We start from the raw sequence: 115,343 nt of genomic DNA on the forward strand, positions 1-115,343 counted from the left end.
CAATTTCTCGCGCCTGGATCAGGCAGAAAAGAAACCCGTTGATATCCATGAGGGGATTGAGAGTACGTTGTTGATTTTACAACATCGGTTAAAAGCGAAGCCAGAGCATCCGGGCATTGAGGTGAGCAAACACTATCAGAACCTCCCCCCCGTAGAATGCTACGCTGGACAGCTTAATCAGGTATTTATGAATATTCTGAGTAATGCGATCGATGCGATCGAGCAAGCCCGCCCCAGCAGTACCACCACCCAACCCAGCCAGCTTACCATTCGTACCAGGCTGGGACACTCCCTTGATCGCCCCAGCATTGAGATCCACATTACCGATAATGGGCCGGGCATTCCAGATGCCATCAGAACTCATATCTTTGATCCCTTCTTTACCACGAAACCCATTGGTAAAGGTACAGGGTTAGGACTGTCCATCAGTCATCAGATTGTGGTTGAAAAGCATCATGGCGTACTCACATGCTTGTCACAACCAGGACAGGGCACAGAGTTTGTGATTGAAATTCCCATTCGTTAGCTCCTGAAACATCCAGGTGTCTGAGTCACTCAGACCACGATCGCCCTGCTCTTTCCCCGAAAACCGGAACAGCCCAGGTATTGAGGATGGGCGATCGCGCTCCAACAATGTGTATTTTTCAAAAAGAATCTCAGTAAAATTACCAGTTTTATACTATTCTTATTTTTCGTACCTAAACTAAAACGTGCTTGGATGTTTTGCCAGACTTTCCCCCGCTCTCTGGCAAAATCAATGCTAGTTTCTGGAGAATCGCTCATGAACAATTCAGAACAGGATGTATCTCATCAGCCATTAGGCGAGTCTTTACGTGAACTCGGTCTACTTTCAGATACGCAGATTCGGATTATTTTATATGAACAGCAGCGATCGCCAGGAAAGCGATTTGGGGAGCTATTGAAAGCTAAAGGTTGGGTCAATCAAAAAACGATTGATCTCCTGCTCCTGCGGCAGTGTCGCAGCCGCCTGTTATCGCTGCTAGAAAGAAACTCCGACTAATTGATCGAACCTAAATCCCATAAACCAAACTCCAGTAGTAGATTGCTGCTGGGGTTTTGATAGCAAAGCTAATGGTTTCAGTAAATTTGTTCTGGCAAGAAAAAATTAATGCTGAGGACATACAGCCGCCGTCTAGTCCCTGCGTTGAGTCCAGATTATCAATTAACTAATAATGCCACGGCACTCGCCTAGCCCAATTTTAGGATAACCGGCTCGTTCACAATATCCTCTCAAAATCACTTCGTCTCCGGCAAGTAGGAACGATCGCACCTCTCCAGTCGGTAGCTCGATCGGCTGAGTGCCCCGTTGAGTCGCTTCCAGTAAACATCCCTGTGTCCCACTTGCATCACCTGAGACAGTGCCACTGGCAAACAAATCCCCTGGACGCAGATTACAGCCGTTACTGGCATGGTGGGTCAGCATTTGGGCAACCGTCCAATACATCTGCTGAAACGAGCTAGAGCTTAAGCGTAAGGGAGGTAGATCCTGTTGGCGCATTTGGGCAGAGGTCAACCAAACTTCCAGCGTCAGGTCAATGCCGCCATGCTGCTGATTGTCGGCTGAGGTGAGATAGGGTAAGGGTTGAGGATCGTCCGGCGATCGCTCAAAGGCGGCACAGCGAAAGGGAGCCAGGGCTTCTAGAGTTACAATCCAGGGAGAGATGGTTGTCGCAAAACTTTTGGCAAGAAACGGCCCCAGGGGTTGATATTCCCAGGCTTGTATATCTCGGGCTGACCAATCGTTGACTAAACAGAGTCCAAATATGTAATCTTCGGCCTGGGCGATCGCGATTGTTTCTCCTAACGCATTACCTGCGCCGACAAAACAGCCAACTTCTAACTCATAATCCAGCATTTGGCAGGGAGCAAAGATCGGGACTGTTTCCTGCGGGGTCTTTCGTTGTCCAGACGGACGCTGAATCGGTGTGCCACTGGGCACGATCGACGATGCCCGTCCATGATAGGCGATCGGGACATATTTGTAATTGGGCAGTAAGGGATTGTCAGGACGAAACAGTTTGCCCACGTTGGTAGCATGGAAAATCGAGGCATAGAAGTCTGTATAGTCTCCGATCGTCGCCGGAAGCAACAACTCTGCCGTTAGCATCGGGACTAAAATAGCGTTGGCAGCAGGTGGAGTGTGCCCTGCACTGAGCAACTGACTTAAATGCTGACGCAATTGGGATGAGGCAGTGCGTCCCAGTGCCATTAAGGGATTGAGGCCAGCAGCAGAACAGGCGGCTTGGAGGGCTTCTGGTAGGTCTTGCAATAACCCCAATTGGGAACAGACCGTTAAATCGAGGATTTGATCGCCGATCGCAACGCCAATCCGGGGGGAGTCTGCTCCATCCGGACGACGAAATACCCCCAAAGGCAAATTTTGGATGGGAAAATCACTGCCGGACTGATTTGCCGATTCTACCCAACTGCGCAAATTCGGATCATGAGTGGCATCAATGGTGCAAATCATAGCAGTCCTAAAGTATGAAGATCAGTGATCGGGTCTTGGAATGAACAGGAGCCAAAGGAGTGAAAAAATTGTTGGCGAGACTGGTTAATTTCAGGAATTGATAGAGTGCGATCGTGCCACCTGATCGCTGTATCGGTAAATTGCAGTGGTGCGATCGTCAATGTTTCTAGAAGTGCAGTAGCTTCATCAAGTGACAGGCTTTGCTGATACACCAATGCCGCTAGCACCACGACATTGAGAAACCCATGCATCATCGCAACTGGACTATGCGGTTGCTCCGTCAGGAGATGTTTGCCCCGCAGGGGATGATGTAAACCCGCCGTCGCTTTAAATGGAATTCCTGCGGCTGCCAGAGCTAAGATCCGGTGACTGAGTTGGTGACTATCCGGAAAAGCGACTGCTGTTACACCGCCTGTCCGCAGTTTCGCGGCTCTGTTCGTTTGCTGCAAGACGCTCAGGTAGGGTGCTAACTCGGCATCCCCTGGAATTTCAAAAAACGCTGGTACGCTAGAGGGTAAATGCTGACAAACTTGAAAAATTTGCTCCGGCGGCAGGGGAGCAATTTCCCAAGCGGCGATCGTCATCCCTGTCTCAGGGTTTCCCCCACTCAAATCATTCATTGCTTGCAGTGTCGCCAGTTCCGCCATCCAATCCTTGGACAAAATTACACTCAGTGCCCAGGACGTAGTTGATTGCTGATCAGGAGCAAGTGTAGCTAGAGCTTGATCCAGTTCCACTAAGCGACTGGCTGGAATCACAAAATGATTAAGCATCCAGGCATAGGGTGAAACCTTAGCTCGATCGTAGACGGCGATCGCGTCCGGGAGACTGAGTTGGGCAGGTGGAAAGAGTCCAGCATAGTCCACGATCGAGGTTAGTAGTGCTTGCAACGACATCAACACCCGATTCACCTCCCTGTACTCTAACGCAATTCAGCCAGTTAACGATTTGCTTCCAAACTATCTAATGGTAGCGAGGTAGACACCTTCACTTCACTCAACACAATACTGGTACGAACTTTATCGACTCCCGGTAACTTTCTAATCTTCTCCGTTAAGAATTGTTCAAGCTGTTGCGGATTCGTGACCACCACCTTTAATAAATAATCAAATTCTCCTGTTAAATGATGACATTCCAGCACTTCCGGTAATCCTTGCACCTGTTCACAGAACTGCCCGACAGATTCCGGCTGTTCATGGGTAAGTGTCACCTGAGTAAAACATAGCAGATCTAATCCCAACGCTTCCCGATTAACGAGCGTCACATACCCTTCAATAAAACCATGTTCTTCCAGGCGTTTTAACCGCTTTTGTAACCCTGGAGGGGAAAGCTGGAGTTGGCGGGCTAATTCAGCACTACTGATTCGACTATTGGCTTGCAGTAGTCGCAATAACAGCCGATCTTTTTGATCTAATGGCTTCAGTTGCTCGGTTGGTTTAATCATAGGCTGAACTGATACAGAGGGCAATGTGAGCAACTTATTTCTCTAGATGTATGAAGCCACCAAAATTTATCAGTATCTTAGGAGAAGATGAACCCCGAATCAAGCTTAACAGTTAATTATATTCACTGGACGAGCCTTAAGGGTTAAATCTATAATCTAAGTACGGCTTCTCAGTTTAGTTTATTAACTATTCTGAGAAGCCTTAGGAACGCCACATCCAAGTTGAGGCTGCAAATCTCATAGTTGCTTCAACGGTTATTCTTACTTGCAAATTTGACGCTGACAACACTGTATCGGTGATTGTAAGAGGTTGCCGACGGTATCAGTTGGCATTGATTCTTGAGTATTGTTTTTGTAGTTGCCAGTTAGATGCAGCCACAATGACAATTAACTAATGTTTTATCCTGCCTCTGTCTAGGAGGAAGTGCATGAGTGATTTCTTTCCCATTCTCCGGTACGATCATCTGGAATTTTATGTTGGCAATGCTAGACAGGCGGCAGGCTTCTACGAAACATTTTTTGGATTTCAGAATACTGCCCACCGAGGCTTAGAGACAGGGAGCCGTAAAGTTGCCTCCTATGTGATGGAACAGGGAGGCATCCGCTTCGTCTTGAGTACCGCCTTAAGTTCCGAGCATCCGATCGCCCAACAGGTGCTCAAACATGGTGATCATGTAGCGGTGATTGCCCTGGAAGTCCCGGATGCGGTGGCTACCTATCGCCATGTGACTGCCCAAGGAGCCATAGGTGCAATTCCGCCTACGATCGCTGAGGATGAATTTGGTCTCCTTCGCTATGCGGCGATCCATGCCTACGGAGATGTATTAATCAAATTCGTCGATCGCCAGAACTACCAGGGAATCTTTGCCCCGGAATTCCAGCCGCAGCCGACTGTATCCGAGAATCGAGGTGTGGGGTTACAGGCGATCGATCACATTGTCGCGAATGTTGAGTTGGGTGACATGGATCGATGGGTGCAGTTTTTTGCGGACACGATGGGATTTCAACTGTTGATTCAATTTGATGATCAGGCAATTTCCACTGAATATTCAGCCTTAATGTCAAAAGTGATGCGCGATCGCTCCGGTCGCATTAAATTTCCCATTAACGAGCCAGCGTCCGGCAAAGGCAAATCCCAGATTCAAGAATATTTAGACTATCATCAAGGTGCAGGCATTCAACATATTGCTTGCTCGACTCCAGATATCATTACTACCGTCAGCAAACTGCGGCAAGCGGGAGTGCAGTTTCTGCATGTCCCCGCCACCTATTATCAAGATCTGACTGCCCGCGTTGGCAGGATCGATGAATCGATCGACCAGCTAGCCGAACTCGGGATTTTAGTTGATCGGGATCAGGAGGGCTATTTACTGCAAATCTTTACGCAACCGGTTGAGGATCGCCCCACGTTATTTTTTGAAATCATCCAACGTCACGGAGCCAGTAGCTTTGGTGAAGGTAATTTTAAGTCTTTATTTGAGGCGATCGAACGGGAACAAGCCCTACGGGGTAATCTTTAGCACGATCGCTCAACTCAGTTACGTCTAAACTCATCTTGATCGGTAAAACCTTACCCCGTTCTATCTCTATGCCCCCACCTACCCCATCCTGCCGTCCGGTCTTCATGAGGTAAGACCATGCCCTACTACTACCGCCTTGGTTCCATTCCCCATAAGCGCCATACCCAATTTCGCCAACCCGATGGTTCACTGTACCACGAAGAGTTGATGGGAATTCATGGCTTTACTGGCATTCAATCCCTTCTATATCATCTGCATCCCCCAACTCAGATTGATAGAATTCATTTAGAACATAAAATTACCCTAGAGTTTGAGGATTTTGGCGCATTACGGCATCGTCATCTACGCACTGGCAAAGTATCTAGTCAAGGGGACGCGATCGCAGCTAAAATTCCTCTATTAGCGAATAGCGATGTGTGTATTTCCGTGACTCACCCGACGGCACCCATGACCTATTGGTATCGGTTTGCCCACGGGGATGAAGTCATCTTTGTGCATGAGGGTAGCGGCATCCTGGAAACCCAGTATGGCAGTTTGCATTATCGTTCCGGTGACTATTTAGTCATTCCCACCGGGGTCATGTGGCGAATTCTACCCGATGTCGGAGAGTCGCAACGAATGTTGATGATTGAGGCGCAGGGGCATATTGAACCCCCGGCTCGTTATTTAAATCGCTATGGTCAGTTTTTGGAACATGCGCCTTATAACGAACGAGATTTGCGCCCACCAGACGCGTTAATTCCCCACGATCAGGTGGGTGAGTTTGAGGTGCGAGTGAAATCCCGCGATCGCATCACGACCTATATTTACCATCACCATCCCTTAGATGTGGTTGGCTGGGATGGCTATTTATACCCCTATGCCCTGAACATTCATGACTTTGAACCTGTCACAGGGCGAATTCACCAGCCCCCACCCGTACATCAGACTTTTGAATCGACGGGGTTTGTGATCTGTTCCTTTGTCCCCCGGTTATTTGATTATCATCCCTTAGCAATTCCAGCCCCCTATAACCATTCCAATGTCGATTCCGATGAGGTGCTGTATTATGCGGCTGGCAATTTTATGTCGCGCAAGGGCATCGAGCGATCGTCGATCACCGTCCATCCCAACGGCATTCCCCACGGACCACATCCCGGCATGTATGAGGGATCGATCGGTAAAGATCGCACCGACGAATTAGCCGTGATGATTGACACGTTCCGTCCCTTGAAATTCACTCAGCACGCGATCGAGATTGAGGATAGGCAGTATTCCTATAGCTGGATGGTTTAAAGCCTGTTGTTTGCAATGAAATCATCGGGTTAAACGTTGTGCTTCAAGGTTAGGAGGAAGGATCGATGAATTTTGTATTAACGCCCAATCAAACTCATTTAACTGTTTCGAGCCGAATTCAAGCGCGGTTGCAGCAGGGAGAATTATCTCAATGCCAGGTCAATGACTTTGAGGATTTTCTGCATCACGTCGATCGCGATTTTCTTCACCATCGGATTATTACTAACAATACTTATACCCGTTGGTTTCAAGCTGGAAACGCTACGGATGAAGAATTAAAGTATTTTATTCGCCAATTTTCAGTGTTTTCTAACCAATTTTTGATTGCAGCTTTGTTGAAAGTGATTAATTCACCGACATTACAACAGTCACGGGCAAGTCGAGAAATCTTGCTGAATGAGTTAGGCGTAATCTATCGCAAACCCGGTACACCGATCGCCGCTTCTGCCAGCCCACCTGAGGTTGATCTCGATCGCGAAGGGGATCCAGAGGTTGTCAGTACCGAAGGCACTGTGGATGGGGGGATCTGTCGCTTCCGAGCGGCTCATTTTGAATGGCTGATTGCCGTCGCCGCAGGATTGGGCTTGCATTACGAAGATTTAGGTCAACGCAAACATGGGAGTCCCAGTACCTTACATTTTTGTGATGAATTACAACGCCTGTATGGCAGTGATGATCCCAGTATTGCCGAAGGTGCGAGTTTCGCGGTGGAGAACTGGGCCGCCGCCGGATTCTGGCAGGAGTTAGAAGATGGCTTAATTCAGATCAAACACACTCGCCATCCCCAATTACCCTTAGCCTTTTTTACCTGGCACAATCGCGTTGAAGCGCAACATGCTGGACACACGTTAGAAGAACTGGAAACCGTTTATTTCCAACCGGAATTCGATCGCAGCAAGTTTATTCAGGGGGGGCAAGCCATATTGGCAGCGATCGCCGTTTTCTGGGATGGACTGGAACCCGATCGACAACATTCAGTTAACGCTTAAACCAGGTGGCGATGATGGTCAAGCAAGTGTCGCTGGAACAAATGCAGCAGTGTGGTGTAGAGTTAGCAACGGCAAGTGAACTACTCCCGCCAATTAATCAAGCCCTCGCATCATTGCCTGCGATCGCCTGTTGGCAATATCTCAGCCAGCAGATCTTACAACCGAGCCATCCGTTTGCTTTACATCAACTGCTACATGAAATTACGTTTGCAGACTGGGATCAGGATCTAGCTCCTGCCTGGATACCCACAGTTGAGCAAACTCAAGTTACCAATATTGCAGCATTCATGCAGGATCTAGCGATTACTTCCTACACTGATCTGCATATCTGGTCAACTCAAAATCGCTCTCGCTTTTGGGAGTTGATGATTCAACGCTTAGGCATTCAGTTTCATCAACCCTATACCCAACTCGTTGACCTATCTCAGGGGGCTGAATCACCGCAATGGTTCGTGAATGCGAAGCTAAATATAGTAGACAGTTGTTTTCAAGCAGATGGAGAAGCGATTGCGATCGTTACTCAATCAGAAACTACTCCCTTAACAACCTGGACATACAACGAACTACAAAATTTAACCAACCGAGTGGCGAATGGTTTAGTTGCTTTAGGTTTTCATCCCGGCAATGAGATCGCGGTTGATTTACCCATGACCGCAGAGGCCGTCGCCATTTACCTGGGCATCATCGCCGCCGGTTGCACTGTAGTTGGGATCGCCGATAGTTTTGCTGCCACTGAGATTGCCACCCGATTACGGTTAGCCAATGCTCAAGCCATTTTTACCCAGGACGAGATGCAACGGGGGGGCAAGTTACTTCCCCTGTATACTAAAGTGATTGCCGCCGAGGCTCCCTGCGCGATCGTTTTGTCTCAACAGGCGGAACCAACCGTAACACTGCGATCGGGAGATTTGACCTGGCAGGCATTCCTGAGTACGAATTCCCACTTCAACCCCATTCCTATGGCTCCTGGTAGTCATACTAATATTCTGTTTTCCTCCGGTACGACTGGCACTCCTAAAGCCATTCCCTGGACACAAACTACCCCAATTAAATGTGCGGTTGACGCTCACTTACACCAGGACATTCATCCTAGTGATGTGGTTGCCTGGTCAACCAATTTAGGCTGGATGATGGGGCCCTGGTTAATCTATGCCAGTTTAATCAACCGCGCCACGATCGCCCTATACGATGGCATCCCCACCACGCGGAACTATGGGGAGTTTATTCAGCAGGCAGGAGTCACGCGGTTAGGAGTCGTGCCCAGTTTAGTCAGTGCCTGGAAAGCCAGTAATTGTATGCAGGGGTTAGATTGGAGTGCGATCAAAGCCTTTAGCTCTACGGGGGAATGTTCCAATCCCCAGGACATGCTGTTTTTGATGGCGCTAGCGGGTTACAAACCTGTGATTGAATATTGTGGGGGGACGGAAATTGGCGGGGGGTATCTCACAGGCACAGTATTACAACCCTGTGTTCCAGCAACCTTCACCACTCCCGCCTTAGGGTTAGATCTGATGATTCTGGATGCGGACGATCGCCCAGCAGATAAGGGAGAAGGCTGGATTATTCCACCCGCGATCGGTCTTTCCACAGAATTACTGCATCAAGATCATGATCAAGTTTATTTCGCGAATACACCAACTTTCAACCAACCTGGACGTTCAGAGTTCAATGATTGCCTGAAATTACGTCGTCATGGCGATTACTTAGAACGTCTGCCCAATGGCTATTATCGAGTCTGTGGTCGAGTCGATGACAGCATGAATCTGGGCGGGATTAAAGTCAGTTCGGCGGATATTGAACGAGTGATCAATACCGTTGAGGGAGTTTGTGAAACAGCCGCGATCGCGGTAGCCCCCCCCAATGGCGGCCCCAGCCAATTAATCATTTATGCGGTGGTTTTACCAGGGACTGACACAACGGCACCAGGATTAACATCCATGCTGCAAACCGCGATCGCCCAACAACTCAATCCACTGTTCAAAATTCAGGATGTGATCATTGTAGAGAGATTACCTCGGACAGCATCTAACAAAGTCATGCGACGAGTGTTACGCGATCAATATCGCGAGATTGCTGGCAAGCCCCAATTTAGCCATACAACCTGATTTCCACCAAGTTAATGATTTCTGGTTTGAGGTGCTTATGGAATTTGCGACCCGGATGCAGCGATTAGGAACAGAATCAGCCTTTGATGTGTTTGCGAAGGCAAAACAACTCGAAGCGCAAGGACGATCGATCATTCATCTGGAAATTGGGCAACCCGATTTCCCCACCCCGTTGCCAATTTGTGAAGCCGCATTTCGAGCCATGAAAGATGGGTATACCGGCTATACTCCGGCGGCGGGTTTATTACCGTTCCGAGAAGCGATCGCAGAACATATCACCACGACCAGAGGCATTGAGATTCACCCGGATCATGTCGTGGTAACACCGGGAGCCAAGCCGATTATTTTCTTCACAGTGTTAGCCTTAGTCAACGAAGGCGATGAAGTGATTTATCCTAATCCCGGGTTCCCGATTTATGAATCAGTAATTAACTTTGTGGGGGCAAAACCTATCCCGTTACCATTGCGCGAAGAAATGGGATTTCGATTTCATCTCGATGATTTAGTCGATGCTGTATCCGATCGCACCCGACTCTTGATTCTCAACTCGCCCCAAAATCCCACCGGCGGATTGTTGCAACCTGAAGATTTAGCCGCGATCGCCGAACTGGCTGAACGACATAACTTTTACATCCTATCGGATGAAATTTATTCTCGGATTCTCTATGACGGCAAGCATATCAGCCCGATCCAATTGCCGGGGATGAAAGACCGCACTATCCTACTGGATGGTCATTCTAAAACCTATGCCATGACTGGATGGCGATTGGGTTATGGCATTTTTCCCCAACCCCTGGTAGAAGGAATTGTCCGCTTGATGATTAATTCCAATTCCTGCACCTGCGCCTTCACGCAAATGGCGGGGATGGCAGCACTCAAAGGGTCACAGGCTTTTGTTGAGAAAATGGTTGCCGAGTTCCAACGTCGCCGCGATGCTGTTGTCGCTGGCTTAAATACCATTCCAGGCATCCATTGTCTCAAACCCGCCGGAGCGTTTTACGCCTTTCCCAACATCAAACAACTACCATTATCGGCAAATGCCCTGGCAGATTATTTACTGGAGCAAGCCGGAGTTGCGGTGTTATCGGGGACAGCATTTGGTCACTATGGCGATGGTTATCTTCGCATCTCCTATGCCAACTCATTGACCAATATTCAGGAAGCGATCGAGCGAATGCGATCGGCAATCCTCACTCTGCCGTTACAGCCCTAAGCCAAATTTAGGCACTGTACTAAAGGTTGCCACGTAAGGCTTGTTCGCGCTCCAGGGCGACAAATAATGACTTGAAGTTACCCGCCCCAAACCCGCGTGAGCCGTGGCGTTCGATGATTTCAAAGAATAAGGTAGGACGATCGCCAATGGGCTTGGTAAACAGTTGTAAGAGATATCCTTCGTGATCGCGATCGACGAGGATACCTAATTCTGCCAGTTGCTCAACCGGTAAATCAATTTCCTTCACCCAATCGCCCAGGTCATCATAATAGGTTTTGGGAATCGGCAGAAATTCTACTCCCGCTTGTCGCAGGCGAATCACGGTCTGAACAATGTCATCGGTCGCCAGACCTAAGTGCTGCACTCCGGCTCCATGATGGTAATCCAGGTATTCTTGGATTTGCGATTTCCGCCGTCCCTTCGCCGGTTCATTAATGTTGATAATCGTTTTGTTGCCGTTTTCCAAAACTTTTGACATTAAGGCTGAGTATTCGGTGGAAATGGCATGATCATCAAAATGCATCCGCACATCAAATCCCAACGTCTTGACGAAAAAATCTACCCATTGATCCATCGCCCCAAATTCAACATTACCCACCACATGGTCAATACTCTTTAAACCCATAGAGTTATTGGGAGATGACCGATGCACAAAGCCTGGAGCAAAGATGCCATGATAGTCGGTGCGATCGACAAATTTGATTAACGTATCGCCAAAGGCGTGAACCGCCGCAAACTGAAAGACTCCATACTGATCCTCTTGGGTGGTAGGAGGAATTGCCCCGATCGCTCCATGTTCTGTAGCGTGCTGGTAAGCCGTGAAAACATCGCTCACTTCCAGGGCAATCACAGCGATCGTATCCCCATGTTTGAACACACTTCGAGCGATCGCATAATCCGGGCTTAACGATGAACTGATGACAAACCGAATCTCGCCCTGTTCTAGTACATAGGAAGTGGTTTTGCGTTCCCCCGTCTCTAGCCCTCGATAGGCTGTCGTGGTAAATCCAAAGCATTTGGCATAAAACATGGCAGCTTGCTTCGCATTACCAACATAAAATTCCAGGTGATCCAGTCCTTTGATAGGGCAAACATTAGCCATGGTAATTTCTCCCGCACAGGTGAATGAAGTAAGAGGATGAATGTAACTTAAAGAGATTTTATGGATGACTTAGACCCTTTATGCGCCGCGAAATCGTTATGTACTGGAATTCACAGGTTAGAGCTAGAGAAGCATAGCTAAACAACCAAATTCTGCTGGTGGCATATCACGACTTCAGGCATTGAACTGTCACTATTCAGGAATGGACTTCACTATAAGCGGGTTGAAACCGGATCGGCAGTAGATTTACGTAGTCTTCATGAAAATCCAGGGCTTTATTAAGATCACACCGCAGATTTCCCAGTATTTTACGGAATTAAGTGAAATGCCGATGTAGCGGTTACCTCGTATATTTTGCAAGGTAACCGTTGATACAACTTATAGAGATCATAAAGTTTTCTTGAACAAGAGGGTAATCCTGTTCATTGCCCAAAACCTGATCAAAGTCCTACCTGCTGGCAATTGCTGCGGTGCCACCCCAGTATCTACCCTTAGACTTATATTTTTTTCCAGTAAACTTCCGGGAAACTACTGGCTTTGGTAAAATAGCCATGCTAATTTTCAGGTCTAGATAATTTAATCTATCTTCTTACTTAGCTATCCATTTAGAGAGTATGGAATGTTTCAACTAGAGTAACTAAGAATCAGGAATTAGCTATCCGGCTACTGTAGCCCTTAAAGATCTCTTGCATCAAAATTGTGCGATCGCCACTGCTAGTCTCTAGCAGCTAGATTGGCTGATTCAACCTGTCAATATAAATTAGTTTGCCCTATTTTCAGGAGTGTTGCGATGGTTGCTAGTAATCAAACAGTTGGCTCATTCACCGAAACCACCGGAACAAGTTTAGACTCCGCTTCAATATTGGCAGCTAACGCTGCATCGGTTACGTTGTCAACCGCCGCTCATCTGCAAACACCGACGGCAAGCTCAGACCCCTCACCGCTACAACTACCAGGGGATTTTCTCAAACTACCTCAGACAACGTATCAACCAGAATATTTTGCCTTCACGCTTCCGCCTCATTTAGTAGAGCAACTGCAAACCCAAGCATCCTCTTCCCCAATTAACTCTCGATCGCTGGTCTTGGCAGCTTTTCACGCTCTACTCTACCGCTACGCTCCCCAAAACACCATTCGCTTAAATCTAACGGTTTCAGATCAGCACCAGAATTTGACCAGCGTAATTCATACAAATATTGATAGCCAATTAACATCTGAAACACTAATTGATCAATTAAATTGCACTTTACAACGATGCCAAGCTAGCAAACCAGATGAGGTAGAATCAGCCACAGAATCATCCCTGCCAATCTCAATTACCTTTATTGATCATTTTCTGGAAGATGAAGCCCATTGGTTATCAGATTTTCACTTTACATCAGAATCCGGTAGCAACCCCGATCTACATCTACTCGTCCTCCAACAAGCTCATACGATTTCAGTCATTCTAAGGTACAACGCCAATCTGTTTAAGCCCGATACGATTAAGCGGCTGGCAGGTCATTTGCAGGTATTAGTCACTGCTATGCTTGACGATCGCAACAGTACGATCGCCCAATTACCGCTCCTGACTCAAGCGGAACTCGATCAACTCTTAATCACCTGGCAGAGTTCAACGATCGATTACCCCCAAACCATTGTTCATCAATATATTGAAACTCACGCGGTTCAGCGCCCCGATGCGATCGCGGTTAGATTCAAAGATCAATCCCTCACCTACGCAGCTCTGAATCAGCAAGCTAACCAACTGGCTCATTACCTGCATCAACTGGGAGTGGGAGCCGAGGTCAGAGTGGCGGTCTGTGTCGAGCCATCTCTGGATGTTGCGGTCAGTTTATTCGGCATCTGGAAAGCAGGTGGCGTTTATGTCCCCCTCGATCCGACCTATCCGGCGGCGCGGTTAACAACCATTCTGGAGGATACCCACCCTCAGGTTTTGTTAACGCAATCTCATTTGCTGCCGAATGTACCGGCTTTAGCCAATCACATTTTTTGCCTGGATACCGATTGGGAATTGCTTCAGTCCCAACCCAGCCATAATCCCGATCACGACATTGAGATCGAGCAAACAGCGTACCTGGTTTATACCTCTGGCACAACGGGCAAACCTAAAGGGGTGATGGCAAGTCACGGGAATTTGATCCACTATTTGCTGGCTGCCCAGGCGCAATTTGGCTTTAATTCCCAGGATGTCATGCCTGCGATCGCGCGATTCACCTTTAGCATCACCTTTTTTGAACTCCTATCGCCGCTGGTGGCAGGGGGGACATTACTGTTGCTGGAACGGGATCATATTCTAGACTTCAAGCGACTGGTGCAAACCCTGACCCAGGTGAGTGTGCTTCATACCTCACCGAGCTTAATGCGTAAACTACTGGTTTACATTAAAGAAAATGGTCTGGATCGCCAACGATTTCCCAACCTCCGCCATGCCTCCTGTGGGGGCGATCTGGTTCCTGCCGATCTCTTAGAAACGATGAAAACCGTGTTTCGGCAGGCAGAAATTTATGTGATCTATGGTTGTAGTGAAGTCAGTTGCATGGCGTGTGCCTACCCGGTATCCCGGCAGCAGGTGATGACCAAGAGCCTGGTTGGCAAACCCTTTAATAATGTAACGGTGCGATTATATGACCCCCAGCACAACCTGGTGCCTATCGGGATTGCCGGAGAAATCTACATTAGTGGTGCCGGAATTACCCAAGGCTATCTGCATCAACCGGAACTGACCCAAGAAAAGTTTGTTACTATTGAGCAGCAACGATTCTATCGCACTGGAGACTTAGGACGGTTTGATGCTAGTGGAAATTTAGAAATTCTGGGTCGGTCTGATTTCCAAATCAAACTCCGGGGCATTCGGATTGAACTGGGTGATATTGAAACCACCTTACGGCAGGTTCCCGGTGTACGGGAAGGCATTGTTGTCGATCGCGAGATCAATGGTGAGAAAAGTCTAGTCGCCTACGTGGTACTGGATCACGCCAAGCCGACCACCGTTGCGGCAATGCGGCAGTTTCTCCAAGCCAAACTACCGGATTACATGGTGCCAGCCGCCTTTGTAGTGCTGGAGGCAATGCCCGTTAACATCAATCAGAAGATCGATCGCCGCGCCTTACCGGCTCCGACCTTCTCGAGATCGGAGTTCGATCATCCCGCCTATGTGGCACCCAAGACAAAATTAGAGAAATTACTGGCACAGACCTGGGCAGAAGTCTTGGGATTTGCAGAAATCAGCCTCCATGATGACTTTTTTGCCCTCGGCGGACATTCCTTAATGGCAGCACAGGTGATCTATCGGTTACAGGATGCCCTGTCCCTGGAGATTCCCATTAGCCGCTTATTTGAACTCCCAACGATCGCGGCTTTAGCCGAACACCTGAGCCAACCAGCAGACGGCGATCATCCTGGTTTAGCCCCGATTACGCCAATTCAACGCACCAGTGATTTACCCCTGTCCTCCGCGCAGTCTCGTCTCTGGTTCTTGAGCCAATTAGAGGAAGGGATTGCTTACAATATTCCACTGGTTTTAAAGCTGGATGGAGCCTTAAGTATCACCGCCTTAGAACACAGCTTAACCGAAATTGCCCGACGGCACGAAGCCTTGCGAACCACATTTCCTGTTGTTCAGGGAACTCCAGTACAACGAATTTTGCCGCCCCAGGCGGTGGTCGTGCCCATTATAGACCTGGTAGCCATCCCTGCCGATCGCCAACTAGCAGAAGTGCATCGCCTAGCCCAAGCCGAAGCCCAACGCCGATTTAATCTAGCCCTCGATCGTCCCTTACGGTGTACGTTACTGCGATTGGAGGCGAGTACCCATGTGTTGCTCGTTACGATGCACCACATCGCCTCGGATGGTTGGTCACTGGGGGTATTCCGACGGGAACTGGCATCCCTTTATACGGCATTTTTCCAGGGAGCAGCATCACCTTTAGCAGAATTACCAATTCAGTATGCCGACTTTGCCCACTGGCAACACCAACACCTGCAAGCCCCGACGCAGACCCAGCACCTCACCTACTGGCAACAACAGTTAGCGGGCGCACCTCCCCTATTGGAACTCCCTACCGATCGTCCGCGTCCACCGATCCAAAGCTTCCGGGGTGGCAGCGAATTCTTCCTGTTAGATGCCCAACTGACGCAACAACTGAAGGCGTTCAGCCAGCGATCGGGGGCGACATTATTTATGACATTGCTAGGGGCATTAGCAACTCTGTTATCCCGCTATAGCCAGCATCACGATATTGTGATTGGTTCCCCGATCGCCAACCGCAACCGGGTGGAACTAGAGCCGCTGATTGGTTTCTTTATTAACCTGCTTGCCCTCCGCATTGATCTGAGTGGCGATCCACAGTTCTCAGAATTGTTGCAGCGAGTCCGACAGGTAGCGTTAGATGCCTATGCCCATCAGGACACACCGTTTGAGCAGGTGGTAGAAGCAGTACAACCAGAACGGAATCTCAGCCATAGTCCCCTGTTCCAGGTGCTATTGATTCTGCAAAACTCTCCGACGGATCCGGTCAACCTCCCTGGCTTAACCCTCAATCCGTTGCAAGTGGAAAGCGGAACTGCCAAATATGACATCACACTGATGATGGAGGAAACCGAGGCAGGCATCATTGCCGAATTGGAATATAACCAGGATCTGTTCGATCGCGCCACAATCCGCCGGATGGTCGGTCACTTCCAAACCCTGTTACAGGGAATTATTGCCGAGCCAGAACAACCGATTTCTGCCCTACCGCTCCTGACCGCCGCCGAAACCCAGCAAGTCTTGGTGGAGTGGAATCAAACCGATCTGGCATACCCACCGGAACCCTGTATTCACCAGCTATTTGAATCGCAGGTCGAACGGACTCCCGATGCGATCGCCATCGTGTTTGAAGATCACCACTTGACCTATCGGCAACTGAACGATCGGGCGAATCAAGTTGCTCACTATCTCCAGACGTTAGGGGTAAAACCGGAAGTCATTGTCGGAATCTGCTTAGAACGCTCCCTAGAGATGGTGGTGGGTCTGCTGGGTATCCTCAAAGCGGGCGGCTCCTACGTTCCCCTCGATCCTGCCTACCCGCACGATCGCCTGTCATACATGATCGAAGACTCGCAGTTGCCCGTTCTTCTGACCGAGCGAGGATTCCAGCATCAGTTTGCCGAACAGGCTGTCCAAATCGTTTGCCTTGACACTGATTGGAGTGCGATCGCTCAACAACCGACCAGCAATCTCGACAGTGATGTAGCGGCGGACAACCTGGCATACACGATTTATACCTCTGGTTCCACGGGGAAACCAAAAGGGGTGCAAATCTGTCATCACACGGCGGTCAATTTCCTCAATTCGATGCGACTGCAACCGGGATTAACCGCAGAGGATATTCTCCTGGCAGTCACTACAATTTCCTTTGATATTGCAGTGCTGGAACTGTATCTGCCATTGATGGTAGGGGCACAAGTGATATTGGCAACTCGGATGGTCGCGGCTGATGCCAAACAACTGTCAGACCTGTTGGCACAGTCAGGGGCTACGGTGATGCAAGCCACCCCGGCTACCTGGCAAATGTTATTAGCTGGAGGTTGGCAAGGCGATCGCCGCTTGAAGATGCTGTGTGGTGGGGAAGCCATGTCTCGCAACCTGGCGGATCAATTGCTGGAGCGCGGGAGTTCTCTGTGGAATATGTATGGTCCAACGGAAACAACGGTCTGGTCAGCCGCCTGTGAAGTGAAATCTGGGACTGGATCTATTCCGGTTGCCGAACCGATCGCCAATACTCAAATTTACATCCTGGCAGAATCCTCCTATCCCAGCGCTGGTTCCGTTTATCCAGTGCCCGTTGGTATCCCTGGGGAAGTCCATATTGGGGGGGATGGCTTGGCACGCGGCTATCTCAACCGACCGGAATTGACGAACTCGCGGTTTATTCCCGATCCCTTTAGCGATCGCCCCAATGCTCGTTTGTATAAGACCGGGGATCTGGCTCGCTTCCGTCCCGATGGTAGCCTGGAATTCCTGGGTCGGATTGACCATCAGGTGAAGGTGCGGGGTTTCCGGATTGAACTCGGTGAAATTGAGGCGGTACTCAGCCGCTATCCCATGCTTAAACAAGGGGTGGTCACGGTTCGGGAGGATACTCCGGGGGATCAACGCTTAGTCGCTTATTTCACAACTAAGGGTGATGCAATTCCCACTCCGTCCGCGATGCGCCAGTTCCTGAAGGAACAGTTGCCCGATTACATGGTGCCTGCGACCTTTGTCAAACTCGATGCCCTACCCCTGACCCCGAATGGCAAGGTCGATCGGCGGGCATTACCCGCTCCTGATCCAGCGCTGGTAGCTGATCCGAGTGAAAACTTTGTCGCACCTAGAGATGAGATGGAACGGCAATTGGTCGAGATTTGGCAAGAGGTATTGCAAGTCCAGCCGATCGGCATTCACGACAACTTCTTTGAACTCGGGGGACATTCCCTCTCAGCCGTCCGCGCCTGGGCAAAAGTCGAGGAAGTATTTGGCAAAAACCTGCCGATTACTACCCTGTTGCAATCACCGACGATCGCCGAACTATCCCTCTTACTGCGAGAGGTGGGCAGTGAAGAGCATTTTGGTGATCTAGTCCCCCTGCGCGTCGGCGGTCACAAACCACCCCTATTTTGCTTATATGGCATTCTGTTGTATCGGGAATTAGCCCAACAGTTTGATCCCGATCAACCCGTCTATGGAGTTTACCTGCAAGAAGAGATCGATTTGTTGAAAACTGGCAACATTGACCAGCAGAATTCTATCTTCTCCAGTGTGCCGAAGATTGCCGAGCGCTATCTCCAGGCGATTCGCACCTTGCAACCCCACGGGCCTTACTATCTGGCTGGGGAATCCTTTGGAGGTGTAGTGGCATTTGAGATGGCACAACAACTGCAAGCGATGGGAGAAGAGGTTGCCTTGATTGCCCTGTTCGATTCTAAAGCGCCCCTGTGCCATAACCGCCTGTCGCGGCGGCAAAGGCTGAAATTACATGGCAAACTGCTGTTCCAGCAAGGACCTGCCTATCTGGTCAAGAAAGTTCAGGGCAATCTAGCGTCATTGCAGAAACAGCTATCTACCCGGTGGTATCGGACAACTCAAGGCACTCAATCCGCAATGCAGGCTCAGGTAGACACCACGCCCCAGGATATTCGGCAAGAGGTTCGCGATCGTGCTATGCAAAACTATGTGCCTCAACCCTACACGGGACGGGCAGTATTATTCCGAGCTATGGATCGGGATGTATTCGACTATAGCGATCGCTGTATGGGGTGGTCAGCCTTTACCGATCATCTGGAGATCTTCGATGTGCCAGGAGATCACCTGGGCATCCTCAAACAACCGAATGTGCCCGTGTTAGCCGAGAAATTGCAAGCCTACCTTGGCTAACCCCTGACTGACCCGTTTCCCGGTGAATTCCCCCCTCTCTGACGGATCAACTGTGCTTTACAAGGATTGTAATTTACAGGGATTAGTAGAGAGGGGCTTTTTTGCCCCAGCGATCACGAATCAATTGGGGTAGCAGGCAATGGCAGATCCGGTTGCACGATCGCCAGGGCAGATTGCAATGCCTGAAACCGATTTTCTATCTGGTAAATTTGCGCGGAACGGGAAGGCTCTCCTGTTAGCACTCCCTTACGGGCGAAAAATCGTTGCAACCTCAGTTTCTCAATCCGGTTACGCACCTGTCCAGGAGTCACCACAATCCAGACATGCCGTTGCCGCTTGGCGGCATCTTCCACCATTGTTTCAACCGCCAGCGCTGCCGTCACCCCGATCGACGGCACCTCACTTAAATCTAATACCAGAGCTTGATACTCTTTAACGATCGCCATCCGTTGAGAAATGATTTTAGCCGCCCCAAAACTGAGCGGACCACCCAATTGAAATAGCAGAATATTGCCGCCAGCCTGGGTCAGAATCGCTTGTTCCGCCGGACTGAGGTGGGGAGATTGGGTTGGATCGGTAATGGCTTGGACACGATCGCTTTGGACATCGGTCAACCGTTTAATGGTCAGCAGATTAGCAATGAATGCTCCAATCACCACGGCCGTAATTAAATCGACAAACACCGTCAGCACCAGCACCAGATACATTAAACCAGTGCCTTTGAAGGAGAGATGATGTGCCCGCTTAATAAAGCCCCAGTCAATAATATCAATCCCGACTTTGAGTAGCAGACCTGCCAGTACCGCATGGGGAATCACGGCGGTTAACGGTCCTGCCCAGAGCACCACCAATAATAATACGATCGCGTGAGTCATCCCGGATAGTGGGGTTTTGCCACCGGCTTGCACATTCACAACCGTCCGCATGGTCGCTCCGGCTCCGGGCAACCCACCAAATAGCCCAGATAAACAATTGCCAATGCCCTGACCGATCAGTTCTTTGTCAGAATCATGTTGCGTTCGGGAGACACTATCGGCAACTAGCGAGGTTAACAAGGAATCGATCGCCCCTAACACCCCTAGCATCAGCCCATAGCGAAACATCTCTTGCAACTCATTCAGGCTAAAGACTGGCATCCGTAACCTGGGCAAGCCCGTCGGAATCGAACCAATCCGAGGCACATTGGCATCACCAAACAGCACGACCGATAGAAGCGTGACGACCACAAGGGCCAATAATGGTGAAGGGAGAACTCGATTCAGCTTGGGTGGAGCCGTAAACACGATCGCTAAGGTCAGCACCCCTAGCCCTAACGCGATCGGGTTCGGTTGGCTCAGATAGGTGGTTAATTGCTGAAAAGTTCCCCAAACTCCACCGACCCCTTCATAGCCTAATAGCGGCGGAATTTGGATCAGAATAATAATCACTCCAATCCCTGACATAAAACCAGAGATTACGGTATAGGGCATCAACGTAATGTACTGTCCCAGGCGCAACACACCAAATAGGATTTGGAAGAGTCCGCCCAACATCACGACGGTAAATGCTAGAGCTAACCCTGTATCGGGATGACGGCTGACTAACGCCGCAATTACAGTAGTCATCACAACGGTCATCGGTCCTGTGGGTCCCGAAACCTGAGCCGGTGTACCACCAAACAGCGCCGCAAAGAACCCGACGAAGATGGCTCCATATAACCCAGAGATGGCTCCTATCCCAGACGACACTCCGAAGGCTAACGCCAGGGGTAATGCGACGATCGCCGCCGTTAAGCCGCCGAATAGATCACCCCGGAGGTTCCGCAGATGAATATGATTGACAAATTTAATGGACACAATAGGTACTCAAGTCAAGTGCTTGAGCGGATAATACTGCTGTTGTTGGTGGAACAGCAATATGGGAATATTCCTACTGCATACTCGTCAGGCTCAAGGGCAGGGTGAGGGTGAACTGAACTTGATGGGCACAACTCTGGACAGTAATTTCTCCCTGAAGCCGCTCAACCAGCTTTTTGACCAAACTCAACCCTAAGCCTGTCCCACCATGTTTCCAGGGATCATTGTTGGGCACTCGATAGAATTTATCAAACACGTAAGGTAATTCCTTCTGAGAAATTTCTACCCCAGAATTAGTTACTGTAATCTGTAGAGCGTCAGGAGCGGTAGGGCTGGATCGCTTCATAACCGCCGCGATCGTGATCGTTGCTCCGGCGGGGGTATATTTACAGGCATTTTGTAATAGTTCGGTCAGAATTCGTTCCAGATACTTCAGATCAGTGATGATTGACGGTAAATCAGCCGAAATCTGAATATCTAATTGTTGTTTTTGTTGACGAGTTCGGGCTTCAAATGGTTCTGCGATCGCTGGAATCCACATGTGCAAATCCAGTGTTGTCAACATTAACGGTTCGACCTTAGCATCTAACCGCGATAGATTTAATAAATCATTAATTAAATTCGTTTCACGTTGACATTCATGATTGAGGATCTGAAGATACTGGCTCGCCCGATCGTTCGTTTGCAAAATGTCAGTTCGACTCAAAATAATTTCTAACATCTGAGCCGCCATTTTAATATTAGACATAGGAGTCCGGAGTTCGTGAGACACCGTACTTAAAAAGTCATCTTTCAGGCGATTCAATCGTTCTAGTTCCTGCACCTGTGCCTGTGCAGCTTGAAATAACCGGGATTGTCTTAACGCGATCGCACACTGGTTGGCAACCTGTTGCACCAACCGCACTTCCAATTCGTTAAACACCTCTTCTCGATGTTTAAATAACCATAAATCCCCCAGAATACCTTGATCATCGACGATCGGGCAGGCAAGCACAGAGAACAGGCGATGTCGCGATCGCACTGGGTTGGGAATCAGATCACAGAACAAACAAATTTGTCCGTTTAATAAGTATTGATAAACATCCACATGCGGTGCATCGGCGATCGCAAACGTTTTTCCCTGGGCTGGGCTGAGGCTTTTAGTAAATTCATAGGCGATCGTTGAAGTGGTTTGCTCGGCATTATAAATGCCAGTATCACAACACTCAATCTCTACACCCCAGGCTAATTCTTGCACTGCCGTTTGCAAAATCTGTTGCTCATCCAAGCTATCTCGCACTTTATCCGTAATTCGTTTCAAGAGGGCTTCAAAATGTAGGGATTGCCAGAGTTCGATCGTGCGCTCTTGAACTTGTCGTTCTAGCTTGGTATTAAATTGTTGTACTTGTTGATAAAGATAAGCTTGATGAATCGCAATACTGACCTGATTGGCAATTTCGGCAAGGAGATCCGCTTCCCACGTTTGCCAGTGACGCGGTAAATGACATTCCTGGGCAATCAACAATCCCCATAAGCTGTCCTGATGCAGCACTGGAATAGCCATCTGAGCGACGGCTTCCAATCCTAACAAATAGGAGAGGGGACAGTAATCGGCTCGATAGGTCGCAACATCATCAATGACCAGGGGACTCTCCTGGCAGAAGCTGGGATAGCACCCATTCGGGCAATTACAGCGATAGGTTTCTCCAGCCAGGGATGATTCACCCGCAACTAACGCTTCGGTTTCAACTTTGCCGGTATAGTCGGGATAGAGGCGCAGAATCAGCACTCGATCGCACTGCAATAGCCCCAACACATCGGTCACTGTAGCCGTGAGAATGTTATTCAAATCCAGGCTTTGCCGAATATGTTGAGTAATCGTACTGAGTAAGCGTTGGCGGTCTGCCTGTTGCTGCAATGAGGCTTCCGCCTGTTTGCGTCTGGTAATATCCAGCAATGTGCCCAGGAGCCGAACGGTTTGCCCCTGGTGATCGTGAATCGCTTCGCCTCTCCCTTCAACATATTTCACGCTACCGTCAGGATGGACAATCCGGAAATCAACGGCAAAGGGTTGCCCTGTAGTCGCGATTTGATCAACTGCCGCTTGGACTAAGGCACGATCGTCTGGATGAATGCGTTGCAGATGCTCCTCATAGGTTGGTTCCGGCTGGGCTGGATCAAACCCAAACAAGTGAAAACTTTCCTCCGACCAGATGATCTTTGCTGTCAGGACATCCAGTTCCCAACTGCCAACATGGGCAACCCGTTGGGCTTCCAGTAATTTGGCTTCCTTATGTTGCAGTGCCGCTTCCGTCCGTTGTCGTTCCCGCGATTCGAGAATCAATGCCACAATATGAGCCAGATAACTGGCAAAGTTTTGTTCTTCGATCGCCCATTGTCGGGTGGTTTGTACCTGCTCATGGCAAATGACCCCGATGGTTTTTCCTTCAAAATGAATCGGAATATCCATCATCGATTGGATGTTGTGGGGTTGTAACCAATCCAGTAAAAACTCCTGAGTTCGAGGGTCGCTCACCGCCTGTTCCACGACGATCGCTTCATTACTCGCTAGAGCCTGAAAGTAATTTGGGTAATCTACCGCACTGAGTTCAATGCCCTGCGAGTGACACTGTGGACTCAGTTCATACTGATCTTGAAGGATAATCCGGGTATGGCTCGGATCGTAAAACCAGATACTAACCCGTTCTACCTGCAACACCTGAGCAGCCGTCTCTGTGATCAATTGCCAGGCGGTTGTCAGGTCGTCATTGTAAAGGACAGGATGTTTGCCTAAGTTAATCACGGCAGTATGGAGTCGGCGCAACCGTTTCTCACTGGCTTTGAGGGCTTGTTCGGCTTGCTTCTGTTCGGTAATGTTCCGAGATACCCAAACCACCTGGTGGTCATGCAGGGGGGAAACACTGGCACTAAACCAGGCAGTCTGTTGGTTAAGCAGAAAGTCGTATTCAATGGTTTGAGGTTGTTGCGTGGCTAACACCTGCTGAATCACCTGGATGACTCGTTCTGCCGTTGCCTGCGGAAAGACATCGTAAGCGGTTTTACCCAGTAGTTCCTCAGCCGGAGCAATCAGTAAAGCCGAGTTGATGGGCGGAATTTTAATATATTGTCCCGATCGATCCATAACCAGTACCACATCAGACATGGCATTAAACAACGCCTGTAACTCGGCTTCAGATTGCTTTAAAGCCTCTTCAGCTTGCCTGCGTTCAGTAATATCACGCCCACAAACACTCACTCCAATAATTTGTCCATCAGCGGTTTGAATTGGACAAAAGCGATAATCAAACCAAATCAATCGAGGGGCAGTTTGTTTTTGAATTTCAACTTTGAATTTTTCACCTTGCAGTGCCCGATCGTAATATCCCTGCCATTGTTCTCGTAGCGCAGTAGGTAGCTCGGGCGGCAATACATATTCGTGTTCAGTCACGTCACGCTGTAAGACATGGCTAAAGTTAGCCCGAAACTGATAATTGCTAGAAATTAAGCGGTACTGGCGATCGACCGACCAAATGCTGCCATCAGTATTTTCAATTAACGCCGTCAAGTTCGCTTCATTCTCACGTAGCGTCGTTTCGGTCTTTTGTCGATCGCTGATATCCTGTTTAATCGCAATAAAATGACTAATTTCGCCCTGCTCATTCAGCACAGGCGTAATCGTCATCTCCTCAACATACAGGCTGCCATCTTTGCGGCGATTCGTGATCTCTCCATGCCAGACGCGACCTGCCAGAATAGTGTCCCACAACTGTTGAAAAAAGCGGCGATCGTGCTTGCCAGAATTCACCAGATCTTTAGGGTTCTTGCCGATCGCTTCCTCTACGGTATAGCCTGTGAGGTTTGCAAAGGCAGGATTCACCCATTGAATGGTGCCCTGGCGATCGGTAATTACAATACTATTGGCACAAGCTGATAATGCGGCGGTTAATACGCGCAAATCGTCAGCCGCAGGTAGAGAGGGGGCTTCAGATGCTTGATCGGCGGTGACATCTCGCAAAATCCACAGATGACCGTGTGATAAACCGGATGCTGTAACCACGTAGTCTATCTGCCGAATGCCACCATCCGATCGCGTCAAGCAAAATCGACCTTTGATTGGTTCAGCAGGCAGAGGATGTTGCCAGATTTGCGCGACCTGCCCATCTAATGCACAAATATCTGCAATTCTATGTCCTAATAATGTGGCTTTAGGTAGCCCTAACAGTTCACAGGCAGAGGGATTAACATCTAAAAATTGCCCTTGCTCATCAGTCAGGATCAGCGCATCAAAGGCATGAGCAAAATAAGGGAGGCTATAGTGAGGCAGGTCAATCTGACCATCATCGGCATTTGCGTTAGCATCCGCATCAACGATCGCAGCATCTCCAACATTTAAACAAAGTTTAGGAATCTCCATAACTAGTGAACTGCAAGCAGGTGAATTGTAGAATTATTCCCTAGTTAGCCCCTTAATTTAAGAATTCCACACTAAACAACGGAGTTATCAAAAACCAATAAAGCCTTATGCTTCGTTACAAAGGCAGGCTAGGCAGAGCGAGACAAGCGATAGCCATGCCTTCAGATTTGCCTCAGCCCCATTGCCCTCAGAACTGTTTTTCTACTGACAGAACTTTTGCCCCTATTTTAGCGTTCAGCCTGGTTCAGCCGTTAGGAGATTTCTGAGAAAGATATTACCCCTGTACGGGTTTAGCATTCGGCAGATTCTCTCTGCCCCATCGGAAAGACTGTTGACCGAATGCCAAACCCCGACAATTTGTGGGGATAACTTCTTTTGGAAATGACCTTAGAGGATGTTTTAAAGGTATCAAAACGATTGCACTAGCCCCCTAAATCCCCCAATTCTGGGGGACTTTGAATCCGGTTCCCCCCAGAATTGGGGGGTTAGGGGGGCAGTTCAGGTAACGATTGTGACTTTTCAAACGCCCTCTTAGACCCACTGAGCAACTTCCCAACATTGATAAGACTAACTTAAGTTGAAAAAGAGAAACATAAGTATTTACTGTAAATGCTTAAACAAAGTTTATAAATTATCCCGGGATGGTGGTAAAAATATCCGGACTACCTGAAATCGCTGGCTTATATCTTTAAAGTAAGATCACTAATATGCCCCATAGCAAGGTTAATGATGTCAGGCAAAACCCAACCCGATGGTGATACCAACGGCGAACATGCCTACCCAGAGTTTTTACCTCAATCCCCGATTCTGTCTAGTGGGAAGACGTTGTGGGATGGCATTAGCCTAGACCAAATGTTGTTGCCCCCCGGAGAAACCCCCGAATACTCTCTGGAAGAATTTGTCATCACCATCAATTTAGGACAAGGGTTTCAGGTAGAACGGGTGATGAATCAGCACTCACAAACTGGTTTGATGTTGCCCCGATCGATTGCCCTTTGCCCAATCCAAACCACACAAGTTATTCGCTGGAATCGGGATGCTCACGTTTTGTCATTATATTTGCGACCCGAATTACTGACTCGCCATGCGATCGAAGTGCTAGACACGGATCAGTTTGAGTTAATTCCGCATCTGCTGATACAGGATGAGTTGATTTATCAAGTTGGATTGGGATTAAGCAAGCAACTCGAAACCTATGGTGTGCATAGTCGTCTGTACGCAGAATCCGCTACTACATTTTTAGCTATCCACCTGTTACAAACCTATGCAGCGCAAACATTCGTAGTATCTCAGTATGAGGGTGGTTTACCCCAACAAAAGCTCAAGCAAGCGATCGAGTATATTCAGGATCATTTAGATCAGGACATATCTGTGAATGAGCTCGCTGCTCATCTTGGTATCAGTCGATATTACTTTTGCCGATTATTTAAACAATCCACAGGATTGAGTCCATACCAGTATGTCATTCAACAACGGATAGCCCAAGCGAAACAGTTGCTATTACAGGGGAAAATGAGTATTTCCGATGTCGCGATCGCTTGTGGTTTCGCGCATCAAAGTCATTTAAACCGTCATTTCAAACGGCTTACAGGAATCACTCCAAAAACATTGCTCAAGTCATAGCAAGATTAGGCAGAAACGGCATAAATGTGCAAGATCATTTTGCCATTGCTTGCCACTATTAAATAGTTTGATCAGCATGATCTACCTATCAAGCCTCCTATGCATAGTCCCAATTGATCAACCATGTATGGGAGTACAGGCTAATTTCAAGCATAGAACAAACCTCATTAGCCTGATGATTGCACAACTATCAAAGGAGGAATACCATGTTCCGTCAGTCTTTAAATGTGACATTAGCATCATTGCCAGCATCCTGCTTATTACCTGCACTCAGCGATTCTGAACAACAGACTATTTGCGGCGGTAATAACTCTAGACCGTACACCGGACCAACCGCCGTGAAAGCGTGTCATAGCCTAAACGATATGCTGCCACCAGAACCGGGACAAGAGCGGTGCTAATGCGGCAAAATGATCATCCAGATTTTGTAAACAGTTGTAGAGTCCAACTCTAGCAAACACTGTCAGGAGGCTGAAATGCGAGAAAAGACAACTCAACCACTACAAACCATTTCCCATCCCACGCTATGGCAAGACATGGCAGAGGAAATAACCGCACAGATCAGTGGTGGCAGAGAGGCGATTGGTGAAACGCCAGCCGTTGACGGATTTGGCAGGCCTGTCCCATCCCGACTTGTTATCTCTTTAGTGCTGCTATTTGCTAATCCATTTGCCTGAGACAACTCTGCCAGAATTGCCGCCAATAACCTGGTAATGATCAGCATTCAAAGCTAGGGCTAGAACTTGGCAAGAGGTTACAGCGCAGACGATCGCCATCGCCTAGGTAGCGATCGTCTGCACTACTTTTTAACTGTTGATTCGGCTCGTTAACAGTAGAACCTCCAAAACATCACTCAGCCCATCGCAAGATCAGGCAAAAACAGCATAATTGTGCAAGATTTTTCGCTAATTTTTTGCCAAAATAGACATCCCGTTAGAACTGTAACAGGTGCGATCGTTACTTCAAGCTGCATAATTTCCAACGGGCAAACATGTAGATTAATACAGGGTAGTTACAGAGCAAAATAACTTTTACCCTTCACTAAGCCCCTATGTTTAGGAGTACGAATGATGACTTATCAGCCCCCCATTTCTCGATCGTTGCAGTCTACCTTTGAGGTCTTTCTTACGTGTCATTTAATCGTAGAACTGAATGCAGAAGATACCGAAGCCTACCTGGGAGGGAGCTTTACTGGAGACGATCGGCTACGCTCCAGACTACAAGCAGAGGATAATTCTACTACCAGCATCGCGAGTCAATACGGCATTCGGAGTATTCCAACATTAATGATTTAACCGAATCACTGCGAGTTGAGTCGTCACTACTACTTTTACTTAAACGTCAACGCTTGCAGTAGTGATAGTGACATCTACCAGTCGTTCATCACAATCTGTTACTGAATCATAAGCACTGAACAGCATTGATTTGAGCGATCGCATCAATTCAATTCTATTTAGCAAACTGGAGTTTTAGCAATGAAGAAAACCCTTTGGCAGGCGTTAGAGGATCAACAGGCAGAACGACTTTCTGCGGGTAGTCTACGTCGATTAGAACAAGAGTTTGCCACTGAACTTGTAGTTGTCCAAACGACAACCGCTCGGCAACCAGAAGCGGAGGGCAAGATTAGAGGAACCCTGTTATTAAGTTTGCCTTAATTTCAACCAGATATGGCATTGGAGTTTAACCCATGATGAATCAATTCCCAATCAAAAAAACATCACAATCCAGCCTGGATTCTAACTCGATTCAAGATCTTTTCATTAGACTAGATGAGTTTAATCAAGAGTCGTTTTCGGGTGGTGCTAAGGAACAGTTTGTCCGATATAAGCCGTATGTAAACATTTTAGTAGACAGCAGTGAGACAACAGAACTGTATGGTGCAATCCGAGCAACATTCCGATTCTAAATTCGTGAATTTTCTCATTCGCCTAGGTGAAACAAGAGCTATGCTTCATCAACCCTTAAACACAAGATTTCCTGCTACTAAATCATTGCCAGATTTATGATTAATCTGGACGAACGGCATCAGGAATCACTATCTGGAGGAATAAGGATAAAAATGCTGCGGATCTCAGAAATTGATTTATTGGATGGCGTTAAAACACTCAGCAATGAAACGGCTGAATTAATCTCAGGAGGACATGGATCTGGACTGTTGACAGCGTTAGGAAGCGGTGGTGATAACGGCATCATTGTTGCCCTTGGGAACGGAGCGTGTGATACCCCTTCTCAATGTGGACAGACCTCCTCGGTACTTGGTTCTGCGATCGGGGGTGGCAGCACAGTGACAGCACCCGCAGCACAAATGCGCTAGTCCAGGGGTTAAATCTAAGGGCAGATTGAACTAAAAGCAGCAGAGTTAAACTCATAGGAGGCTCAGATCATGTTGCCGATCCAATTTATCAAGCTTGAACAGCAAGTTCAGCCAAATCAGTCATGGCTAAAGCTAGTTGTTAGCCTAAATGAACGCAATGAGGAGTTGATATCCGGTGGGAGTTCAACGGCATTACCGTCATTTCTGAATCAAGCCAATCGGGCTCGCCAAACTAGCAAAGACATCATTCTTGGTGATATCACTCCTATAGAAGAAATAGGAGTTGTTAGTCATTACTATGGATAATATACGCGCTCAAATTTGTTGGGTGAAATGGCTACGATCGTCATTTCTAATCACTCCTCTATGGCAGCCCATTGAAGATGAACAGGCTAGTGCTGTTGTTGGCGGTAATGGTGATCCTGATCGACCTGTGATGGTCGGGACAATACCAACTTTGGAGGCAAGTCCAAGAATCAAAATTCGGTTGAAATCCTATGATCATTGATTAGCAGAGAATGCTGATACAACCGATCGCATCTGCCAGGTTTCCAACCTAAATTCACCCAGGAGCAAGGAGCTAATCATGTTTCATCACACTCCAATCAAACACTCACCACCACAACTTTCGATCAATCCTTCATTGCAAAACATGGTGGTGGATTTAGCCCCAGAGCAAGAAGAAGCAATTTCAGCAGGAGGTCATCTTCCTGTGATCCTGATTTTCTTCGCCCAACCAAGTCAACCTCAAGCTGGAAAGCAAGGTGGTTACATGACTGTGTTAACAGACTATGAAGTTAAGTAGAGAGCCTTCTCCATGCGAAGTAACCGGTGGACTGACGATCAGACCTGAAGATTTCCTAGTACACCCCAGTAAGGAGTTAACCTATGTTCCATAAAACCGCAATCAAACATTCATCACCCCAACTTCCGAGCAACTCCTCATTGCAAAACATGGTGGTGGATTTAGCCCCAGAACATGAAGCGGCAGTTTCAGGAGGGAATGTTTTCTTCCTGATTCTCTTCGCCCAGTCAAGTCACAAGCTGGAAAGCAAAGTGGTTACATGACTGTGTTAACAGACTATGAAGTTGGGTAGAAAGCCTCCTCCATGCGAAGTAAAAGCGCTGAATCTGTATTAAGGATTTAAGAATCCTAAATGTTCCCCCGGTAGTTGGCTTAAAGCTGCCGGGGTTCCCGTTTGTTTAAGTTCACCTTGATCCAGCAGCACAATCCAGTCTGTCCGTTGAATCACTCTGGGGCGATGGCTGATCATAATCGTGGTTTTACCTTGACGATATGCCAGCAGTTGATCCAAAACCTCCGTTTCCGTAACCGGATCAAGCGCACCTGTTGATTCATCCAAAATTAGTACGGCAGGATCGGTGAGAATCGCTCGGGCGATCGCTAATCGTTGCCGTTGTCCACCCGATAAATTGGCACCAAACTCACCCAGTACCGTATGGTATTTGTCCGGTAGTTGGCTAATAAACTCATCCGCACCTGCCACCTGACAGGCATAGACAATCTGTTCCAATGTGGCATTGGGGTAGCTGAAGCGGAAGTTAGCCAAAATCGATCGGCTCCAGAAATGCGCCTCCTGCGGCACTAATACCACTTGCTGACGCAAACATTCCAACGCCAAATCCGATTGATTATACTGCCCAAACCGAATATTTCCCGATGGCAATGGATATAGCCCAGCAATTAGTTTTGCCAGTGTACTCTTACCACAACCCGACTTACCAATTAACGCCGTTACTTGACCACCGGGAATTGTAATAGAGAAGTCTTTCAACAGTGCGACCCGCCCAATATGGTGAAAGTTGAGATGAGTACACACGATATCTGTATTGGTTGGAATGGTTGCCCAATCCTTTGAAACCTGGGGTGCAACTTCAGGGCTGGCATCAATGATATCGGTAATTCGTTGAGTTGCAGTTTTAGCTCGGGCAAACTCATCCACAAAATTCAATACGGTACTAATCAGCGCCGTAAAATTTCGGCTCATGGCATTGAATGCCAACAGTTGCCCGATCGTCATTTCCTGCCGGATCACCAAAACACTGCCAAAGCATAATACCGCTAAGGAACCCAGACCGGATACCAGCGTTGAGAACACATTATTGACAATACTAATCTGCAACAAACGAAAAGTGGCATGCGCTAATTGACCAAACCGACTTTGCAATTCTTCCCAGGCTTGGGGAGCCGCATTACTGGTTTTCAGAGTCAGCGCTCCCTTAAAGGTTTCTACCAATAAACCTTGATTTTCGGTATCTGTTACTAATACATCGCGGGTCTTTTGTTGCAACGCAGGGAGAAAAACCAGGACAGACACACTCATCAGCCCAGCGACCACGATCGTTGCGGCGGTTAGCTTCCAGCTATAAATCAACATCAGTCCCAGAGACACCAGAGCAATAAACGACTGGCTAGGTAGACTGATCACCACCTGCGAGATGAGCAGATTAATTTCCCGGATATCCCGTAACCGGCTGACAATCTCCCCACTGCGATGGGACTCATAGTAACTGAGCGGCAGTTGTAAAATTTGACGACCAAAATCTAATGCCAGACCTAATTCCAGGCGTTGAGCAAAATGTGCAACTAGATGCGCTTGAATCAACTGCATCACACTGCTAAACAGCGTCATGGCTGTCACCGCGATCGCGACTGTCACCAATAGATCAAAATCGCCCCGGACTAACACATCATCGGTCAAGACCTGAATTAACAGTGGAAAGGCTAAGGATAATAACCCAATCACCAAATTCAGGGGCACAACTTCTGCAATCAAAGCGCGATAGTGCCAAACCCGCCCCAGAAATCGCCCTAACCCCGCTATGCGATCGTTGGGCTGTTGATAAAACCGACTGGCATCCGGTTCCAGCAACAACATCACGCCATTGCTCCAGGAATCTGTTAATGCCTCGCGTGTGAGATAACGTACTCCAACACCGGGATCAGCAATGACATATTTTTGGCGTTGGCGACCATGTAAAACAACCCAATGATACCCTTTCCAGTGGATAATAGCGGGTAACGGCACTTCCTCTAAATGTTCGATTAATTCAGGGGTCGCTTTCACCGCTCGTGCATTAAATCCTAACGCTTCTGCGCCCCGCCGTAAGCCTAATAACGTTGTACCCAATTGCCCTGTACCAACCGCTTCCCGCACCCGCGAGATCGCCAAGATGCGCCCGTGAGTTTTCGCGATCGTGGCAAGACAGGCAGCACCACAATCTTCTTCACTATGTTGGAGAACACAGGGATATTTCACCAAATTCAACTCATCAAGACCATCAGCATTGTAAATCTCAATTCTTTAGCTGAGAACCGAGCGATTGATAGATACGATCGAGAATAGAATTTGCTATCGATATGAGATTCGATGATCATCACACTTGTTGATAAGCTATTTTCGGAGAATATTAAATGTAATGGATAGTCCTAAACCATTGACAGCCCAAGCAACGATAATTAACCCCGATGGTCTTGCCCCAGTTCAGCCCAATGAGTTTTTGCCCCCGATCGGTCGTTGGAGCATTTTTGGCGGCATCGTCATGCTTATCAGTTTTGCAGGCGCGATCGGTCTAGCGGCTATTCTCAAATATCCGACCACTGTACAAGCACCCGCCGTGATTCGTCCCCAGGGAGAACTCCGGTTGGTACAGGCAGCCGCTACTGGCACTGTGAATCGCATTGATGTCAAGCTTAACCAATCGGTGCAACAGGGACAGGCGATCGCCACCCTGAATGATTCGCGCCTACAAACCCAAAAGCGGCAATTAGCCAGCAGTATTCAACAAGTACAACGTCAACTGGAACAACTAAAGGCTCAAATTGCCGCAGTACAGACCCAGATTACAGCAGAACAACAGGCGGTTCAGCGAGTGGTGGCAGCGGCTGAAGCCGAACTGCGACTGAACCAACGCCAACATCAAGATCAACGGGTCACAACCCAAGCCGAAGTGCGAGAAGCGGAAGCTGCTGTCAAACTAGCCAAAGAAGAGTTAGCCCGGTATCAAGAATTAGCCAATACAGGGGCAGTGGCACAATTGCAAATTAGTGAGAAGGAAGCCACATTAGAAGCTGCCCTTGCCCGTCTACAACGCACCAGAGCCTCATTGAATCCCAGTACGGCAACGATCGAGATCGCGACAGAGAAAATTACTCAGGAACGGGCTAGAGGAAGTTCAATCCTAGCTACGTTGAATAAAGAACGGGAAGCGCTGATCCAACAGCAGGCACAACTCCAAAATGAGTTGACTCGCGATCGCCAGGAACTCCAGCAGATTGAAGCGGATCTGAGCCATACCGTAGTTCGCGCACCCGTCACCGGGGCAATTCAACAACTGAACCTCCGTAATCTAAATCAACTGGTGCAAGCAGGTGACTTAATTGCCCAAATTGCTCCCAATCAAGTGCCTTTAGTGATTAAGGCGTATGTGTCACCGCAGGACATTGGGCAAGTTGAGGTGGGACAGTCCGTTAACCTGAGAGTTTCCAGTTGTCCCTATCCTGACTATGGCACTCTAGCAGGTAAAGTTACCGCCATTTCGCCCGATGCCGCCGTACCTTCTACTTCTAATAGCCATTCTGCGGTGCCAAATCAATCACAACCTGGAGCCAATGCTCAATATGAGGTGACGATTCAATCCCAGGAACGATCGCTGCGATCGCATAATCACACATGTAATTTGCAAGCTGGCATGGACGGCAATGCCAATATCATTACCCGGCAGGAGACAGTATTACTGTTCTTGCTGAGAAAAGCTCGTCTATTGATCAGAGCTTGAACTACTTACAGTGCTTTTCCCTTGATTAAACTACACCCACCCCATTCCCCATCTTTACTGTGCTTTATTCGTCCAACAACGGCTGTAAGATGCAATGACATTCTTAACGGTGATTATAGTTGCGTATTCAGAGTTATTCAGCATCACTCCAACATCACACCAAACTCGGTAAGCAATACAGGGCCGAGTAAATAGTGATGTCCTAAGCAGCTTAAGCCGGATTGCTGACCGAAATGTTCCCGGACGAATGGACTATAGAAGCGAATATTACTAGGCAGTTTAATCTCTGTAGTGGGTTTTATCCATTGTCCAGGTGTAAAATCAACTAGATAAAATCGCCCGTTTGGTTGTAACACTCGTCGCACTTCTGTGAGTACAGCCGTGGGATTGGGATAATGCAAAAAACTAATGGTATTAAACACGGCATCAAATTGCTCATTGGCAAAGGGGAGCGCTTCAGCATTTCCCTCGACAAAGATTAATTGAGGATGACGTTTAGCAAGTCGAGCCTGGTGAATCATTTCGCTGGATAAATCACAGCCGATGCCAAATAAATCCGGAAGTTGAGCCACCAGACGATCGAGCAAGCGACCTGTACCACATCCCAAATCCAATACTTGAGGACGATCGGGTAGTTGCACATAGTCCAGAAGGCGCTTGTGGATTGCCCGATAAAACACCGATGGCAACAGGCGATCGTAGCTTGGTGCCCAGCGATCGAATAACCATTGTTTTTGTTGAAAGAAATCGTTTGTCATTGCAAATTTATGATAGAGAGGCAAGGGATAGTTGGCGAACTACTATTATTTTCCAACCTAAAATCAAATTTAGCGCTCGATCGGAAATGATCATAAAATAACTGCAAGTTAGCCACTGGGATCATATTTGCTGACTGAACCAGTCAATCTCTTATACGAGGATCATGGCAATTCAACTCAGAGTCGTCCAAAACACAGTGTTTAAGCTCACTACTGAAAATGCTGCCCAACTACCTGCCAATAGTAAAGCCTCCGTTGCGGCGGGCAGAGTGTTTAATATTCACTCTTGGAAAGTGGTTGATCAAACTCATATTCGGGTGGCTCTAGTTGGAGATTTTTTAGGAGACCCACCCCGAAATACCTGGTGTGCCTATATTCCCCATATCCAACTGATTGAACCTGCCAGTTTAAGAACCATTCGCAATACCGTATTCAAGCAGTCCACGGCGGATTCATCTCAACTATCGGCTGAAGAGAAAGTGGCAGTGGCAGCAGGCAGAGTGTTTAATCTCCATTCCTGGGGAACAGCAGCCAATAACCATATCAAACTTGCCCTATCTTTAACTTCTTTAGGAAATCCCGCCCGGAATACCTGGTATGCCTTCACACCAGATATTCAATTTATTCAACGGCAAGCCCAGGTCGTTAATATCTCCTATACCCCACCGAATCCGGGTGGCTTACCCAGCACCAAACGGCTCAACGTCCCCTACAAGAGCCAACTGGATAATGTTTACAACCCAACGGGAGCGTGTAACGTCACTTCATTTGCAATGGTTATGGCATATTTCCAAATTCGGGGCAACACCAGTATTCGGCAATTAGAGGATGAACTGTATGTCTATATGGAAAACAATGGGTTAAGCCGTTGGGATCCATTGGATTTAGCGAAAATGTCTAGAGCCTACGGATTAGTCAATGATTTTACTATGTCAGCTAACCTGGCAGATATTCGTAAGGCGATCGCGGAAGGTCGCCCCTGTATCATTCATGGCTACTTCACTAGCTTCGGACATATTATAGTCGTGCGGGGATATGACCAATTTGGCTTCTTTGTAAATGACCCCTATGGTGAATGGACTTCATCCGGCTATCGCAATGATTTAACCGGAGAGAATTTACATTACTCTAATGCCCTGATTCAACGAAAATGCTCTCCAGAGGGAGAAAATTTTATTTGGTTACATCGGCTGGCAAAAGCTAATTGACCCGTTAGCTAATAGGCAGATGCTGGGCTAACAATAATTGCTCAAACGTTGTAGAAGGTACAGGAGGACTGAAAAAGTATCCCTGGGCAATGTTGCAATGATGCTGCTGAAGAAACTGCTTCTCTGCTTCTGTTTCAACGCCCTCCGCGACAATGTTTAAACTAAGACTATGGGCCATTTGAATAATTGCCTGAGTAATTGCTACTTTATCCGCATTTTGGTTGACATTTCCGATGAAACAGCGATCGATTTTGAGCGTATCAAACGGAAAGCGCTGGAGATAGCTTAACGAGGCATAGCCTGTACCAAAGTCATCGATCGCAAGCTGTACACCCATTTCCTTCAGTTCATGCGCCATCCGAATCGTCCCATCGGTATCATGCATAAACATACTTTCGGGCAATTCCAAACTTAAGCTTGTGGCATCTAAATGAGTCGCCGCGATCGCTTGGGCAACCTGTCTATAGGCTGTATTTTGCTTGAAGTGTCGGGTGGACAAATTCACTGAAACACTGAGTGGCAGTGAAAACCGACGTTGCCAAACTTGAATTTGAGAACAGGCAACGTGTAACACCCATTCCCCAATCAATTCAATTACGCCAGTCTCTTCCGCTAAGGGAATAAAGTTGGCGGGTAAAATCATGCCCTGGTGGGGGTGATGCCAGCGCAAAAGTGCCTCTGCCCCAACAATTTGTCCAGTTGTTAGATTAACAAAAGGCTGATAATAAACTTGTAACTCTCGATTATCTAATGCAAAGTAAATATCAGTTTGTAGGGCAGTTTGATCGGGGGAAGTGAGTCGCTGAACCGTTTGTCTCAGCGTAGCTTGCAACTTTTTACTGAGGTTATCGGCAATTTCTAAGGACTTGATTACTTGAGTTTCTTGCTGATGTTTATTGATTGCCATACGAATTGTGGCATTTAACTCTTTTTCTTTAAACGGTTTGAGGATATAGCCGTAGCAGCCCGTTTTTTCTGCTCGTTGTAAGGTTTCATCGTCGGCATAGGCAGTTAAGTAAATGACTGGAATGCCATAATCTTGATAAATTCGATTCGCTGCATCAATGCCATCCATCTCTCCTTTGATGACAATATCCATTAACACTAGATCAGGAACTTTTTCTATTGCCGCCAGGATAGCCGCTTCCCCCGAAGAAACAATATCAACTACGGTATGACCTAATTTGGTCAGCTTACGCGCTAGGCTCTGGGCAATCAATAGTTCATCTTCAACAATCAAAACCTGTGATGGACTCATAACTCACTCCTGCCCGTCAAGGCTCTAAAGTTTATTGGTAATCGTGATCTAATTCCAGATTGATGGGGCAATCTATCCCATCTTGTTCAGCGATGCATTGGTAATGCCCGATCGCTACCTGAATGGTTCCGTGTAGCTGTTCTTTTTTAAAAGGCTTAACCACAAATCCGTAGGCTCCTGTTTCTTTAGCCCGTTGCACTGTCCTCTCATCCGTATAAGCCGTAACATAAACGATCGGAATTTGATACTGGCTGCGAATGATTTGAGCCGCTTCAACCCCATTGATCTGACCTTTAATCACAATATCCATCAGGATTAAATCAGGCTGTTTCTCAGCCGCTACTTGAATTGCCTTTTCACCAGAAGACACAATATCAACCACGACATAGCCAAGCTTTTTGAGCATTCTAGCTAAGTTATGTGCGATTAATAGTTCATCTTCGACAATCAAAATCTGTACTGGTTCTATCATTTTAATCAGTTAATGGGCGATCGCCCGATTCCGCCCTTCATGCTTAGCTTGGTAGAGAGCTTGATCTGCCCGCTCTAAAATCGCATCAAAGTTATCATCATTGAGTTGATGCATGGTGACTCCGATACTGACACTGATCAAGAGATTCTGGGCTCGAATCTGAACAGGAGTTGAGGAAACTGCATGGATAATGCGCTGAGCAATGATTAACGCTGTTTCAGTATTCGTTTGAGGTAGTAAAGCTGCAAATTCCTCCCCGCCAATTCGTCCCAAATTATCAGTTCTCCTGAGAACATGCAGCACTGCTTGAGCCACCACTTTAATCACTTCATCACCAAAAGCGTGCCCATAGTGATCATTAATTTGCTTAAAGTGGTCAATATCAATCATCAGGACTGAGAAACTATCTTGGTATCGGAGGGCGCGATCGAATTCCTGAGTCGCTAGATCCATAAAATATCGACGATTGCCCACCCCCGTTAAAGCATCTGTGGTCGCTTGTTTCCAGGCTGCTGTAGCCGTTTGATGCTGACCGATCGCCATCTGAATCGTGGCATTCAACTGTTCTGCTTGATAGGGCTTCACAATAAACCCATAGCCACCATGTTCTTTAGCCTGACTGACGGTATTGTGATCAGCATAGGCAGTTAAGAACACAATGGGAATGTGATAGTTATTTTGAATCTGTTTAGCTGCTTCTATGCCATTGATTTCGCCTTTAATCACAATGTCCATTAGGATTAGATCAGGTCGTTGTTTGGCGGCAACTTGAATTGCTGCCTCGCCTGAAGAAACAATGTCAATAACGCTATATCCCAACCGCTTCAATGCTCTAGATAAGTTATTAGCAATCAGCAATTCATCTTCCACAATCAAAATATTGATGGTAGGCATAGTTAGAGTCTCTTGCAATAATTTAATTCCGAAAAAATTAAAGTAAATACAGCACCATGATCCTGAGTAACGCGAATCTCTCCTTCTAATTGTTGGGTTAACAGACAAATTAATTGGAATCCCATTGATTCTGTATTGCAAATATTGAAGTCTTGCGGTAATCCAATGCCATTATCTTTAACAGTAATGCTTAAACAGTGATCCAGTTTTTTTGCGCTTAGCCAGAGATGTTTATCTCGATCGTCTGGAAAGGCATGTTCAAACACATTAGAAACTAACTCACTAATGATTAATCCACAGGGAGTAATAGTTTCAATATTTAGTAGAATGGAGTCTAGATCAAAGTGTAAATTAACCGTTCCAGTGATCAAGTTAAATGATGCTTGTAACTGGTTGACTAACGTTTCAACATATTCACCTAAATTAATTTGAGCTAAGCTTTGAGACTGATACAACTTTTCATGGATCAGTGCCATCGATTGAATCCGACTCTGGCTTTCTCCAACCATCCTGATTAGGGCTGGATCGTCCATATAGTCTGTCTGCCATTCCAGCAAACTAGACACAACTAACAAATTATTTTTAACCCTGTGATGAATCTCTTTTAATAACACTTCTTTTTCATGTAATGAAGCCTGAATCTGTTCCTGCGCTTGTTGTAATTCATGTAAGGCAAACTCACGTTGACTCAGTTCAATCTGAAGTTGTTCATAGAGTTGAGATTGTTGAATCGCAAAACCAACTTGAATAACTAATTGCTGAAGTAGCTCTATTTCCCAGGGTTGCCATGTTCGTGGGGCTGAACAGTGCTGAACAATTAGCAACCCCCAGAGGTATTGAGCTTGCAGAATCGGGACAACCAGATTTGCTCGCACTTGAAATTGTGCCAGCATTCGCATATAACATTCGGGTAAATCAGCCCGATGAATATCACTAACGGCTTGAATCCGTCCTTGCTGATAGGGATTAAGGCAACGCTCTTGCATAAAGCAAGTATCAATAATGCGGCGACCTAGTAGGGAAGTCCAGGGGCTATCGATCGACTCAACAATGACCGTACCACTCAAATCAGGTTCCAATCGATACAGTAATACTCGATCGGTATGGAATAGCTGGCGGATTTCAGTTACGGTGGTATTCAAAATTTCATTTAGATTCAGCGATTGGCGAATTCGTTGGGCGATCGCACTTAACAACTGAGCCTGCTGAAATTGTAGTTGTACCGCCTCCTGGGCTTGCTGCCGTTCAGTTACATCATTCAGTGTGCCGGAAGTGCCAATTACGTTACCATCCACATCTAATAGTAGACGGGCAAACACCTCAATCCAGCAAAAGCCTCCCCTCTTTTTGAGGTAACGAATTTCGTGGCGGCAATACTCCTTCCGTCGGGCAATCAACGGTTGGAATCGGTCTAAATTAAGTTGACGATCGTCAGGATGCACAAAGTCTAAGAAACTTCTGCCTAAGCTCTCCTCTAGACTAAAGCCAGTAATTTCGCTCCAGGCTGGATTAAGAAATGTCCAAATCCCAGCAGCATCCGTTTGGAAAATCACTTCCTTGAGATTAGCAACGACTGAACGGTATTGCTCTTCACTCTGGCGCAGAGCAGTTTCCACTCGCTTACGCTCAGTAATATTGACTAACGATCCCAAGAGCCCCTGCTCCGATCTAACCCGAGCAGACAGTTCTAACCACACGATTTCCTGGGCTTTAGAACAGAACCGTAGCTCCTGACCTTTAATGGGCTGGGACTGCTCAAAGGGTGGAACTAGACCCGATAAGGCACGATCGTCAGGATATAAAAAGTGGTCGATCGTTAAACCTAAAGATTCCGTGATTTCATAGCCTAGATGCTCTACCCAAGCATGGTTGACAAAGGTTAAATATCCAGCAGCATTAGTTTCAAACACAATTTCATATAAATTTTCGACTAGCTCTCGGTAGCGTTGTTCTGATGCAGAAAGCTGTTCAATCAAGCGATATTGAATTTGAGTGTGCAATTCATGGTCTGAGTCTAAACTCATACTACTACCTGTAATGATGTGAGTAGCTGGTTAGAAGTGATGACATTAGCATAGAGCGGGAAGATGTTATTACAGTAAAAATCCTGTTCAAATACGGTGCGAGCTGAAGTGCAATCAGAAAGTATCGTGACTTTGTAGCCCAATTCATAGGCCGATCGCCCGGTGGAATCAATACAGATCGAAGTCACTGTTCCTGCCAGCACTATCTCTGTAATCCCTTGTTGCCGCAGGATAGTATCTAAATCGGTATTAGAAAAGGCATTCAACCCACGTTTGCCTGGAACTTCCACAATCCGATCGCCAAATTGCCGCAACTCTGGAATGGTTTCAGAACCATAGGTTCCTCGTTGGAAAGCTCCTACCGCTTTAATCGTTTGTAAGATGCCCACCGGTTCAATTAATTCACTATAGCTTGGCGTGAAAAAAATAGGTATAGAAATGATCGGAACTGAAGTTGATTGTAGTTGTTTGATTAAAGCGATCGTATTCGCTAAAATATTCGTGACTTTCGACGATACCTCAATTACCGAATGGAGAATACCATCTGGAGCAAAATAGTCATTTTGATAGCCAATTAAGAGCAGAGAAAGGTTGTTGGGATACATAAAAAGTTCTTCCAGGTAGATTACCGCCAAACCAGAGTTGGCTAATTTAGCAACAAAAACGTTAAATTCGATTGCAATAGTGCAGTTCTGTAAATGTCAGGCAGAAGGCTGTACCATGAGCGCGATCGATTTGAATTGAGCCTTCTAACTGCTGAGTTAATAAACAAACTAACTGTAGCCCTAACGATTCCGTATGACGGAAATCAAGCTCCGCAGGAAATCCGACCCCATTATCTTGAATGGTGATGGTGATCTGGCGCTGTTGATTTTGGGTAACTTTTAAGCAAACCGTTCCAGTTTTGTCTAAGGGAAAAGCATGTTCAAATACATTAGAGATCAACTCACTCACAATTAGCCCACAGGGGGTAGCCGTCTCGATATTTAGAAAGATTGGTTCCAGTTCAAATTGCAGATGTACCTGGTCATCATCTAAATCAAACGTAAAGAATAACTGTCTGGCTAGAGTTTCCAAATACTCACTAAAGTCAATTTTGGCAAGATTCTCAGAACGATAAAGTTTTTCATGAATCAGTGCCATCGATTGAATCCGAGTTTGGCTTTCTCCCAGCATTTTTAAGATGGCTGGATCATCCACGTAATCCGTTTGCCACTCTAGTAGGCTGGAGACAACTAACAAATTATTCTTAACGCGATGGTGGATTTCTTTCAGTAAAATCTCTTTCTCCTGTAATGAGGCTTTCAATTGCGCCTCTGATCGCTTGCGATCGCTGATATCGCGGCAGACACAAACCATTCTTCCTCCTTCAATCAGGGTAAGGGACACCTCTTCTGCAAAGGTTGAGCCATCCTGTCGTTTGGCGGTTGCTTCTCCCTGCCAGTGGCTATTCTGTCCCAAAGATGGAAACACCTTCTGTTGAAAGTAAACAATCTCCTCCGGGTAGTACAATTGCTGCCAGGTTTTACCTAACAACTCAGTCGGTTGCTCGTAGCCAAATAACTGCACATGCGCTGAGTTCAGGTAAACATAACGACCTGCTGCATCGAGAATCGCAATGCCATCGATCGCCGCTTCGATCGCCGCTAATTGTTGTTTGAGGAACTGTTCTACCTGCTGTCGCTCCGTAATATCGTTTTGAATTCCGACAAAATGGGTCAGGTTTCCTTGCAGGTCATAGATCGGAGAGATACTCAGTTCATTCCAGAATAACGTTCCGTCTTTTCGGTAGTTGCGTAGAACCACCGTATCGGCAGATCCGTGTTTTAACGCAGTCCGGAGTTTATGCAGTTCTGGCTGTTCCGTCTCCGGGCCTTGTAAAAATCGACAGTTATGCCCAATCACTTCGGTGGCAGTATAGCCTGTGATCTGTTCAAAGGCGGGATTAACATAAATGGTCGGGCTATCGGGTAAACGGGCATCCACAATCACAATGCCATTACGACTGCCTGCGATCGCCCGTTCCTGTAATCCTAATTTTTCCTGAATTTGCTTATAGTCAGTAATATCTTCAGCAATCCCCGCAATGCGGTAAATCTTCCCGGCAGAGTCACGAATGGGAAAGGCACGATCGTGAATCCAGCGAATCGAGCCATCCGGATGCATGATCCGATATTCCTCGTCATACTCACCACAACTCTGTTTAGGAAACGCTTGCAAGATGCGATCGCGATCCTCCGGATAGATGGCATTTAACCAACTGCGGGGGGAACGATAGACCTCGGCTAAGGACAAGCCCCAGATCCGCTCATAGGCTGGAGAGACATACAGCATCTGCTGTTTTTCCGGATCCGTCATCCAAAACACACTTTCGATGTTTTCGGTCAGTTGCTGAAAGTATTCCTGATGCTGGCAGAGGTCGATCAGGTTGGCTCGACAGTTTTGCCATGCCGATGTGGTTCGTTGGTGAGCATATTGCGCCTGCTGCAACGCTTGAGTTTGCTGTTTGACCTCCTGCTCTAACTGGCTAATCTGGTTTGTTAACCTCAGGTTAGTTGCCTGAAGTTGACGCAACTGAAGCTGGAGGTGAACTCGATGCAGCACCTTAGTCTGGCAGCAGGGTTTGGTAATCCAGTCAGCAATGGCATAGTCAACATCGGATTGGGGTTGCCCAGCCTCAGATTCCACCATTAAGAGGATAGGGATTGCTGGGGTTTGGCAGTCCTGAAGGAATGGAGATAAATCCCTGTTCTGCGGGATTGTTCGCTCATCTAGGAGAATTAAATCAGGCAGTGATGGGTGAATTAGCGCGATCGCACCATCCAAGTCAGAGGCGGCTAACACGGTGTAACCGGCTCGACTTAAACTGTCCTGTAGTGATTGCCGATGCTGAGGCTGACGATCAATCACTAAAATCGTAAACATATCTAACTGGGATAGCATGTAGCTTCCTACTCAACTCGATCAAAATAACGACTTAAGACGGATGCGCGGCTACCTTTAGACCGGTTAGTACCTCAGTGCCACTTGTTTAAGAGATAGTTGGAACAGTAGCCTGTTGTGGATTTAAGCACCTTTGAGGAAATAACTTTCTAGCAGGCGAGACATTTATCGCTCAATAGCATCGCTAGATCTAAGGTATATCTTCCCAACAGAGAAAGACTACTGTAAAAACTCGGTATGAGTTTGAGAAAGCCCTCAGTAACTTACGTTACGGGTATTTACCCTCAGCATCAGGGTAATTCAGTAGTTGCATAAGGCACACGATCGGGGGTTGGTTTGCCACCCTCCCTCCGGAGGAAAAATTTTATAATTCGTAATTCGCAATTTGTAATTCGCAAGACTGAGATCATTCGGGCTAGCAGGTTTTAAACTGGTGAAACCCCTATTGTTGGAAAATTCAGATTCATTTGTAGACAACCACCATTTGGCGATTCATCACCTTACGGAATCTTCAATTTACGGTGTGAATACAGAAGGAGTGTTGGCGAACCGATAGCCAGGGTGCCTATCTAATCAGAGCGTTGTACGGTCAGTGTTTGCGCTTTCACTTACCTAGATCCAGGTTATTAAAAAAAGATTATGTTCTCTGTCTCTCCTGTCCAAACCTTGCTCCGCGTATTACGGGGGAAGCCGTTGCTTCAGCGTCGCTCTCGTCGATGGGCATCCGTAGCATTGTTAGCCAGTAGTCTGATGATCGTGGGGGCAACCGCCGTCACCAGTTATTGGTTAGTTCGGCAAATCATTCTGGATAGTGTCAAGGCAAATGCGTTACTCACGGTCGAAAAGGCGGGAGACGACATTGATCAATGGTTAGCGACGCGGGTGGCAGAGGTAGAAACCCTGGCGAATCAGGTCGCGATCCGGTCGATGCATCTGGAAGCGGTGATTCCGTTTTTGTCCCTGGAAGCCGATCGCTTACCGGACTATCACTTTTTAATGTATGCCTATCCCGATGGCTCCCATTACCGCACCGATCGGGGGTTCGTCCGGGATCAAAAAATTCTCGATAGTCCCTACTTTAAAACTGCGATCGCTGGAGGCATCAGTATTTCGGGGCTAGTCCGTTCACCCGAAAATGAACTGCAACAGATCAGTATCGCCGCCCCCGTCTGGTCAGCCCCACCACTCCGCCGTCGCATCTCTCCCCAGCGAGCAGAGATCCGGGCAGAAAACCTTTATGCCTTTGGCTTACCCGATGATCCCTATCAGCCGCCGAAACCGATCGGGGCACTGGTGGGGGTAATTCCAATCAAACATATCGCTGATGTGGTTGCTAATGTCCCAAGAGTACCGGGAAGCTATGCCTTTGTTCTGGATAATCAGGGAATGCCGATCGCCCATCCCGACACCGATCACTCACCGCCAACGGGCAGCCTGCTGAACACAGACGATCCAATCTGGCAAAACATCTACCAAACCATGCTGCATTCCCAGCGCGGAGTACAACGGGTCAAGGTCGGGGAAAACTGGATGTATGTTGCCTATGTACCATTACAACGAGCCGATTGGTCACTGGCATTGGTGATTCCCAAGGATCAGGTAGAAAACCAATTAGATGCCTTGAATACGTTGGCGATCGTAGTAGCTGGGGTATTAGTGATTGCCGGAGTGATTGGCTTGCAACAAATCCGCTTGCTGGAAGAGTCGGAAGAGCGATCGACGGAACTGGCAGCAACCAATGCCAGATTACAACAAGAAGTGACAGAGCGCGAACGGGCAGAAGCCGCCTTACGGGAATCGCAGGCAGACCTGGAGAATCGCGTGGTAGCACGCACCGCCGAATTAGCGACCGCTAACCAAGTTTTACAAGCCTCAGAAACTCAACTGAAGCATCAGGCGCATCAATTAGCCCAAGCACTACAGGAATTGCAGCAGACCCAAGCCCAATTAGTGCAAACGGAAAAGATGTCCAGTTTAGGGCAATTAGTTGCCGGAATTGCTCACGAAATTAACAATCCGGTTAACTTTATTCATGCCAATCTGCCCTACGCCGAACAGTACATGCAAGACCTGATTCAATTGGTACGGGTGTATCAAGCTGCCTATCCCCATCCGGTGGCAGTGGTACAGGAAAAGGCTGAAGAAATTGAGGTGGAATTCCTGATTGAAGACTTAGCTAAATTAATTAATTCGATGCAAATTGGCACCGAGCGCATTCGTCAGTTGGTGCTATCCCTACGCAACTTCTCGCGACTGGATGAAGCCGACATGAAACAGGTGGATATTCATGACGGGCTGGATAACACCTTAATGATTTTGCAGAATCGCTTAAAACCTAAATCTGGGTCTGGCGGTATTCAAATTGTCAAGGAATACCACAATCCCCATCTGGTCAATTGTTACGCCGGACAACTGAATCAAGTATTCATGAATATTCTGGCGAATGCGATCGATGCGCTCGAATCCTCTCATGATGAGATCGCAGATTCAGCCTCAACAGAACGAGCGTTACAACCTGCGATCGCAGCGGTTGTCGGTAATGCAGATTCCCAACAAGCTGAACCACTCCATTCTGCTGTTCATCTGCCGACTGAGGCAACAGACCTTTGGCAACGGTCTCGTTTACTGACCACTCAACTCTCACCCACCATTTGGATTAAAACCATGACTCAGGAGGATGGTTGGGTGGAAATCCGGATTGCCGATAATGGTTCTGGGATGCCCGAAGCCGTTCGGCAGAAGGTCTTTGATCCCTTCTTCACGACGAAACCCGTGGGACAGGGGACAGGCTTAGGCATGTCGATCAGCTATCAGATTGTGGTGGAAAAGCATGGGGGACAATTACACTGTGAATCCACCCCCGGCAGTGGCACAGAATTCATCATTCGGATTCCCATTCACCAATCTGCGAATAAAGTGTTAGCGTCGGATGTGGCGCGATAAGCAACTCCAGTGTTTACAAAATTTTATTCGCTCTTCAAATAAAATAAGCAAGAATACTAGTATGGTTTCTTTTTAAGATCCTAGATTGAGTCCGATCGTCGCAACATTAAAAGAAGCTTTGTTTTGACATTAGGCACTTTCTACTGAGAGGGTATTTTAAAAGTCAAAATTGTTACGTGAACTGCCCCCCTAGCCTCCCAATTCTGGGAGGGAACCGGATTCAAAGTCCCCCAGAATATAGCCTGCGGCATCGTAGAAAGGGGGCTTAAAGCCCTACGGGCATACCAGAAAAGGGGCTGGTGTAATCACTTTGATACTTTTAAAACGTCCTCTGAAGGAAATGTCTCTAATTGGCTGTGGGTGACGCTACTTGCCCGATTCATGCTGAAAAATTAGGGGGCTTCCTTGCCTGGGGATTTCCTATATCCTTTCCACCTGGGTTCTCCCTGCATATCTTTTACCCATCATGAGATGTGCAAGGCAATTTAATGTCATCCTACTACATTAAATTTCTGTTTTGCTCCCTTGAACAGCAAGTAATCACCAGTGTCGATACTCATCTGTCATGAGTTTTAGATGAGCGAAATTGTGTGTATTTAAGCAGGAGAAAGTTTATGTACTTTAAATCCCAAGTATCAATCCATCCGTATGGTTTTGCTCCTGAACTAACCACTGAAACTAACCATTTTCGACATGCTAATTTGTTTGATGATCATTGCCATAACCTGGGGCGATCGAGTTCGCATAGAGTCATTCCAAATAACCGCCCGATCGCAGGGTACTCCCAAGCCGATTTAGGTGATTTATGGTGGCAGTATATTGAGACAATTCCTGTTAATCAACATTTTGCTGCCTTTGACGATACCACTGATCTCCGGGGTCGGCGTGGCTCCATTGAGAAAGCGTTGATCAATCAACCCCTCGATTCTGTGCTGTTAATTGGTGGAGCATTTGGAGATTTGCCTCAAGGCGTTGACGGAACCTATACCATCCATCGCACGATCGTACTGCCTCCAGGCACAACCACCCTTTTCTTCCCAATTTTGAATGCCAATGCTAGCAATCTGACGACAACGCCTGATGATATTGATGTCAACGATCCGTTTGTCAATGGCGGTCGGAATTATGCCCAATTGCGAGCCGCCGCCGCCTACTGGAGCAACCGACCCTCCGAAAATATGAATCAGCCCTATGAGCCATATCGGGGGACTGGAACCTCTGCTCTATTTGCCAGCATTGACGGCAAAACCGTTCAAGATCCTTACAACTATCGGCAACGCACCCAGAATCCGAATGGATATATTTCTTATCCAGTTGCCGGTGGCATCACTGAAATGATTCTCCTCTATCCACCTGATACCAGTTACCTGGCAAATCCCCAGGGTCAGGGAAAAGTGGCTACACAGAATTCCCATCGCTATAAGTCAGTGACCGAACTTGGTGGATATGGGCAGTTTGAATTCGGGCCCTTGTTTGCTGATGGCTACTGGTTAGGGGTCGAGTTGCGTCCAGGGGAACACACGCTCAACTTTGGTGGAACTTTTAGCCTGAAAGATGCAGAAGGAGCACTGACCCCTGCCTTTGACCTGAATATTACCTATAACATTCTCAATCCTATTGAGGGAAATCGGTGTGATAACAACCTGTACGGGACAACTCAAAATGACTACCTGAATGGCAAGGGTGGTCACGATCGCTTATTTGGTATGGCAGGAGATGATCTAGTGGTTGGCGGAAACGGTGCAGACTATTTGGATGGTGGAATTGGAAATGATGAACTGTGGGGCGATCAGGGAGCAGATACCTTTGTGTTTAAGCAAGGGTATGGGCAGGATATGATTTATGACTTTGAAGTGGGGGACAACGTTCAACTGGATATGCGAAGAGGCTACAGCATTACCCCTGTAGATGTGGAATTATCGAATCAGCAGTCAGGTGCAAAATTAGATTTCGGTGGAGGTGATACCTTAACTTTTGTTGGCATCAGAGCGGAGCAGTTAAAGATTGAAAACGGCTCCATCAGGTTAATTCCAGCTTGTTGAAGCTGCATTTACGATCGCGACTCCCAATAGATTATAAAGAGTCGGCATCAATAGCTGGCGATCGCAGATAGTCACTTGGTAACTGCGTCAAAATTTGCGATCGTCCAGTTGCTTGCCGTTGCCGTAAAGGCATGAAATTTAGTGTCAATCCTGTTCGCGATCGGGTGGGATTGAGAAAATTTAGCAGGCAATCTGTTTAAATCCTCCATCTGAAAGCACTATTGACAAAATTACGACTTTAGACAGATGCCAAAATGGATTTTGGGATTCTTATTAGGTTGCGATAGAGAACTTAACGATTTATGAGTCATTTTCAGGGATAAATCTGTCACTTTCCAGTCACATTTCATTCGCAAACTAAAAACAGGTCAGAAACGCATCCCTGGAAACCTCTAAACTTTAATCCTAATGTTAGATCTCTGGTACAAAAACGCCATTATTTACTGCATTGATGTCAAAACCTTCATGGATGGAGATAGAGATGGAATTGGTGATTTTGTTGGGCTAGCGCAGCGCATTGATTATCTGGCGAGTTTAGGCATCACCTGTATCTGGCTGATGCCGTTTTATCCATCTCCTCACAAAGACAACGGCTATGATGTGATGGACTACTACAACATCCATCCCCCGTTAGGCACACTGGGCGATTTTGTTGAATTTACCCGTCGAGCCGAGGAACGCGGAATTCGCATCATTATTGATCTAGTCGTAAACCATACGTCAGATCAACATCCCTGGTTTCAAGCGGCTTGCCAGGATCAGCACTCTAAATACTGGAACTATTATCTCTGGTCAAAGGAACAACCACCAGATTTGACCGAAGGGATGATGTTTCCCGGAATTCAGGAAACAACCTGGACCTATCATCCAGAGGCAGAAGCCTATTATGCCCATCGCTTCTATGACCATCAGGCAGATTTAAATATTACCAATCCTGAGGTGAGAGCCGAAATTCAGAAGATTATGGGCTTCTGGTTGGCATTAGGTGTATCTGGCTTCCGGATTGATGCCGCCCCTTATTTGATTGAATTGCGGCAAGCAGACAATCTCTTAGAAACTGTAGAGGATCCTTACATCTACATCGATGAACTACGAAATTTCCTCTCCTGGCGGCGGGGTGATGCCATCTTGCTAGCAGAAGCCAATGAAGCTCCGGCGGAGTTATCCAAATACTTTGGTGGGGGCGATCGTATGCAAATGTTGTTTAACTTCTGGGGCAATCAACATCTGTTTCTGGCACTCGCTCAGGAGCAAGCCATGCCATTGATCCAGGCATTCCACCAATTACCACCTGTATCCATAACCGGACAATGGGCGAATTTTATTCGGAACCATGACGAACTTACCTTAGATCGCCTTTCTGCCACGCAGCGAGACGAAATTGCCACTGCCTTTGCCCCCGATCAAGAACAGATGTGGATTTTCGATCGGGGGATTCGCCGCCGCTTTGCTCCGATGGTGAATGGGGAAGCTGAACGCCTGCGACTGGTCTATAGCTTGCTGCTGACCCTACCCGGTACCCCCGTGATTAACTATGGGGAGGAGTTGGGGATGGGCGATGATTTATCGCTGGAAGAGCGCAGCCCTGCCCGTACCCCAATGCAATGGTCAAATGCCGTGAATGGCGGGTTTTCTTCAGCAGATCCCGATCGCGTGATCTTACCTGTGATCTCAGACGGTGAATATGGTTATCATCATCTAAATGTAAATATTCAACGCCGCAACCCAGAATCACTATTGAATTGGATGAAGCAAGCCATTCGGTTACGAAAAGAATGTCCAGAATTTGGTTGGGGCAATTGGCAGATTCTAGAACTAAATCATCCCAGTGTGATTGCCCATCGCTGTGAGTGGCAAGGTGAAGTAGTCATGGCAGTCCATAACCTGGCTAAGACAGCCTGTAGGGTAACGTTGGCATTGCCAGATGATGTTGGCAAATGTTTGATAGATTTGTTTGCAGATCAACCTGATCAGACGATCGCGGGGGCAGAGCATAAACTGGAGCTAGGCGGCTACGGCTATCGTTGGTTTCGTATGGGTGATGTACCCGGTTAACCAGTTTTACGTAAGGAAAAAATACTGTGGTTCCTCTGCATGATAATAACCCTACTCGTATCACTCCCTATGTCAATTATGTATTAATTGGCATCAATATTTTTATTTTTCTGTATGAGATTAGCCTCTCGGCTCCGCAGCTACAGCAGTTTGTGGAAGCCTATGCCATTGTGCCCAATCAGCTCACTACCAGTTTCCAGAGTGGAGATCTGGGGCAAATTCTGCCGCAAGCCTTGACGCTGATTACCTCCCAGTTTCTGCATGGCGGTTTTTTGCATCTGATCGGCAACATGTTGTTTCTGTGGGTGTTTGGCAACAATATTGAAGATAAATTAGGGCATGTCAAATTTCTCATTTTCTATCTGCTGTGTGGGATATTAGCCGCCTTAGCTCAGTGGTTTTTCTCGATGGACTCCACCGTACCCATGCTGGGAGCCAGTGGCGCGATCGCGGGAGTCCTTGGAGCTTACATTCTGCGCTTTCCGAAAGCTAGAATCTTAACGTTGGTTCCGATCGGCTTTTTTATCACCACCTTCAGAATTCCTGCCATTTTCTTTTTAGGCTTTTGGTTTGTTCAACAAGCCCTCTATAGTGTGGCTAGTCTGCAAGTCCGCAGCAACGTGGGGATGGAAGGAGGCGGTGTTGCCTACTGGGCACATGCGGGGGGGTTTGTGTTTGGGGCACTGCTCGCACCGATGTTTGGTTTATTTTCATCGGAAGACCCCCGACCCTCCAGATTCTAAGCAATGGGAATCGAGATTGGGTAGAGGCGGGTTTTGCGGTTAAATTCATTGCAACGTCCAGCTTGGTCTGCTAAACCCACCCGTATAGGGTGCGGATTTATTGAATCTACAATCCTAAGTGTCACTTTTGAATCATATTTGTTGTCAATAGTGGATCTATATCGGCTGTATTTACCACTATGAAGGCAAGGATGGTAATGAAAAAGTTTTTACAACGCCCTATTCGCTTTTTAGTCACTGGGATGGCACTGGTAGTCTTGCTAATTGCCTGCCAAACCAGTCCCCAAGCGCAGTCTCCGGCACCCACCACGGCTCAACCAGCGGCGGTTGCCTCGCCAGAGGGCGAACTGAGTGCAAATCCGGCACAACTGCCACCCCTACCCTACGAATATGGGGCATTGGCACAGGCGATCGATGCGGAAACGATGAAACTGCACCACGATCGCCATCATGCTACCTATGTCGAAAATTTGAATGAAGCCCTGAAGGAACAGTCCGACTTACGCAATCGCAGTGTAGAGGCGTTGCTGCGTGACCTGAATAGTGTGCCCGAAGGCATTCGGACAACGGTACAGAACAATGCTGGTGGACATCTCAACCACACGATCTTCTGGCAAATTATGAGTCCCAATGGCGGTGGACAACCTACAGGCGAAATTGCTCAGGCAATCAATCAGAACTTTGGTAGTTTCGACAACTTTAGAAAGCAATTTAACGAAGCGGGGGGCGATCGCTTTGGTAGTGGTTGGGTCTGGTTAGTGCGGAATGCCCAGGGACAACTGCAAATTACCACAACCGCCAATCAGGACAGCCCGATCATGGAGGGCAACTTCCCGATTATGGGGAATGATGTCTGGGAACATGCCTACTACCTGCGCTATCAGAATCGACGGGCAGAGTACCTGAACAACTGGTGGAATGTCGTGAATTGGCAAGAGGTCAATCGTCGTTGGCAACTAGCCTCTCAACAATAATCGTGCAGGAGTCTGATCATGAGACGGTTGTTAATGCATAGCCCGATCGCGGTTGCAGCACTGTGGATTATCGCCTATTTATTGCTCACCTTATTTCCCCTACTCGTCCTGCTTCTGCATCCTGCCCCCTCTGGTCGGGATTTCTGGACTGAGTTCTCCGTCGCCCTGGGCTTTATTGGGCTGGCAATGATGGCGTTGCAATTTATTTTGACGGCGCGGGTGAATCGCATTGAAGCATCCTATGGAATTGATATTCTGCTGCAATTCCATCGCTACACCTCCCTGGCCGCCTTTGCGATGGTGTTAGGTCATCCAATTATTTTGTTTATCGTTCAGCCAGAAACTCGCCAATTGCTCAACTTTCCCCAGGCTCCGCTCCGGGCACAAATGGCAGTGTTAGGGACATTAGCATTTCTAGCAATGGTGATTACAACCATCTGGCGGAAGCAACTGAAGATTCCCTACGAACCCTGGCGGGCTTCGCATACCATCCTGGCGGTGTTAGCGGTGGGGTTGGGGTTTGGTCATGCGATCGGCGTTGGCAACTATCTAGGACTCTTCTGGAAAACCATCCTCTGGTCAGGTATCATGCTGATCTCGCTGTGGTTAATCATTTACGTCCGGTTAGTCAAACCCTGGTTAATGACCAAGAAGCCCTATGTGGTGGAAGAAGTGATTGCCCAGCGGGGAGATGTCTGGACATTGGCACTGCGTCCTCTGGGGCATGATGGCTTTACGTTCCAACCCGGTCAGTTTGCCTGGTTGACGCTGAACATTACTCCACTGAGTATGCGAGAACATCCATTTTCCATGTCTTCCAGTGGCGATCGCGCCGATCGCATTGAGTTTGGCATTAAAGCGATCGGCGACTTTACCAAACGGATTAAGGATTATCAACCTGGAACTAAAGCCTATTTAGACGGTCCTTATGGCGTGTTTACCATCGATCGCTATTGGGATAGTGCGGGATTTGTGCTAATTGCTGGGGGCGTTGGCATTACTCCCATCTTCAGCATTTTACTCACGGCGGCAGAGCGGCACGACGATCGACCATTTCTATTAATTTACTCGGCGGCATCCTGGGACGATATCACCTACCGGGAGCGATTAGAATCCTTAAAGGAAAACCTGGATTTGACGATCGTCTATGTGTTACGCAAAGGTCATGACGACTGGACAGGGGAAACGGGCTATGTTGATCAAGCCCTCCTGGAGAAATATATTCCTTTACATCGGGGGAGCCGCCAGTATTTCATCTGTGCTGCCCCCGTAATGATGGATGCCGTGGAACGGGCATTATTTGAACTGGAGGTGCCAGTGACCAATGTCCACATGGAACACTTTAATTTGGCATAGGGGAAATGTATGCGCTACAGTATCATGCTGCAATTAGTGACCGGGACAACGCTGATTCTGCTTGCCGCCGCCGCTCTGTTTGCCTGGATTCAAAATCGTTCGGAACCGATCGAGGTACGTCGCGAGACTATCTCCGATCGACGGCTGCTGCTGGTCAGTCTTTAATCCGATAGCTGACAATTTTCCTCACGGTATCAGGAGACATTCTAAGTTCCTGGGCGAGGGCAGCTTCTACCTGACTGGTTTGAGTGGTGGGAAACTCGTACTCCAACTTTTTCAAGGTTGAGTCCGCCGTTTTGATTAAGATCGTAGTGACATCTCGTTTACGATCGATCTTTGCATTAATCGCCAGGATTGTCACTGATAGCTTAACATCCAACTGAGTTTCGGTTTGCAGCGTATGAATCGAGTCATAGGGACGGCTCAAGACCTGCACTGCCATCGCGTTGCCAACCACCCAAAATATCATGGCAATGAAGGGGAGCGGTAACCAGAATTCCCACCCAGTGCGGTGGAGCAGTTTGAGCACACGTAAAGAGGTCATAGGTCAGGATCAGGTTAGGATAACGGGATACCAGTCATCTTAGTTGGCAACAGCCATGTTCAAATCCGACCTATGATGGATGCTGGGATCAAGTTATCTCTTTAATATCCATGTGTGCAGGATGGATGATGATAGCTATGCGGATTCTGCTGGTAGAAGACGATGTTAACCAACTAGAACCTTTACAGGTAGCGCTTTCCCAAGCCGGGCATATTGTAGATGGGGTGAAAGATGGTGCGATCGCTCAGTGGATTTTATCGCAACGAGAATATGATTTACTGATTCTCGATTGGCTGCTACCCCAAATTAGTGGACTGAATTTGTGTCAACAATATCGTCGTTTGGGCAAAACAGCCCCAGTCTTAATGTTGACCGCTAAAGATTCCACGGCGGATAAGATTAATGGCTTAGATGCGGGAGCCGATGATTATCTGGTCAAGCCAGCGGATGTGTTTGAACTGCTGGCACGCGTGCGGGCTTTAGGACGACGATCGCCGCTCTGGCAGGGGGATACCCTCCAGGTTGAGGATCTGATCCTGCATTTACCCACACTTACCTTAGAGCGGGAGGGACAAAACCTACAATTATCCACCCGAGAATTTCAATTGTTAGAATATTTAATGCGTCACCCCCGGCAGGTGCTGTCTCGCAACCAGATTGAACAAGCGTTATGGGAATGGGGTAGTGAACCAGAAAGTAATGCGATTACGGCTTTAGTTCGACGGTTGCGCCAACGGTTACAGGCGGTGGGTGTATTTAATTGGTTAGAAACGGTTTATGGCATGGGATATCGCTTGAATCCAGATGTTCAATCGTAGCCGTCGCACTCTGGCTCGCTGGTTCATGCTGTCTATGGGCAGTATTTTGGTGCTGTTTGCTGGGGTGATTTATTATCAACGGGTGGTGGATCGGTTGGAAGAAAGCGATCGCCTGCTCTACCGAAAAGCCCGAGTTATGGTTGCCAATATTGACTATCGCAATCGGCAAGGTCAGGATGAAATTGACCTGAGCTATGTGCCCGTATTGGGCAATTATTCTCCGCCGACGGATAGCAATATCATCTATGCTCGCTGGTATTCCAACCAAGGGGAATTGCAGCAATTCTATGGAGCGCAGCCATCTGACCAAATCCAAGCGACGGCTGCCTTTGAAACGCTGCAAGTGGATAATCTGTGGCAACGGCAATTGACCCTGCCCGTTGAGCAAAACGGACACACGATCGGCTACCTGCAAATTGCCATTCCGTTAACCGAAGCTCAGGAAACCATCCGAGATCTGCTGACAGTCATGGTAATCGCGGTGCCCCTGACGTTAGGGGTGATTAGTCTGGCGGGTTGGTTTCTCAGTGAACTGGCAATGCGACCGATTCGGAGTGCCTACTTGCAATTACAACGGTTTACGTCCGATGCCTCCCATGAATTACGGGCACCGTTAGCGGCAATTCTCAGTAATGCTCAGGTCGGTTTACTAAGTCCCGTTAACGAGGGTCAACCCAAACATGCCCGATTAGAGAAAATTGTGGCAACTGCCAAATCGATGAATCAGATTGTGACGGATCTGTTGTTTTTGGCAAGGCAATCAGGACGACTCAGTCCTCACTCGATGCCATCCGTGAATGTGAATGATTTGTTGAAAGATGCGATCGCCACTCCATCCATCCAAGCCTTTATCCAGCATGTGACGTTGCATGTAGAAATACCTGACGCACCCCTTGTCATTCAGGCAAATCCCGATTTATTGCGGCAAGCTATCACCAATCTACTCACCAATGCGGGTAAATATACCTTGAACGAGGGAACGGTTTGGGTGCGGTTAATTCATCAGTATCACCATTGTTTAATTCAGGTCGAAGATACGGGGATTGGCATTCCCGAGTCCGATTTACCCTATATTTTTGATCGATTTTATCGGGTGAATCAGGAACGAACCCGCGAAACCGGGGGGGCAGGTTTAGGGCTAGCGATCGCGCAGCAAATCGTAGAAGCGCAGAGTGGTCGATTAACCGTCAGTAGCCAGGTGGGCAAAGGCTCGTTGTTTCAAATTGAGCTACCGCTACTGTAAAAATTACTTATAAAAATACTCAATGAGTTTTCGTTCTTGACAAAGAATTTGTCATCGGGATGTCACCTGTTTGTCATTTTCACGTCACATTGTCCACTAACGCTAAAAATTGGCGTATAGAGGTGACCCACCATGAATCCACCTGAACAGTCTTCAGCGTTTACTAGAGGTCAAGCCGGTTCGCAGCAGGAGTATGTACTATGGCTCCAAGAGCAATTGCAAACCCTGTTAGAACACGAAGATTTAGATGCGGCAAAGGCTTTGTTAATTCCAGCCCATCCGGCGGATATTGCGGATGCGATCGAAACTCTACCGAATACCATGCAGGCGATCGCCTTTCGGTTATTGTCAAAAGATGAGGCGATCGAAGTTTATGAATATCTCGATCGCTCAGTACAACAGGCATTACTGGAAGACTTTAAACAACCAGAATTCTTAGAAATCGTCGATCGCATGTCACCGGACGATCGGGTGCGATTGTTTGATGAACTCCCGGCTAAAGTGGTGCGGCGGTTATTTCAACAACTGACTCCAGAGGAACGGGATGCAACTGCCCTGCTGCTGGGGTTTCAGCCCAACACGGCTGGACGATTAATGACTCCCGAATATCTATCTCTCAAGGAAGAGCAGACAGTGCAGCAATCATTAGAAAAAATTCGGCGGTTAGCCCATCAGGTAGAAACAATTTCCTATTTATATGTCACGGATCGCGATCGTCATCTGACCGGAACCCTATCGCTACGGGAATTAGTCGTGGCACCACCTGAGCAAACGATCAGCAGTATTATGCAGCGAGAGGTGCTGTTCGTGAATACAGACACCGATCAGGAGGAAGCTGCCCGATTGATTCAGCAATACGATTTTGTGGCATTACCTGTCGTAGATCGAGAGCAACGATTGGTCGGCATTATCACGGTGGATGATGTCCTGGATATTTTAGAACAGGAAACCACAGAAGATATCTATGCCATGGGAGGCTTACAGGCCGGTAAAGATGACTATTTTCAGTCCAATCTGTTTACAGTGGCTCGCAAGCGGGTGACATGGCTATTGGTTTTACTGATAACCAACACATTAACCAGCGCGGTCATTCGGAGTCAGGAAGATGTGTTAGAAGAAGTGGTGACTTTAGCCGCCTTCATTCCCCTCCTGATTGACGCGGGGGGCAATGTGGGGGCACAGTCGTCAACGGTTGTGATTCGGGGGCTGAATGTTGAAGAACCTCGGATGAAACAAGCCCTGTGGGTAGTACGGCGGGAGGCGATCGCGGGTCTGCTGTTGGGCGGCATGTTAGGCGTGGTCGTGTTTGTCTGGGCAACGGTGCTGCAAGGAGATCCCTTAGTCGCCAGTTCGGTTGGGATCAGTCTGTTTGCCATCTCTATTCTGGCATCGATCGCGGGAGCCTCTCTACCCTTTCTATTTCGGAGTTGGGGATTAGATCCGGCATTAATGTCAGCCCCCTTTATCACCACTGCTGTGGATGTTTTAGGGGTCTTGATTTACCTCAATGTTGCCAGAAACATTTTGCAGTTGTAGGAGTTCATCCCGACTGTCACTTTCCCGTCACATTTGCCAGGGACTCTAAGAATAGATTCTAGTTATTGCACTATTTCTAATAGGTTCTTGGCAATGAATACTGCACGCATTAAGCAGCTTGTTTTCGTTTCTGGTCTTGTTAGTGTATTCCTTTTAGGTGGGCGATCGGCACAGGCCGAATCATCGCCAATCCCAGACGAATACGCCACTTCCCCAGACGTTATTTTGGAGACTCAACCGCTGGTTGCCCCCGAACAGGCATTTGATCAGGAGATCACGCCACCAATTGAGGTCGTTCCGGCTCCTGGAACAGTTGAAACTTCGGCGGCTAGTTTACAGCCAGAGATGTTAACGGCTCAAACCGAGATTCCCGCTCCGGCAACCACTCCGGATCCGATCGAGACTACGCCTGGAACAACCCCAGTCCCACCAGAAACAACTTCGCCGGTTATCTCCCCCGGTCGGGCAACCCAATCTGGGCCCAGTTACGTTGGTGTCGGTGGCAATATTGGCTTCGGTGGCCGTACCGACCTGGGCAGAGGCAGCTTTACAGCCTTTAGTAAAATTGGCCTAACAAATAACTTATCGGCCCGTCCAGCCGTTATGGCTTGGCGACGACCCGCTGTTCTTCTCCCTGTCACCGTGGATTTTCCCCTGGGTTCTGTAGTGGATGGACGGCTTAGTGCTGCACCTTACATTGGGGGTGGCATTGTCATCTCTACGGGTAGAGATAGTGTGGTGCGAGCGTTGCTCACTGGTGGAGTGGATGTCCCGTTAAATGAACAGTTCACTGCCAATGCCGGGGTCAACGTTGGCTTCTTTGGCAAAACGGAAGTGGGTTTACGACTAGGTGTCGGCTACAACTTCTAGTCGTTAATCAGGTATGGCTGTGAACAAATTAGAAAACGCTGCATTACTGGAACGTCACTCTCCTCTAACGGCGGCTCCAAAACCGTCTCTAGCGTTAGTCGATGCGATCGCGTTAATTGTGGGACTCGTCATCGGGGCTGGGATCTTTGAGACACCTGCTCTGGTCGCCGGGAATACAGGCACAGTGAATGGGGTGCTTCTAGTTTGGCTAATCGGTGGTGTCGTGTCATTACTGGGGGCACTCTGCTATGCCGAACTGGCAACCACCTACCCCCATGTGGGTGGTAACTACTATTACCTCAAACGGGCATTTGGACAACCGATCGCTGTCCTATTTGCCTGGGCCCGCATGACCGTGATTCAAACTGGCTCGATCGCCCTACTAGCCTTTGTGTTGGGTGACTATGCCTCCCAACTGGTTTCGTTGGGCAGTTACTCAACCTCTATCTATGCCGTCGGGGCGATCGTGCTATTGACCGCCTTGAATATCATTGGATTACACCAGAGCAAGCGACTGCAAAACTGGCTAGCTGTAGCGTTAATCCTGGGCTTAGGACTGGTGATTTGCATTGGACTGATCTTTGCGCCACCAGCGACAACCACTCCGGTAACACCATCCACGACTACGCCTGCCTGGGGCATGGCACTGGTCTTCGTGCTGTTATCGTATGGAGGTTGGAATGAAGCGGCTTACATCTCGGCAGAAATCCATCATCCACGCCGAAATATTGTGCGATCGCTGCTGTGGAGCATTGGCATTATTACCGGACTGTATTTATTGATTAACCTGGCATATCTGCGAGGCTTAGGCATAGCCGACATGGCAGGTTCCCAAGCAGTGGCAGCCGATTTACTACGCCGCTCTTTGGGAGAACTGGGCGCTGGTTTAGTCAGCTTACTTGTGGTAGTTGCCACCTTAGGCTCGATCAATGCCACGATTCTAACCGGAGCCCGCACTAACTTTGCCTTAGGGCAAGATATCTCGCCATTTCGCTGGTTGGGACGCTGGCAACCCCATCCCAGCTCACCGACCACCGCTTATTTAGTACAAGGGGCGATCGCCCTGATTCTGATTGGGTTAGGCACATTCACCCGTAAGGGATTTGAAACCATGGTGGACTATACTGCACCCACTTTCTGGTTCTTTTTTCTGCTCAGTACGCTGTCACTGATCATCTTGCGGTGGCGGGAACCCTTTCGACTGCGCCCCTTTCGAGTTCCTCTTTACCCGATCGTACCCATCCTGTTTTGTGCAACTTGCGGCTACTTACTCTACTCCAGCTTAGTGTACACAGGCATCGGAGCCACTGTTGGAGTCATTGTGGTTTTACTCGGTCTACCATTTGTTCGTCGCACTAGTCATTAACCCAAACTCACCCAACCCTTTTTACAGGAGATAATTACATGCAACCTAACTTGATTCGGCGATCGTTCGTCATAGGTATTAGCGTTCTTAGTCTGACTGGCATTGGCTGTACGCAACTGCGGAATTTTGAACCAGAGGTAGAAAGTCCAACGGCGGCTGCCCAAACAAATTCGGTATCTGAACAAGCCCAAGCCAATCCAGCGACCGAAGCCCCCACTCGCAGTCCTGATGTGGTTTACGTGCCCACACCAACGGCAGTTGTGCAGGAAATGCTACGACTGGCGAATGTACAGTCCAATGATGTGGTCTATGACTTGGGCAGTGGCGATGGTCGCATTGTGATTGCCGCCGCTCAAGAGTATGGTGCCCGTGGGGTTGGGATTGATATCAACCCGCAACGGGTTCGAGAAGCCAATGAAAATGCTCAACAAGCCGGAGTCACCGATCGGGTGGAATTCCGTCAGGCAGACTTGTTTGAAACAGACTTTAGCGAGGCTACCGTGGTGACACTGTACTTGTTACCCGACCTCAACGTCAAACTGCGTCCCAAGTTACTAAATGAATTAAAACCAGGGACTCGCATTGTCTCCCATGCCTTTGATATGGGGGACTGGAAGCCCGAGCAAGTGGTTGAAGTGGATGGCAGAACGGTGTACTACTGGGTCGTGCCTGAGAATCCCCCGGCTAATTTGCGCTAGCACTTACGGATGCTAACCTTGACTAGCCATCCCCGGTTACTCAATCGGCAGGTTCTGAAAGGTGGGATAGCGTCGATCGATGTGATGGGCTTTGTAGGTCAGCCAGCGGAACCCCAGGTTAGCCAACTTCAATTGTCGAAATGCCGCATGGGGATCAGACAGGTGAGTTTGGGGGAGTGGCTGACCGATCTCTTTGAACACCAGACCTAACGGAATCTTGATCTGATCCTGAAGTTGCAGACAGCGAGCAAAAAAGGGCCCAAACGCGGCAATCAAAGAACCCACTCCCCCCCGAGCCTGTCCCCAACCAATGTAATAGATACCCTTGTAGTCATCTAAAAAGCTACCACCATAACACTTGACGATCGCGCCTTCAACCCGTTGCAGGGCAGGCGGTAGAAAGGGGTAGGACAGATGAAATCCCGTCGCACAAACGATTAAATCAAAAATTTCCCGACTACCATCCCTAAACTCGACCGTATCCCCTTGCAGGGATTGGACAGCGGGTTTAGGATGAATCCGCCCATGTTGAATGTAGTAGGGCACTTCATTGTTAATAGTGGGATGTTTGGCAAAAATGCGGTAGGTTGGTGTAGATAAACCATAGTGCTCATGCTTGCCAAAGGTTAAACGAATCATGCTATAGGCAATCAGCCGTTGCAGCGATTCCGGCATCCAGCCATGAATCAAATCGGTGATCGGTACTCCGGCAAAGGTTTTGGGCAAAAACCAGACCGATTCCCGCAGGCTCAAGACCGACTTTGCCCCCACCCGAGCCGCTTCGGCGGCAATATCACAGGCGGAGTTCCCCCCCCCAATCACCAACACCCGTTTGCCACGCAGTTGATCGGGGTGTTTATAGTCTTTGGAATGAATCATTTCACCGGTAAATTCGCCAGAGAATTGGGGAAAGCGTTTATCCCAGTGATGCCCATTACACAGCAGTATCCCTTTGTAAATTCGCTGTTCTCCATTCGATAACGTAACGTGCCAATAATTATTTTCGATCGGTCGAATGGCTAGCACCGCACAGTTCAATTCAATGGCGGGACGTAAATTAAAGTGATCTGCAAAGGCATTCAGATACTCCCGCATTTGTACCGCACTGGGGAAATCGGGATAATTGGCGGGCATCGGAAAATGGGTAAACTCAGTTACCTTCCGTGATGAAATAATATGTGCGGTTTGATAAACCCCGTGGTACCAATTGCCCCCAATTTGATCACTGGCATCCACCTGGTCATAGGCAATTCCAGCCACCTGAAGCGCCTGAGCCATGCCTAGTCCAATAAATCCGGCTCCCAGAATTAAGTGGCGATCGCGGCGATCAACAAGAGAGGTTGCCACCCTGGGACGATCGATCTGTATCAAAATGTCTTCTCCGCTTCAACCTGTGCTATATCCAGTCTAAAAGCCAGGGAGCAAACCGTTGCAGTAGATGAATAATATAGGCAAAGCGATCGGGAAAAATCTGCCGTTGATTGCGTTCAATTCCCCGCAGAGTGCGATCGATGACAGCTGCCGGATCGGTGATTAAGTGATCGGGAATACTACTACCCTCCTTTGCCAACGTGCCATAGCATTGCACTTGCAGAATCGGAGTTCGGCTGAAAAACGGATAAACGGCAGTGACTTTCACATTGTATGGTTTGACTTCCGCTAACAGTCCGGCACTGAAGCCGCGTAGCCCGAACTTGCTTGTAGCGTAGTGGGTCAAGCCCGCCGTTGCCACCCAACCCGCCACTGATGACATATTGACAATATGCCCCGATCGTCGAGTAATCATATCGGCAACAAATAAATGACTTAAGCGCATCGGTGACAGGAGATTAATTTGCATCAGCCGTTCCCCTTGCTCTACCGGAATTTCATCCATCCGTCCAAATACCGCAATCCCCGCATTATTAATCAAAATATCTACTGGAATATTGAGCGCTTGCACTTGTTGGTAGAGCTGGTCACACCCGGCGGTGGTAGACAGATCTGCCACCAAATAGGTGAGGATTTCTCCAGTAGCAATCTCCTGCCGCATCGTCTTGATCTGCTGTTCCAGGGCGGCAGCATCCAGATCCGTCAGAATCAGCCGACTCCCTGCCCTCAACAACTGGCGAGTCAGTTCCTGACCAAAGCCCCCTGTCGCTCCGGTAATCAGCACAACGGCATGGTTTAACTGAGTCATGGCTGTTTCCTCAATGCCCAGGCAAGAAATCGCTCGGTGTAGTATAAAGCCAGCTGATTACTGACCCCATTAAACACGGCATCGAAGGCATGTTCTGCCCAGGGAATTTCTAGCCAAACTACCTGATTGCCTGCATCCTGCAATTTCTGGTAAAGCTGCCGTCCAAACTGAGGCTGCACCAGATGATCGCGCCCCGCATACACCAGCAGGGACGGAGGCAGATTGGGCTGAATGTGATTAATCGGGGAAGCCTGATGATAACGCTGTGGCTGTTGCTCGGGATTACCGCCCAGAAAAGCCTCCAGAATCGATCGCGTATCGATCGGGTCGGGAACAGGCGGATCATAATACCCTGCCGTCAGGTTCACAGGACCGTAGTAGTTCACAACTGCTCGGATCGGTAAGGAACTCTGTCCATAGGCGGCTAACATTGCCAGATGGGCACCCGCCGATCGCCCCAGCAACGCCACCCGCTGGCGATCGATCTCTAGCGTTTCCGCCTGGGTGTTAATGAAGGATAACGCAGTGCGGATATCTTCAAGCTGTGCCGGATACTGAAACTGCGGCGCATGACGGTAATCCAATGCCACCACCGTATAGCCCTGGGCAGCCATATAGCGGCTAAAGGTTTCATCGTTGGCAGGGGTTCCGTTTTGCCAAGCTCCGCCATAAATCACCACGATCGTCGGATGCAACCCTACAGACAGAGGACGATAAAGATTCAGGGTCAAATCCATCCCCTCTACGGTAGCAAAGGGCATACCCCGATCGATCCGCACGTCTGGTACATGAATTCCTCGAAACGCATCTGCCCAGACAAACGGTTGAGAACGCATCACCTGGGGAATAGGCAGAGTTGCCGTTAACGCTGATTTGCCTAATGCCGCTTCCATCTCAGTGGCAATCCGAGCATTGGCAGTCGGAAACTGCATCAGAGGCAATAGACTGAGCAACAAACCCAGCAGGCTACACCCCAGAGCGATCCCATGCAGCCAACTCAACTGGAACCGCAATGCCACCAGCAGCAGAGCAATCGCATTCACGACAATTAACCAGGGACTGACCTCCGGAGCACCAATGCCCAGAGGCAGCAGGAACATGGTAGGGGCGGGAAGCACAATCCAGAGGCTGAGTAAACAGCCCACAACACTCAACACCCAGGGAACCCAGAGGGAAGCTACAAATCCCATCACGAGGGCTATCTTACGCTTATTTCGCATGTCAGATTAGAAATTGTCTGTCGGCAAAGATATTTTGGCACAATTGTCCAAATAACCTGTGGTATGAGTGATCAACATTGGTAACTTAAGGATTGTCAAAAAATTCTATGATTGAGGCAAATTGAGTGAATCGATCGCTTTATGGCGACGACTCCCAAACAGGTAGGCATAAACATAGGACAGGACACAACCAAATAGAAAGATTTGAAAGGTGAGAAAAATCCACAACATTAAGATCATCACACTCCCAATCACACCATAGGATAGAAAATGGCTCCCGATCGTGATCACACTATTGCCAACCAATTGTTGTAATCCTACTAACAACGCTGTTGTCAGCAAGGCACTGAGCCAGACATCTTGCCAACCCACCTGAGCAACGGGCAGGATTTTGTACAATACACAGGCAACTAGAGCCATGATTAAAAATGATGAACTGAGTTGTAAGCCTTTCGCTAATTGCAGTTCATCAATGGGGAGAAAGGCAAAGGTCGCCTGAAAGTTAGCAATCAGTTCTAAGATCGTTTTAATCACAATATTGGCGATTAAGGATGTCAGCAGGAGTAAGGCACTCCCCAAGACCAACAAGAATGCTAACAGCTTATTAAACGTAAAGGAGAGGACGATCGTCAGGATTGAGCCAGTCTCCGAGACCTGATCCGGCGATCGCCAAATCTGATTGACTGAATTTCGCAGCACTCCAAACACCGCACTTGCCGCAAATAGCAGCACAACAAAGCCAACAATGCCCGCTCCCACACTGTTTTGATTCAAGGAGATGATCGTCGCCCGGATCAACTCGTGTACTTCCGGGGGCAAATAGCGTTGCAGGCTGTTCCAGATCGATCGAAAGGCTTCACTATTCGGTTCAATCAGCCACCCAATCACGCTCAAAATCACCAGTAGCATGGGGAACAAGGAAAACAAACCGTAATATGATAAAGCGGCAGCCATGCCGGGGCAGTTATCTTGATTCCATTTCAATCCAGTTTTAATCAGGAGTTGAGCCGGTTTAGAGGGCACGATCGTAGATCGAATATAGTGCAACATATCAGGATTTAGAATGGGAGGTGAATCAAGAAAGATTGTAAAAGAATTTTTTGGTGCAGGGAGTCTTTTACTATCCAAATTCACTGAAAGTCATGCTGTCAAATCACTTCATCCCTGAAAAGCGTAGGTTGGTAAACCTGTCACCTCAGTTGGCAGACTAAACAAATCACCGGAGTAAAAACTGGCTTGAATCTCTGTTTCACTTAACCCGATCGAGGCGGAAGTAATGTATAACGTCATGCGATCGGGATTGCCAAACACACAACAGGTAGGGCGCTGCACTGGCATTGGTACCCGCATCATTTCCTGCCCCGCTGGATCAAATCGAATCACGCACCAGCCATTCCACATTGCTGACCAAATGCAGCCTTCTTGATCGACGGTTAACCCATCCGGTTCAAATGATTCAGCAGTTAAATCGATCAAAACGCGGCGATCGCTTAAATCACCACTGGCAAGATCAAACTTGTAGGCATAGATGGTCTTACGAGCGGAATCCGTTAAGTAAAAAGTTTGATTGTCAGGACTCCACCCTAATCCATTCGAGATCGTTAATCCAGTTTCCTTGACCTTTACCGTCCCCGTAGCATCATAGGAATATAAGCAAGCGGTGTTCTCATGAACACTCACCGAACCAAACCAAAATCGTCCCGCCGCATCGCATTTGCCATCATTAAAGCGAGTCTCTGGATGGCTATGCGCGATCGTGACGATCGGGGTAACAGTGCCATCACAGGTATCTAAAAATGCCAGTTGGTGATTCATTGCCATGATCAATCGCTGTGCTCCGGCAGGAGCTAAACACCCCACCACTTCACCGACTTCAAACCATTGATGTTCACCTGTTGCCGGATTGAATTGATGAACTCGATGATTGTAGATATCCACCCAATACAAAACCCGATCGCCTGAGTGCCAACAGGGCCCCTCACCCAGACGGGCTCTAACTGTGAGAATATTTTGTGGTGCAGATGGCATCGTGTTTCCCTCCGTCATAACTTGGTAGATCACGTCTCTTCCATGGTATAAGGGTAATGATGGCGATGGAGCTCGCCGAAAACCGCCCCAGGTTAGTCAAAAGATGTTTGATAGCACTGAGGCTGATGGCTCCTACTGTTCCGACTTGTGGCGGAAGGGTAGGGGCGTTGTTGTCTTTTCATCACTTCTGCGACAGGTCACGTTGGTTCTACCACTTCAGGGTAACGTGACGTATGTTAGCAAGCCTCATCTGGATATTGCTGTTAGGATTTTTCGTTGGACAAATCGCTCGACGGCTCCAAGCACCCGCCCTGGTGGGAATGGTGATCGTCGGTATGCTGCTCGGGCCTCAGGTCGGTAATGTCATTAGTCCAGACGTGTTAGGGTCAGCCGATGCCCTCCGGACGATCGCTGTCATGGTGATCTTGATGAAAGCAGGGCTAGGACTGGATCGCGATAAGTTAGCCCAGCAGGGCAGTGTTGCATTACGCTTAGGGCTGTTACCTGCCACCTGTGAAGCGATCGTCATTGCGATAGCTGCTATCTGGCTGTTGCAGTTCGATTTTGCCACTGGACTCTTACTTGGTTGTGTGATTGGGGCAGAATCACCCGCCGTAATTGTCCCAGGTATGTTGCGGTTAAAAAGTTTGGGTTGGGGCGTAAGCAAAGGCATTCCCGATGCCATTCTGACGGGCAGTGCCCTATCGGATGTCCTGCTGTTATTGGGCTTTAGCCTGCTGCTCGCCTTTCTGGCTCAGGGGAATTCCGTTGGCATCACTTTACCGGGTGGAATTATCCTCAGTCCATTACAGATATTACCCTTGCAGGTCATGATTCAAATTGGGCTAGGCGTGTTACTAGGCTGGGTAACGGCTCGCCTGTTAGTTTCCCTCCTGGCTCAACAAAACTGGACGCAAAATGCCATTCAGGATGGACTGGTGGCAGCCAGCGTTGCCTTGTTATTAGTGGTTTTAGCCACCCATGTTCCCATTTTCTCTGGCTATCTCGCGGTGATGGCAACCGGCTTTTTTCTGATTGAGCTAGATGCCCCCCTGGCACGACGACTGCGACGGGGATTCGACGGTCTGTGGGTCGTTGCCGAAATCATTCTATTTGTGTTGCTGGGAGCCAGTATTCACCTGAATGTATTGGGGGATACCCTGTTCATTGGACTGTTGGTGTTGGCGATCGGTCTTTTAGTCGGGCGATCGCTGGGCTGGTATCTATCCACGCTAGGCAGTAATTGGAACTGGAAGGAACGGCTATTTTTGCTCCCCGGAAATTCGGCTAAAGCCACGGTGCAAGCCGCGATCGGTGCAATTCCACTGGCTCAGGGCATTGCTGGCGGCGAAACGATTTTAGCGATCGCGGCGCTCTCTATTCTCGTCACTGCCCCGTTAGGAGCCTGGGCAATTCCCACCTTTGCCCCTAAGTTACTGGAGCGGGGGGAAGTCGATCCAACGAAAGTCGCCATTTCCCGAGCGATCGTGTTACTTGCGGCAGTGGATACATCGCCTCTTGCTGTAGCCGTCTTAACCAAAGCTGCCGAATTAGCTCGCCGCAGTGATGCCGCAGTGATTGTCCTGCATGTGGTTCGGCTTGACAATCCCCACAGCACAGAACAACTCTACCGACAAACCAAACAACTCCTGGCGGACATTCGCTATCGGTTCATTACGACCTCAGGTGCAGTGGCAGAAGATATTATTCAGACCGCCCAAGCCTACAAAGTTGATGAAATTATTATTGGCAAACGGGGGCATCGTTCCCTAGAAGATGTCATCGTTGGCTCAGTTTCTCAAGCGGTGTTAGAAACCAGTTCGTTACCTGTGATTGTAGTTGAGGAGTTTCTATAAATTTATTGTCACGATCGCTGATGCTCCTGCAATAGCTGCGTGTAATCGATCGGAGTGTCAATATCGCAGGCGGCATCCGGGCAAGAAACGGTCTGGAGAGAATGGCTGTATTGTTGCAGGATTGGTTTAGCCCCACGATCGCCGTTTAACCGGATCAAGGCAGGAAACAAGCGGCGATCGAACAGGGCGGGAACCCCGACAACTCCGGCATATTCGGAGGCAACGATCGGTTGCTCGGTCTGTCGATAGGTAGTGACTAATTGCTGGATGAAATGATGGGAAATCAAGGGCTGATCACACACCAGTAATACAACGGCTGCAACCTCTGGTTGTACCGTCAATAACGTCTCTATACCAGTACGAATCGAAGCACTCAGACCCTGTATCCATTCAGGATTGATCACTACTTGCACCGCAACATTCTGGAGTTCGGCTTGAATTTGGGCAGCATTTGCCCCTAACACGACAATAATCGGTTCACCCACAGCCGCGATCGCCGTGGCAACGACTCGTTGAATTAAACTACCTCCCTGATACTGCAAAAGCTGTTTGGGAGTGCCCAGTCGCCTGGAAGCTCCTGCCGCCAGAATTACAACACCAACACTGGACATGGTTGATCATCCCCGTGAATCGCTCCGGCTTTGTCGCGTAACGAGTGCCCCGATCGCTGGTTTAAAACCGCCTGGATTTCCGCCACGATCGCCAGCGCAATTTCATCAGGGGTTTCTGCCCCCAAATCTAAGCCAATTGGAGCATAGAGCCGTTGTAGTTGAGTGGCTGTGAATTGTAAACCGTGATGGTGTAAATCCTGTAATAGTTGTTGAGTCCGTGATTTCGGACCAAGTACCCCCAGGTAGCGAATGGGAGACGGTAACAATAGTTTGAGCAACGCTTGATCTTGTAAATAGTGATGGGTCATCACCACCGCGATCGTTGACTCATTTAACTTGATCTGATGGTAAATCTGATCGACATGACCAACGATAATTTGATCCGCTTGGGGAAAGCGATCGCGATTGGCATATATGGGGCGATGATCGATAAGTGTCACCTGCCAGCCTAATTGTTTCGCCAGTTGCACAACCGGAACTGCATCATATCCCGCCCCAAACACTAACAGAGGGACAGGAGGGTGAATCACTTCAATCAAGGCTTCCACGCTGCCATGCTCTAGCGAATAAGTGATAACGCGATTTTTTCCCGTTATCAGACTGCGATCGCTGTCCTGCAATAACCGAGTCACTAACGGCGGATCCGCCATGCCATAAACGACCGTTTGATTGGAATTCACCAATACGCGATCGCCGATCTGCGCGTTGACGGAGCCCGTGATATGAAATATTGTAGCGATCGCTCCGGCTTGTTGTTGCCGCCAACAGTCGGTGATGAATTGCAGTGAACCGATCGCCGCTTCCGTCTGTAAGGATTCCAGCAACACCTGCACCATGCCATTACAACCCATGCCCAATCCCCAAACCAGATCCTGACTGGCAGTAGTGTCGTAGGTGAAGACGATCGGATCAGTGGCTTGATGCAGCAAGGGCTGTACCCGTTCCCACACATCGGCTTCTAAACACCCCCCACTAATTCCACCAATGATTTGCTGATCTGCTGTCAGCACCATGCGTGCCCCCGGACGACGATAGACCGAACCACTGGTCTTTACCACGGTCGCGATCGCCGCCGATCGGGGATGAGCCTGAAGTCGTTCAAAGCCCTGAATGATCTGTTGTAAGTCATGGGTCATTGCCGGTCATCCCCAACTCCTTAAATAGCCATTAACTTATCGGGAGTTAACGGTAAGTGCCGGAAGCGTTTACCCGTGGCATGATACACCGCGTTCGCTACCGCCGCAGACACGCCCGTAATCCCAATTTCACCCACCCCGCGCGCTCCCGCCGGATTAAAGTTGCGATCGGGTTCCCCGACAAAGACAACTTCGATCCGGGGAATATCCGCATGAGCCGGGAAATGATAGGTTGCCAGGTCATACACCACCGGATAACCACTCTTGGGATCAAAGTGGCATTCCTCCATTAAGGCTTGCCCAATCCCCATAATCACCCCACCCCGGATCTGGCTCGCCGCCGTTTTGGCATTGATTACCCGTCCCACATCCATCACCGACACCCAGCGAGTTACCCGGAGCCGCCCGATCGCTTCATCCAGCATCACCTCACAGAAATGGGCACCCCAGGATTGAAACGCCCATTGTTTCATCTCGGCCCCCGGAGCCGTGGTTGCCGTGGCTTCGATCGCTGCCCGTCCCGATTGTTGCAGCGCCGCACAGGCCGCCGTTGCCGTCGTACAGTTGACTGATTTTAATACCTCCTGGCAAGCCTGAATTACCGCCGGAGCCAACGATGCGGTCATTTGAGAGCCTCCCGCCAAACCACCATCTGGGAGCTGAGAATCGCCCATTTCCACCCGCACCCGTTCTACCGGAATACCCAGGGTCTCCGCCGCCGTCACCGCGACCATCGTATAGGCTCCTGTGCCCATATCATTCCCTGCTGTCAGAATATGTGCCGTCCCATCGGGCAGTAGCCGCACCTTAACGGAAGCGACCCCGCGCATCGCCGGAAAAGTTGAGGCAGCCATGCCCCAACCGACTAACTTGCCATCCTGAGTCAGCGATCGCGGTGTCATGGGGCGTTTCTGCCAGCCAAATCGTTCCGCTCCCACCTGCAAGCATTCCGAAAAATGTTTGGCGGAAAAGGGTAAGCCTTTTTTCTGGTGGGTTTCCGTTTGATTAGTTAAGCGCAACGCCACTGGATCGAGCTTCAGTTGCCACGCCAGTTCATCCATTGCCGACTCTAACGCCCATAATCCCGGATTTTCTCCCGGTGCCCGCATAAAGGTCGGTGTGCCCACATTCATTACTGCCAGTTCTTGATTCGTATACAGATTTGGCGTGGCATACATCACAGGCGTAATGCCAGTACAGGGTTCTGTAAACGCTTCCACAGGGGAGGTACAGGATTTTGCAGTATGGGAAATGGCGACTAACTTCCCCTCTGTCGTTGCCGCGAGTCGTACCGTTTGTTCGGTCTGCGATCGATGTCCGGTATTTGCCGTCATTTGACGACGACTCAGCACCAATTTGAGGGGACGCTGGAGTTGCCGAGCTGCTGCCGCCGCCAGAATACCGTGAGGCCAGGGAAATGCCTTAGAGCCAAACCCACCACCTAAATAGGGGCTAACTATCCGGACTTTTTCCGACGGCAACCCAAACAGTTCAGCATAGGTACGCTGAGTCCCCATCACCCATTGGGTCGGTTCGTAAACTGTTAGCGATTCTGTGCCCTGCCAGTGCGCGATCGTGGCATGGGGTTCCATTGGGGCATGGAGTTCCGTCGAGGTGTGGTAGGTCGCCGTCATCGTCGTCGCGGCTCCTGCCATTGCTGCCGAGAAATCCCCGGTCGTAAACTTACCTGTTTGAAACACCATATCCTCCCCAAACATGGAGGGAGCAGGCTTAAACACCGCCTCCTCAGCCGCGATCGTCGGCGGTTTGGCGTTATAGTCTACCTGAATCCGTTGGGCAGCATCCCGAGCTTGCTCAAAGGTATTTGCCACCACTAAGCCAATGATTTGTCCGGCATAATGCACTGTGGCATCCGACAATGGCAACCGCGCTTCATAGATTTTGGATTTCCGGAAGTCATTGGTGGGTTTGAAGATTTTCGGCGCATTCTGGTGGGTAAAAACCGCGATCACTCCCGGGGATTGCTCTGCCGCCCGTGTGTCGATCGCCCGAATTTGCCCGTTGGCGATCGTGGCAGTCACCACATACCCGTGAACTAATCCCGGCAACTGATGTTCGGCAGCATAGGTTGCCTGCCCCGTCACCTTCGCCAGTCCATCTTTGCGGCTGACGGCAGTTCCAATCATGTTGCTCATGCCACACCTCCCCCATTCGCGGCGATCGTTAAGGCTCGACGAATAGCTCGTTGACTAAGTTCCACTTTGAAGCGGTTATCGGGTAAAGGACTAGCCGACTGCATCGCCAGTTCCGCCGCTTGTTGCAATATTTCTGGTTGCACAGGTTTACCAATTAAAAACTGCTCCGCTACCGTCAGTCGCCAGGGTTTGTGTGCCACTCCCCCCATGGCTAACCGCACTGCTTGAATGCGATCGCCCGTGACCTGCATTGCCGCCGCCACCGAAATTAAGGCAAAGGCGTAGGAAGCCCGATCGCGCAACTTGAGATAGACACTGGACTGCGCCCAGGGCAGGGGAGGCAGCACGATCGCGGTAATTAACTCCCCTGGCTGCAAATTGCTATCCCGTTGAGGGGTGTCACCTGGTAGCCGATGGAACTCCGTAAAGGGAATTTGCCGTGTTCCCTGGGAGCCTGCCACTTCGACGATCGCATCTAATGCCGCCAGGGGCACACACATATCGGACGGATGGACGGCGATACACTGATCACTAGCGCCAAAAATAGCGTGCATCCGATTGATCCCAGTTAACGCCGCACAACCACTGCCGGGATTACGTTTATTACAGGCAAATGCCGGGTCATAGTAATACGGACAACGGGTACGTTGCAGCAGATTGCCACCCACCGTCGCGACATTGCGAATTTGCTGCGAGGCTCCTAATAAAATGGCGCGGGACAGCATGGGATAGTTGCGCCGAATTTCGGCATGATCGGCAACGGCTGTATTGCTGACTAATGCACCAATCCGGATGCCCTCCCGACCTGACTCAATCCGGGTCATGTCTAAGCGGGTGATATCAATTAAGCGATCGGGTTGGTCGAGAAATGCCTTCATGCGATCGACTAAATTCGTGCCACCGGCGATAAACATGGTACTGGGTTGGGTCGATGCTTGCTGCACCGCTTCTTGTACCGAAGTCGCTCGGATATAGGCGAAGTTTTTCATGATGCTCCGGCTCCTTCCTGCACCATCATCACGGCTGCCGCCGAGGGGGGGGTTTGTCCTGCCACCTGTTGCACCGCCGCCACAATCCCGTTGTAAGCGCTACAGCGACAGAGATTCCCACTCAAGCGCTCTTGAATTTCTGTAGCTGAAAGGGTCGCCAGTGACGGGGATTGATTCAAATCGGGGGTAACAGCACTGACACAGCCTCGCTTGACCTCATCCAATAACGCGACAGCCGCACAAATTTGTCCAGGTGTGCAATAACCACACTGAAAGCCATCCTGTTCAATGAAAGCCGCTTGCATCGGATGCAAACTATTTCCCTGGGTCAAACCTTCGATCGTGACAATTTGCTTGCCCTCCTGCATGATTGCCAGGGTTAAACAGGAGTATACCCGTTGTCCATCAATCAGTACCGTACAGGCACCACACTGACCGTGATCGCACCCTTTTTTACTGCCCGTTAGTCCCAACCGTTCCCGTAAGGCATCCAGTAACGTTACTCGTGGCTCGATCGCTAAGGTTTGCGGTTTGCCATTGATCGTGAGTGTGATCGTCATATTACCTGAGCTAGAAGCAGGGACTTGAGCTAAGGTTTCGTCCTGGGCGGTGGTTGCCTGGTGAAGCAATGTGGGGGCAGCGATCGCAGTGCCAGCCGCCGTTAAGGCTTGCCCTAAAAAATTGCGCCGCGATGTACCGCGTTTTTTCTCTTCCGAATGTTGCATGATGTCAGCGTTAAAGGCAGAAAACTCACCTGAGGGAAACTTTTCTTCCCCAAAATCTCTCATACTCTTTGGGGGAGCGCTATAGGTATAGCTAGTTTTAATAAATTTTAACTATAGCCTATATTAAATTTTCTAATCAAAGCTTATTCGGATTGCCAACTTTATCCACTGTAAAGGTTTCAATGATGTCAAGACCAATGCCCAATCCGAGGCGACTGAGCAAGAAAGTCATCAGATGGAACGAAGCAGCATACAATAACACCCTGAGCAACCTAATCCTGATTTGAGCCTATGAGAGCACGATGGACTCGCAACCTGTGGCAGCGATGGCTACGATACCTGTTCCCCCTCCTATTCGCGGTCTCCTTGATCACAGTATTAGTGATCAATAGTCATCCTGCCCTCTCCCAGGCAACCCCTCGCCCCATTCGTGGGGTCTGGATGACTTTGAATGATAAGGATGTGCTGAGCGATCGCGCCCGATTACAAGATGCGGTTAGCAAGCTAGAACAATTACGCTTTAACACCATCTATCCAGTCGTGTGGAATTCGGGCTATGCCATGTATCCCAGTGCTTTGACGCAGGAGACAGGAATTCAATCCTTTGCCTATCGTGGCAATGACGGACAGGATATGCTCGCGGATCTAATTGCCCAGGCGCATCAACATCGGTTAGCCGTGATGCCCTGGTTTGAGTTTGGCTTCATGGCTCCCCCCACCTCCGAGTTAGCGTTGCAGCATCCCGATTGGTTGACGCAGAAACAAGATGGTAGCCAAACCTCCATTAGTGATGCCGGTGAGGTCGTTTGGTTGAATCCATTTCATCCCGAGGTTCAACAATTCATTACTAATCTTGTCTTAGAAGTCGTCACTAATTACGACGTGGATGGGATTCAATTTGATGACCACATGAGCTTACCACGGGAATTTGGTTACGATCGCTACACAACTGCCCTCTATACTAAAGAAACCAAGCAAGCCCCCCCCAGTCCCCACGATCCAGCCTGGACCAAGTGGCGGGCAGATAAGATTTCGGCATTCATGACCCAATTGAATCAAGCTGTGAAACAACGCAAGCCGAATGCCGTGTTCTCCGTTTCCCCCAATTACTATGACTTTGCCTATAAACTCCATCTTCAGGATTGGTTAACCTGGGTGCGAACTGGGATTGTAGACGAGTTAATTGTGCAGGTATATCGCAATGATCTCCAACAGTTTTTAGAACAAATTAATCGATCGGAACTGCAAGAGGTACAACAGAAAATTCCAACGGGGATTGGGATTCTGACCGGCTTAAGAAACCGTCCTGTGCCCATGTGGCAAATTCAATCCCAGGCGAGAGCCACTCAAGAACGGGGATTAGGAGTTGCCTTCTTCTACTATGAAAGCCTATGGGATCAAGCCTCCGAACCCATTCAAGAGCGGTTAACTGGATTTGCTCAACTCTGGTATTAATCGCATCAAGGTTTGCGGCTCAAAATCGTGCGATGGCGGGGATCGCTGGCCACAGTGGTGATGTAGTCAAACCCTACAGACTGCATCGCCGCTTCCATATCAAAGGTATAGTAGTCATCTGACCAGGGTTCAGTGCTTTTCATTAACGTAAATAATACGGGCGGCAAATTTTGGATCACGGGGGATTTAGGGTTATTATCCACGATCGCTAAATGACCACCAGAACGCAACAATCGGAAGGCTTCCCGGAAAATGGCTGTCGTGGCGTGACCCGGCAACTCATGGGTGACAAATTGCAGCGTAATTAAATCAAACGAGGCATCTGGCGATCCCGTTTGTTCAGCTTGGGCATGAATCCATTCCGCAATCTCATGCTGTTCATCCCGTTGTCGCGCCACGGCAAGCATATAGGGAGACAGATCTAAACCAACGGTGCGGACAGGCGTAGCCTGCTGACTCTGATAAAAGCGGTGGAGTGCCAGCGTTGAAATCCCGATCGAACAACCAATGTCCAGAATATCCTGTACGGGTTGGCTGATATACTGAGCCAACACCTGATGAAAACTGCCTCGTAAGCGAGCCTGGGCAACTTCCCCGGTTAAGGGCTCATCCTTCCATACCCGCAGTGCCATCGCATAGGTAGCGGGTTCGGCTTCAAAGGCCGCTTCCCAGCATAAATTACCGCGATCGTAGGCATGGAAAGGCACTTGATAATAATTGGGATAGGTGACATCAGGATTCGTGAACTGAGTTAACTGCTGTTGAATCCCCGATGCCGCTAATTGCTCACAATGTTGCCGCCAGGAAATGCCATGCCGCTCTGCCGTCTTAATCAATACCTGCCGAGCCTGTTGCTTCATCACCGCATAGATCGGTTTAGTTTGAATTAAGACATTGACACAACGTGATAATAAATCATCGCCTGCCCAGGCAGGCTTACTCTGAAGACTCATAACCCTACAATCCAGTGTGAACCACCTCATTTTATAAGGTTTTATGCCTATTCAGTTGTAGAGTGATGAAAATTAAGTTTCGGTGGCTCATTAATCGGCAATGGATTGCGTTGGTAAGGGAAGATACATTGCAATGGTAAGCAGGACTGAGATCGCAGCCATCCTGGCTTTGCAGCGATGTATCTCTGTCTTTGGAAAGAGGATGCCTGTTAAGCCAACCTTTACCATTCTTCGTATTGGTTTTCTGCTTTAGAAGTCAATAGTGTGTCAATTTTCATGAGGATGCTCCAATCACTTTAATTCTCCTGCAATCCAGCATCGACGACTGACTGACCAGAAAACTAAACATATTTCGATAACGCAGGTTTTTAGTGCTGAATAATCCCCAGCAATTTCGGATTGCTAGCCTAAACTTGTGTTTGTCTAATGCCTGGATAGATTGCCAGCATCTAAGTATTTAACTTCCCAGTTGATGGCTGAAGATGTTGATTCAGTACAACACCTCAAATGATTACTGCAAGGTTTAGCCGTCGCTATGAAAGTCGCTCTTGTTCACGACTATTTGACCCAAAGGGGAGGAGCCGAACGAGTATTTGAATTACTCTGTAAGCGCTATCCCCACGCCGACATATTCACGTCGTTGTATGAACCGAATCAGACGATCGAACTCGGCGATCGGGTCGTTAAGACAACCATGCTACAGCATATTCCGGGGGCAACCAAGTACTTCCGGTTAATGGCACCCCTATACTTCCCAGCATTTCGCTCGTTGGATTTAGACGGGTATGATCTGATCATCAGCAGCAGTAGCAGTTTTGCGAAAGCTGTGCGGAAACATCCCCAGGCAAAGCATATTTGTTTTTGCCATAATGTAACGCGATTTCTCTGGGATACCCAAACCTATCTGCGTGAATATAGCGCCTATAAGCGGTTTTATCCGCTCCTCAAACGGGTGTTTCAGAAAATGCGGCAGACAGATTTGCACTATGCTCAGGAACCCGATCTATATATTGCCAACTCCAGTGTGGTTGCCGATCGCATTCGCAACATCTATGGCAAACCTGCCATTGTGATTAATTATCCGATCGATAGCCAGAAGTTCACATTCTCCAACCAAAAGGATGATTTTTATTTAGCATCAGCGCGATTAATTAGTTACAAGCGAACTGATGTAATTATTGAAGCATTCAATTGGTTAGGATTACCGCTATTGATTACAGGAGAGGGGCCGGAACGAGAACGGCTGCAAGTGCAAGCGATGGGAAACATTCAGTTCTTAGGGCATGTCAGTGATACAGAACGTCAGCAACTGATGGCAAAGACCCGATCCGTGATTGTAGCTGCCCTGGAAGATTATGGGTTAGTTCCCGTCGAAGCCAATGCCAGTGGCACTCCAGTCATTGCCTATGGTGCTGGAGGAATTTTAGATACTCAGATCCCCGGTCACACAGGGGTTTTATTCAATCGGCAAACACCGGAAGCCTTACAGTCAGCCTTAGTCACCGCCAACGAGATTCCCTGGAATTATGAAGCGATTCGGAATCATGCGATCGACCACTTTTCTGAGGAGGCATTCTTTAACAAAGTCGAACAGGTGATCACGGAGTTTTGTGCTGGCAGCAATTGAAGCTTAGTTCCATCGTCTACGGTTAAATTATTTATCTTATTGCGTTGTGAGGAACAGGTGTGGCGACCAATCAGTTAGATATCCATGAAACAGAACCAGGGTATGGGCAACTCTTCGCAGTCTTAATACGACGCTGGCCCTGGATATTAGGGACTCTAGCCAGTATGTTGGCGATCGCGGCGGTATATACCGTACTGAAGCAACCCACCTATCAAAGCTCAATGCAGCTCTTGATTGAACCGAACTATCAGGGTAGAAGAGACGCAGCTACACCCAATCAGCAGTTTGCTGATGCCAATATCGAAATCGACAACTCTACCCAAATCACCCAGATGCGGAGTTCACAACTGCTACAGCGAGCGGTAAATTTGCTCAAAGCTGAATATCCTGAGTTAACTGCAAACCAGGTGCAGTCAGATTTGCTGTTAAAGCAAGTCGAAGAGGATGATGTCAAAACGAAGGTGGTTCAAGCCATTTATACCGATCACGATCCCATCAAGACCCAAAGAGTATTACAGGCCATTCAACGAGTTTATCAAGACTACAATCGGGAACAACAAAAACTCCGGTTAACGAAAGGGCTGGCATTTATTAACGACCAACTCCCCGTTCTAGGCAATCAGGTTTTAGGTACAGAACAGGCATTAGAGCAATTTCGTCAACAGCAAAATTTAATTGATCCCGAACTCCAGTCTCAGGCATTAATTGACTCGCTCAAAGAGTTAAGATACGAACAGCAAAAGAATCGGGCTGAGTTACAGGCTGCCCAAGCCCGGTATCAATCCCTTCAACAGCAACTCGATCGATCGCCCCAACGTGCCCTGACGGCGGCTCGCCTGAGCCAAGCCCCCCGTTACCAAGCTCTGCTGAATGAATTACAAAAGATTGATTTGGCATTAGCCCAACAACGGGTACGATTTACCGACGATTCCCCCGTGATCCAAAAGCTACTGGAGCAACGGGAAGAACAGCAAGCACTCCTCGCAAACGAAACTCAGCGGGTTTTAGGCAACAGTCCTGCGGCTGCTCAAGCCCCAACTGACATACTCGTCAAAGATGCTCAGATGGGGGAAGCAGAAGTCACCTTAGTCAGCCAACTTGCTGAAGCCCGGAACACTTGGGCAGCGTTGCGATCGCGGGGAGAAAGTTTGGATCAGTCGGTGCGATCGTTGGAAGCCGACCTGCAACGCTTTCCTACATTACTGGCACAATATGGTCGTTTACAGCCCGGAGTACAACTGAGTCGAGCGACCCTTGAGCAACTCCTGAAAGCTCGTCAAGAACTGGCTCTAGAAATTGCTCGCGGTGGCTTTGATTGGCAGATTGTTGAGGAGCCAAAACTGGGTAAACATATTGGACCGCATCTGAAGCAGAACCTACTACTTGGGGCAGTTGCCGGACTGATGTTAGGTTGTGTGATTGCCTTTGTTCGCGATGGCATGGATGATGCAGTTCACAGCCCAGATGATTTGAAAAATTTATCAGAATTGCCGCTGTTAGGGATGATTCCGGAGCTACCGTATGCTAAAAACAAGAGGGCACTGCCAGCCGACCAGCCTCTCCTGATTAACAGCTTGCGCGATCGTCCCGCCGGAGAAATGGTGACATCGCTGGAACAAATCATGCCCTGGGTGTTATTTAGAGAATCCCTCGATTTAGTTTATAAAAACATCCAGTTGCTCTCTGCCAGTACCAATTTACGGTCTTTAGTCGTCACTTCAGCCTTAGCCGGGGAGGGCAAATCGACGATCGCGCTCGGGTTAGCCATGAGTGCCGCTCGGTTACACCAGCGAGTGTTACTGATTGATGCTGACCTGCGCCGCCCAAGTCTACATAAACAACTTGATTTGCCGAATGATCAAGGCTTATCAACGCTGTTAGCGGGGGAAACCACGATGCCGAACAAACGTAGCATTCAGGTTTCCAGTTTATACACAGACATTCCGATTTCTGTGTTAACCTCCGGCCCACCTCCCAGCGATCCAGTTCAACTTCTTAGTTCTCAACGTATGTCTGAATTAATGACATTCTTTGAGCAGTCCTATGATTTAGTCGTGGTAGATGCCCCCCCTGTACTCGGCATCGTTGATGCCATGTTAGCGGCTTCTTTCTGTGACGGAGCCGTACTCGTCGAGCGCATTGGTCAGGTAAAACGTACTGATCTGACTCAAGCGACGGCAATGTTAAACAAACACCGGGTGATTGGAGTGGTTGCCAACGGTGCCACAACCACCACCAAGCCTTATCTTGCCCATGCCCATAACTTCTAAGCCCATCTACTCATCTTGCTCCGACTATCCCAACTAATCCCTGTTTACCTTCCTTTCGGTACAATTTCTCCTTGGAGTTTGGCATTATGACAACACTCTTCCTACCCAATCAAGTTCCTATTTCAACCACCGCAGCCGCAACCCCCTGTCATCATCCTGGTCACTACAGATTGCAATGGCGACAGAAACAACTGCTGGTGAAGCGCACCCAGGAGCCAACAAAACCGTATCTACCCCCCTTAGAGCATCCTGACTGGTTAAGCGAGTGTTTGCAGCGATCGCCCATTCAATTAGTCAAACTAGCCGCCGATTTAAATGAGGCAGAGCTAGAGTTTTGGGCAAATGCCTGTTCCAGCGCGGGTAAAGCAGCCTTTCTCCAGGTTCCTAACACCAGTAAGTTGCCGAAAAAACGCCAACGGTTCAAGTGGTGGCTCAAGCGCATTTTCGATTGGAGTGCCGCCCTCTTCCTGGTGATTCTGTTTGCCCCAATCATGCTAGTCATCGCTGGGTTAATTTGGGTGCAATCTCCTGGTCCGATCTTCTTTTCCCAGTGGCGAGTTGGGGAGCGGGGCAAACTATTTCGCTTGCTCAAATTCCGCACGATGATCGTTGGGGCAGAACAACTCCACCATCAGGTAATGGGCTGTCAACCGGGACTGCATAAATGTGAAAATGATCCTCGCGTTACGGCGATCGGTCGCTGGCTCCGCAAATTTAGCCTGGATGAATTACCCCAATTAATCAATGTCTTGCGGGGTGAAATGAGTTTAGTCGGGCCTCGTCCCTGGGCATTATTTGATGCCTTGCGATTAAGCCCTCAGGTACGCCATCGCTTAAGTGGTTTACCAGGAATTACCGGAACCTGGCAGGTATTAGCGCGATCGAACTTACGAGATTTAGAGGCAGCAACCTGGATTGATTTGGGCTATCTCAGTAATTGGTCAATCTGGCAAGATTTCAAAATTTTGCTGATGACTATCCCTAAAGTATTGTTAGGGTTTGGTGCGTATTAGTTCAAATCATTTCACGCAAATCATCCATGCTGTTAAAACTTCCGGCATTTGTTCGCTCTGTTTTGCAAGCAACTCGTTTCTGGCAAACTAACGCATTAATTCTCCGAGAATTCAAATATTTTCCCTGGGTTGCTGTCCTGGCAATTGCCTTTGCTTTGGCAGCCGCAACCTTTGAAGGGTTCGGATTAGGGTTTTTACTGGCATTCTTACAAAGTTTAGTCAGTCCGGATGCTGAACCTTTCAAAACCGGAATTGAATGGTTTGATGTGTGGGTTTTGGGCATCAATGCCTCTGCCACCGATCGGTTATATCGAGTATCGGCGTTAATTCTGTTAGCCACCTGGCTCCGAGCCGGATTCAATTATCTAACTCAGGTTTATACCGAACTGAGCCAACAGAATCTCGTCGATCGCCTGCGAAAACGGATTTTTGAACAGCTACAGGCGGTCAATCTCAGTTATTTCTCTAAAACCCGATCGGGGGAATTAATTAACACCCTAACGGGAGAAATCGGACGGCTCCAATCCGCCTTTGGTCTGACGGCTTTTATCATTACGAAAAGTCTCACCCTGGCTGTTTATTTGGTGTTAATGCTGCAAATTTCCTGGCAACTGTCGCTGATTTCCGTGTTTTTATTTAGTCTGGTAGCTGTCGCCCTGACTAAAATTAATGCTCGGGTGCGAGAGGCTAGTTTTGATGTGTCGATCGCCAATGGTCGATTTACCTCGATCGCGATGGAATTCATCAGTGGCATTCGCACCGTTCAAGCTTTCGCCACCCAGGATTTTGAGCGCCAACGGTTTTATCACGCCAGTACCGGAGTGCTGACTGCATCGATGAAAGCCACAAAAGGATGGGCATTGGTGCGACCGTTAGCCGAAGGGCTAGCCACAACTGTGTTAATTGGCATGATTGTGATTGCTCTGACCATCTTTGTTGCCAATGGCACATTACAAACGTCATCCCTGTTGACCTTTCTATTTATCCTGTTTCGCTTGGTTCCGGCAGTCCATGAGATCAATGGCAATCGCTCGATGTTAAATAGTTTTCATGGTTCTCTGGATAATATTCGGGAACTATTGCGAACGGATAACAAGCCCTATTTGCCCGATGGTCATATTGAATTTACCGGACTGCGACGGGCGATCGCGTTTGAATCAGTGGATTTTGGTTACGATCCAGCCCAGCCCATTCTCCACAACATTACCCTGACAATTAATCGGGGGGAAATGACCGCGATCGTTGGCGCATCTGGAGCCGGTAAAACGACCCTGGTAGACTTAATTCCCCGTTTCGATGACCCGATCGAGGGCAGAATTCTGCTGGATGGCACAGATTTACGGGAGTTTCAAATTACCTCGCTCCGTCGTCGTATGGCGATCGTTAGCCAGGACACCTTTATTTTTAACGCTTCCATTCAGGATAACATTGCCTACGGAGTCCCAGAAGCCACACTGGAAGACATCAGGGAAGCCGCTCGATTAGCCAATGCCTTAGAGTTTATTTTGGAGTTGCCAGAGCAATTTAATACTCCCCTCGGCGATCGCGGAGTCCGACTTTCGGGGGGACAACGCCAACGGATTGCCATTGCGCGTGCCTTGCTGCATAACCCTGAAGTCTTGATTTTGGATGAAGCAACCAGCGCCCTCGATTCCATTTCCGAACGCTTAATTCAACAATCGATCGAGCAACTGGCAGTCGGACGCACTGTAATTGCGATCGCCCACCGTCTGTCTACGATCGTGCGAGCCGATAAGGTTGTCGTTCTAGAACAAGGGCGGATTATGGAACAGGGAACCTATCAAGAGCTACTGGCTCAACGCGGCAGGCTATGGAAATACCATCAAATGCAACACGAAGCCAGTTCAACCTGATCTCCGGTAATCACTAACCCGATCGATATAGCATCAACTGATTGTTTCATCTTCGAGGAGTAGACCCATGCATTTAATTGCCCTGGAACAAGCCCCAACCTCATTACGGGGCGGACAAGAACTGAATCTGTTAGAAATTTGTCGGGACTTGGCTCAGCGGGGGCATCAGGTCACGCTCCTGCACGAACGCGAGGGGAATCTCCTCGATCAATATCGCGAGTTTTGCCAGCATGTAATTCGGATTAATAGTTACGGCTTCGATCGCCGTCGCCTGGATGATGTCCTCAATTTTTTCCCCAGCCTGATTCAACTGGGCACGATTCCGGTCAGTCAGGATAGTGTGATTTTTAGTAATGTTTATCACACTGTTTTTTGGGGTTATCTCTTAGCTCGCTATCGCCAACGCCCCTTTGTTTGCTATTTGCAAGTACCTCCGTTTGACTTTAATCGCCAACGGTTACTCGGTCTGAAGGGAGTCGATCGCTTCATTGCCGTTTCCCATCAAACCAAACAAAACTGGACTAATATTGGCTACGAAGCTGACAAAATCGATGTCGTACTCAATGGCACAGATACCGACCAGTTTCAACCTGTAATCGATCTAGGAGCAGTGCGATCGCAGTGGGGGATTCCACAGCACCATAAAATTATTTCCTATGCCGGTCGATTGGATAAGGATAAAGGGCTAGAGACGCTAATTACTGCCTTTGCTCTGGCGCTAAAGACGCATCCCCATGCTCACCTATTGATCGCTGGAAAACCCTTATTACACATTAATCCCATTAACAATCGCGAGTGCCCTGAGGAATGCCACAAATATGAGCGATCGTTGGACAACTTAGTGGCAGACTTAGGGATTCAAGAGCAGGTCAAATTTTTAGGTCATATCACCAATACAGAAGCCCTCTACCAAGCCAGTGACGTGACTGTAGTTCCGAGTCGTTGGCCCGATCCCTGCCCCCGGGTTGTGATTGAGGCGATGAGTTGTGGAACCCCCGTTGTCGCGAGCCGAATGGGTGGCATTCCCGAGGTACTCACTGATGAATTTGATGCCCAATTAGTCGAACCAGATCATCCTCAAGCGTTAGCCAATACCCTCAGTCAGGTCATGATGTGGCGTGATCACAACCCAGGATTAGGACAACGCTGCCGGAACCATATTCTTAATCGGTTTAGCCGCGAGAAAATGGTTGATGGGATTGAGCGATCGCTGCTACAGGTGTTGCAGCCTAAGGAACGCCAGCTTGTCGGTGCAGGGTTGGTAGAACCCGCTAATACTCGGCAGTCATAGGGGAATTAACCGATGCATATTATGGCGTTAGAAGATGCCCCAACGTCATTACGGGGAGGACAGGAACTCAATCTATTTGAGATTTGTCATGGCTTGGCTCAACGCGGTCATCAGATTAGCTTAATTTACAGCAAGAATGGGAATTTGCTCGATCGCTATCAGCAATTTTGTCAGCATACAATCAAGATCGATCGCTATGGCTTCGATCGCAGGAAGCTTGTCGATGTTGTGGGGTTTCTACCCAGTCTGGCTAAAATTCCCACTCTGCCGACGCAATCCAACACAGTGATCTTCAGTAATAGCTGTCATCCCGCTTTTTTCAGTTACCTGTTATCTCGATACCATCAACACCCGTTCATTTGTTACATCCAAACCCCATCGTTTAGTTTTAATCGGCAAAAATTACTGGGATTGCAGGGGGCGAAGCGGTTCATTACCGTTTCCAATCAGATGAAACACTATTGGAGCGACTTAGGCTATCCCCCCCAAACCATCGATGTCGTTCATAACGGCACTAATCTGAGTCAGTTTCAGCCAACCGATAATTTAGCGACCGCCAGAGCCGCCTACAACCTGCCGGAATCCAGCCGCGTCATTAGCTATGTGGGCAGACTAGACCCAGAGAAAGGGGTAGAAACTCTGATCAAAGCCTTCTCCCAACTACCTCCCACGATCGAGCCAGTCAAATTGCTGATTGCTGGAAAATCGGTTATGGGCACTAATCTAAAATCCCCTGATGGCAGCAGCGAGGGTCAAGATTACCAATCCCGGTTGGAGCAGTTAGTCAACGATTTAGGGTTGCCCGATCGAGTCACCTTTTTAGGGCATGTTAGCGATCCGCGATCGTTATATCAAATCAGTGATGTCACCGTTGTGCCCAGCCTGTGGGCGGAACCCTTTGGCAGAGTCGTGATTGAAGCGATGGCCTGCGGAACTCCGGTGGTTGCCAGTCATACGGGTGGTATTCCAGAAATCCTCACCGGGGAATTTCGTGATTACTTAGTTGCACCGGGGAATGAGCCGGATTTAGCCAAAACCTTAGCTCAAGTTTTGAATTGGCGAGCCACTAAACCCGATTTAGGTCAGCGTTGTCGGGATCATGTTTTGCAGCAATTTAGTTTAGAAAAAATGGTGGATGGAATCGAAAAAGTTCTTGTCAAGGTCGTCAATCATGCCTAACAATCCTCGCGTTTTATCGATTATTGAAGAGTATTTAGGTCACAAAACCTATGGCAAGTTAATGCGAGCTTATTTTAGTCAGGTGGATGCTTGCCAGGTCGATTTCTATTGGTACAACGAAGACCGCGAACTATTGACGCGAATCATCAATCGGCTGTTAAGTTACAATCTTGCTAATCAATGGGTACAACAGCAAAACATTGATCTTCATGTCTTCCGCGTTCAACTTGGGTTTGCCTATATGGCAAGGCGATTAGCGATCCGTAAGTTGAAACAAGCGAACTACTCCGTCCTGCATTTTCATACCCAACCGTTAGCGTATTTGGCATTAGATTTGATGCGATCGATTCCAACTATAGTGAGCATCGATCGCACCATTGCTCAGGCCTCCAAAGAAAACACGGCTCCCCACTGGCAATGGACCTATGCCCCCAATATCTTTTTAGATCGGCAGGTGTTCCAACAAGCAGCCGGGATTGTTTGTTTCTCTGAAGCCAGTCGCCGATCGGTGATTAACGATTTTCAAATCGACGATCGCAAGGCACAGGTGATTTATCCCGGTGTGAATCTGCAACAAATCACCATGCCCGATCGCAGCACCCCTGCCCAACAACGCTGCAAAATTCTATTTGTTGGGGGTGATTTTGAGCGCAAGGGTGGACATGATTTACTCGCTGTGTTTTTAGAGCAGTTCGCAGATGTGGCTGAACTCCATCTGGTGACGCAAGCGGACATTCGCTGCGATCACCCGCATGTGCAGATTCATCGCCAGATTAACGCCTATACTCCCGAATGGTTAGCCCTGTATCATCAAGCGGATATTTTTGCCATGCCCACCTATTCCGAACCCTTTGGTTGGGTGTTTATTGAGGCAATGGCCGCCGGACTACCGATCGTGGCGACCGATCTGAATGCGATTCCCGAAATGGTGACCCCAGGGGAAACCGGATTTTTAGTGCAACCGGGCGATCGTTTAGCCCTGGCTCGGAGTTTGCAAACCTTGATTGACCAACCGGATTTACGGCGATCGATGGGCATGAAAGCCCGTCAGGTTGCTGAACGTAAATTTGATGCGAATCGCAACTTCCAGGCACTCGAAACGTTATTTCACGATGTCGCGATCGCGCCACCCCAATCTTCAGCAATCGCCACCCCATCAATTCCTCCTTCACAATTGGCAACCCATAGTAGAACCCTTTAAATCTCGGAATCCATCACTGTCGTCATTCTAGTTAACGTTTGTATGAATATCCTTTTCACCTGCCACTATAACTTCAATATCAATGCTGGTGCAGCAGGCGTAACATGGCGACTGGGTCAAGAATATCAACAATTAGGGCATCAAGTAGACTATTATTCTCTCGATAGTTTGCCCCAGCGATTACATCCCCTTGCCAAAGTCGCCGCCTTTCCCGAATTTGTTGCCGCCCACATCGCCAGCTTAGAACGCCACCAGGCAGTTGATCTGATTGATGCCTCCACTGGAGATGGTTGGGTGTGGGCAATGCTCAATCACAAACGCAAACAACGTCCTTTAATCGTTGCCCGGTGTCATGGGTTAGAACATATTGAGCATGAAGAATATCTGGAAGAGGTCAAACGAGGACACCTGCAATTTAGCTGGAAGTATCCCTTATATCGAGGCAGCATTCGCCTGTGGGAAGCCGCCGCTTCGATGCGGTATGCCGATGTTGCTTTGTTCTTGAATCAGCGCGATCGCCAGTATGCCGTTGACCAGCTTGGGGTTGCTCCGGAACGAGCCGAGATTATTGCCAATGGCATTCCAGAATCCTTTCTCAATCGCCCGTTTGACCCATTACCACCGGATGATACCCTCCGGATTGCCCAAATAGGAACTTACATTGTGCGGAAAGGGGTACATTATGCCTCGCCTGCCCTGAATACGATCCTGCAACGCTATCCCCAGGTTTCGGTGAGTTTCTTCGGGACGGAATGCCCGGAGGCGAAGGTGTACGCTGATTTTGATCCATCTGTTCACGATCGCATTCACATCGTGCCTCGTTATGCCCACGACACCTTACCCTCTCTGCTGAAAGGACATCACATTAAACTCTTTCCTACCATCTCTGAGGGCTTTGGTGTCGCCCTGGTGGAAGCAATGGCCTGTGGATTAGCCCCGATTACAACTGCCACTCCGGGACCGTTGGAAATTGTCCGAGATGGGCAGGATGCGATCGTTATTCCATGCCGCGATCAGGTCGCGATCGAGCAGGCATTAGACCGACTGATCAACGATCGGGCTTACCTGGAACAACTCCGGCGGCAGGCGTATGACACGGCGCAAACCTATAGTTGGTTACGCATTGCTCAAAATAACCTTGCCTGCTACGAAAAAGCTCGCGATTTAAGGAGAGTGAATTATGACCGCACCTACCCAGCCACGAATTGAGCCACCGATCACACCAACGATCGGGCATCACGCCATCTCAACGGTGATCATTGCTCAGAATGAGTCGGAATGTATTGCCAACGCCATTCGGTCTTGCCTGCCGTTTTCCGATGAAATTGTCGTCGTTGATGGTGGCAGTCAGGATGATACTCCAGAGATTGCCCAGAAGCTCGGGTGCCGAGTCTACTACAATGCCTGGTCGGGTTATGCCAATCAACGAAATTTTGGGGCGGATCAGGCGCAATATAATTGGATTTTCTTTGTTGATGCTGATGAGGTGGTCGATCGACAACTTGCTGATGCCTTACTGAATTGGAAGCAAACGCCTGACTTGACGGCAAATGCTTTCTCAGCCTTACGAATTGGGGATTTCTGGGATCGCTGGTTAGATAGCCGTCCTGAAGCCCACACGCGGCTATACAACAAGCAGGTTTTTCGGATCAAAGATGTATTAGTTCATGAAGGTCCCAATATTGGCGATGCCCCAGTTGTGCAGTTACCAGGAGTAATTTGGCATTACGGCTTTCGGGATTTAAGTGATCTGGTAATTCGCTTCAATCGCTACACCGATCTCGATGCTCAACAGGCACATCTAAATGGACAACGGTTTAATTTCCTGCGGCTGTTGCTGAAACCCTCCGCCAAATTCTTGCAGCAGTATCTCTGGTATGGCATGTATCGCCAGGGGTTAGCCGGATTTGCCCTTGCCGGACTATGGAGCTATTACATGTTCCTGAAGGAACTCAAACTGTATGAATTAGAACGACAGGCGACCAATCATGCCACACCTTAGCACTCCTACCGATCGCCATGATGCCCTTGCCTGGAGTGCGATTCTGGGCTTCGTTGCTTTCACGGCTCTGGGAATCCTTGCCCAGGCTGGCGGATTGATGCGACTGCTGTTCCCCGCCGGAGCTTTTCTGGTCGCGGTGTTCCTCTATCCCCGAGCGCCACAGTTATACCTGGGATTTGCCTGGTGGATTGCCTTTCTATCACCGTTTGTGCGGCGGTTGATTGATCAACATAGTGGTTGGGTCGATCCCAGTCCGGTGTTATTAGCCCCCTTCCTGGTGTTAATGGTGACCGCATTAGCCTTTGTCCGGACTTTACCCCGATTATCTCGCCAGGGAGGGCTACCCTTTATCTTGGCGATCGTCGCTGTGGTTTATGCTGTTCTCGTTGGCGTGATTAAGCAATCACCCACTGCCGTCATTGTGCCCTTACTCAACTGGCTGACACCAATCCTATTTGGCTGTTATGTATTTATCCATTGGCGGAATTATCCGCGCTATGCCCAAACGTTTCAACGGGTGTTTTTGTGGTGTGTATTGATTACCGGAACCTATGGCATTTTGCAATACTTGATTGCCCCGGAATGGGATCGATTTTGGTTGATCAACACTAAAGCCTTAGCCTTTGGTACTGCCGAGCCATTAGGAATGCGGGTCTTCAGTACCATGAATTCCCCCGGACCCTTTGCCACAGTGATGATGGCAGGGCTTTTACTATTATTTAGCAACCGGAGCCAATGGCGATTTGCCGCCGTCAGCGTCGGTTATCTGTCATTTTTATTATCATTGGTGCGATCGGCTTGGTTAGGTTGGGCGGTTGGACTGGTTGCCTTTATTCCGACTCTCAAACCAAAGCTGCAAATGCGCTTAGTCGTCAGCATGCTGATTATGGCAATTTGTGTAATGCCATTGATTGCTCTGGAGCCGTTTGCAAGTGTGATCAACAGCCGTTTTACCTCCTTAACAGATGTGTCTGGTGGTGATGTCAGTTACAACGATCGCCTAGCGGGATACACTGACTTTATTGGACAAGCATTATCCCAAATCGCTGGAGAAGGCTTCGGATTTACCCTGGCGCATGATGCGTTTGGCAGTAACGATAGTGGCATTTTAAGTATCTTTTTTACGTTTGGTTGGTTTGGTGCCATTCCCTATCTCGGCAGTATCTTTTTACTGTTTATTACCTTATTTCGTAGCTCTGAAGGACGCTCCGATCCCTTTATTGCCGCCGCCCGCGCCATTAGTTTAGGCGTATTTGCCCAAATTGGTTTAGGCATAGCCACAGCCGCCCTGTCTGGGGTCATAATGTGGAGCTTTGCGGGCATGGCACTAGCCGGACAAAAATACTATTCCTATCAACGATCGCAGCAATATATCGAGTTAGAAACCTTACCTGGAAAAGCCCTGGCATGATCAGGCATCAGGTTTCTGAGTAACGCTAAATTAGAGTGCGGGAGCAGGTCTAGCATGATGAAAATTTTGTTTCTCGATCAAAGTGGGCAACCCGCCGGAGCCGAATTATGTTTGCTTGATATAGCTAAATCCTACCGCGATCGCTGTTTGGTGGGTCTATTTACCGATGGGCCCTTTCACCAGCTTCTAGAGCAGCAGCAGATTCCCGTCCAGGTGTTAGCCAGCAAAGCCATTTCAGTCCGCAAAGAAAGCACCTGGCTACAGGGATTGAGTAGCTTAGGGCAACTCTTACCTCTGATCGTGAAAGTGGCTCAACTGAGTCAGCACTATGATGTGATCTATGCCAACACGCAAAAAGCCTTAGTTGTTGGGGCATTAGCCAGTAGGCTTAGCCGCCGTCCCCTGGTTTACCATTTGCATGACATTCTTTCGGCAGACCATTTTAGTGCGGCAAATCGGCGGTTAGCGGTGACACTGGCCAATCAATGTGCCTCTCTCGTCATCACGGTTTCCCAAGCAACTCAAGCCGCCTTTATCGCCGCCGGTGGTCGTCCTGAACTGACCGCCATAGTTCATAACGGGTTTAACCCCCAAGCGTATGACTGCGATCGCCAACAGGTCGATCGCTTAAAACACCAACTGGGACTCAACGGACGCTTTGTGGTTGGTCACTTTAGTCGCTTGTCGCCCTGGAAAGGACAGCATGTATTGCTAGAGGCGTTGGAGTTCTGCCCAGAACCGGTGACAGCCCTATTAGTGGGGGATGCGCTGTTCGGGGAACAGGAGTATGTTCAGACCCTCCAGGCTCAAGTTGCGGCAAAGGGATTACTCGATCGCGTCCAGTTTTTGGGATTTCAATCGGATATCGTGCCATTGATGCATGTTTGTGATGTGATTACCCATACGTCGATCGCGCCAGAACCCTTTGGGCGAGTCATCGTGGAAGGGATGTTGTGTGGGCGACCAGTAATTGCCAGCCAACTGGGTAGCGCACTGGAATTAGTCAACTCTGGAATTCCCTGCTGGCTAGTACCACCGGGAAATGCGGCGGATTTAGCGGCGGCGATCAACCACTGCCGAACAAATTGGCAGCAGGTGAATGCGATCGCCCAGCAAGCCCAACAGCAAGTCAGCCAACGGTTTCATTTAGATCGCACTAATCACCAAATTGCTCAACTACTCAATCAGTTTGAGCGCTCAAGTGCTGATGCGACTGACCGATCGACTAAGCCAATTTCTGCAAACTGAATGCCGTGTCATTGACCTGAATCAACCCATTAAGGACTCCTACCCATGCCACAGTTACTTAACCAACCCTCTATCAGCATCTTTTTACCCGCCTTAGCCGGAGGGGGTGCTGAACGTGCCATGCTGCACCTGGCGCAGGGATTAGCAGAACGCGGCTTAAAAACTGATTTAGTTTTAGCTAAAGCCGAAGGCGATTATCTAGCCTCTGTCCCCTCATCGATTCGAGTCGTCGATCTGCAAGCCCGTTTTCCGGTGCTGATCTCCAAAACGATCGCCCTGCGGCACTATCTGCAACAGGAACAGCCGACGGTACTGTTTTCTGCCCTCGATATTCTCAGTTCTGCGATTTGGGCGCAGCGACTGGCAGGGGTTTCGACCAAAACGATCATGTGTGTGCAGACCCATCTCTCACGCCAATTTCGCAATCACCAGCCCCATACGATGGGTCGGATTCGACCGTTATTAGTGCGGTGGTTTTATCCCTGGGCAGATACAATCGTTGCCGCGTCCCACGGAGTCGCTGCTGATGTGGCAAGCATTACGGGGTTGTCCGTCGATCAAATTCCAGTGATTCACAATCCGGTCGTGACTCCGGAGGTGTTGCAAAAAATGCAGGCTCCCGTGGATCACCCCTGGTTTGCGGCGGGTGAACCCCCGGTGATTTTGGGTGTAGGTCGATTAGTCAGCCAGAAAGATTTTCCAACCTTACTGAATGCCTTTGCGCGAGTTCGGCAACAGTGTTCAGCGCGATTAATGATTCTGGGGGAAGGCGAAGATCGATCGCAACTCGAAGCCCAAACTCAGCAATTAGGATTAGCGGCGGATGTGGCTTTACCAGGGTTTGTAGACAATCCCTATGCCTATATGGCAAAAGCCCAGGTATTTGCCTTGTCATCAATTTTTGAGGGCTTTGGCAATGTCGTCGCGGAAGCAATGGCCGCCGGAACCCCGATCGTGTCTACAGATTGTGAGAGTGGTCCCGCCGAAATTTTAGCCAATGGCGAATATGGCAAATTGGTTCCCGTTGGCGATGCAGAGGCGTTGGCAGAGGCGATTGTCTCAACCATTCAGCAACCACTCCCAGCAGAGGTTTTACGACAACGGGCCAAAGCATTTTCGGTGGAGGAAGTAACGGAACAATACATTGATGTTTTACAACAGGTCATCCATCAGAACAGTTTACAAACCAGCTAAAAATCGTGGATTAAATAAATCCGCCCACTGTACGGGCGGGTTTTAGCAGACCAATCTGCGCTCTGCAATGGATTTGACGGCAAAATCTGCCCCTACCAAAACTCGACCTAATTTAATTCCCATTCCTCAGTAATTACCATGCGAATTTTGCACCTGCTGAACGATATTCGAGAGTTGGGTAATGGCATTATTAATGTGGCGATCGATCTGGCGTGTCTCCAGGCACAGGCAGGGCATGAGGTCGCGATCGCTTCAGCCGGTGGAGAATACGAAACCCTCTTGGCAACCTATGGAGTTAAACACTTCTGCCTGAATCAGCGTCGCCATCCCTTGAATTTGCTCAAAGCAACTTGGCACTTGCAGCAGATCCTCCGGAACTTTCAGCCCGAAATCGTCCATGCCCACATGATCACTGGAGCCGTTCTGGCATGGGGTCTGAAGCGGCAGTTTTCCTATGCGCTCGTCTCCACCGTACATAATGAGTTCCAGCGTAGCGCTGTTTTAATGGGACTGGCCGATCGCGTGATTGCTGTGAGTCGGGCGGTGGCTGATTCCATGCAGCAACGGGGGATTCCTGCCCATAAGCTCCGGGTCGTCCGTAATGGCACGTTAAATAGTCCTCGCCAACGGCAGAGCCTTGTGTCCCAATCCTTACAACGTCCAGCGATCGTCACTATTGCAGGCATGTATCGGCGTAAAGGCATTGCGGAATTAATTGCTGCCTTCTCCCAGATCGCAGAGGACTGTCCCACTGCCCATCTCTATCTAGTTGGGGATGGGCCCGATCGCGCCCAGTTCACGCTCCAGGCCCAGCAAACTTCTGTCAGCGATCGCATTCACTTTGAAGGCTTCCAACCGGAACCACAAGGTTATTTACAGGCGGCAGATGTGTTTGTGCTTGCCTCCCATCGCGAACCGTTTGGTCTGGTGTTATCAGAGGCGAGGGAAGCCGGCTGTGCGATCGTCGCCAGTTACGTGGATGGCATTCCCGAAGCTCTCGATCAGGGTCATGCAGGCATCCTGATTCCCCCTGCCAATGTCGATGCCCTCAGCCGCAGTATTACTGAGTTACTCCAGCAACCAGAATTGCTCCAAACCTGGCGGCAGCGATCGCGACAAAATTTAGCCTGGTTACAGGTCGATCGCGTCCTCCACGATACGCTCCTGGTTTATCAAGAACTCGTCGATCGAGCAGTAGCATTACAGCCAGCCTCTGAAGCCCAAACAATGCCTTAAGTGGCTTCGGGATTGAGATCAATCATGCGGCGAGTGGTGTACGTTCCGATCGGACTCCACAATACATACGGTACCAGCAACAGAGCCGCCAATGGAGCGATCGTCGTCACCACCAGGGTCAGCAGTAGTCCTAAGCCGACCCCTAAGCCACCCAGTACCGTACCCACGGCTAAACTCCGGAGTCGCAACGTTGCCGGAATATAGGCAACCGTAATCACCTCCAACAACAAATACAATCCCATCAATAGCCAGGTTTTGAGGCTACCCGGTTCCTGTTGCCAGACCAGCATGGCAGATATAGCACCGCAGGTAAAAATAATTGTCCAAATCAGCGGAATTGCTGGCTCAAAGAACAACCATTTCGGGCGATCCAACCGTTTTGCCCACGGCAGATCGCGAGGTCGGATCAAAAAGCTGCCAAAGGCAACAACTAAGGTAATACTACCAATCACAATCGAGGAAATCGGCATAGCTCTAGCCTTGGGTAATAGGGTTCTGGTTGAGACAGAATCACGACTTTAGTTCGATCGTGCCAAGTTCAACCAGGCGCTGAATCTGCCCGGAGTCAGAGTCTTTCCCCAGAGTCATGCGTCACGCTAATGGTTAGTTCCTCAAACTAAGCTTGAATGAGCCAGAATCCCATCCGTCGTATTTTGAATCTTCCCGCCCTACGATCGCGCAACTACCGCTTGTTTTTTTTTGGACAGGGGTTGTCGTTAACCGGAACCTGGATGACCCAGATTGCCACCGTCTGGCTAGTTTATCAACTGAGTAATTCTCCCTTTTTGTTAGGCATGGTCGGATTTGCCAGCCAGATTCCCAGCTTTGTGTTAGTGCCCTTGGGTGGTGTATTAGTCGATCGCTGGAACCGTCATCATGTTCTCATCATCACCCAGGCTCTTTCAATGATCCAGTCATTGACGTTAGCCGTTCTGGCATTAATGGGCACGATTCAGGTCTGGCAGATCATTGCCCTGGCGCTATTTCAAGGCTTAGTGAATGCCGTAGATGCACCCACCCGTCAAGCCTTTGTCCCTCAACTGGTCCACGATCGGAGTGCTTTAGCCAATGCGATCGCCCTCAACTCTTCGGTATTTAACGGTGCTCGATTAATTGGGCCCTCAGTCGCCGGAATGATTGTGGCAACCCTCGGGGCTAGCTATTGTTTTTTAATCGACGGGCTGAGCTACATCGCGGTGATCGCCGCCTTACTGGCAATGCGATTTACTCACAGCCTCACCCCCCCATCATCGCCCATTTCACTGCCGCAAATTGGGGAACGACTGCGGGAAGGTTGGCAGTATGCTTTTGGCTTTAAGCCGATTCGTGCGATTCTACTGCTCCTGGCGTTAGTCAGTTTTATGGGCATGCCCTACACGGTTCTCTTGCCTGTGTTTGCGACTGAGGTGCTCAAAGGAGGGGCAGATACTTTAGGGATCCTCACTGCCGCTTCAGGCATCGGTGCCCTGATAGCTGGCGTGTTTCTGAGTCTGCGGAGCAGCATTTTAGGCTTGGGCAAATGGATTTCTCTGGCTCCCGCCATAATGGGCACTGGGTTAATCATTTTCTCCTACTCCACAACGCTATGGCTATCGGCGTTAATGATGGCGATCGTGGGCTATGGATTTTTGATTCAGTTTGCTTCTAGCAATACGATTATTCAAACCATCGTTGAAGATGATAAACGCGGTCGAGTCATGAGTTTCTATACGATGGCATTTATGGGTATGTTACCGATCGGGAGTTTAGCCGCAGGCAGTTTAGCGGACTGGATTGGTGCTCCTCGCACACTTTTGATCGGAGGAATTTTCTGTATTGTTGGCTCACTGATTTTTAATCGAGCATTACCCCGAATTCGGCAATTACTCCGTCCGGTTTATCAACAGGTAGGGATTGATCTGACGCGAGCTAAGCGATCGGCTTGAAAAGCATGAATTTAATCGAACTATCAATTCCTCGAAGAGAGTGCTCACCTTCAGCATTTCCCTGACAGAAGAACTGAGTAGCTTATTTAAATTCCTTCATAAAATAACTGGTTGAACTGGATGTTTGCATTATGCTATCCATCGTGCAGTTAAATTTATTCTGCTGAAGTTTATTTGGTTAGATTTTTGACTGAATCTATTGCTGTAAAAGATTCGTAAAAAAAGTTACGCTATCTATCGAAATGTGCAAGATTAAGAATACCTTACCGTCGATTCTTTAATGAAAGTTAAGATGCAACGTTTTCTCATCCCTACTGCCTGAGACGATCTCAGGCTGCGTTTTACGTTTAGGGACATCTACTCGGTCACCCCAGCCGATTTCATCTTAAATAGTTCCATGTCTACCGTAATTCTACTGAAACCTTTTTAATTACTGTTTAGCTATCCGCCCAATAGCTGGTTGGTTCTTCTAGAAATTATTCAGTTGCGTGGCTGATTGTTTCATCGTGTTTAGGACTCCGGCAAATGACATTTCTTCGTCACCAAACTGATCAAAAAAACGTTCAAACACCAGCCTTAAACTTACCTCAACCCGTCCCGCGATCGGTTCCAGGGGATGTTCCGCCCTGCCCCGCCAATTACCGGGAGATCTCCTACTCCAAATCTGCCGTTGCCCCGGCGACCCAACTGTCCCCCCTGGTCGATGATCTTTTAGAGCTAACCCCCGTCCCGATCGCGATCGTGGCGCTAGAAACCGATCGGATGCTGCTGAAAAATCACCTGGTCAATCCCCTATTTGACATCTCCCCCGACGATCGCTTTGAGTTCCTGACTGCCGCCTGCTATGCCAATCCGTCAGATCAGGCGCAATTCCTGGCTCAGTTACACGCTAACGTGACGTTATTGGATTATCCCGTTACGTTCCAAACCCAAACGGGTACGTCCTTTGAGGCGCTGATTACAGCCAAACTGGTAGAGTATGAGCAAACCCCAGCCGCACTCCTGATCTGGACAGAATCACGTCAGACCTCCGTTCCCGCAGCATCTCAGGAGCATCTTGCTCCGCAGCGCCAGCAGCTTGAATCTGAATGGCAAAAGTTTGTCGCCCTGGTGGAAAACAGTAATGATTTTATTGCTATGTCATCTCTGACGGGCGAAGTGTTGTACGTCAATCAAGCAGGACGGGAACTCGTCGGTTTAGATAGTCTGGAGGCGGCCTTAAATAAATCGATCGCAGAATACCTCCCAGAGTCCGATTTAGCCCACTTTTGTCAGATCACGTTGCCAACCTTACAAACCACTGGCAGGCATGAGGGCGAGGGCAAGTTGCGTCACTTTCAAACTGGCGAATCCCTGGACATGCATCGCAGTTGCTTTACAGTTAAACATCCCCAAACCAACGAAATTTTATGTTTAGCCACCATTCAGCGCAATATTACGGCTCAAAAACAAGCTGAACAGGCACTCCGGGACAGCAGAGAACAGTTTCAAGTGCGGGCACTTCAGCAAGCGGCAGTCGCCACGTTAGGACAACGAGCCTTAGCGGGACTTGACCTGGCTCTGTTAATGCAAGCGGCAGTTTCCCAGGTTTCTGAGGTGTTGCAGGTGGATTGTTGTGGCATTTTTGAACGATCGCCGGAGGGTAACGCCTTACAACTACAAATGGGTGTTGGTTGGAAACAGGGATTAGTCGGAGCCGCGCGGGTCGCAGTACAGGCAAATTCTCAAATTGGTTATCCACTCCTGCATCAAACACCAGTCATTGTCGAGGACTTCCGAATTGATCCTCAGTTTGGCGGCCCACCGTTGCTTCACAATCATCAGGTAGTTAGTGGCATTAATGTGGTGATTCCCGGTCAACCCCACCCCTTTGGTGTCCTGGGTGGCTATACCAAACACAGCCGCAACTTCACTCAAGATGATGTTCACTTTCTGCAAGCGATCGCCAACGTTCTGGCGGCAGCCATTGAGCGCAAACAGACCGAGGCGCGGCTGCGGTTAATGGAACGGGCGATCGCCGCCAGCAGCAATGGCATTGTTTTAACGGATGCGAATCAACCGGATAATCCGATTATTTATGTGAATCCGGCGTTTGAAAGCATGACCGGCTATACCGCCGCGGACGTGATCGGTTACAACTGCCGATTTTTACAAGGAACCGATACGCAACAATTAGCTTTAACGGAATTGCGATCGGCGCTGCAAGCCCATCGGGAGTGTCATGTCGTTCTGAGGAACTATCGCAAGGATGGCACGTTGTTTTGGAATGAGTTACATGTAGCTCCCGTGTTTGATGCGGAGGGTTATCTGACCCATTTCGTCGGCATTCAGACTGATATCACGCAGCGCAAACAGGCAGAGGAAGCCTTACGGGAGCAAGAGGAACAATACCGCCGCATTGTCGAAACAGCCACCGAAGGCATTTGGGTATTGGATCGGGACAATCAAACCAGTTTTGTCAACCACCAAATGGCAACGATGCTGGGCTACTCGATCTCTGAGATGATGGGTGAAACCCTGTTTTCCTTTATGGATGAAGAAGGCATTGCGATCGCGAACCAAAATTTAGACCGCCGTCGCCAGGGCATTGTTGAAACCCATGACTTTAAATTCCGCCGCAAAGATGGCAGCGAATTGTGGGCGATCGTTTCAACCGCTCCCTTCTTTGATCAGCAAGGGCAGTATGCTGGAGCCCTGGGAATGATTACGGATATCACCGAGCGCAAGCAAACAGAAGCCGCCCTCCAGGACAGTGAACAGCGCCTGAACAGCATTTTGCATTCCCTCGATGACGTAGTTTGGTCTACTTCGGCTACTGGCTCGGAACTGTTTTATCTCAATTCGGCGGCTGAGAAGCTTTACGGTCGCCCTGTTGCCGAATTTTTCCAGAATCCTGATCTTTGGCTGGAGGTGGTTCATCCCGACGATCGCGATCGGGTCATTGCTGAATCTCAAGCCATGTTAGAAACTGGCAGCAAAGACCTGGAATATCGGATTATTCGCCCGGATGGCGAGATCCGCTGGCTCCGAGATCGCTGCCAAAGTATTTGTGATATCGGTAGCAAAACCTGTCGTCTGGATGGCATCGCCACTGACATTACCAAACGCCGTCAGGCAGAAGCCGCCCTCCGCAAGAGTGAAGAACAGTTCCGCCTGATTTTTGAATTGGCTCCGATCGGGATTGCGCTCAACACGCTCAATGGTCAATTCTTAAAGGTCAATCAGGCCTTTTGTGAGGTGATTGGGTATTCAGCCGACGAACTGCGAGATCTGACCTTTGCCGACATTACCCATCCCGAGGATCTAGATACGGATCTGACCTTTACCCAACAACTGCTTGAGGGCAAGCTGACCCATTTTCAAATTGAGAAACGCTATCTCGCCAAGGATGGTAAGGTCGTGATGGCATTGCTACAAGCCACTCTAATTCGAGATCCGGCGGGCAATCCCTGGCAGACGATCGCCCAGGTAGTAGACATTACCGATCGCAAACGCATGGAAGATCAATTAGCCCATGATGCCTTCCATGATGCCCTGACGGGCTTACCGAATCGCCTGCTGTTTATGGATCGGTTACGGCATGTCTTGGCTCGGAATCAACGCGCCTGTGATCAACAGTTTGCGGTGCTGTTCCTTGACCTGGATCGATTTAAGGTGATCAACGATAGTCTGGGACATTTGGTGGGAGATCAACTCCTGGTGGCGATCGCTCACCGATTACAAGCCTGTTTACGTCCCGGCGATACCGTAGCCAGGTTAGGAGGCGACGAGTTCACGATTCTGCTTGACCCGATTAAAACGCCGGGAGATGCTACCCATGTGGCAGAGCGGATTCATCAAGCAATTCGAGAGCCTTTTAGTCTGGATGGGCACGAAATTTATACCAGCGTCAGTATTGGGATTGCGCTCAACGAAGTCTGTTATGCACAACCGGAGGAGGTGCTGCGGAATGCGGATACAGCCTTATATCGGGCAAAAGCCCAGGGTAAAGCCTGCTATGCCATCTTTAATACCGAGATGCATAACCGGGCAGTGGCATTGTTACAGTTAGAAACCGATTTGCGACGGGCGATCGATCGCCAAGAATTGCGAGTGTTCTATCAGCCAATTATTCATTTAGCCACAGGTCAGTTAAGTGGATTTGAAGCCCTGGTGCGGTGGCAGCATCCTGAGCAGGGTTTAATTCCACCCGCAGAGTTTATTCCCGTTGCCGAGGAAACCGGATTAATTGTGCCCGTTGGGCAATGGGTGTTACAGGAAGCCTGTCAGCAATTACGCCAGTGGCAACTGGATCTACCGATGGCAGCCTCACTTAGCATGAATGTCAATCTTTCCAGTAAGCAATTTTCGCAACCCGATCTGATTCATCAAATTGCTCACGTGTTGCACCAAACAGAGTTGGCTCCCGATCGCCTGAAGCTGGAAATCACTGAGAGCGGCATTATGGAGAATGCCAATTCAGCCGCCACTCTACTCCAGCAACTTAAGGCATTAGGGGTGCAAATTTGTATTGATGATTTTGGCACTGGCTATTCCTCGCTCAGCCGTCTGCACCAGTTCCCGATCGACACGCTAAAAGTCGATCGCTCCTTTATTCGCACCATGACCTCTGAAGGGGAAAATGCCGAGATTGTCCAGGCGATCCTGACCCTCTCCCAAAACCTGGAAATGGAAGTGGTTGCCGAAGGGGTCGAAACCGAGGAGCAACTCCAGCAATTACGCAACCTCCAGTGTGAATATGGTCAGGGCTACTTCTTTGCCAAGCCCCTCAATCATAAAGCGGCGGCGGCATTAATCGCGATCGTCCCAGTCTGGTAAGCTTGTACTATGAAGTGACTAAAAAAAGTTTCAGATGGGAATTACAGTGATATATTATCATCGCACTGACTATCGTGAGGCAGATCGCTCTTACTCAAATCCCTACTTGATCCTTCTGAGTAAGATCGATCCTACTCAAGTAGTGAGATGAAAAATTCTGAGTAAGATCGCTCTTACTCAAGTGGCTATACCAGCATTTCTCTGATTGGGAACTGAAAACTTCTGTCAAATGACCTTAAATCCGCTTCCCTTAGCTTTGACCATTTAGAGCTACACCTGATCCCATACCTCAGGTTAGATCGTTCTCACTATCCCGAATAAGTCACCATTCAACCCTTACATTGGAACCTATGTCACCCCTTGCAAACCCAAAGGTTAGACCCGCTCAGGTAGCGACCAAACTCAAGCAAATTGTGTTGTGGATCGGCGCTAATTCTGGAGGAGTGAGTAAAACCACACTAGCAATCCACATTGCCTATGAGATGGCACGTCGCGGTCTAGATGTCGCGATCCTGGATTTGGATACCAATGTCAGCATGGCGCAGTTCTCTGGCTTATCTAAAAATCCCGCCTGGGAAGAAACCATTTCCTACGTGTTATCTGATGACTTTGCGGGGGATTGGCCTCTGGCTACCCCCAGTTGGGGCAAACCAAAGGGCAAGGTCGAAATTTGTCGTGGTGGACCAGTGATGGTACAGACAGGGTTAGAACTGGCACTCAAGAAACGCCGGGAATATATCCTGCAAGATCGGTTGAGCGATTTTCCCTTACCGCATCAACTGATTATTCTGGACTGTCCAGCCACCTTAGGTAGCTTAAATGATATTGCTTTAGCCGTTTCAACTCACCTCCTGATCCCGGTTGAATTAACCCCCAAATCGTTATCGGGCTGTGATGCCTTACTGGCCTGGTACCGAATTAGTTGCAAAGAAATGCGCCTGAATCCACCACCACAGATTTTAGGTGTTGTACCAGCCCGTTATAACCAGGAAGAGTCCATCCAACGGGATTATCTCAAGCTACTTCCGCAAATGTTAGCGGGGCAAAATATTCCCTGCTATCCATCCATTCGATATAGTCGAGAGTTCATCAATGCCAGCGATCGCGGGATCCCGCTTCCCCTCCATCGTAAAGCTCACAAAGCCTGTCAAGACTTCTTACCCATCTGTAACGATCTGACCGCATCACTGAGGGACAATTAATGGGAAAAGCAACTAGAAGTGCTGACTTTTTCTCGCTCAGTCAGCAAACTGCCGAATTAGAATCTGCCCAGGAGCGAATTGCTGAGTTGGAAGCCTTTAATCAACAACTCCAGGCATTAGTGGGAACCCAGGTAGCCTCTCCGACGAAGAATGCTATTACCGTTCCGATCACCAGCATTGTGCGTGATCCTGAGCAAGCCCGCCGCTGGTTTGACCCCGAAGAACAAGCCAAATTGACTGCCGCAATGCGCGAGTTTGGCTTTCGGGGACGGCTCTGGGTGAGAGCACTACCGGATGGTAAATATCAGTTGGTCGCTGGAGAACGTCGTCTACGATCGGCACTGGCAGCAGAATTCACGGAAGTTCCTGTCGAAGTTCTGGATATAGACGACGATTTAGCGATCGTGCTGTCGTTGCTAGAAAATTTACAGCGAGTTGACCTCAATCCGATTGAAGAAACTCAGGGGATTCTCAGGCTACTGTCGCGACGACTCCAATGTTCAGTGTCAGAAGTCACTTCCTTGCTCTATCGCATGAAGAACCAGCAACAGCGCCAGGAAGAACCCACTTTAGAGGAGGCAACTGCCTTTGCGACGATCGCCCAGGTGTTTGAGACGATCGGGCGGATTAGCTGGATGTCTTTCATTACCATGCGGCTGCCCCTACTCAACTTCCCACCAGAAATTCTAGATGCCTTGCAGCAGGGACAAATTGAGTATACCAAAGCCACGATTATTGCGCGGGTCAAGGATGAGCAGACCCGGCAGGAACTATTGCAAGATACGATCGCCAGTAACCTATCATTGGCGGAGGTGAAACTACGAGCAAAGGAAACAAAATCAAATCAATCACCTTCTCTCCAGGAGGAGTTTAAGCAGGTGATTAAAGCCTTACCCAAAGCCTTAAAAGACCCTAAAAAGGCGAAAACTGCCCAGGCATTATTGGAGAAATTAAAACAGCTAGTCAATGAGTAAGATCGCTCTTACTCAATCCAACCTCCTGCTTAAGGTGCTTTCTAGCCCACAAAATATCTGTAAGGCTAGGTTTGCCAGATCGTTTGACGGATGCAACAGCCCCTTTCAACGCAAGCTGACCCTACAACGGGATCTCTTTTCTCCCAGGCATTGCCTCAGTTTAGGGAAACTTGAAATGAAAATCACTCCTTAGGAATGGGGATTAAATCATACCAATTTAATCTCGACACGCTACAGATTGAGCCCCCTGCCTTCGGCATCCCCCTTATGAAGGGGACTGAGGGGGATCAGTGCAAGGGCTGTGTCGCAAGGTTTATTTAATTTGGGATCAGTTCAAGTTTTGCTAGGAGCGGATTGTGTCAGCAAATGGATCAGAGGAGGTAGATTAATTTGCTAAACCCGCCCGAACAATCTGCTCAATTCTGTGCCACTGTAATCACAATTTTGCCCACAGCCCGTTTCGTCTCACTATAGGCATGAGCAGCCGCTATCTCCGCTAATGGGTAAGTTCGATCAACCACCGATCGCAATTTGCCCACCTCGATCTGTTCCTTAAGAAATATCAAATCGTTAGCATTGGTTTTGAGCAATACTACCTTGTATTTTTGACCAGGCACAAACCAACTCAACAAACGTTGAACATAGTTGGCTGGATAGGGCTGTGTAGTGACATAAGCCCCTTGAGGTTGCAGTACCCGTTTACAGTCTTTAAAGGCACGATTGCCAACCACATCAAATACGATGTCATACCGAGTCGCCTCCTGCGTGAAATCCTGTTGCTGATAATCAATCACCCGATCGGCTCCCAGACGTTTGACTAAATCCGCATTATTCGCACTACAAACTCCCACCACTGCACTCGCCCCTAGAATTTTTGCCAGTTGCACCGCATAAGTCCCTACCCCCCCGGAAGCCCCATTGATCAGGACGTGCTGACCGCTCGCTAAACCTCCTTCATCCCGTAGTCCCTGCAAGGCAGTCATTGCCGCTAGTGGAACCGCTGCCGCTTCCACATAGTTCATGGTTGTGGGTTTCAGAGCCACCGCCTGTTCGCTAACTAACGCATATTCGGCGTATGCCCCACCAATCAATTGATCGAGCCGAGCATAAACCGCATCCCCGATCTGAAAGCGAGTGATACGATCGCCAACTTCGACAACGTCACCCGCTAAATCAAAGCCTAAGACGAATGGAAAATTTCGACCTGTTAAAAGTTTCAACCTACCCTGACGAATTTTCCAGTCAATTGGATTAATGCTGCTAGCGTAAACCTTGACTAACATCTGATCAGGTTTAATCACCGGGCGATCGACATCGCTATATTGCAACACATCAACATCACCATAACGGTTAATAATTGCCGCTTTCATTCAGTCACCTCCAATTAAACCTACGGTGTACACACATCTTCATCCTCAAGATCCTACATTTCGCCCCCCTAGCCCCTCAGAATTGGGGGGAATTAGAACTTTCAAAGTCCCCCAGCATTGGGGGTTTATAGCCCTACGGGCATACTAGAAAAGGGGGCGAGACAGGCTTAATCATCAAACAAACAACTTGTGTATACACGGTAGCTAATTAAACAGGGGGGTACACAAGAGCTACTGTATCGAATTTGCTGAAAAAATCCATCCTGCCATCACAGCTAAGTTTGATGAACCAAGGGATAAAACCCTGTAACTTAGTCTCAGAGCTACTTTCCCTAGCTATTCGTGTTACATTATTTCAATCCAAAAAGTAACACGAATACACGGACAGCGATTGCTCGGAACAGTAGCAACGGTATGGGGTGATGACCACCGCTATCCATGCCTCACAGCTTGAGAGTTTTTGACTCAGCTAGTATTCCACGCTGAGATGAGTATCGATCAGTGATGTAGGGCAACTAGATTTAATTGGAATTTCGATCGTAAATTCTGTTCCCTGTCCAGGTACAGAGTGGCATTTGAGATGCCCACTATGTTGTTCCACCACAATCTGGTAGCTAATCGATAATCCTAAACCTGTGCCTTTACCCACAGGTTTCGTTGTAAAAAAGGGATCAAACAGTTGTTGTTTAACTTGCTCAGTAATTCCTAGTCCGTTGTCTGTAATGCGAATAGCCACCCAATCAGAGTTGATTTGTTCTGTTTGAATATGAATGGTCGGTAAGGGACAGGATAACTCAGGAGCAGATGTCGAAATAATCGTGTTGTCTTGCCATCCCCTCTGCTGACTGAAGTGGATACGCTCCTCTAACGCATCGATCGCATTACTCAAAATATTCATAAACACCTGATTGAGTTGCCCTGCATAGCAGTCAACCAGAGGTAAATGATCATAGGTTTTGTGAACCCTAATTGTGGGAAATCCAGGTTTTGGATTCAGCCGATTTTGTAAAATCATCAACGTGTTGTTGATGCCTTCATGAATATCGACCGCTTTTTTATCTGCCTCATCCAACCGAGAGAAGTTACGCAGGGAAAGCACAATTTGACGAATGCGATCGGCACCTACTCGCATTGAGTTTAGTAACTTAGGTAAATCATCCCAAATAAACGGTAAATCAATCTCAGTGAGAGCTTGCTCAACGTCTGGTGTAGGCTGAGGATAAGCTTGTTGATATAATGCCAGTATGTGCAGCAAATCTTGAGCATACTGACTCGCATAAACGATATTGCCATTAATGAAATTGACTGGATTGTTAATCTCATGGGCAACTCCTGCCACTAACTGCCCCAAACTTGACATTTTTTCAGATTGCACCAGTTGTGCCTGCGTTTGTTTAAGCCGTTGTAGTGCTTGTTGTAATTGTTGAGTTTGTTGGCGTAACTGGGCTTCTGATTGCCGCAGTCCAGCTTCTGCTTGCTGACGCTCTACAATTTCGTGCCGGAGTAGGCGGTTTGATTCTAACAATTCGGCAGTTCGCTCTTGAACTCGTTGTTCCAGGTCATCGTATGCTTTTTGCAAAGCAGCTTCAGCGCGTTTCCGTTCTGTAATATCGCGAGTTACTTTGGCAAATCCGCGCAATTGTCCCTGTTTATCATGCAAGGCGGTGACAACAGCATGTGCCCAAAATCGAGAACCGTCACGACGCACTCGGCAACTCTCGTCTTCAAATCGTCCCAGGGTAGCAGCAACCTGCAATTCATAAGCAGGTTTACCTGCACACACATCCTCTGGTGGATAAAGTTGTGCCACAGGTTGACCAATGATTTCGCTCTCAGTATAACCATTAATCCGCTCAGCACCAGGGTTCCAGCTAATTACATTGCCGTTAGGATCGAGCATATAAATGGCATAATCCTTGACACTTTCCACCAGACAGCGAAACCGTTCTTCACTCTCTTGCAACGCTTGCCGCGATTGTTTACGTTCTGTGATGTCTCGCACAACGGCATAAACGGTGCACTGCTCTGGGTAAAATTCGGCATTCCACAGAAACCATTTATAACTGCCATCCTGACAACGGTAACGATTCTCAAATGTCAAACGACCAGTAACGGAAATAGTCGGTGAACAAAGGGTATGTAAATGATGGTGAGCGGCTTCTTGGTCATCAGGATGAATCAATGCTGTCCATGCATGGGCAAGCAGTTCCACTTTAGCAAACCCTAAAACCTCTTCCCAGCGATGATTAAGATATTGAAAATAACCATCATGGCTGATGATGCAAATCATATCCAGGGAAAGACTCAAAAAACGCTCTCGCTCTAATTGAACTGGTTGAGCTTGAGGGTCACGAGGTTGAGGTGGTGGAGTGATCATTACCATGACAATCCAAGGAATAGATGGAGCTTAGAAATATCCCCTGACAAACTATTAATTAAAACTATGAAATTGTGATAGACGCTTAAATATACTTTAAGCTTTTTTACTCTTTTCTCCGGACATTGCTCATCAGAATTTGTGTTTTACTTGATTGCCATTGGTTATTTGTCAGCAATTTAAATTGCATAAAATTAATCGGGATGTTATCTCTAACACCCCGATCGACATACATCAACTAGGAAACACGACTGGACGATCGCCCCGCTTAAGACACAGTGATTTTCTCATTAGCAGACTCAGGAGCAAGGACAATCACGGCTTCAGTATGAGGGCTTTTGAATATTAGTCCGGCATCCGATCGCTGACACGCCACCATTGTCTTCACATGTTCTTGCTCATCATCACGGATGGCAACAAACACATCATAAAGATTGTTGACCTCAGGACGGCGAGCATTAGGTACTTGTCCAGACTGAAATTCATCAAACATATAAAGATCGCCATCTCGATAATATTGCACCGCGATCGCTGGGGCAGGTTGCAATTTCAGGTCTGCTTCGTTTTCCTTCAGAAACTTGTTGTAAGTGCGGAAGGCATGACCTTCTACGAGTTCCATAAAGTGATAAGCAGCACGCGGCGAGACAATATACAACCCGCAAATAATCCAGTAGTAAAGTAGAGCCACACTACGGGCCAGCAGGCGATCGCCCCAGTAGTTACCACCCCCCAATTCTTCCATAATCAGCAGATGGTGCAGTTCATTCCAGGATTCGGCAAAATGCACTTTGAGCCAATCCGCCCTGCGCCACCATCCCAGAGTTTCATACAAGTGTAGAACAGATAGATAGGAGAAATAGGGCACTCGCGCCACTGTTTCCAACACATAAAACCGGGGATAGGGACGATCGCGGTAGACGGTGTTAATCACAAACACCAGAATACCAACCAGTAATCGAATCATTGGTAACAATCCTTCGGAAGCAAAGTTAGAAGCTGGCTAAACCAGGGTGTGATTCACCAACTGCTGCTAGTCTAAACACCAAATCTGAGGAAGTTGTGAGGAGTTTAATCACTCGCTGAGGCTAACTGTTGGCGCTTTTGCAGACGCTGTTGTAACCGTTGTGCCCCGATCGCATCGCCACGAAATTCTTTGAGTAGGGCGAATTGCATTAGCGCTTCAGCATGATGCGGTTGCAGGTATAACGCTTTTTGAAAGCAGCGTTCCGCTTGCTCATACTGCGCTGTTGCCTGATACAACGTTCCTAGCAAGGTATGGGCATCGGCATCGATCGCGTGAGTAGCTAAGTAAGCTTGGCATTGAACGATCGCAGTCGTTAAATATCCAGCATCAGCCAATTCCCTCGCTGACTGTAACTCTTTATCAGATGACAGGGATGATGAAACAGAAGGTTGATCTGCAATCAGTGATAGCGAGTGAGCCTGAGTTGATTGGGAAGATGAATATTTTGTTGCCGAAACTATATCTAAGGGAATCGGCTGTTGAGGTAGCAATTGAGGTGATATTTTTTTAGGTTGCGGTAACTCCGTGAGTGAACTAGTCGTTAGTGGCATTAACTGAGGTGACGTAGACTCTAGCTTACGAAAGGCAAATGTAAACGGTTGCCGCACAAAAGCAAAGCGATCGAGAGGAACCTTTCCTGTCTCAGCCGCCCCGACAAAGAGTAGCCCTATCGGTGATAGTAACCGATCCAGGGTTTTGAAGGTTCGTCTACAGGCAGCCGCATCTAAATAAATTAACAGGTTACGACAAAAAATCATGTCGTATGGTGAGGAGATCTGGCTGAACAGTTCCAGCACATTTCCCTGTTGAAACCGCACCAAACTCTGTACCAAAGAACAGACACGGTATTGCTGGTCAACGGACTGAAAGTATCGCTCCCGTTCCACCCAATCCTCGCCCCGGAAAGAATGCTGACCATACATTGCCTGTTGGGCTTTACTGAGGGCAACCTGGCTGATATCGATCGCATCAATCCGAACTCGCTGAGCGGGTATCCCCGCCTCCAGTAGCGCAATTGCGATCGAGTAGGGTTCTTCCCCAGTCGAACAGGGTACACTCAATACTCGCAGTAGTTCAGTTCCCGACTTGTAGAGCCACTGGGAACGGACATAACTGACTAGAAAATCAAATGGCTTGCGATCGCGGAAGAACCAGGTTTCCGGTACAACTAGATGTTCCACCAGGGTCGTCAATTCAATAGGCGACGCCTGCAATCTCTGGAAATATGCCTGGACATCCACTAAACCACAGGCAGCACAACGATCCTCAACGACCCTGGCTAGTTTGCGATCGCCGATGACTGAGACATCCAGACCAGTGCGTTGACCCAATAGGGTGGCAATTATTTCCACAGGCATCGCTGATAACAATCAAAATCACAGAAGCACACCTGAGATTTATCATGCCCTCAGTAGGGTCAAAAATTACGTTCCACCCAACAGCGTTGAGATGGCGAACAGTCTTGCTACAAAAAAGCAGTTCTGGAATCAGCCCTATCGCCTAATTCCAGAACCTTCACCCCAGAAAACTTAACACAGCCAGTCAATGAGTAAGAGCGCTCTTACTCAAACCGTATTGTTATCTACCCTGGCGGTTCGCGAACGAGATGTCCTGAGTCTAACTGGATTACAGAACATTGGTAATCAGATCTACCACGATCGTCTGAGCCTGGTCGAGTAACACAACATTTGAGCCAAGCACCACTAAATCGTATTGTGTGGGGAGATTGATGTAGGTGTTGACTTGCTTTGGTAACACTAATAATTTTTTCGCAATTCCCGGAGGTAGACCCTTACCCCGCATCAGTTGCTTTTGAATTCCCGGAGGGAGCGATCGGACTTGGCTAGTGACCTGGCTCCGGAAGGTATTCGTCAGGAGATAGTTGCAATTGCAGTTACCACGGAGTAAGTCTGTTAAGACAGTCCGTTGACTGTTGGTAAAGCTGACGAGTTGAACATTCTGTACCGTTTGAGTTTGACGCACATTACGAATCGGACCATTGTAAGCCACAACGACTCTGGAGCTTTCCTTATAGACCGTCACAACACTCTCGATCGTCATCGTTGTCATTCCCGGTCGGCTACCCAAAAAGGTAAACGTCCAAGAATCTCCATTGTCGATGTAGCGAGTTTGCTTGGCAGGCCCATGCATAGAAGCTTCTGCCCGATATACCCGCAGCCCACCATTCGCTTCTTCTGCGGCTTGACGAGCCAGGTTCTTCGCCCGATTCAGGTCAATCTTAACTTTTTTGTCATTCTTACCATCTTTATCGGCAATCAACCACCCTGACGAACGACTGCCTATGGAAGAGTCAACCGTTAACTGAGAATGGGGTTGACTAGCGGCAGATTCACTCAATGACGTAGAAGCTGGTAAGACAGACGCTTGAGCGATCGCTGGCATTCCAGCCATCAGAGCTAGACTCGTCGCTGCTAGTGTCTTTTTGTTGAACAATGCAGTCACAGGTGAAAGTAACATCAGATTTTCCTCTATCAGAATTTTCAGTTTTTAACTGAATGCTGAATCAGAAGAAATTAATGGTGTTACCAAAGTTCCTCTACTTTTTTAACTTTATGGTTTCTTGATAAAACTGTTGATTCCAAAAAGATTTACCTGAACAAGTTAGACCAACGGGCTGAATGGGAATACTTTAATATCTAATTTTTTAGTAGTGAAATATTAATTGCATCGTTAAAGCAAGATCATCATCACGATCGCAATCAGGGGATAAAATTCCTATCCAGGTTGACCCCTAAAATACAAAAGGCTGAGAACTGAGTGCCGAAAACAAGTAGATACTCGATCGTCAGCCCTCAATCCTCAGCAACGATTAATTAGACGTTGATTAGAGCGTTACAAGCCATGCGTTAGAGGGGAGTAATACTGGCAATTTTGCCCCCCTGACGCTGGACTCTCTGCATGTGAGGAGTCAACTCTTCGTAGGGAATGATCACCGCCTTATTAACCCGCCGGACTTTGGGATAGCCTGATCCGGTAATCGCGGCGACTTCAACCCGGAACAGCCGACCCGAGCCAAATGCCTTGGACCCCCCAAACGCACTGTAGGAAGCATCCCCTTTGGCGGCAGGTTGGAAGGCAAACCCAACGGCACCACCGGATGGGGGCACGATCGCCGCCGCAGTATTCCGAGCGAGATCCTTCACTAAGCGAGGTGCAGTACCGGTAAATTGCGCCAAATCACTGTTAGAAGCCCCCCGATAGAGTTGGAACAGACGGGTAAACCCAATCGTTTTCTGCCCCATGCCGGTAGTCACCAGATCGCGATAGTAAGGAACCACATTCTCCCCAAAGTATTGTTGATACTCGGCTGAGTCGATATAGGAATCGATATCGGCTTCGTATCCCTGCTCCTGGTACAGATTCATGTGCTCCGTAATCTCAGCCTGATCATAGGGTGCCCGTCCTAACAGGTGCTTAAAGTTCAGTTCGATCGTCCGGCTGTGGAAACTGTTATGAAAGAACTTTTGTTTATACAGATCTGACTTTGCCACCTGACGGACAAATCCCTGCACCGTAATCTTACGATCGCGCAGAAGCGATTCAGCAATGACCAGACGCTCAGAGTTAAGTAGATGGGGATTGCCTAACACCTGCTGGTAAACCGCCAGAATCACCGCTTCAACTTCGGCTGGAGTGGCATTGGGACGCAACTCCAGGGGAGCCGCATTGTTGAATGCCGCAACACCAAGACGCGAGGCTGCTGTTGTAATAGCCACCTAAAGTTCTCCTTCAATAATCAAGAATGGAAAGTAAATTCATTGTCTAGCAGTTTGGCGGCGATCGCTCGAAAATCTACTCCACTAGCAAAGCCTAGACGGCTGTAACGCTGATCACCTTACTGTCCGATCGACTCAACTGTTGCAACTTATTCGTTAGTTGGTCGTAGGGCACCAGCAATTCCAGGATCATGCGTCGGGCAAGCATCGCCTGGGGAGTGGTGGACTGCAACACCCGGAGACGATAAACATCACCCCGATCGCCGCCCACGGCTCCTGATATGGCGGCTGTCGCCGGAGCACTGATGGGGGTTGCCATATTTCTAGCCACTTCCCAGGTTAATTTGGGTTGTTTTTGTCCCTGCGAGCGATCGCTGTTGGCATAGCCCCGATACAGGTGCATTAACCGACTAAACCCGATCGCCCGTTGCCCAGGATGATCGACCTGAAAATCCCGATGATAGGGCACCACATGATCGCCAAAACTTTGTTGATATTCCCAGGAATCCAGATAGGACGCAATCTCCGCCTCATAGCCTTGGGAAGTATATAGATCCAAATGGTAGGAGATTTCCGCTTGGTCGTAGGGGGCGCGCCCTAGCAGATGTTTATAGTTCAACTCAATAAAGCGGACATGGAAGTTGGGATAGAGAAACTTTTCGCGATATAGCTCTGATTGAGCGATCGCCCGGACAAAATCCCGCACCGAAATGTTGCCCTGAATTAACAGTGATTCTGCACTGACTAGCCGCTCACTCTGCATCAGATGCTCATTGCCTAGCACCTGCCGGTAGGCGGCCCGAATCACCGCTTTCGCCTCATCTTGAGTCCACTTCGGGCGTAATTCAGCGGGTTGCGATTCGTCAAAGGGTTGAATTCCGAGTTTCCCAGCTTCTTGTAATCCAGCCATATTGGGTCTACCACTCAACTAAAATACTAATTGACCAAATTTTCAGTGTTTCTTAAGGTAGCAGCGCACAAAACAGCCCGGAAAAGTAATCAACACCTAGACATCTCTGCATAGAGCTCCTTACCTTCCCGGGCGAGCTAGAGATTTAGCTCAATGCGTTGATCATGTAATCGATGTAGGAGTTGGCTTCCAGAGCCGGGTCGCCCGTCAAGCCATGATTCGCTTTGATATACTTGAGCGCTTCCACATACCAGCTCGGAGACAGTTCAAAGGTGCTGTGCATTTCAGCCAAACCTGCCAGCAGGTATTCATCCGCCGGGCCTGTGCCCCCTGCGATCAAGCAGTATTGGATCATCCGGATGTAGTAGCCAATGTCACGAGAACATTTCCCTTTACCCCGAGCATCAGACGCATAGTTGTTGCCTGCCATTTGGGTGGTGTAAGGGAACTTTTGGTAGACAGCGTTTGCTGCCCCTTCGGTGAGTTGGGTCATTTTAGCGCCTAACGCTCTGGCCGCTTCCAAATCAGCCGTGGCTAAGCGCAGACGACCAAAGGCAATTTGCAGTTCGGTGTTGCTGAGGAAACGACCCTGGGAATCGGCAGTTGCGACTGCTTCAGTCAATTGGGTTTTCATCTGTCTGAATATCTCCCTAATGTTTTACAAAGTTCTGGTTGAAACGCATTGTGATTAGGCAAACGACCGGGCAGGATTAGCCAACCGCCGATGCTGCCCGATCGAAGTAACCGCCTAATTCCGCCATCAGCGCACTGCAATCGCCGGGTTGGATATTGTTGCGATCGTTGGCAACCGCGATCGCCGCATCTTTCATCTTGGTGATGCTATTAGCCATCGAGCTAGTTGGAACGCCTAACGCCAGGTAGGTTTCTTTCAACCCATTGAGGCAGCGATCGTCCAGCACACTGGCATCTCCAGTAAACATGGCATAGGTGATATAGCGGAGGATGATTTCCATATCCCGCACACAAGCCGAAACCCGACGGTTCGTGTAGGCATTACCACCCGGAGCAATCAGTTGGGGCTGTTCTGCAAACAATTCTCGAGCGGCATTAGCCACGATCGTAGATGCATTACCAGTAATCCGGTTTACAACGTCATAGCGCTTAGCACCATCCTTAACCATTGCTAGCAATGCGTCGATCTGAGCACTGCTAACAACTTCACCCCGCGTATCAGCCTGAGCAACCACTCTGGTAAACGCATCTAGCATTGATTCAATCTCCTAAAATTTGCTCAATTGAATATTCATGGCAACACAATTTCAAACTGATTTATCTCAGTTTGAAAGAGCCGCCACTTAGAACAGATAAAACGAGGCAATCAGCGATTTACCGCCTCTGTTCTGGACTATTCATACGATTAAACAATAAATTTGTGGATTTTTTGTGCAATCAATCGATATTTTGTGAGAAACCTATTAAGAAATGTTAATTAAACTACAAATCCCCTGGCAGGAAAGGATTTAGCAGGTTTTCTAAAATTCCTTTTTGTAACAAAAAGTTTACATAAACCAGATTTTTTCCTAGAAAATAATCTGCAAAGTTATCTATAACTATTGCTTAAACAGATAACTAACCATCTCTAGTTTCGATCACAGGATGCTGGGTTATTAGGTTAAACTCTGTAATTTTTATGGGATCAATACCGCCTGGAATCCCTTCACCCTTTATGATGTTCAAAATACCTTTTTGAAGTTTAGTAAGACGGGAGTTTATCGAAGCGTGGCTATTCCTCTGTTAACCTATCCGCCGTCCTGCCCGAACCAGCGTGTGGCAGCGTTGGGGGCGCGGGATGACGAACTGATCATTTATTCCACGGACGATCAGTTCTCGCCGTCAGACATGACTAACTTAATCAATGCCGCCTATCGCCAGATCTTCTTCCATGCCTTTAAGTGGGATCGGGAAATCGTGCTGGAGTCGCAACTGCGGAATCGTCAGATCACTGTGCGTGGCTTCATTCGCGGGCTGCTACTATCGAACACCTTTATCGATAGCTTCTATGACAAAAACAGTAACTACCGCTTTGTGGAACACTGTGTCGAAAAAGTGCTGGGGCGGCGAGTTTACAACCAACGGGAAAAAATCGCCTGGTCAGCCGTTGTCATGACGAAAGGCGTGAAAGGCTTTGTTGATGAACTGCTCGACAGCGATGAGTACCTGGAAAACTTTGGGGAGAATACGGTTCCCTATCACCGCCGTCGGATTTTACCCAGCCGCGTTACGGGTGAAATTCCCTTCAACATTACCTCGCCTCGCTACGATGCGTACTACCGCACTCAACTCGGTTTCCCTCAACCTGTTTGGCAAGAGGTGGTGCGCCGCTTCCGCTCCTACGAAACACAACCCAGAATTGGCGATCCAACCTTATTTATGGATATGGCTAAGAGCATTCAACCAGCGGCGGCTGTACCGAGCCGAACATCGGTCTACAACATAGATATTGACAAGACCGTACCTTATCGATCGCGCTAAAGGGTCGGACGACATCTCAATCTTGCTCTTAGTCGGGGTGGTGCATAGCCGCTCCGACTAATTTTTATCCCCTATGATCGGCACTGGGCACTCTAAGATAAAGCTAACTGCGGTAGCAAATCTTAGTTCCAATGCAATCCCCCTAAGGGCATAGGAGGAATTCAGGTTTGTATGCAACACTGATGGTTAGTTAAGCTAATTAAGAAACGTGAACTAACTAAGGAAGTGTACCTCATGTTCCCGTCTGTTCTAGGCAAGTCCAGGACTTTTGGCATCGCTGGCTGGCTGATCCTTGCCGGGCTCCTTCCTGTCCTTTGGGGCTGTGGTGAACTATCGAGAGCAGAGGTAGAAACCCGACAACAGAGTAATGCCGCCCAGGAAGCCGCCTCAGCCAATGTGGTAGTTGCCCGT

91 protein-coding genes and 1 riboswitch (2 of these 92 running past the window's edge) are annotated in these 115,343 nt (G+C 48.5%); of the genes, 54 read left to right on the plus strand and 37 right to left on the minus strand.

The features are described 5' to 3' along the window. A protein-coding gene (locus ACN4EK_RS00360; protein ID WP_431655331.1) for a GAF domain-containing protein crosses the window boundary here: on the plus strand, positions 1 to 526 show its 3' end. 2,216 nt of this gene lie to the left of the window's left edge; only the last 526 of its 2,742 coding nucleotides appear in the window; its start codon lies beyond the left edge, outside the window; it ends in the stop codon at positions 524 to 526. Positions 527 to 555: 29 nt separating this feature from the next. Here the strand turns inward: ACN4EK_RS00360 and ACN4EK_RS00365 are convergent, their stop codons facing one another. Continuing rightward, a complete protein-coding gene (locus ACN4EK_RS00365; RefSeq protein ID WP_431655332.1) occupies positions 556 to 783 on the minus strand; it encodes a hypothetical protein in 228 nt (75 codons plus the stop codon). On the opposite strand from ACN4EK_RS00365, the gene ACN4EK_RS00370 reads away from it, so the two are divergent. Further along, complete coding sequence (locus ACN4EK_RS00370; protein WP_431655333.1) at positions 782 to 1,021, plus strand: hypothetical protein; 240 nt, start codon at positions 782 to 784, stop codon at positions 1,019 to 1,021. The two genes, ACN4EK_RS00365 and ACN4EK_RS00370, sit on opposite strands and share 2 nt — an antisense overlap. Positions 1,022 to 1,183: 162 nt before the next feature. On the opposite strand, the gene fahA is transcribed toward ACN4EK_RS00370, so the two are convergent. From fahA to ACN4EK_RS00385, 3 genes are read right to left on the minus strand one after another with little or no spacing between them, the layout of a single operon-like run. After that, a complete protein-coding gene (gene fahA, locus ACN4EK_RS00375; RefSeq protein ID WP_431655334.1) occupies positions 1,184 to 2,491 on the minus strand; it encodes a fumarylacetoacetase in 1,308 nt (435 codons plus the stop codon). Next, a complete protein-coding gene (locus tag ACN4EK_RS00380; protein WP_431655335.1) occupies positions 2,488 to 3,393 on the minus strand; it encodes a hypothetical protein in 906 nt (301 codons plus the stop codon). Before ACN4EK_RS00380 ends, fahA begins: the two co-directional genes overlap by 4 nt. 38 nt (positions 3,394 to 3,431) lie before the next feature. After that, positions 3,432 to 3,935 (minus strand): Lrp/AsnC family transcriptional regulator, encoded by a 504-nt coding sequence (locus tag ACN4EK_RS00385; protein ID WP_431655336.1) that lies wholly within the window; start codon positions 3,933 to 3,935, stop codon positions 3,432 to 3,434. Between the two features lie 428 nt (positions 3,936 to 4,363). On the opposite strand from ACN4EK_RS00385, the gene hppD (ACN4EK_RS00390) reads away from it, so the two are divergent. The 5 genes from hppD (ACN4EK_RS00390) (at position 4,364) to ACN4EK_RS00410 (ending at position 11,037) form a co-directional block, all read left to right on the plus strand. Further along, complete coding sequence (gene hppD / locus ACN4EK_RS00390; protein WP_431655337.1) at positions 4,364 to 5,455, plus strand: 4-hydroxyphenylpyruvate dioxygenase; 1,092 nt, start codon at positions 4,364 to 4,366, stop codon at positions 5,453 to 5,455. A gap of 117 nt (positions 5,456 to 5,572) precedes the next feature. Next, positions 5,573 to 6,730 (plus strand): homogentisate 1,2-dioxygenase, encoded by a 1,158-nt coding sequence (locus ACN4EK_RS00395; protein WP_431655338.1) that lies wholly within the window; start codon positions 5,573 to 5,575, stop codon positions 6,728 to 6,730. Between the two features lie 65 nt (positions 6,731 to 6,795). Continuing rightward, the gene (locus ACN4EK_RS00400; protein ID WP_431655339.1) at positions 6,796 to 7,719 is read left to right on the plus strand and encodes a hypothetical protein; all 924 of its coding nucleotides are present in this window, start codon (positions 6,796 to 6,798) and stop codon (positions 7,717 to 7,719) included. 14 nt (positions 7,720 to 7,733) lie between these two features. Then, positions 7,734 to 9,824, plus strand: a complete 2,091-nt coding sequence (locus ACN4EK_RS00405; protein WP_431655340.1) for an AMP-binding protein — start codon at positions 7,734 to 7,736, stop codon at positions 9,822 to 9,824. A gap of 37 nt (positions 9,825 to 9,861) precedes the next feature. Continuing rightward, positions 9,862 to 11,037, plus strand: a complete 1,176-nt coding sequence (locus ACN4EK_RS00410) for a pyridoxal phosphate-dependent aminotransferase (protein ID WP_431655341.1) — start codon at positions 9,862 to 9,864, stop codon at positions 11,035 to 11,037. Between the two features lie 19 nt (positions 11,038 to 11,056). On the opposite strand, the gene hppD (ACN4EK_RS00415) is transcribed toward ACN4EK_RS00410, so the two are convergent. After that, positions 11,057 to 12,139: a 4-hydroxyphenylpyruvate dioxygenase gene (hppD, locus tag ACN4EK_RS00415; protein ID WP_431655342.1), complete on the minus strand. Its 1,083-nt coding sequence runs from the start codon at positions 12,137 to 12,139 to the stop codon at positions 11,057 to 11,059. 790 nt (positions 12,140 to 12,929) lie between these two features. Between hppD (ACN4EK_RS00415) and ACN4EK_RS00420 the strand changes: the two genes are divergently transcribed. After that, on the plus strand, positions 12,930 to 19,538 hold the full coding sequence (locus ACN4EK_RS00420) for an amino acid adenylation domain-containing protein (RefSeq protein ID WP_431655343.1): 6,609 nt from the start codon (positions 12,930 to 12,932) through the stop codon (positions 19,536 to 19,538). Between the two features lie 113 nt (positions 19,539 to 19,651). Here the strand turns inward: ACN4EK_RS00420 and ACN4EK_RS00425 are convergent, their stop codons facing one another. Both ACN4EK_RS00425 and ACN4EK_RS00430 read right to left on the minus strand, forming a co-directional pair. Next, entirely contained in the window at positions 19,652 to 21,373 is a 1,722-nt protein-coding gene (locus tag ACN4EK_RS00425) for a SulP family inorganic anion transporter (protein ID WP_431655344.1), read from the minus strand. 73 nt (positions 21,374 to 21,446) lie between these two features. Continuing rightward, entirely contained in the window at positions 21,447 to 25,766 is a 4,320-nt protein-coding gene (locus tag ACN4EK_RS00430; protein WP_431655345.1) for a PAS domain S-box protein, read from the minus strand. 729 nt (positions 25,767 to 26,495) lie between these two features. Here ACN4EK_RS00430 and ACN4EK_RS00435 point away from each other — a divergent pair. The 10 genes from ACN4EK_RS00435 (at position 26,496) to ACN4EK_RS00480 (ending at position 30,771) form a co-directional block, all read left to right on the plus strand. Next, a complete protein-coding gene (locus tag ACN4EK_RS00435; RefSeq protein WP_431655346.1) occupies positions 26,496 to 27,389 on the plus strand; it encodes a helix-turn-helix domain-containing protein in 894 nt (297 codons plus the stop codon). A gap of 206 nt (positions 27,390 to 27,595) precedes the next feature. Then, entirely contained in the window at positions 27,596 to 27,790 is a 195-nt protein-coding gene (locus ACN4EK_RS00440; protein WP_431655347.1) for a hypothetical protein, read from the plus strand. Positions 27,791 to 27,865: 75 nt separating this feature from the next. Further along, positions 27,866 to 28,066 carry a hypothetical protein gene (locus tag ACN4EK_RS00445; RefSeq protein WP_431655348.1) on the plus strand — a complete coding sequence of 67 codons (201 nt, stop codon included), beginning with the start codon at positions 27,866 to 27,868 and terminating at the stop codon, positions 28,064 to 28,066. Positions 28,067 to 28,459: 393 nt separating this feature from the next. Then, positions 28,460 to 28,684: a hypothetical protein gene (locus ACN4EK_RS00450; RefSeq protein ID WP_431655349.1), complete on the plus strand. Its 225-nt coding sequence runs from the start codon at positions 28,460 to 28,462 to the stop codon at positions 28,682 to 28,684. 180 nt (positions 28,685 to 28,864) lie between these two features. Continuing rightward, positions 28,865 to 29,044 carry an ATP synthase subunit c family protein gene (locus tag ACN4EK_RS00455; protein WP_431655350.1) on the plus strand — a complete coding sequence of 60 codons (180 nt, stop codon included), beginning with the start codon at positions 28,865 to 28,867 and terminating at the stop codon, positions 29,042 to 29,044. 32 nt (positions 29,045 to 29,076) lie between these two features. After that, positions 29,077 to 29,295 carry a hypothetical protein gene (locus tag ACN4EK_RS00460; RefSeq protein ID WP_431655351.1) on the plus strand — a complete coding sequence of 73 codons (219 nt, stop codon included), beginning with the start codon at positions 29,077 to 29,079 and terminating at the stop codon, positions 29,293 to 29,295. 153 nt (positions 29,296 to 29,448) lie between these two features. Further along, positions 29,449 to 29,703 carry a hypothetical protein gene (locus tag ACN4EK_RS00465; RefSeq protein WP_431655352.1) on the plus strand — a complete coding sequence of 85 codons (255 nt, stop codon included), beginning with the start codon at positions 29,449 to 29,451 and terminating at the stop codon, positions 29,701 to 29,703. Positions 29,704 to 29,772: 69 nt separating this feature from the next. Continuing rightward, positions 29,773 to 30,009: a hypothetical protein gene (locus ACN4EK_RS00470; RefSeq protein WP_431655353.1), complete on the plus strand. Its 237-nt coding sequence runs from the start codon at positions 29,773 to 29,775 to the stop codon at positions 30,007 to 30,009. A 280-nt stretch (positions 30,010 to 30,289) separates the two neighbouring features. Next, a complete protein-coding gene (locus tag ACN4EK_RS00475; RefSeq protein WP_431655354.1) occupies positions 30,290 to 30,508 on the plus strand; it encodes a hypothetical protein in 219 nt (72 codons plus the stop codon). An 83-nt stretch (positions 30,509 to 30,591) separates the two neighbouring features. After that, a complete protein-coding gene (locus ACN4EK_RS00480) occupies positions 30,592 to 30,771 on the plus strand; it encodes a hypothetical protein (protein WP_431655355.1) in 180 nt (59 codons plus the stop codon). Between the two features lie 68 nt (positions 30,772 to 30,839). Here the strand turns inward: ACN4EK_RS00480 and ACN4EK_RS00485 are convergent, their stop codons facing one another. After that, positions 30,840 to 32,984 carry a peptidase domain-containing ABC transporter gene (locus tag ACN4EK_RS00485; RefSeq protein ID WP_431655356.1) on the minus strand — a complete coding sequence of 715 codons (2,145 nt, stop codon included), beginning with the start codon at positions 32,982 to 32,984 and terminating at the stop codon, positions 30,840 to 30,842. 160 nt (positions 32,985 to 33,144) lie between these two features. Here ACN4EK_RS00485 and ACN4EK_RS00490 point away from each other — a divergent pair, with 160 nt between their 5' ends. Beyond that, complete coding sequence (locus ACN4EK_RS00490; protein ID WP_431655357.1) at positions 33,145 to 34,503, plus strand: HlyD family secretion protein; 1,359 nt, start codon at positions 33,145 to 33,147, stop codon at positions 34,501 to 34,503. A 143-nt stretch (positions 34,504 to 34,646) separates the two neighbouring features. Here the strand turns inward: ACN4EK_RS00490 and ACN4EK_RS00495 are convergent, their stop codons facing one another. After that, positions 34,647 to 35,261: a class I SAM-dependent methyltransferase gene (locus tag ACN4EK_RS00495; protein WP_431655358.1), complete on the minus strand. Its 615-nt coding sequence runs from the start codon at positions 35,259 to 35,261 to the stop codon at positions 34,647 to 34,649. Between the two features lie 164 nt (positions 35,262 to 35,425). Here ACN4EK_RS00495 and ACN4EK_RS00500 point away from each other — a divergent pair, with 164 nt between their 5' ends. Beyond that, positions 35,426 to 36,469, plus strand: coding sequence for a C39 family peptidase (locus ACN4EK_RS00500; RefSeq protein ID WP_431655359.1), 1,044 nt, complete (start codon positions 35,426 to 35,428; stop codon positions 36,467 to 36,469). A gap of 4 nt (positions 36,470 to 36,473) precedes the next feature. Here the strand turns inward: ACN4EK_RS00500 and ACN4EK_RS00505 are convergent, their stop codons facing one another. The 6 genes from ACN4EK_RS00505 to ACN4EK_RS00530 form a co-directional block, all read right to left on the minus strand. Next, positions 36,474 to 37,727, minus strand: coding sequence for a two-component system response regulator (locus ACN4EK_RS00505; RefSeq protein WP_431655360.1), 1,254 nt, complete (start codon positions 37,725 to 37,727; stop codon positions 36,474 to 36,476). A gap of 31 nt (positions 37,728 to 37,758) precedes the next feature. Next, positions 37,759 to 38,199 carry a response regulator gene (locus ACN4EK_RS00510; protein ID WP_431655361.1) on the minus strand — a complete coding sequence of 147 codons (441 nt, stop codon included), beginning with the start codon at positions 38,197 to 38,199 and terminating at the stop codon, positions 37,759 to 37,761. A gap of 9 nt (positions 38,200 to 38,208) precedes the next feature. Continuing rightward, on the minus strand, positions 38,209 to 39,093 hold the full coding sequence (locus ACN4EK_RS00515; protein ID WP_431655362.1) for a diguanylate cyclase: 885 nt from the start codon (positions 39,091 to 39,093) through the stop codon (positions 38,209 to 38,211). A gap of 2 nt (positions 39,094 to 39,095) precedes the next feature. Beyond that, complete coding sequence (locus tag ACN4EK_RS00520; RefSeq protein WP_431655363.1) at positions 39,096 to 41,117, minus strand: PAS domain S-box protein; 2,022 nt, start codon at positions 41,115 to 41,117, stop codon at positions 39,096 to 39,098. Next, a complete protein-coding gene (locus ACN4EK_RS00525) occupies positions 41,114 to 41,722 on the minus strand; it encodes a cysteine hydrolase family protein (RefSeq protein WP_431655364.1) in 609 nt (202 codons plus the stop codon). Before ACN4EK_RS00525 ends, ACN4EK_RS00520 begins: the two co-directional genes overlap by 4 nt. Positions 41,723 to 41,783: 61 nt before the next feature. After that, positions 41,784 to 44,060: a PAS domain S-box protein gene (locus tag ACN4EK_RS00530; protein WP_431655365.1), complete on the minus strand. Its 2,277-nt coding sequence runs from the start codon at positions 44,058 to 44,060 to the stop codon at positions 41,784 to 41,786. A gap of 639 nt (positions 44,061 to 44,699) precedes the next feature. On the opposite strand from ACN4EK_RS00530, the gene ACN4EK_RS00535 reads away from it, so the two are divergent. From ACN4EK_RS00535 to ACN4EK_RS00565, 7 genes are all read left to right on the plus strand, one after another. After that, the gene (locus ACN4EK_RS00535) at positions 44,700 to 47,003 is read left to right on the plus strand and encodes a sensor histidine kinase (protein WP_431655366.1); all 2,304 of its coding nucleotides are present in this window, start codon (positions 44,700 to 44,702) and stop codon (positions 47,001 to 47,003) included. A 614-nt stretch (positions 47,004 to 47,617) separates the two neighbouring features. Then, positions 47,618 to 49,045 (plus strand): calcium-binding protein, encoded by a 1,428-nt coding sequence (locus ACN4EK_RS00540; protein WP_431655367.1) that lies wholly within the window; start codon positions 47,618 to 47,620, stop codon positions 49,043 to 49,045. A 408-nt stretch (positions 49,046 to 49,453) separates the two neighbouring features. Beyond that, positions 49,454 to 51,100, plus strand: a complete 1,647-nt coding sequence (locus ACN4EK_RS00545; protein WP_431655368.1) for an alpha-amylase family protein — start codon at positions 49,454 to 49,456, stop codon at positions 51,098 to 51,100. Between the two features lie 26 nt (positions 51,101 to 51,126). Further along, complete coding sequence (locus ACN4EK_RS00550) at positions 51,127 to 51,843, plus strand: rhomboid family intramembrane serine protease (protein WP_431655369.1); 717 nt, start codon at positions 51,127 to 51,129, stop codon at positions 51,841 to 51,843. 197 nt (positions 51,844 to 52,040) lie between these two features. Then, positions 52,041 to 52,817 carry a superoxide dismutase gene (locus ACN4EK_RS00555; RefSeq protein ID WP_431655370.1) on the plus strand — a complete coding sequence of 259 codons (777 nt, stop codon included), beginning with the start codon at positions 52,041 to 52,043 and terminating at the stop codon, positions 52,815 to 52,817. Positions 52,818 to 52,835: 18 nt separating this feature from the next. Then, positions 52,836 to 54,173: a ferredoxin reductase family protein gene (locus ACN4EK_RS00560; protein ID WP_431655371.1), complete on the plus strand. Its 1,338-nt coding sequence runs from the start codon at positions 52,836 to 52,838 to the stop codon at positions 54,171 to 54,173. A gap of 9 nt (positions 54,174 to 54,182) precedes the next feature. Further along, positions 54,183 to 54,338, plus strand: a complete 156-nt coding sequence (locus ACN4EK_RS00565; protein ID WP_431655372.1) for a hypothetical protein — start codon at positions 54,183 to 54,185, stop codon at positions 54,336 to 54,338. On the opposite strand, the gene ACN4EK_RS00570 is transcribed toward ACN4EK_RS00565, so the two are convergent. Then, positions 54,328 to 54,717 carry a hypothetical protein gene (locus ACN4EK_RS00570; RefSeq protein WP_431655373.1) on the minus strand — a complete coding sequence of 130 codons (390 nt, stop codon included), beginning with the start codon at positions 54,715 to 54,717 and terminating at the stop codon, positions 54,328 to 54,330. The two genes, ACN4EK_RS00565 and ACN4EK_RS00570, sit on opposite strands and share 11 nt — an antisense overlap. A gap of 125 nt (positions 54,718 to 54,842) precedes the next feature. Between ACN4EK_RS00570 and rppA the strand changes: the two genes are divergently transcribed. The 6 genes from rppA to ACN4EK_RS00600 all read left to right on the plus strand — a co-directional run bounded on the left by rppA (position 54,843) and on the right by ACN4EK_RS00600 (position 61,248). Beyond that, a complete protein-coding gene (gene rppA / locus ACN4EK_RS00575) occupies positions 54,843 to 55,535 on the plus strand; it encodes a two-component system response regulator RppA (RefSeq protein WP_431655374.1) in 693 nt (230 codons plus the stop codon). Beyond that, complete coding sequence (locus ACN4EK_RS00580) at positions 55,522 to 56,778, plus strand: sensor histidine kinase (protein WP_431655375.1); 1,257 nt, start codon at positions 55,522 to 55,524, stop codon at positions 56,776 to 56,778. The genes rppA and ACN4EK_RS00580 overlap by 14 nt, the downstream gene beginning before the upstream one ends. Positions 56,779 to 56,910: 132 nt before the next feature. Continuing rightward, entirely contained in the window at positions 56,911 to 58,314 is a 1,404-nt protein-coding gene (gene mgtE / locus ACN4EK_RS00585; RefSeq protein ID WP_431655376.1) for a magnesium transporter, read from the plus strand. 93 nt (positions 58,315 to 58,407) lie between these two features. Next, positions 58,408 to 59,184: a hypothetical protein gene (locus tag ACN4EK_RS00590; protein ID WP_431655377.1), complete on the plus strand. Its 777-nt coding sequence runs from the start codon at positions 58,408 to 58,410 to the stop codon at positions 59,182 to 59,184. A 19-nt stretch (positions 59,185 to 59,203) separates the two neighbouring features. Next, a complete protein-coding gene (locus tag ACN4EK_RS00595) occupies positions 59,204 to 60,550 on the plus strand; it encodes an APC family permease (RefSeq protein ID WP_431655378.1) in 1,347 nt (448 codons plus the stop codon). 38 nt (positions 60,551 to 60,588) lie between these two features. Then, complete coding sequence (locus tag ACN4EK_RS00600; protein ID WP_431655379.1) at positions 60,589 to 61,248, plus strand: SAM-dependent methyltransferase; 660 nt, start codon at positions 60,589 to 60,591, stop codon at positions 61,246 to 61,248. 36 nt (positions 61,249 to 61,284) lie between these two features. Here the strand turns inward: ACN4EK_RS00600 and ACN4EK_RS00605 are convergent, their stop codons facing one another. The 5 genes from ACN4EK_RS00605 to ACN4EK_RS00625 form a co-directional block, all read right to left on the minus strand. Then, a complete protein-coding gene (locus ACN4EK_RS00605) occupies positions 61,285 to 62,595 on the minus strand; it encodes a flavin-containing monooxygenase (RefSeq protein ID WP_431655380.1) in 1,311 nt (436 codons plus the stop codon). Positions 62,596 to 62,644: 49 nt separating this feature from the next. Next, entirely contained in the window at positions 62,645 to 63,427 is a 783-nt protein-coding gene (locus tag ACN4EK_RS00610; RefSeq protein ID WP_431655381.1) for an SDR family NAD(P)-dependent oxidoreductase, read from the minus strand. Further along, a complete protein-coding gene (locus tag ACN4EK_RS00615; RefSeq protein WP_431655473.1) occupies positions 63,424 to 64,617 on the minus strand; it encodes an alpha/beta hydrolase fold domain-containing protein in 1,194 nt (397 codons plus the stop codon). Before ACN4EK_RS00615 ends, ACN4EK_RS00610 begins: the two co-directional genes overlap by 4 nt. A gap of 135 nt (positions 64,618 to 64,752) precedes the next feature. Further along, positions 64,753 to 65,697: a YihY/virulence factor BrkB family protein gene (locus tag ACN4EK_RS00620; protein WP_431655382.1), complete on the minus strand. Its 945-nt coding sequence runs from the start codon at positions 65,695 to 65,697 to the stop codon at positions 64,753 to 64,755. A gap of 108 nt (positions 65,698 to 65,805) precedes the next feature. Continuing rightward, positions 65,806 to 66,675 (minus strand): SMP-30/gluconolactonase/LRE family protein, encoded by an 870-nt coding sequence (locus ACN4EK_RS00625; protein WP_431655383.1) that lies wholly within the window; start codon positions 66,673 to 66,675, stop codon positions 65,806 to 65,808. 52 nt (positions 66,676 to 66,727) lie between these two features. After that, positions 66,728 to 66,817: riboswitch (Fluoride riboswitch) on the plus strand. Between the two features lie 91 nt (positions 66,818 to 66,908). On the opposite strand from ACN4EK_RS00625, the gene ACN4EK_RS00630 reads away from it, so the two are divergent. Beyond that, complete coding sequence (locus ACN4EK_RS00630; RefSeq protein WP_431655384.1) at positions 66,909 to 68,531, plus strand: cation:proton antiporter; 1,623 nt, start codon at positions 66,909 to 66,911, stop codon at positions 68,529 to 68,531. Positions 68,532 to 68,539: 8 nt separating this feature from the next. Here the strand turns inward: ACN4EK_RS00630 and ACN4EK_RS00635 are convergent, their stop codons facing one another. From ACN4EK_RS00635 to ACN4EK_RS00655, 5 genes are read right to left on the minus strand one after another with little or no spacing between them, the layout of a single operon-like run. Then, complete coding sequence (locus tag ACN4EK_RS00635) at positions 68,540 to 69,142, minus strand: nucleotidyltransferase family protein (RefSeq protein WP_431655385.1); 603 nt, start codon at positions 69,140 to 69,142, stop codon at positions 68,540 to 68,542. Next, positions 69,121 to 70,278 (minus strand): XdhC family protein, encoded by a 1,158-nt coding sequence (locus tag ACN4EK_RS00640; RefSeq protein WP_431655386.1) that lies wholly within the window; start codon positions 70,276 to 70,278, stop codon positions 69,121 to 69,123. The genes ACN4EK_RS00635 and ACN4EK_RS00640 overlap by 22 nt, the downstream gene beginning before the upstream one ends. A 20-nt stretch (positions 70,279 to 70,298) precedes the next feature. Then, positions 70,299 to 72,434 (minus strand): xanthine dehydrogenase family protein molybdopterin-binding subunit, encoded by a 2,136-nt coding sequence (locus ACN4EK_RS00645; protein ID WP_431655387.1) that lies wholly within the window; start codon positions 72,432 to 72,434, stop codon positions 70,299 to 70,301. Next, entirely contained in the window at positions 72,431 to 73,423 is a 993-nt protein-coding gene (locus ACN4EK_RS00650; protein ID WP_431655388.1) for an FAD binding domain-containing protein, read from the minus strand. The genes ACN4EK_RS00645 and ACN4EK_RS00650 overlap by 4 nt, the downstream gene beginning before the upstream one ends. Continuing rightward, positions 73,420 to 74,211 carry a 2Fe-2S iron-sulfur cluster-binding protein gene (locus ACN4EK_RS00655; protein ID WP_431655389.1) on the minus strand — a complete coding sequence of 264 codons (792 nt, stop codon included), beginning with the start codon at positions 74,209 to 74,211 and terminating at the stop codon, positions 73,420 to 73,422. The genes ACN4EK_RS00650 and ACN4EK_RS00655 overlap by 4 nt, the downstream gene beginning before the upstream one ends. Positions 74,212 to 74,439: 228 nt before the next feature. Here ACN4EK_RS00655 and ACN4EK_RS00660 point away from each other — a divergent pair, with 228 nt between their 5' ends. Continuing rightward, the gene (locus tag ACN4EK_RS00660) at positions 74,440 to 75,603 is read left to right on the plus strand and encodes a glycoside hydrolase family 10 protein (RefSeq protein ID WP_431655390.1); all 1,164 of its coding nucleotides are present in this window, start codon (positions 74,440 to 74,442) and stop codon (positions 75,601 to 75,603) included. A 5-nt stretch (positions 75,604 to 75,608) separates the two neighbouring features. On the opposite strand, the gene ACN4EK_RS00665 is transcribed toward ACN4EK_RS00660, so the two are convergent. Next, positions 75,609 to 76,556 carry a class I SAM-dependent methyltransferase gene (locus tag ACN4EK_RS00665; RefSeq protein ID WP_431655391.1) on the minus strand — a complete coding sequence of 316 codons (948 nt, stop codon included), beginning with the start codon at positions 76,554 to 76,556 and terminating at the stop codon, positions 75,609 to 75,611. A gap of 535 nt (positions 76,557 to 77,091) precedes the next feature. Here ACN4EK_RS00665 and ACN4EK_RS00670 point away from each other — a divergent pair. From ACN4EK_RS00670 to ACN4EK_RS00730, 13 genes are all read left to right on the plus strand, one after another. Further along, positions 77,092 to 78,183, plus strand: coding sequence for a glycosyltransferase (locus tag ACN4EK_RS00670; RefSeq protein ID WP_431655392.1), 1,092 nt, complete (start codon positions 77,092 to 77,094; stop codon positions 78,181 to 78,183). Between the two features lie 59 nt (positions 78,184 to 78,242). Next, the gene (locus tag ACN4EK_RS00675) at positions 78,243 to 80,453 is read left to right on the plus strand and encodes a GumC family protein (RefSeq protein WP_431655393.1); all 2,211 of its coding nucleotides are present in this window, start codon (positions 78,243 to 78,245) and stop codon (positions 80,451 to 80,453) included. Between the two features lie 86 nt (positions 80,454 to 80,539). Further along, a complete protein-coding gene (gene hepC / locus ACN4EK_RS00680; protein ID WP_431655394.1) occupies positions 80,540 to 81,466 on the plus strand; it encodes a heterocyst development glycosyltransferase HepC in 927 nt (308 codons plus the stop codon). 26 nt (positions 81,467 to 81,492) lie between these two features. Further along, the gene (gene hepA, locus ACN4EK_RS00685) at positions 81,493 to 83,340 is read left to right on the plus strand and encodes a heterocyst formation ABC transporter subunit HepA (protein WP_431655395.1); all 1,848 of its coding nucleotides are present in this window, start codon (positions 81,493 to 81,495) and stop codon (positions 83,338 to 83,340) included. Positions 83,341 to 83,407: 67 nt separating this feature from the next. Beyond that, positions 83,408 to 84,631, plus strand: coding sequence for a glycosyltransferase family 4 protein (locus tag ACN4EK_RS00690; RefSeq protein ID WP_431655396.1), 1,224 nt, complete (start codon positions 83,408 to 83,410; stop codon positions 84,629 to 84,631). A 12-nt stretch (positions 84,632 to 84,643) separates the two neighbouring features. Continuing rightward, entirely contained in the window at positions 84,644 to 85,810 is a 1,167-nt protein-coding gene (locus ACN4EK_RS00695; protein WP_431655397.1) for a glycosyltransferase family 4 protein, read from the plus strand. Then, positions 85,803 to 87,011, plus strand: coding sequence for a glycosyltransferase family 4 protein (locus ACN4EK_RS00700; protein ID WP_431655398.1), 1,209 nt, complete (start codon positions 85,803 to 85,805; stop codon positions 87,009 to 87,011). The genes ACN4EK_RS00695 and ACN4EK_RS00700 overlap by 8 nt, the downstream gene beginning before the upstream one ends. A gap of 42 nt (positions 87,012 to 87,053) precedes the next feature. After that, positions 87,054 to 88,220 (plus strand): glycosyltransferase family 4 protein, encoded by a 1,167-nt coding sequence (locus ACN4EK_RS00705; protein WP_431655399.1) that lies wholly within the window; start codon positions 87,054 to 87,056, stop codon positions 88,218 to 88,220. Further along, complete coding sequence (locus ACN4EK_RS00710) at positions 88,192 to 89,013, plus strand: glycosyltransferase family 2 protein (RefSeq protein WP_431655400.1); 822 nt, start codon at positions 88,192 to 88,194, stop codon at positions 89,011 to 89,013. The genes ACN4EK_RS00705 and ACN4EK_RS00710 overlap by 29 nt, the downstream gene beginning before the upstream one ends. Further along, positions 89,000 to 90,424 carry an O-antigen ligase domain-containing protein gene (locus ACN4EK_RS00715; RefSeq protein ID WP_431655401.1) on the plus strand — a complete coding sequence of 475 codons (1,425 nt, stop codon included), beginning with the start codon at positions 89,000 to 89,002 and terminating at the stop codon, positions 90,422 to 90,424. The genes ACN4EK_RS00710 and ACN4EK_RS00715 overlap by 14 nt, the downstream gene beginning before the upstream one ends. 54 nt (positions 90,425 to 90,478) lie before the next feature. Further along, on the plus strand, positions 90,479 to 91,672 hold the full coding sequence (locus tag ACN4EK_RS00720) for a glycosyltransferase (RefSeq protein WP_431655402.1): 1,194 nt from the start codon (positions 90,479 to 90,481) through the stop codon (positions 91,670 to 91,672). A 45-nt stretch (positions 91,673 to 91,717) separates the two neighbouring features. Then, on the plus strand, positions 91,718 to 92,866 hold the full coding sequence (locus ACN4EK_RS00725) for a glycosyltransferase (protein WP_431655403.1): 1,149 nt from the start codon (positions 91,718 to 91,720) through the stop codon (positions 92,864 to 92,866). 138 nt (positions 92,867 to 93,004) lie between these two features. Continuing rightward, the gene (locus tag ACN4EK_RS00730) at positions 93,005 to 94,102 is read left to right on the plus strand and encodes a glycosyltransferase family 4 protein (protein ID WP_431655404.1); all 1,098 of its coding nucleotides are present in this window, start codon (positions 93,005 to 93,007) and stop codon (positions 94,100 to 94,102) included. Here ACN4EK_RS00730 and ACN4EK_RS00735 read toward each other — a convergent pair. Continuing rightward, positions 94,099 to 94,572, minus strand: coding sequence for a TspO/MBR family protein (locus ACN4EK_RS00735; protein WP_431655405.1), 474 nt, complete (start codon positions 94,570 to 94,572; stop codon positions 94,099 to 94,101). The genes ACN4EK_RS00730 and ACN4EK_RS00735 overlap by 4 nt on opposite strands. A gap of 156 nt (positions 94,573 to 94,728) precedes the next feature. Between ACN4EK_RS00735 and ACN4EK_RS00740 the strand changes: the two genes are divergently transcribed. The 4 genes from ACN4EK_RS00740 (at position 94,729) to ACN4EK_RS00755 (ending at position 103,021) form a co-directional block, all read left to right on the plus strand. Then, positions 94,729 to 96,027: an MFS transporter gene (locus ACN4EK_RS00740; protein ID WP_431655406.1), complete on the plus strand. Its 1,299-nt coding sequence runs from the start codon at positions 94,729 to 94,731 to the stop codon at positions 96,025 to 96,027. Positions 96,028 to 96,552: 525 nt separating this feature from the next. Further along, positions 96,553 to 100,845 (plus strand): PAS domain S-box protein, encoded by a 4,293-nt coding sequence (locus tag ACN4EK_RS00745; protein WP_431655407.1) that lies wholly within the window; start codon positions 96,553 to 96,555, stop codon positions 100,843 to 100,845. A gap of 350 nt (positions 100,846 to 101,195) precedes the next feature. Further along, positions 101,196 to 102,047 carry a ParA family protein gene (locus ACN4EK_RS00750; protein WP_431655408.1) on the plus strand — a complete coding sequence of 284 codons (852 nt, stop codon included), beginning with the start codon at positions 101,196 to 101,198 and terminating at the stop codon, positions 102,045 to 102,047. Further along, positions 102,047 to 103,021 (plus strand): ParB/RepB/Spo0J family partition protein, encoded by a 975-nt coding sequence (locus ACN4EK_RS00755; RefSeq protein WP_431655409.1) that lies wholly within the window; start codon positions 102,047 to 102,049, stop codon positions 103,019 to 103,021. The genes ACN4EK_RS00750 and ACN4EK_RS00755 overlap by 1 nt, the downstream gene beginning before the upstream one ends. A gap of 416 nt (positions 103,022 to 103,437) precedes the next feature. Here the strand turns inward: ACN4EK_RS00755 and ACN4EK_RS00760 are convergent, their stop codons facing one another. The 9 genes from ACN4EK_RS00760 to ACN4EK_RS00800 form a co-directional block, all read right to left on the minus strand. After that, entirely contained in the window at positions 103,438 to 104,391 is a 954-nt protein-coding gene (locus ACN4EK_RS00760) for an NAD(P)-dependent alcohol dehydrogenase (protein ID WP_431655410.1), read from the minus strand. A 469-nt stretch (positions 104,392 to 104,860) separates the two neighbouring features. Beyond that, complete coding sequence (locus tag ACN4EK_RS00765; protein ID WP_431655411.1) at positions 104,861 to 106,774, minus strand: PAS domain-containing sensor histidine kinase; 1,914 nt, start codon at positions 106,772 to 106,774, stop codon at positions 104,861 to 104,863. Between the two features lie 262 nt (positions 106,775 to 107,036). Then, positions 107,037 to 107,732 carry an alternative oxidase gene (locus tag ACN4EK_RS00770; protein WP_431655412.1) on the minus strand — a complete coding sequence of 232 codons (696 nt, stop codon included), beginning with the start codon at positions 107,730 to 107,732 and terminating at the stop codon, positions 107,037 to 107,039. Positions 107,733 to 107,836: 104 nt separating this feature from the next. Next, positions 107,837 to 109,150, minus strand: coding sequence for a CheR family methyltransferase (locus ACN4EK_RS00775; RefSeq protein ID WP_431655413.1), 1,314 nt, complete (start codon positions 109,148 to 109,150; stop codon positions 107,837 to 107,839). Between the two features lie 268 nt (positions 109,151 to 109,418). Next, a complete protein-coding gene (locus tag ACN4EK_RS00780; RefSeq protein ID WP_431655414.1) occupies positions 109,419 to 110,270 on the minus strand; it encodes a hypothetical protein in 852 nt (283 codons plus the stop codon). A 389-nt stretch (positions 110,271 to 110,659) separates the two neighbouring features. Continuing rightward, entirely contained in the window at positions 110,660 to 111,529 is an 870-nt protein-coding gene (locus ACN4EK_RS00785; protein ID WP_431655415.1) for a phycobilisome rod-core linker polypeptide, read from the minus strand. Between the two features lie 94 nt (positions 111,530 to 111,623). Continuing rightward, positions 111,624 to 112,439, minus strand: coding sequence for a phycobilisome rod-core linker polypeptide (locus ACN4EK_RS00790; protein ID WP_431655416.1), 816 nt, complete (start codon positions 112,437 to 112,439; stop codon positions 111,624 to 111,626). A 145-nt stretch (positions 112,440 to 112,584) separates the two neighbouring features. After that, on the minus strand, positions 112,585 to 113,073 hold the full coding sequence (gene cpcA, locus ACN4EK_RS00795; RefSeq protein ID WP_431655417.1) for a phycocyanin subunit alpha: 489 nt from the start codon (positions 113,071 to 113,073) through the stop codon (positions 112,585 to 112,587). 76 nt (positions 113,074 to 113,149) lie between these two features. After that, positions 113,150 to 113,668 (minus strand): phycocyanin subunit beta, encoded by a 519-nt coding sequence (locus tag ACN4EK_RS00800; protein ID WP_431655418.1) that lies wholly within the window; start codon positions 113,666 to 113,668, stop codon positions 113,150 to 113,152. Between the two features lie 511 nt (positions 113,669 to 114,179). On the opposite strand from ACN4EK_RS00800, the gene ACN4EK_RS00805 reads away from it, so the two are divergent. Together ACN4EK_RS00805 and ACN4EK_RS00810 are read left to right on the plus strand one after the other, a co-directional pair. Beyond that, on the plus strand, positions 114,180 to 114,932 hold the full coding sequence (locus ACN4EK_RS00805; protein WP_431655419.1) for a phycobilisome rod-core linker polypeptide: 753 nt from the start codon (positions 114,180 to 114,182) through the stop codon (positions 114,930 to 114,932). A 234-nt stretch (positions 114,933 to 115,166) separates the two neighbouring features. Further along, a protein-coding gene (locus ACN4EK_RS00810; protein WP_431655420.1) for an efflux RND transporter periplasmic adaptor subunit crosses the window boundary here: on the plus strand, positions 115,167 to 115,343 show its 5' portion. 1,176 nt of this gene lie beyond the right edge of the window; the window shows 177 of its 1,353 coding nt (coding positions 1–177); the start codon lies at positions 115,167 to 115,169; the stop codon falls past the right edge of the window.

The organism is Pantanalinema rosaneae CENA516 (genome assembly GCF_050753385.1).
GTDB classification, from domain to species: Bacteria; Cyanobacteriota; Cyanobacteriia; order Leptolyngbyales; family Leptolyngbyaceae; genus Pantanalinema; species Pantanalinema rosaneae.

Coding starts and splice junctions, on each gene's coding strand:
- ACN4EK_RS00765 (WP_431655411.1), bottom strand. CDS start 106,774: ATGGTAATGATCACTCCACCACCTCAACCTCGTGACCCTCAAGCTCAA.
- ACN4EK_RS00490 (WP_431655357.1), top strand. CDS start 33,145: ATGGATAGTCCTAAACCATTGACAGCCCAAGCAACGATAATTAACCCC.
- ACN4EK_RS00480 (WP_431655355.1), top strand. CDS start 30,592: ATGTTCCATAAAACCGCAATCAAACATTCATCACCCCAACTTCCGAGC.
- ACN4EK_RS00655 (WP_431655389.1), bottom strand. CDS start 74,211: ATGAGAGATTTTGGGGAAGAAAAGTTTCCCTCAGGTGAGTTTTCTGCC.
- hppD (WP_431655337.1), top strand. CDS start 4,364: ATGAGTGATTTCTTTCCCATTCTCCGGTACGATCATCTGGAATTTTAT.
- ACN4EK_RS00530 (WP_431655365.1), bottom strand. CDS start 44,060: ATGCTATCCCAGTTAGATATGTTTACGATTTTAGTGATTGATCGTCAG.
- ACN4EK_RS00560 (WP_431655371.1), top strand. CDS start 52,836: ATGAGACGGTTGTTAATGCATAGCCCGATCGCGGTTGCAGCACTGTGG.
- ACN4EK_RS00715 (WP_431655401.1), top strand. CDS start 89,000: ATGCCACACCTTAGCACTCCTACCGATCGCCATGATGCCCTTGCCTGG.
- ACN4EK_RS00365 (WP_431655332.1), bottom strand. CDS start 783: ATGAGCGATTCTCCAGAAACTAGCATTGATTTTGCCAGAGAGCGGGGG.
- ACN4EK_RS00525 (WP_431655364.1), bottom strand. CDS start 41,722: ATGTATCCCAACAACCTTTCTCTGCTCTTAATTGGCTATCAAAATGAC.
- mgtE (WP_431655376.1), top strand. CDS start 56,911: ATGAATCCACCTGAACAGTCTTCAGCGTTTACTAGAGGTCAAGCCGGT.
- ACN4EK_RS00545 (WP_431655368.1), top strand. CDS start 49,454: ATGTTAGATCTCTGGTACAAAAACGCCATTATTTACTGCATTGATGTC.
- ACN4EK_RS00535 (WP_431655366.1), top strand. CDS start 44,700: ATGTTCTCTGTCTCTCCTGTCCAAACCTTGCTCCGCGTATTACGGGGG.
- hppD (WP_431655342.1), bottom strand. CDS start 12,139: ATGGCTAATGTTTGCCCTATCAAAGGACTGGATCACCTGGAATTTTAT.
- ACN4EK_RS00410 (WP_431655341.1), top strand. CDS start 9,862: ATGGAATTTGCGACCCGGATGCAGCGATTAGGAACAGAATCAGCCTTT.
- ACN4EK_RS00610 (WP_431655381.1), bottom strand. CDS start 63,427: ATGACTCAGTTAAACCATGCCGTTGTGCTGATTACCGGAGCGACAGGG.
- ACN4EK_RS00750 (WP_431655408.1), top strand. CDS start 101,196: ATGTCACCCCTTGCAAACCCAAAGGTTAGACCCGCTCAGGTAGCGACC.
- ACN4EK_RS00555 (WP_431655370.1), top strand. CDS start 52,041: ATGAAAAAGTTTTTACAACGCCCTATTCGCTTTTTAGTCACTGGGATG.
- ACN4EK_RS00760 (WP_431655410.1), bottom strand. CDS start 104,391: ATGAAAGCGGCAATTATTAACCGTTATGGTGATGTTGATGTGTTGCAA.
- ACN4EK_RS00400 (WP_431655339.1), top strand. CDS start 6,796: ATGAATTTTGTATTAACGCCCAATCAAACTCATTTAACTGTTTCGAGC.
- ACN4EK_RS00705 (WP_431655399.1), top strand. CDS start 87,054: ATGAATATCCTTTTCACCTGCCACTATAACTTCAATATCAATGCTGGT.
- ACN4EK_RS00770 (WP_431655412.1), bottom strand. CDS start 107,732: ATGATTCGATTACTGGTTGGTATTCTGGTGTTTGTGATTAACACCGTC.
- ACN4EK_RS00405 (WP_431655340.1), top strand. CDS start 7,734: ATGGTCAAGCAAGTGTCGCTGGAACAAATGCAGCAGTGTGGTGTAGAG.
- ACN4EK_RS00635 (WP_431655385.1), bottom strand. CDS start 69,142: ATGTCCAGTGTTGGTGTTGTAATTCTGGCGGCAGGAGCTTCCAGGCGA.
- ACN4EK_RS00740 (WP_431655406.1), top strand. CDS start 94,729: ATGAGCCAGAATCCCATCCGTCGTATTTTGAATCTTCCCGCCCTACGA.
- ACN4EK_RS00620 (WP_431655382.1), bottom strand. CDS start 65,697: ATGTTGCACTATATTCGATCTACGATCGTGCCCTCTAAACCGGCTCAA.
- ACN4EK_RS00775 (WP_431655413.1), bottom strand. CDS start 109,150: ATGCCTGTGGAAATAATTGCCACCCTATTGGGTCAACGCACTGGTCTG.
- ACN4EK_RS00470 (WP_431655353.1), top strand. CDS start 29,773: ATGTTGCCGATCCAATTTATCAAGCTTGAACAGCAAGTTCAGCCAAAT.
- hepC (WP_431655394.1), top strand. CDS start 80,540: ATGACAACACTCTTCCTACCCAATCAAGTTCCTATTTCAACCACCGCA.
- ACN4EK_RS00735 (WP_431655405.1), bottom strand. CDS start 94,572: ATGCCGATTTCCTCGATTGTGATTGGTAGTATTACCTTAGTTGTTGCC.
- ACN4EK_RS00495 (WP_431655358.1), bottom strand. CDS start 35,261: ATGACAAACGATTTCTTTCAACAAAAACAATGGTTATTCGATCGCTGG.
- ACN4EK_RS00710 (WP_431655400.1), top strand. CDS start 88,192: ATGACCGCACCTACCCAGCCACGAATTGAGCCACCGATCACACCAACG.
- hepA (WP_431655395.1), top strand. CDS start 81,493: ATGCTGTTAAAACTTCCGGCATTTGTTCGCTCTGTTTTGCAAGCAACT.
- ACN4EK_RS00455 (WP_431655350.1), top strand. CDS start 28,865: ATGAAGAAAACCCTTTGGCAGGCGTTAGAGGATCAACAGGCAGAACGA.
- ACN4EK_RS00540 (WP_431655367.1), top strand. CDS start 47,618: ATGTACTTTAAATCCCAAGTATCAATCCATCCGTATGGTTTTGCTCCT.
- ACN4EK_RS00645 (WP_431655387.1), bottom strand. CDS start 72,434: ATGAGCAACATGATTGGAACTGCCGTCAGCCGCAAAGATGGACTGGCG.
- ACN4EK_RS00385 (WP_431655336.1), bottom strand. CDS start 3,935: ATGATTAAACCAACCGAGCAACTGAAGCCATTAGATCAAAAAGATCGG.
- ACN4EK_RS00430 (WP_431655345.1), bottom strand. CDS start 25,766: ATGGAGATTCCTAAACTTTGTTTAAATGTTGGAGATGCTGCGATCGTT.
- ACN4EK_RS00745 (WP_431655407.1), top strand. CDS start 96,553: ATGACATTTCTTCGTCACCAAACTGATCAAAAAAACGTTCAAACACCA.
- ACN4EK_RS00725 (WP_431655403.1), top strand. CDS start 91,718: ATGCCACAGTTACTTAACCAACCCTCTATCAGCATCTTTTTACCCGCC.
- ACN4EK_RS00435 (WP_431655346.1), top strand. CDS start 26,496: ATGTCAGGCAAAACCCAACCCGATGGTGATACCAACGGCGAACATGCC.
- ACN4EK_RS00695 (WP_431655397.1), top strand. CDS start 84,644: ATGCATATTATGGCGTTAGAAGATGCCCCAACGTCATTACGGGGAGGA.
- ACN4EK_RS00510 (WP_431655361.1), bottom strand. CDS start 38,199: ATGATAGAACCAGTACAGATTTTGATTGTCGAAGATGAACTATTAATC.
- ACN4EK_RS00460 (WP_431655351.1), top strand. CDS start 29,077: ATGATGAATCAATTCCCAATCAAAAAAACATCACAATCCAGCCTGGAT.
- ACN4EK_RS00565 (WP_431655372.1), top strand. CDS start 54,183: ATGCGCTACAGTATCATGCTGCAATTAGTGACCGGGACAACGCTGATT.
- ACN4EK_RS00625 (WP_431655383.1), bottom strand. CDS start 66,675: ATGCCATCTGCACCACAAAATATTCTCACAGTTAGAGCCCGTCTGGGT.
- ACN4EK_RS00465 (WP_431655352.1), top strand. CDS start 29,449: ATGCTGCGGATCTCAGAAATTGATTTATTGGATGGCGTTAAAACACTC.
- ACN4EK_RS00370 (WP_431655333.1), top strand. CDS start 782: ATGAACAATTCAGAACAGGATGTATCTCATCAGCCATTAGGCGAGTCT.
- ACN4EK_RS00700 (WP_431655398.1), top strand. CDS start 85,803: ATGCCTAACAATCCTCGCGTTTTATCGATTATTGAAGAGTATTTAGGT.
- ACN4EK_RS00780 (WP_431655414.1), bottom strand. CDS start 110,270: ATGTTACTTTCACCTGTGACTGCATTGTTCAACAAAAAGACACTAGCA.
- ACN4EK_RS00630 (WP_431655384.1), top strand. CDS start 66,909: ATGTTAGCAAGCCTCATCTGGATATTGCTGTTAGGATTTTTCGTTGGA.
- ACN4EK_RS00730 (WP_431655404.1), top strand. CDS start 93,005: ATGCGAATTTTGCACCTGCTGAACGATATTCGAGAGTTGGGTAATGGC.
- ACN4EK_RS00800 (WP_431655418.1), bottom strand. CDS start 113,668: ATGCTAGATGCGTTTACCAGAGTGGTTGCTCAGGCTGATACGCGGGGT.
- ACN4EK_RS00600 (WP_431655379.1), top strand. CDS start 60,589: ATGCAACCTAACTTGATTCGGCGATCGTTCGTCATAGGTATTAGCGTT.
- ACN4EK_RS00640 (WP_431655386.1), bottom strand. CDS start 70,278: ATGACCCATGACTTACAACAGATCATTCAGGGCTTTGAACGACTTCAG.
- ACN4EK_RS00500 (WP_431655359.1), top strand. CDS start 35,426: ATGGCAATTCAACTCAGAGTCGTCCAAAACACAGTGTTTAAGCTCACT.
- ACN4EK_RS00790 (WP_431655416.1), bottom strand. CDS start 112,439: ATGGCTGGATTACAAGAAGCTGGGAAACTCGGAATTCAACCCTTTGAC.
- ACN4EK_RS00445 (WP_431655348.1), top strand. CDS start 27,866: ATGCGAGAAAAGACAACTCAACCACTACAAACCATTTCCCATCCCACG.
- fahA (WP_431655334.1), bottom strand. CDS start 2,491: ATGATTTGCACCATTGATGCCACTCATGATCCGAATTTGCGCAGTTGG.
- ACN4EK_RS00660 (WP_431655390.1), top strand. CDS start 74,440: ATGAGAGCACGATGGACTCGCAACCTGTGGCAGCGATGGCTACGATAC.
- cpcA (WP_431655417.1), bottom strand. CDS start 113,073: ATGAAAACCCAATTGACTGAAGCAGTCGCAACTGCCGATTCCCAGGGT.
- ACN4EK_RS00475 (WP_431655354.1), top strand. CDS start 30,290: ATGTTTCATCACACTCCAATCAAACACTCACCACCACAACTTTCGATC.
- ACN4EK_RS00450 (WP_431655349.1), top strand. CDS start 28,460: ATGACTTATCAGCCCCCCATTTCTCGATCGTTGCAGTCTACCTTTGAG.
- ACN4EK_RS00520 (WP_431655363.1), bottom strand. CDS start 41,117: ATGAGTTTAGACTCAGACCATGAATTGCACACTCAAATTCAATATCGC.
- ACN4EK_RS00515 (WP_431655362.1), bottom strand. CDS start 39,093: ATGCCTACCATCAATATTTTGATTGTGGAAGATGAATTGCTGATTGCT.
- ACN4EK_RS00580 (WP_431655375.1), top strand. CDS start 55,522: ATGTTCAATCGTAGCCGTCGCACTCTGGCTCGCTGGTTCATGCTGTCT.
- ACN4EK_RS00505 (WP_431655360.1), bottom strand. CDS start 37,727: ATGAGTCCATCACAGGTTTTGATTGTTGAAGATGAACTATTGATTGCC.
- ACN4EK_RS00570 (WP_431655373.1), bottom strand. CDS start 54,717: ATGACCTCTTTACGTGTGCTCAAACTGCTCCACCGCACTGGGTGGGAA.
- ACN4EK_RS00670 (WP_431655392.1), top strand. CDS start 77,092: ATGAAAGTCGCTCTTGTTCACGACTATTTGACCCAAAGGGGAGGAGCC.
- ACN4EK_RS00690 (WP_431655396.1), top strand. CDS start 83,408: ATGCATTTAATTGCCCTGGAACAAGCCCCAACCTCATTACGGGGCGGA.
- ACN4EK_RS00720 (WP_431655402.1), top strand. CDS start 90,479: ATGATGAAAATTTTGTTTCTCGATCAAAGTGGGCAACCCGCCGGAGCC.
- ACN4EK_RS00420 (WP_431655343.1), top strand. CDS start 12,930: ATGGTTGCTAGTAATCAAACAGTTGGCTCATTCACCGAAACCACCGGA.
- ACN4EK_RS00755 (WP_431655409.1), top strand. CDS start 102,047: ATGGGAAAAGCAACTAGAAGTGCTGACTTTTTCTCGCTCAGTCAGCAA.
- ACN4EK_RS00665 (WP_431655391.1), bottom strand. CDS start 76,556: ATGAGTCTTCAGAGTAAGCCTGCCTGGGCAGGCGATGATTTATTATCA.
- ACN4EK_RS00650 (WP_431655388.1), bottom strand. CDS start 73,423: ATGAAAAACTTCGCCTATATCCGAGCGACTTCGGTACAAGAAGCGGTG.
- ACN4EK_RS00440 (WP_431655347.1), top strand. CDS start 27,596: ATGTTCCGTCAGTCTTTAAATGTGACATTAGCATCATTGCCAGCATCC.
- ACN4EK_RS00590 (WP_431655377.1), top strand. CDS start 58,408: ATGAATACTGCACGCATTAAGCAGCTTGTTTTCGTTTCTGGTCTTGTT.
- rppA (WP_431655374.1), top strand. CDS start 54,843: ATGATGATAGCTATGCGGATTCTGCTGGTAGAAGACGATGTTAACCAA.
- ACN4EK_RS00395 (WP_431655338.1), top strand. CDS start 5,573: ATGCCCTACTACTACCGCCTTGGTTCCATTCCCCATAAGCGCCATACC.
- ACN4EK_RS00615 (WP_431655473.1), bottom strand. CDS start 64,617: ATGGGATTTGTAGCTTCCCTCTGGGTTCCCTGGGTGTTGAGTGTTGTG.